Annotated in this window: 97 protein-coding genes, 1 tRNA gene and 1 pseudogene (2 of these 99 running past the window's edge); 49 read left to right on the plus strand and 50 right to left on the minus strand. The window is 61.4% G+C overall.

Going from position 1 to position 114,807, the window contains the following annotated elements; all coding sequences use genetic code 11:
- Positions 1-1,227, plus strand: partial view of a polysaccharide deacetylase family protein gene (locus I7X13_RS05615; RefSeq protein WP_198074715.1) — the 3' portion only. 606 nt of this gene lie to the left of the window's left edge; only the last 1,227 of its 1,833 coding nucleotides appear in the window; its start codon lies beyond the left edge, outside the window; the stop codon is at positions 1,225-1,227.
- A gap of 67 nt (positions 1,228-1,294) precedes the next feature.
- Here the strand turns inward: I7X13_RS05615 and I7X13_RS05620 are convergent, their stop codons facing one another.
- The 8 genes from I7X13_RS05620 to I7X13_RS05655 form a co-directional block, all read right to left on the minus strand.
- Positions 1,295-2,335 carry a tetratricopeptide repeat protein gene (locus I7X13_RS05620; protein ID WP_198074716.1) on the minus strand — a complete coding sequence of 347 codons (1,041 nt, stop codon included), beginning with the start codon at positions 2,333-2,335 and terminating at the stop codon, positions 1,295-1,297.
- A 39-nt stretch (positions 2,336-2,374) separates the two neighbouring features.
- A complete protein-coding gene (locus I7X13_RS05625; protein ID WP_198074717.1) occupies positions 2,375-3,619 on the minus strand; it encodes a tetratricopeptide repeat protein in 1,245 nt (414 codons plus the stop codon).
- On the minus strand, positions 3,619-4,992 hold the full coding sequence (locus I7X13_RS05630) for an ATP-binding protein (protein WP_198074718.1): 1,374 nt from the start codon (positions 4,990-4,992) through the stop codon (positions 3,619-3,621). The genes I7X13_RS05625 and I7X13_RS05630 overlap by 1 nt, the downstream gene beginning before the upstream one ends.
- A gap of 94 nt (positions 4,993-5,086) precedes the next feature.
- Positions 5,087-5,353 carry a DUF167 domain-containing protein gene (locus I7X13_RS05635; RefSeq protein WP_198074719.1) on the minus strand — a complete coding sequence of 89 codons (267 nt, stop codon included), beginning with the start codon at positions 5,351-5,353 and terminating at the stop codon, positions 5,087-5,089.
- A gap of 32 nt (positions 5,354-5,385) precedes the next feature.
- The gene (locus I7X13_RS05640) at positions 5,386-6,141 is read right to left on the minus strand and encodes an endonuclease III domain-containing protein (protein ID WP_233454690.1); all 756 of its coding nucleotides are present in this window, start codon (positions 6,139-6,141) and stop codon (positions 5,386-5,388) included.
- Between the two features lie 178 nt (positions 6,142-6,319).
- Positions 6,320-7,297, minus strand: a complete 978-nt coding sequence (locus tag I7X13_RS05645; protein ID WP_198074720.1) for a hypothetical protein — start codon at positions 7,295-7,297, stop codon at positions 6,320-6,322.
- A 191-nt stretch (positions 7,298-7,488) separates the two neighbouring features.
- Positions 7,489-7,899, minus strand: a complete 411-nt coding sequence (locus tag I7X13_RS05650; RefSeq protein ID WP_198067012.1) for a response regulator — start codon at positions 7,897-7,899, stop codon at positions 7,489-7,491.
- A gap of 78 nt (positions 7,900-7,977) precedes the next feature.
- Positions 7,978-9,471 (minus strand): sensor histidine kinase, encoded by a 1,494-nt coding sequence (locus I7X13_RS05655; RefSeq protein WP_198067011.1) that lies wholly within the window; start codon positions 9,469-9,471, stop codon positions 7,978-7,980.
- 80 nt (positions 9,472-9,551) lie between these two features.
- Between I7X13_RS05655 and I7X13_RS05660 the strand changes: the two genes are divergently transcribed.
- Positions 9,552-10,379 (plus strand): TrmH family RNA methyltransferase, encoded by an 828-nt coding sequence (locus I7X13_RS05660; protein ID WP_198074721.1) that lies wholly within the window; start codon positions 9,552-9,554, stop codon positions 10,377-10,379.
- Between the two features lie 18 nt (positions 10,380-10,397).
- Here I7X13_RS05660 and galB read toward each other — a convergent pair whose 3' ends face one another.
- The 3 genes from galB to typA form a co-directional block, all read right to left on the minus strand.
- Complete coding sequence (gene galB, locus I7X13_RS05665; RefSeq protein WP_198074722.1) at positions 10,398-12,848, minus strand: beta-galactosidase GalB; 2,451 nt, start codon at positions 12,846-12,848, stop codon at positions 10,398-10,400.
- A gap of 74 nt (positions 12,849-12,922) precedes the next feature.
- Positions 12,923-13,438, minus strand: a complete 516-nt coding sequence (locus I7X13_RS05670) for a DUF6630 family protein (RefSeq protein WP_198074723.1) — start codon at positions 13,436-13,438, stop codon at positions 12,923-12,925.
- Positions 13,439-13,519: 81 nt separating this feature from the next.
- Positions 13,520-15,331, minus strand: a complete 1,812-nt coding sequence (gene typA, locus I7X13_RS05675) for a translational GTPase TypA (protein ID WP_198067007.1) — start codon at positions 15,329-15,331, stop codon at positions 13,520-13,522.
- A 228-nt stretch (positions 15,332-15,559) separates the two neighbouring features.
- On the opposite strand from typA, the gene msrB reads away from it, so the two are divergent.
- From msrB to I7X13_RS05690, 3 genes are all read left to right on the plus strand, one after another.
- Positions 15,560-16,108, plus strand: coding sequence for a peptide-methionine (R)-S-oxide reductase MsrB (gene msrB, locus I7X13_RS05680; RefSeq protein ID WP_198067006.1), 549 nt, complete (start codon positions 15,560-15,562; stop codon positions 16,106-16,108).
- Positions 16,109-16,267: 159 nt separating this feature from the next.
- Positions 16,268-17,059 (plus strand): DUF3050 domain-containing protein, encoded by a 792-nt coding sequence (locus I7X13_RS05685; protein WP_198067005.1) that lies wholly within the window; start codon positions 16,268-16,270, stop codon positions 17,057-17,059.
- Positions 17,060-17,135: 76 nt separating this feature from the next.
- Positions 17,136-17,507 carry a hypothetical protein gene (locus tag I7X13_RS05690; RefSeq protein ID WP_198074724.1) on the plus strand — a complete coding sequence of 124 codons (372 nt, stop codon included), beginning with the start codon at positions 17,136-17,138 and terminating at the stop codon, positions 17,505-17,507.
- A 78-nt stretch (positions 17,508-17,585) separates the two neighbouring features.
- Here the strand turns inward: I7X13_RS05690 and I7X13_RS05695 are convergent, their stop codons facing one another.
- Positions 17,586-18,317: a hypothetical protein gene (locus tag I7X13_RS05695; protein ID WP_198067003.1), complete on the minus strand. Its 732-nt coding sequence runs from the start codon at positions 18,315-18,317 to the stop codon at positions 17,586-17,588.
- A 235-nt stretch (positions 18,318-18,552) separates the two neighbouring features.
- Between I7X13_RS05695 and metG the strand changes: the two genes are divergently transcribed.
- Positions 18,553-20,595 (plus strand): methionine--tRNA ligase, encoded by a 2,043-nt coding sequence (metG, locus tag I7X13_RS05700; protein WP_198074725.1) that lies wholly within the window; start codon positions 18,553-18,555, stop codon positions 20,593-20,595.
- 77 nt (positions 20,596-20,672) lie between these two features.
- On the opposite strand, the gene pth is transcribed toward metG, so the two are convergent.
- From pth to I7X13_RS05725, 5 genes are all read right to left on the minus strand, one after another.
- Positions 20,673-21,239, minus strand: coding sequence for an aminoacyl-tRNA hydrolase (gene pth, locus I7X13_RS05705; protein ID WP_198067001.1), 567 nt, complete (start codon positions 21,237-21,239; stop codon positions 20,673-20,675).
- Between the two features lie 210 nt (positions 21,240-21,449).
- On the minus strand, positions 21,450-22,022 hold the full coding sequence (locus tag I7X13_RS05710) for a 50S ribosomal protein L25/general stress protein Ctc (protein WP_198074726.1): 573 nt from the start codon (positions 22,020-22,022) through the stop codon (positions 21,450-21,452).
- Positions 22,023-22,146: 124 nt separating this feature from the next.
- Positions 22,147-23,211: a DUF6340 family protein gene (locus tag I7X13_RS05715; RefSeq protein WP_198074727.1), complete on the minus strand. Its 1,065-nt coding sequence runs from the start codon at positions 23,209-23,211 to the stop codon at positions 22,147-22,149.
- A gap of 253 nt (positions 23,212-23,464) precedes the next feature.
- Positions 23,465-24,391, minus strand: a complete 927-nt coding sequence (locus I7X13_RS05720) for a ribose-phosphate pyrophosphokinase (RefSeq protein WP_198074728.1) — start codon at positions 24,389-24,391, stop codon at positions 23,465-23,467.
- A 144-nt stretch (positions 24,392-24,535) separates the two neighbouring features.
- Positions 24,536-24,608 (minus strand) — tRNA-Gln (locus I7X13_RS05725).
- A gap of 276 nt (positions 24,609-24,884) precedes the next feature.
- On the opposite strand from I7X13_RS05725, the gene atpD reads away from it, so the two are divergent.
- The 6 genes from atpD to I7X13_RS05755 all read left to right on the plus strand — a co-directional run bounded on the left by atpD (position 24,885) and on the right by I7X13_RS05755 (position 32,056).
- Positions 24,885-26,390, plus strand: coding sequence for a F0F1 ATP synthase subunit beta (gene atpD, locus I7X13_RS05730; RefSeq protein ID WP_198074729.1), 1,506 nt, complete (start codon positions 24,885-24,887; stop codon positions 26,388-26,390).
- A gap of 87 nt (positions 26,391-26,477) precedes the next feature.
- On the plus strand, positions 26,478-26,726 hold the full coding sequence (gene atpC / locus I7X13_RS05735) for an ATP synthase F1 subunit epsilon (protein WP_198066996.1): 249 nt from the start codon (positions 26,478-26,480) through the stop codon (positions 26,724-26,726).
- Between the two features lie 137 nt (positions 26,727-26,863).
- Positions 26,864-27,919, plus strand: a complete 1,056-nt coding sequence (locus I7X13_RS05740) for an AI-2E family transporter (protein ID WP_198066995.1) — start codon at positions 26,864-26,866, stop codon at positions 27,917-27,919.
- A 160-nt stretch (positions 27,920-28,079) separates the two neighbouring features.
- Positions 28,080-29,207 carry a trans-sulfuration enzyme family protein gene (locus tag I7X13_RS05745; protein ID WP_198074730.1) on the plus strand — a complete coding sequence of 376 codons (1,128 nt, stop codon included), beginning with the start codon at positions 28,080-28,082 and terminating at the stop codon, positions 29,205-29,207.
- Between the two features lie 157 nt (positions 29,208-29,364).
- On the plus strand, positions 29,365-31,542 hold the full coding sequence (locus I7X13_RS05750) for a bifunctional alpha,alpha-trehalose-phosphate synthase (UDP-forming)/trehalose-phosphatase (RefSeq protein WP_198066993.1): 2,178 nt from the start codon (positions 29,365-29,367) through the stop codon (positions 31,540-31,542).
- A gap of 79 nt (positions 31,543-31,621) precedes the next feature.
- Positions 31,622-32,056 (plus strand): hypothetical protein, encoded by a 435-nt coding sequence (locus tag I7X13_RS05755; protein ID WP_198074731.1) that lies wholly within the window; start codon positions 31,622-31,624, stop codon positions 32,054-32,056.
- A 131-nt stretch (positions 32,057-32,187) separates the two neighbouring features.
- On the opposite strand, the gene I7X13_RS05760 is transcribed toward I7X13_RS05755, so the two are convergent.
- Positions 32,188-33,975: a glycoside hydrolase family 15 protein gene (locus tag I7X13_RS05760; protein ID WP_198074732.1), complete on the minus strand. Its 1,788-nt coding sequence runs from the start codon at positions 33,973-33,975 to the stop codon at positions 32,188-32,190.
- Between the two features lie 364 nt (positions 33,976-34,339).
- On the opposite strand from I7X13_RS05760, the gene I7X13_RS05765 reads away from it, so the two are divergent.
- Positions 34,340-35,956 carry an MAC/perforin domain-containing protein gene (locus I7X13_RS05765; RefSeq protein ID WP_198074733.1) on the plus strand — a complete coding sequence of 539 codons (1,617 nt, stop codon included), beginning with the start codon at positions 34,340-34,342 and terminating at the stop codon, positions 35,954-35,956.
- The gene (locus tag I7X13_RS05770; protein WP_198074734.1) at positions 35,949-37,097 is read left to right on the plus strand and encodes a glycosyltransferase family protein; all 1,149 of its coding nucleotides are present in this window, start codon (positions 35,949-35,951) and stop codon (positions 37,095-37,097) included. The genes I7X13_RS05765 and I7X13_RS05770 overlap by 8 nt, the downstream gene beginning before the upstream one ends.
- Here I7X13_RS05770 and I7X13_RS05775 read toward each other — a convergent pair.
- Positions 37,092-37,694 carry a hypothetical protein gene (locus I7X13_RS05775; RefSeq protein WP_198074735.1) on the minus strand — a complete coding sequence of 201 codons (603 nt, stop codon included), beginning with the start codon at positions 37,692-37,694 and terminating at the stop codon, positions 37,092-37,094. The two genes, I7X13_RS05770 and I7X13_RS05775, sit on opposite strands and share 6 nt — an antisense overlap.
- A gap of 262 nt (positions 37,695-37,956) precedes the next feature.
- Between I7X13_RS05775 and I7X13_RS05780 the strand changes: the two genes are divergently transcribed.
- Complete coding sequence (locus I7X13_RS05780; protein WP_198074736.1) at positions 37,957-40,242, plus strand: pectate lyase family protein; 2,286 nt, start codon at positions 37,957-37,959, stop codon at positions 40,240-40,242.
- A 258-nt stretch (positions 40,243-40,500) separates the two neighbouring features.
- Here the strand turns inward: I7X13_RS05780 and I7X13_RS05785 are convergent, their stop codons facing one another.
- The 3 genes from I7X13_RS05785 to I7X13_RS05795 form a co-directional block, all read right to left on the minus strand.
- Positions 40,501-41,661 (minus strand): DegT/DnrJ/EryC1/StrS family aminotransferase, encoded by a 1,161-nt coding sequence (locus I7X13_RS05785; RefSeq protein ID WP_198074737.1) that lies wholly within the window; start codon positions 41,659-41,661, stop codon positions 40,501-40,503.
- A gap of 145 nt (positions 41,662-41,806) precedes the next feature.
- A complete protein-coding gene (locus I7X13_RS05790; RefSeq protein ID WP_198074738.1) occupies positions 41,807-42,484 on the minus strand; it encodes a NeuD/PglB/VioB family sugar acetyltransferase in 678 nt (225 codons plus the stop codon).
- Positions 42,485-42,492: 8 nt separating this feature from the next.
- Positions 42,493-43,134 (minus strand): sugar transferase, encoded by a 642-nt coding sequence (locus tag I7X13_RS05795; protein WP_317191543.1) that lies wholly within the window; start codon positions 43,132-43,134, stop codon positions 42,493-42,495.
- Positions 43,135-43,334: 200 nt separating this feature from the next.
- Here I7X13_RS05795 and ispE point away from each other — a divergent pair, with 200 nt between their 5' ends.
- Positions 43,335-44,156, plus strand: coding sequence for a 4-(cytidine 5'-diphospho)-2-C-methyl-D-erythritol kinase (ispE, locus tag I7X13_RS05800; protein WP_198074739.1), 822 nt, complete (start codon positions 43,335-43,337; stop codon positions 44,154-44,156).
- A 101-nt stretch (positions 44,157-44,257) separates the two neighbouring features.
- On the opposite strand, the gene I7X13_RS05805 is transcribed toward ispE, so the two are convergent.
- The 3 genes from I7X13_RS05805 to tgt all read right to left on the minus strand — a co-directional run bounded on the left by I7X13_RS05805 (position 44,258) and on the right by tgt (position 47,602).
- Positions 44,258-45,205, minus strand: a complete 948-nt coding sequence (locus I7X13_RS05805) for a DMT family transporter (protein WP_198074740.1) — start codon at positions 45,203-45,205, stop codon at positions 44,258-44,260.
- Between the two features lie 91 nt (positions 45,206-45,296).
- The gene (locus tag I7X13_RS05810; protein ID WP_198066982.1) at positions 45,297-46,376 is read right to left on the minus strand and encodes an LptF/LptG family permease; all 1,080 of its coding nucleotides are present in this window, start codon (positions 46,374-46,376) and stop codon (positions 45,297-45,299) included.
- 95 nt (positions 46,377-46,471) lie between these two features.
- A complete protein-coding gene (gene tgt, locus I7X13_RS05815) occupies positions 46,472-47,602 on the minus strand; it encodes a tRNA guanosine(34) transglycosylase Tgt (RefSeq protein WP_198074741.1) in 1,131 nt (376 codons plus the stop codon).
- A 188-nt stretch (positions 47,603-47,790) separates the two neighbouring features.
- Here tgt and I7X13_RS05820 point away from each other — a divergent pair, with 188 nt between their 5' ends.
- From I7X13_RS05820 to rsmG, 3 genes are all read left to right on the plus strand, one after another.
- Complete coding sequence (locus I7X13_RS05820; protein WP_198074742.1) at positions 47,791-48,939, plus strand: glycosyltransferase; 1,149 nt, start codon at positions 47,791-47,793, stop codon at positions 48,937-48,939.
- A complete protein-coding gene (locus tag I7X13_RS05825) occupies positions 48,930-49,553 on the plus strand; it encodes an RNA polymerase sigma factor (RefSeq protein ID WP_070728736.1) in 624 nt (207 codons plus the stop codon). The genes I7X13_RS05820 and I7X13_RS05825 overlap by 10 nt, the downstream gene beginning before the upstream one ends.
- Before the next feature lie 143 nt (positions 49,554-49,696).
- The gene (gene rsmG / locus I7X13_RS05830; protein ID WP_198066979.1) at positions 49,697-50,314 is read left to right on the plus strand and encodes a 16S rRNA (guanine(527)-N(7))-methyltransferase RsmG; all 618 of its coding nucleotides are present in this window, start codon (positions 49,697-49,699) and stop codon (positions 50,312-50,314) included.
- 202 nt (positions 50,315-50,516) lie between these two features.
- Here rsmG and I7X13_RS05835 read toward each other — a convergent pair whose 3' ends face one another.
- Complete coding sequence (locus I7X13_RS05835; RefSeq protein WP_198074743.1) at positions 50,517-51,497, minus strand: YheT family hydrolase; 981 nt, start codon at positions 51,495-51,497, stop codon at positions 50,517-50,519.
- A gap of 277 nt (positions 51,498-51,774) precedes the next feature.
- Here I7X13_RS05835 and rpsT point away from each other — a divergent pair, with 277 nt between their 5' ends.
- Both rpsT and I7X13_RS05845 read left to right on the plus strand, forming a co-directional pair.
- Positions 51,775-52,026, plus strand: coding sequence for a 30S ribosomal protein S20 (gene rpsT, locus I7X13_RS05840; RefSeq protein WP_198066977.1), 252 nt, complete (start codon positions 51,775-51,777; stop codon positions 52,024-52,026).
- A 200-nt stretch (positions 52,027-52,226) separates the two neighbouring features.
- The gene (locus I7X13_RS05845) at positions 52,227-53,780 is read left to right on the plus strand and encodes a T9SS type A sorting domain-containing protein (RefSeq protein ID WP_198074744.1); all 1,554 of its coding nucleotides are present in this window, start codon (positions 52,227-52,229) and stop codon (positions 53,778-53,780) included.
- A gap of 82 nt (positions 53,781-53,862) precedes the next feature.
- On the opposite strand, the gene pyk is transcribed toward I7X13_RS05845, so the two are convergent.
- Together pyk and I7X13_RS05855 are read right to left on the minus strand one after the other, a co-directional pair.
- Positions 53,863-55,302: a pyruvate kinase gene (gene pyk, locus I7X13_RS05850; protein WP_198074745.1), complete on the minus strand. Its 1,440-nt coding sequence runs from the start codon at positions 55,300-55,302 to the stop codon at positions 53,863-53,865.
- A 270-nt stretch (positions 55,303-55,572) separates the two neighbouring features.
- A complete protein-coding gene (locus I7X13_RS05855) occupies positions 55,573-56,001 on the minus strand; it encodes an IPExxxVDY family protein (protein ID WP_198066974.1) in 429 nt (142 codons plus the stop codon).
- A 163-nt stretch (positions 56,002-56,164) separates the two neighbouring features.
- Here I7X13_RS05855 and I7X13_RS05860 point away from each other — a divergent pair, with 163 nt between their 5' ends.
- The 7 genes from I7X13_RS05860 to lgt all read left to right on the plus strand — a co-directional run bounded on the left by I7X13_RS05860 (position 56,165) and on the right by lgt (position 62,994).
- On the plus strand, positions 56,165-56,401 hold the full coding sequence (locus tag I7X13_RS05860) for an acyl carrier protein (RefSeq protein WP_019948606.1): 237 nt from the start codon (positions 56,165-56,167) through the stop codon (positions 56,399-56,401).
- 168 nt (positions 56,402-56,569) lie between these two features.
- Positions 56,570-57,820, plus strand: coding sequence for a beta-ketoacyl-ACP synthase II (gene fabF / locus I7X13_RS05865; protein WP_198066973.1), 1,251 nt, complete (start codon positions 56,570-56,572; stop codon positions 57,818-57,820).
- A gap of 140 nt (positions 57,821-57,960) precedes the next feature.
- Entirely contained in the window at positions 57,961-58,686 is a 726-nt protein-coding gene (rnc, locus tag I7X13_RS05870; RefSeq protein ID WP_198074746.1) for a ribonuclease III, read from the plus strand.
- A 172-nt stretch (positions 58,687-58,858) separates the two neighbouring features.
- Complete coding sequence (gene nadE, locus I7X13_RS05875; RefSeq protein WP_198074747.1) at positions 58,859-60,775, plus strand: NAD(+) synthase; 1,917 nt, start codon at positions 58,859-58,861, stop codon at positions 60,773-60,775.
- Between the two features lie 207 nt (positions 60,776-60,982).
- Positions 60,983-61,624 carry an RNA polymerase sigma factor gene (locus tag I7X13_RS05880; RefSeq protein WP_317191544.1) on the plus strand — a complete coding sequence of 214 codons (642 nt, stop codon included), beginning with the start codon at positions 60,983-60,985 and terminating at the stop codon, positions 61,622-61,624.
- Entirely contained in the window at positions 61,617-61,895 is a 279-nt protein-coding gene (locus I7X13_RS05885) for a hypothetical protein (protein ID WP_198074748.1), read from the plus strand. The genes I7X13_RS05880 and I7X13_RS05885 overlap by 8 nt, the downstream gene beginning before the upstream one ends.
- A 106-nt stretch (positions 61,896-62,001) precedes the next feature.
- Positions 62,002-62,994 carry a prolipoprotein diacylglyceryl transferase gene (gene lgt, locus I7X13_RS05890; protein WP_198066969.1) on the plus strand — a complete coding sequence of 331 codons (993 nt, stop codon included), beginning with the start codon at positions 62,002-62,004 and terminating at the stop codon, positions 62,992-62,994.
- A 96-nt stretch (positions 62,995-63,090) separates the two neighbouring features.
- On the opposite strand, the gene I7X13_RS05895 is transcribed toward lgt, so the two are convergent.
- The 3 genes from I7X13_RS05895 to I7X13_RS05905 are packed head-to-tail and all read right to left on the minus strand — an operon-like array spanning position 63,091 to position 65,020.
- Complete coding sequence (locus tag I7X13_RS05895; protein ID WP_198074749.1) at positions 63,091-63,996, minus strand: SdiA-regulated/phytase-like domain-containing protein; 906 nt, start codon at positions 63,994-63,996, stop codon at positions 63,091-63,093.
- 44 nt (positions 63,997-64,040) lie between these two features.
- Positions 64,041-64,265: a membrane protein insertion efficiency factor YidD gene (gene yidD, locus I7X13_RS05900; protein WP_198066967.1), complete on the minus strand. Its 225-nt coding sequence runs from the start codon at positions 64,263-64,265 to the stop codon at positions 64,041-64,043.
- A gap of 20 nt (positions 64,266-64,285) precedes the next feature.
- Positions 64,286-65,020, minus strand: coding sequence for a M48 family metallopeptidase (locus I7X13_RS05905; protein ID WP_198074750.1), 735 nt, complete (start codon positions 65,018-65,020; stop codon positions 64,286-64,288).
- Between the two features lie 106 nt (positions 65,021-65,126).
- On the opposite strand from I7X13_RS05905, the gene I7X13_RS05910 reads away from it, so the two are divergent.
- Complete coding sequence (locus tag I7X13_RS05910) at positions 65,127-66,077, plus strand: hypothetical protein (RefSeq protein WP_198074751.1); 951 nt, start codon at positions 65,127-65,129, stop codon at positions 66,075-66,077.
- A 71-nt stretch (positions 66,078-66,148) separates the two neighbouring features.
- Entirely contained in the window at positions 66,149-68,242 is a 2,094-nt protein-coding gene (locus tag I7X13_RS05915; protein WP_233454691.1) for a helix-hairpin-helix domain-containing protein, read from the plus strand.
- Between the two features lie 198 nt (positions 68,243-68,440).
- On the opposite strand, the gene I7X13_RS05920 is transcribed toward I7X13_RS05915, so the two are convergent.
- The 4 genes from I7X13_RS05920 to I7X13_RS05935 form a co-directional block, all read right to left on the minus strand.
- A complete protein-coding gene (locus I7X13_RS05920) occupies positions 68,441-70,387 on the minus strand; it encodes a DUF3857 domain-containing protein (RefSeq protein ID WP_198074753.1) in 1,947 nt (648 codons plus the stop codon).
- A gap of 43 nt (positions 70,388-70,430) precedes the next feature.
- Entirely contained in the window at positions 70,431-72,482 is a 2,052-nt protein-coding gene (locus tag I7X13_RS05925; protein WP_198074754.1) for a DUF3857 domain-containing protein, read from the minus strand.
- A 57-nt stretch (positions 72,483-72,539) separates the two neighbouring features.
- A complete protein-coding gene (locus tag I7X13_RS05930) occupies positions 72,540-74,603 on the minus strand; it encodes a DUF3857 domain-containing protein (RefSeq protein ID WP_198074755.1) in 2,064 nt (687 codons plus the stop codon).
- 220 nt (positions 74,604-74,823) lie between these two features.
- The gene (locus I7X13_RS05935; RefSeq protein ID WP_198074756.1) at positions 74,824-76,068 is read right to left on the minus strand and encodes an MFS transporter; all 1,245 of its coding nucleotides are present in this window, start codon (positions 76,066-76,068) and stop codon (positions 74,824-74,826) included.
- 209 nt (positions 76,069-76,277) lie between these two features.
- On the opposite strand from I7X13_RS05935, the gene I7X13_RS05940 reads away from it, so the two are divergent.
- Positions 76,278-76,712, plus strand: coding sequence for a hypothetical protein (locus I7X13_RS05940; protein ID WP_198066959.1), 435 nt, complete (start codon positions 76,278-76,280; stop codon positions 76,710-76,712).
- A 186-nt stretch (positions 76,713-76,898) separates the two neighbouring features.
- Here the strand turns inward: I7X13_RS05940 and I7X13_RS05945 are convergent, their stop codons facing one another.
- From I7X13_RS05945 to I7X13_RS05955, 3 genes are all read right to left on the minus strand, one after another.
- Complete coding sequence (locus I7X13_RS05945) at positions 76,899-77,273, minus strand: eCIS core domain-containing protein (protein WP_198074757.1); 375 nt, start codon at positions 77,271-77,273, stop codon at positions 76,899-76,901.
- Positions 77,274-77,288: 15 nt separating this feature from the next.
- Positions 77,289-78,095: a DUF4468 domain-containing protein gene (locus tag I7X13_RS05950; protein WP_198074758.1), complete on the minus strand. Its 807-nt coding sequence runs from the start codon at positions 78,093-78,095 to the stop codon at positions 77,289-77,291.
- A gap of 403 nt (positions 78,096-78,498) precedes the next feature.
- Positions 78,499-79,194 (minus strand): porin family protein, encoded by a 696-nt coding sequence (locus I7X13_RS05955; RefSeq protein WP_198074759.1) that lies wholly within the window; start codon positions 79,192-79,194, stop codon positions 78,499-78,501.
- Between the two features lie 171 nt (positions 79,195-79,365).
- On the opposite strand from I7X13_RS05955, the gene I7X13_RS05960 reads away from it, so the two are divergent.
- The gene (locus I7X13_RS05960; protein ID WP_198074760.1) at positions 79,366-81,255 is read left to right on the plus strand and encodes an ABC transporter ATP-binding protein; all 1,890 of its coding nucleotides are present in this window, start codon (positions 79,366-79,368) and stop codon (positions 81,253-81,255) included.
- A 101-nt stretch (positions 81,256-81,356) separates the two neighbouring features.
- Here I7X13_RS05960 and I7X13_RS21420 read toward each other — a convergent pair.
- A pseudogene (locus I7X13_RS21420) lies at positions 81,357-81,854 on the minus strand (Uma2 family endonuclease).
- Between the two features lie 257 nt (positions 81,855-82,111).
- On the opposite strand from I7X13_RS21420, the gene I7X13_RS05975 reads away from it, so the two are divergent.
- The gene (locus tag I7X13_RS05975) at positions 82,112-82,714 is read left to right on the plus strand and encodes a histidine phosphatase family protein (protein ID WP_198074763.1); all 603 of its coding nucleotides are present in this window, start codon (positions 82,112-82,114) and stop codon (positions 82,712-82,714) included.
- Positions 82,715-82,938: 224 nt separating this feature from the next.
- The gene (locus I7X13_RS05980) at positions 82,939-83,553 is read left to right on the plus strand and encodes a DUF4136 domain-containing protein (protein WP_198066951.1); all 615 of its coding nucleotides are present in this window, start codon (positions 82,939-82,941) and stop codon (positions 83,551-83,553) included.
- Positions 83,554-83,583: 30 nt separating this feature from the next.
- Here I7X13_RS05980 and I7X13_RS05985 read toward each other — a convergent pair whose 3' ends face one another.
- Both I7X13_RS05985 and I7X13_RS05990 read right to left on the minus strand, forming a co-directional pair.
- A complete protein-coding gene (locus tag I7X13_RS05985) occupies positions 83,584-84,582 on the minus strand; it encodes an XdhC family protein (protein WP_198074764.1) in 999 nt (332 codons plus the stop codon).
- Position 84,583: 1 nt separating this feature from the next.
- Positions 84,584-86,002: a urate hydroxylase PuuD gene (locus I7X13_RS05990; protein ID WP_198074765.1), complete on the minus strand. Its 1,419-nt coding sequence runs from the start codon at positions 86,000-86,002 to the stop codon at positions 84,584-84,586.
- A 244-nt stretch (positions 86,003-86,246) separates the two neighbouring features.
- On the opposite strand from I7X13_RS05990, the gene allB reads away from it, so the two are divergent.
- The 7 genes from allB to I7X13_RS06025 all read left to right on the plus strand — a co-directional run bounded on the left by allB (position 86,247) and on the right by I7X13_RS06025 (position 92,332).
- Complete coding sequence (allB, locus tag I7X13_RS05995; protein WP_198074766.1) at positions 86,247-87,584, plus strand: allantoinase AllB; 1,338 nt, start codon at positions 86,247-86,249, stop codon at positions 87,582-87,584.
- 4 nt (positions 87,585-87,588) lie between these two features.
- Positions 87,589-88,842 carry an allantoate amidohydrolase gene (locus tag I7X13_RS06000; RefSeq protein WP_198074767.1) on the plus strand — a complete coding sequence of 418 codons (1,254 nt, stop codon included), beginning with the start codon at positions 87,589-87,591 and terminating at the stop codon, positions 88,840-88,842.
- Between the two features lies 1 nt (position 88,843).
- Positions 88,844-89,590, plus strand: coding sequence for a (S)-ureidoglycine aminohydrolase (gene allE / locus I7X13_RS06005; RefSeq protein WP_198074768.1), 747 nt, complete (start codon positions 88,844-88,846; stop codon positions 89,588-89,590).
- 75 nt (positions 89,591-89,665) lie between these two features.
- Positions 89,666-89,950: a hypothetical protein gene (locus I7X13_RS06010; protein ID WP_198074769.1), complete on the plus strand. Its 285-nt coding sequence runs from the start codon at positions 89,666-89,668 to the stop codon at positions 89,948-89,950.
- Positions 89,928-90,437 (plus strand): 2-oxo-4-hydroxy-4-carboxy-5-ureidoimidazoline decarboxylase, encoded by a 510-nt coding sequence (gene uraD / locus I7X13_RS06015; RefSeq protein WP_198074770.1) that lies wholly within the window; start codon positions 89,928-89,930, stop codon positions 90,435-90,437. The genes I7X13_RS06010 and uraD overlap by 23 nt, the downstream gene beginning before the upstream one ends.
- Positions 90,434-90,772 carry a hydroxyisourate hydrolase gene (gene uraH, locus I7X13_RS06020; protein WP_198074771.1) on the plus strand — a complete coding sequence of 113 codons (339 nt, stop codon included), beginning with the start codon at positions 90,434-90,436 and terminating at the stop codon, positions 90,770-90,772. Before uraD ends, uraH begins: the two co-directional genes overlap by 4 nt.
- A gap of 120 nt (positions 90,773-90,892) precedes the next feature.
- Positions 90,893-92,332, plus strand: coding sequence for a DUF6986 family protein (locus I7X13_RS06025; RefSeq protein WP_198074772.1), 1,440 nt, complete (start codon positions 90,893-90,895; stop codon positions 92,330-92,332).
- Positions 92,333-92,466: 134 nt separating this feature from the next.
- Here I7X13_RS06025 and I7X13_RS06030 read toward each other — a convergent pair whose 3' ends face one another.
- Positions 92,467-94,392, minus strand: coding sequence for a hypothetical protein (locus tag I7X13_RS06030; RefSeq protein ID WP_198074773.1), 1,926 nt, complete (start codon positions 94,390-94,392; stop codon positions 92,467-92,469).
- A gap of 303 nt (positions 94,393-94,695) precedes the next feature.
- Between I7X13_RS06030 and I7X13_RS06035 the strand changes: the two genes are divergently transcribed.
- A complete protein-coding gene (locus I7X13_RS06035) occupies positions 94,696-97,107 on the plus strand; it encodes a glycoside hydrolase family 3 N-terminal domain-containing protein (protein WP_198074774.1) in 2,412 nt (803 codons plus the stop codon).
- Between the two features lie 104 nt (positions 97,108-97,211).
- Here I7X13_RS06035 and I7X13_RS06040 read toward each other — a convergent pair whose 3' ends face one another.
- The 3 genes from I7X13_RS06040 to I7X13_RS06050 form a co-directional block, all read right to left on the minus strand.
- Positions 97,212-97,970 (minus strand): glucose 1-dehydrogenase, encoded by a 759-nt coding sequence (locus I7X13_RS06040; protein WP_198074775.1) that lies wholly within the window; start codon positions 97,968-97,970, stop codon positions 97,212-97,214.
- Between the two features lie 234 nt (positions 97,971-98,204).
- The gene (locus I7X13_RS06045; RefSeq protein ID WP_198074776.1) at positions 98,205-98,777 is read right to left on the minus strand and encodes a Crp/Fnr family transcriptional regulator; all 573 of its coding nucleotides are present in this window, start codon (positions 98,775-98,777) and stop codon (positions 98,205-98,207) included.
- A 312-nt stretch (positions 98,778-99,089) separates the two neighbouring features.
- The gene (locus tag I7X13_RS06050; RefSeq protein ID WP_198074777.1) at positions 99,090-99,485 is read right to left on the minus strand and encodes a hypothetical protein; all 396 of its coding nucleotides are present in this window, start codon (positions 99,483-99,485) and stop codon (positions 99,090-99,092) included.
- Positions 99,486-99,678: 193 nt separating this feature from the next.
- Here I7X13_RS06050 and I7X13_RS06055 point away from each other — a divergent pair, with 193 nt between their 5' ends.
- The gene (locus tag I7X13_RS06055; RefSeq protein WP_198074778.1) at positions 99,679-100,719 is read left to right on the plus strand and encodes an RtcB family protein; all 1,041 of its coding nucleotides are present in this window, start codon (positions 99,679-99,681) and stop codon (positions 100,717-100,719) included.
- Positions 100,720-100,824: 105 nt separating this feature from the next.
- On the opposite strand, the gene I7X13_RS06060 is transcribed toward I7X13_RS06055, so the two are convergent.
- The 5 genes from I7X13_RS06060 to I7X13_RS06080 all read right to left on the minus strand — a co-directional run bounded on the left by I7X13_RS06060 (position 100,825) and on the right by I7X13_RS06080 (position 106,952).
- On the minus strand, positions 100,825-101,214 hold the full coding sequence (locus I7X13_RS06060; protein WP_394368575.1) for an STAS domain-containing protein: 390 nt from the start codon (positions 101,212-101,214) through the stop codon (positions 100,825-100,827).
- Positions 101,215-101,222: 8 nt separating this feature from the next.
- The gene (locus tag I7X13_RS06065) at positions 101,223-103,514 is read right to left on the minus strand and encodes a xanthine dehydrogenase molybdopterin binding subunit (RefSeq protein WP_198074780.1); all 2,292 of its coding nucleotides are present in this window, start codon (positions 103,512-103,514) and stop codon (positions 101,223-101,225) included.
- Between the two features lie 156 nt (positions 103,515-103,670).
- Positions 103,671-105,227: an FAD binding domain-containing protein gene (locus I7X13_RS06070; protein WP_317191545.1), complete on the minus strand. Its 1,557-nt coding sequence runs from the start codon at positions 105,225-105,227 to the stop codon at positions 103,671-103,673.
- Between the two features lie 129 nt (positions 105,228-105,356).
- Positions 105,357-105,833, minus strand: coding sequence for a nucleoside deaminase (locus I7X13_RS06075; RefSeq protein ID WP_198066935.1), 477 nt, complete (start codon positions 105,831-105,833; stop codon positions 105,357-105,359).
- Positions 105,834-106,016: 183 nt separating this feature from the next.
- Complete coding sequence (locus tag I7X13_RS06080; protein ID WP_198074781.1) at positions 106,017-106,952, minus strand: hypothetical protein; 936 nt, start codon at positions 106,950-106,952, stop codon at positions 106,017-106,019.
- Positions 106,953-107,154: 202 nt separating this feature from the next.
- Here I7X13_RS06080 and I7X13_RS06085 point away from each other — a divergent pair, with 202 nt between their 5' ends.
- From I7X13_RS06085 to I7X13_RS06110, 6 genes are all read left to right on the plus strand, one after another.
- A complete protein-coding gene (locus I7X13_RS06085) occupies positions 107,155-107,649 on the plus strand; it encodes a redoxin domain-containing protein (protein WP_198074782.1) in 495 nt (164 codons plus the stop codon).
- Positions 107,650-107,671: 22 nt separating this feature from the next.
- Entirely contained in the window at positions 107,672-109,249 is a 1,578-nt protein-coding gene (locus tag I7X13_RS06090; RefSeq protein WP_198074783.1) for a T9SS type A sorting domain-containing protein, read from the plus strand.
- 198 nt (positions 109,250-109,447) lie between these two features.
- Complete coding sequence (locus I7X13_RS06095) at positions 109,448-110,557, plus strand: glycosyltransferase family protein (protein ID WP_198074784.1); 1,110 nt, start codon at positions 109,448-109,450, stop codon at positions 110,555-110,557.
- Positions 110,558-110,751: 194 nt separating this feature from the next.
- A complete protein-coding gene (locus I7X13_RS06100; protein WP_198074785.1) occupies positions 110,752-112,782 on the plus strand; it encodes a peptidylprolyl isomerase in 2,031 nt (676 codons plus the stop codon).
- Positions 112,783-112,939: 157 nt separating this feature from the next.
- Complete coding sequence (locus I7X13_RS06105) at positions 112,940-113,755, plus strand: mechanosensitive ion channel family protein (RefSeq protein ID WP_198066929.1); 816 nt, start codon at positions 112,940-112,942, stop codon at positions 113,753-113,755.
- A 208-nt stretch (positions 113,756-113,963) separates the two neighbouring features.
- Positions 113,964-114,807, plus strand: the start of a protein-coding gene (locus tag I7X13_RS06110; protein ID WP_198074786.1) for a PAS domain S-box protein. It continues 2,351 nt past the right edge of the window; only the first 844 of its 3,195 coding nucleotides appear in the window; it begins with the start codon at positions 113,964-113,966; its stop codon lies beyond the right edge, outside the window.

Below are 114,807 nucleotides of genomic sequence, written 5' to 3' on the forward strand. Positions count from 1 at the left end.
TTGCGGGTGGCGCTCATCGGCGGCGAATTGCAACACCTGCCGGCAGCGGGCAAAACGGCCCTGGCGCAGCTGCAAGCAGAATTCGGTGAGCGGATTGAGGTAGTGGGCTTCACCGCTGACGTGCCCGGCTGGCTGGCCCGCACCACGCTGGTGATTGGGGCGGGGCGGGTCGCCATAGAAGCGCTGGGCGCGGGCCGGCCGGTGCTGGCGCTGGGCGAGGCCAGCTATGCGGGCCTGGTTACGGAAAAATCTTTTGCCTCGGCTGCGGCTTCCAATTTTGGCGACATCTCGGCCCAGCAAAGCCCTTCGGAAGTTGACTTTGCCGCGCTGCTGGCCGATGCGCAGGGATTTTTGCGGCAGCCGCAGGCAGTGTCGGCGGCGCTACGCCAGCAGGTGCGGGCACATTATAATCTGGACACCGTGGCGGCACGAGTGCTGGAAGTGTACCAGGCGGCGCGGATGCAAAAGGCCGTGCCCAGCTTCATCCCGGTGCTCATGTACCACAAAATTCCCGACGTGCCGCTGGCCACCAAACACCAGATTTACGTCACGAAGGAGAATTTTGAAAAGCACCTGGCCTATTTCAAGCAGCAGAAATTAACCCCCATCACCTTCGCCGATTACCTGAAATACGCCAGCGGCGAACTGCCGCTACGCGAATTCCCGCGCCGTCCCATCATCCTGACATTCGACGACGGCTACACCGATAACTACACCAACCTGCTGCCCCTCATGCAGCAGTACGGCTACCGGGGCGTACTCTACCTGCTGGGCGATGCCAATATTCGCTACAACCAGTGGGACGCGGATTTCGACCCCGATGAGCCTCGCTCCGAAATAATGGACCTGGGCCAGAAGCGCGCTTTCGTGGCCGCTGGCTGGGAAATTGGCGCGCACACCATGTCGCACCCTCGGCTTACCACGCTGCCGCTGCCCGAAGCCGCCACCGAAATACAGCGCAGCAAAACCGCGCTGGAAACTGCTCTGGAAACCGAAATTGTGAGCTTCGCCTACCCCTACGGCGACTTGAATGAGCCTGTAAAAGCGGCCGTGCGCGAAGCCGGTTTTACCCTCGGCGTGGCCACCGACACGGGCGGCATGACCATTGAAGACGACCGCATGCAGGTGTTCCGGGTGAACATGTTTCCAAACGAATCGGCCAGCAGCCTGCTCAAGAAAACCTCGCCCTGGTACCGCAAATACTACCGCTGGAAGCGCGGAAAGTAGCTGATTTCGGGTTGGCTGGCGTGGCCTGCTGGCGCCGACTGTTGCGGCAAGGGAAAGTGAAAATGGCTCATTCGTTCAGCTTTCTCATAATCAGCAAGGGGATGAAGATGGACGCCGTCACCCCAACGGCCAGGCCAACTGATTGGGGCTGGGTCAGTGGAATACTGGCGTTAATTAGCCCGAGGTAATCTCCCAAAAGTATCAGCGGTGGCAGCAGCAAAATGCCTGCTACCCAAAAGCCGAGTCGGCGTTGCCAAACCTGTTTGGGCGACAGCCGGAATATCGGGTCGTGGCGCGTGCGCCACCACGCCCGGACTACGGCTCCGGTACCACAAATCCGGTAGAACAGCACGCTCAGCCCGGGTTCGAGGCCCAGGGCCCGGCGCTCGGCCACCTGCCGCTCGCTGCGCAAAAACCAGATGGGCCAGTGCTGCTCACGCCGGGCCCGCTGCAGCAGCGGCAGTAGCTGGGCGGCGCGGTTGGGAGCCTGGCGCAGGGCCTCGGCAAGGTGGGGCTCGGCGGCGGCGGGCTCGAAGCGGTTGAGCAGCAGTAGTCCGCGCCGGGCATGCACCAGGTGGTTGGTGGGGGCCACGTGCAGCAAGCGGTGGAAATCTTCGTCGGCGGCCTCAGGGTGGTCGCGCTGCTCCTGGGCCAGGGCCCGCCACAGCAGGCATTCCACGTTTCGGGCATCCAGGGCCAGACCGTTGTTGGCGCTGGCAAGGGCTTCGGCGGGGCGGTGCAGCAAATACCGCACCTGGGCCAGAAACCCGAAAAAAACCGCGCTGACTGGATTCAGTCGAATGGCATCCAGTATCACCAGCTCGGCTTTGCGCAGGTGGCCTTGCTGGCCCAGGATGAGGGCCAGCAGGTGGTGGCACTGGGCGTCTTCCGGAGCCAGGCCGATGGCCGTTTGCGCGCTTTGGCGGGCTTCGTCGAGCCGGCCGAGCTGGCGCAGGGCTTCGGCAAGTGCCAGGTGGGTGGGCGCGTGGACGGGGTCGGCGGCCAGGCACTGGCGGGCCAGCTGGGCGGCTTGCTGCGGCCGGCGGTGCTCCAGCAGCAGCCAGACGCGCGCCAGACCAGCGGAGCCAGCAGAGAGGGAATGGGCCATGAGCAAGCGGGGAAAGACAAAGTGGAAACTGCCAGCTGCCTACCGGGCTGTGGGCGGCCGGAGAAACACTGCGGCACTAAGAAACCCGGTGTACGCGAATAGCATCAGCCGGCTCTTGATTGCCAAAGGGGCATCATCGAGCCAGAAAATAAACACGATGGCAGCGGCCCCGCCCACCCACATCCATTGGGCGTACCGATGTTCCGACTCGCCCCACACTTCGCGCCATGACCCTTGCCACACGCCCAGGGCGGCTAGTCCGGCCAGCGTGGCGGCCACCACCGGCAGTCGGGCCGGCAGCAACACGGCCAGCACTGCCGCGCCCACGCAGCCCAGGCCGGCCGCTACCAATCGCCAGCTCAGCGGCCCCAGCCAGGCCAGGGGGCGGCCCCGCAGCTGCATCACCACGGGGGCCAGGCGCCAGCGCAGGTAGGCCCAGCCGTAGAGTAGCAGCAAGGGCACGCACAACATGGAAATAGCCAGCGTCAGGCCCAGCATTGCTACCGCATGGCCGGCGGTGCCCAGCCGGGCCACGAACCATTCGTTGTAGGCCACAATATATCCGTCCAGCCGCTCCATCTGGCGCGGCAGCCAGTAGCGTTGTTTCCAGCTCACTGAAAGGCCCGCGCGGGCTTCCTGGGAGTCCGGGTGGTACTGCAGGGCCGTGCGGAAATGGCCTTCGGCTTCGGCATAGGCTTCGCGCGGCAACAGCAGCTGGCCCAGCGCCAGGTGCGCCCGCCAGTGGCTAGGGTCGAGGCTGAGTATAGTGCGGGCCGTGGCTTCGGCCAGGTCGTTTTCATCGAGTTGACGCAGCGCTTGCAGCTGGCGATACAGGCAATCCAGGTTGGCGGGGTCCCAGCGCAGACCGGCTTCGGCCGTGGCCCGGCTTTGCACCGGATGGCCCCACGCCAGCTCCAGGTAGCTGCGCAGGGCGTAGAATTTCGGCTTGCCGGGGTCCAGTCCCAAGGCGGTAGCGAGGGCCTCCCCGGCCTCTTTGTTGCGGCGCTGGTTGCCGAGGCTGAGGGCCAGGAAATAGTACGCCTCGGCATAGCTGGGCTGGGCGGCCACTGCGCTGCGGGCCGCCGCCTCGGCCTCGGGGTGCCGGTCCTGGCTGTTCAGCACCATGCTCAGCACCACCAGCGCAAAGCCTGAGCGGGGGTTCTGGGTCAGCTCGTGGCGCGTCAGCTCCTCGGCCAGGGCGTAGCGATGCACCGCGACCAGGTTTTCGACCTGCGCAAACCAGCCGGGCTGCCCCCGCACCGATTGTCCCAGCGCCGGCGCCATTACAGTCCCCCCGGCTTTTTCACCCCCAAATACACCAGAATGTCGTCGTAGAGCCCGCCTTCGTTGGAGTACAGTGCGTAGTTGCGGGCCGTGGCAAACCATTCCTTGGTGCTGGGCTTTACTTGCTTGGCGGCATCCAGCAGGTGGCTTTGCTCGATGGGCAGGGGGCGGCCGCTGCGCATGGAGGCGCGCAGGCACACGTCCACGGCCCCATCCACCAGCGCCATCAGGTCGGCCCCGCTGAGGCCGGCGGTGCGGGCGGCCACGGCGGCCACGTTCACGCCCGGAGCCAGGGGCTTGCCGCGCAATAAAATGTCGAGAATAGCAGTCCGGGCCGGCTCGTCGGGCGGCGTCACCAGCGTGATGCGGTCGAACCGGCCGGGGCGGCGGAAGGCAGGGTCAAGCTGCCAGGGCGCATTGGTAGCGGCCATAATGAGCACGCCCTCGTTGGAGTGCGTGGCCCCGTCCAGTTCCTCCAGAAACTGGTTTATCACGGTGCGGCCCGCGCTTTGGCGCAGGTCGTGGCGGTTGGCGGCCAGGGCGTCCACTTCGTCAAAAAACAGCACGCACGGGGCCTGTGCGCGGGCTAGCGCAAACACCTTGTGCAGGTTCTTTTCGCTGTTGCCCAGCCACATGTCCAGAATATCCGAAATGCCCACGCTGATAAAGCTGGCCTGCACCTCGCCGGCCGTGGCGCGGGCCAGGTGGGTTTTGCCGCAGCCGGGCGGACCGTACAGCAGCAGGCCGCCGCCGCTGGCCTTGCCGTAGGCCTTGTACAGGTCCGGGAATTGCAGCGGATGAATGATTTTGAGGCGGATTTCGTCTTTCACCGCCTCCATGCCGCCTACATCGGCAAAGTTGATTTTGGGTTTTTCCAGCCCCAGCAGCTGGGCCTGGACGTTGAAAGCATCGGTGGTGGCATCGGCGGGCGCGGCAGAGCTGCTGCCAGTAGCAGCGGGCACGCGCGGGGCGGGCAGGGCGGCTGCAAGGGCTTGGTCGAGGGCAGAATCAGCTGCGTCCGGGTCGAGTTCAACGGCGTGGTCGTAAGCCGTGCGGGCTTCGGCGGGCTGGCCGGTGGCCAGCAGTAGGCGGGCGTGCAGCCGGTGCGCGGGGGCGTGGTCGGGGTGCTGGTCCAGCAGCTCTTCCACCACCACAAAGGCGGCCGAGTGCTTGCCGGTAGCCAGGTAAGCTTCGGCTAGGCTCAGGCGCAGGGCATCGTCGGTGGGATATTGGCGCAGGCCCTCGCGGCACAGGGCTTCGGCCTCGTGCGGCTGGCCGGCGGCGTTGAGCTGGCGGACCAGGTGTTGGCGCAGAGGCAGGTTATCGGGCGAGAATTTCAGGGCATCGAGCAGCGGCTGGAAATCGGCTGACATGGCGGCGGGAAGGTAGGGAAGAGGGAGAGGAGGGAAGCGGAAACTGGCCCGGAAGTTACGGCCTGTCAGTTGCCGCTGCAGGCTATTCCGGCATTCAGGCCAGTAGCCCGGCTAGTATCCGTTGACCATCTTCCTCAGTCACTCCTTCAATTTCCAGCTTTTTGAACGGGGCCGTGTGGCCGCTCAGCAGCAGTACGCTGCTTTTGGGTACGGCAAACACAGTGGCCAGAAACGCCTGCAGTACGGCATTGGCCTGGCCTTCCTGCGGCGGCGCTTTCAGGCGCACGGTTAGGGTGCCATCGGCAGCGCGCAACAATTGGTTTTGGCGGGCATTGGGCTTGGCCCGCAGGTGCAGAATCATGGTGAATTTCTTCGGATTTTCTCAAAAGAACGTCATGCAGCTTTTCCGCCCAGCCGGGCCTGCCCAAACGGGCACTGGTCCAGCACCACGCAGCGCCCACAGGCCGGCGATGAAAAATAGCAGCACTTCTGCCCATGAAACATGAGCGCCTCGTGGTGGTCGTACACCTGCTGGGCGTCCCAGCCGGGCGGCAGCAGGGCTTCGAGCAGCTTGTGGGCCGGGCCTTCGCCCACCTTCGGCCCGATGAGGCCCAGGCGCTGGGCCACGCGGTGGTGGTGGCTATCCACGGGCATGGCCGGGATGCGCAGGTTGCTGAACAGCAAGGTGGCCGCGCTGGTCTTGGGCCCCACGCCGCTGATGCTTTCCAGCCAGGCGCGGGCTTCGGGTACGGGCATAGCAGCTAGAAAGTCTAAGGAGCAAGGCGCATCCGACCCGCAGCGCTGGCTGATTTCGCGCAGCACCGCTTGGATGCGCGGGGCTTTCTGCTCGGGCCAGGTGCAGGCCCGGATGGCGTGCTGCACGGCCTCGGTGGGCGCATCGCGCACGGCTTCCCAGGTGGGGAAAGTAGCGGTCAGCTCCTGGTAGGCGCGGTGCGAATCAGCGTTTTTGGTGCGGTGCGAGAGCAGGGCGCTCACCAGTTCGCTCAGCGGGTCTTTGGTGCTGAAGAAGCGGAACGGGGCTCCGTATTCGGCGCAGAGCCGCTCGTGCACCAGCAGCGCCTTTACCTGGCGGGCGGCAAAGTCGGCGGCCTGGGCTTCGGCAGTTGTGGCAGGAGCGGTAGGTTTCATGCCCGGCCTACGCTGTGAGGCCGGACGGCGTTACGCTGCACTCAATGAGGATTGAAGAAGTTTGTCATCCTGAGCGTAGCGAAGGACCCTATCACGCTTATATAGTCTGCGGTACTTCAGTCGAATCAGTCGTGATAGGGTCCTTCGCTGCGCTCAGGATGACAGCTTTTTCTGGGTGCTACCGCGCCGAATTATACAGGGCAATGGCCTGGCGCTGGTTGTTGGCTTGCTTGCTTTGCAGCACAATGGGCACAATGAGTACTGGAATAGCCGCGTAAACCAACGGCGAAATGCCCGCCTGGCCATCGCCGGGGCGCAGCGACTGAAACAGCCCGGCCACGAGCAGTCCGCCGCCCACCAAGTAGCTGCCCAGCGTGAGCCGCTGGTACCGACGCGAGTCCAGGAGCAGCTCCTGCGCCCCGGCATTGTCGCGGGTAGCCAGCATCAGGTTGTTGGTGGTCAGGTTCTGAATGGGGCCGTTGTCTTTGGAAAAATATTCGGTTTTTACCGTGCGGTAGCCGCCGTAAGGGTAGCCGCCAAAGCCCCCGTAACCCACGCCATAGCCGCCGTAGCCATAGCCTGGGTAGCCAAAGCCCCCCGGCCCGGAGTTGTACTGCGAAGTAGTGATGGAATAGAGGCTGATGCGCCCGGTCTTTTCGCGGCGCAGCGTGGTTTCCCGCGAGGAATTGGGCAGCGTGGTGCGGACGTAGTGGCCCGTTTCGTCCTCATAAAACCCTACTTCCGCTAGCTCAAACCTCTGCCGCCCGTCCAGCAGCAGGTAGGAGCGGCCGAAGAGCGGATTCTTCGTCTCCACGTCGTTGGCCGAATACACCATCCCATTTTTCAGGCCTACCTGGAAGCGGGCGGGGCGGGCGTTGTTGCCCGGCAACTGGCCGGGCGGCGTGGGCGCATACACCGGGGCGGGCGCGGCCATGGGGGCGGGCTGCGGGGCCGTCACGGCAGCGCGGCGCGAAGAATCGGCCGGGGCGACGGGCACGGTTTCCAGCTGGCGCGGGGCCGGGGCCGGGCGGGGCCGGGCGGGCGTGGGCATGGTCGGCGGCGCACCCAGCTGGCGCGGGCCATCATCCTGCGCTTGTGCCGTGCGCCCCCCAAGCAGCATCAGCAGCAGGGCCGGGTATAAAACGGGAATTTTCATACGGAAGGACAGCAATTAAGACCAACGGGCCGAACAAGGTAGCCTTGCCCCGCCAATAATACCGAACCCCGCGCAAACCCCCGCGCCCGGGCCAGCAAACCACCAAAAAGGAACGTCGGCAATCGGCGGTAAATTCCGCACTTCTATCGTGAAGGGCAAGTGAACCCGCAGTTGCTTCGGCGCAGCCAGTGCTATTTGAGGAGCTTCTCCAGCAGGCTCAGGCTGTCCGAGAGGTCGGTGCCGGTTTCAAAATCCAGCGGCTTAAGGATGTAGCCGCTCACGCCCAGATTTTCGGCGTCGGCGCGGTCTTCCTCCATGCTCGAGGTGGTGGTGATGAACACCGGAATGTGCTGAAATTCGGGGTTGGCGCGCAGCTCAGTCAGGAACTCGACGCCGTTCATGCGGGGCATGTTCAGGTCGAGCAGGATAACCTCGGGCAGCGGGCGCAGGGCCTCCGCGCCATTTCGCCCCAGCAGCAGGTCCAGGGCTTCTTCGCCGTTGAAGGCCGTGTGCAGCTGGTGCGGCACGTTGAACTTGGCGAAGGACTTCTCCGCTGTCATCGTATCAAAAATATCGTCTTCGACTAGTAAAACAGAACGCATAATAGGGTAATAATTGAATGGTAGCTGTGAGTTCGCCTGTCATCCTTCGTGCGCTCAGGATGACAGCTCCGCTCGTGGTTATTTCGGCCACGTAAAGATAAAACCGGCCCCTTGCCCCACCGCCGAATCGACGCGAATAGTGCCCTGTTGGTCGTTAATAATTTTCTGCACGATGCTCAGGCCAATGCCCGTGCTTTCGGCCGTGTGCCGGTCGCGCAGGGTTTGGAAGAGCAGGAAAATCTTCTGGTGGTACTCCGGCGCGATGCCCGGGCCGTCGTCCTGCACCCGAAACTCGTAGTAGCGGCCAATGTCCTGGCACGTCACCTCGAGGTGGCCGGCCCCGCGCTGGTGGTATTTCACGGCGTTCGAGAGCAGGTTGGTGAACACTTGTTGCAGGCTCAGCCGGTCGGTTTCGAAAGTGGGCATGTCGGGGCCGATGCGGAGCGTGAAATCGGGCGGCACCACCAGGTCGGCTACTTCGGTCAGGAGCTGCTGCACGCTCACCGTCTCGCGCGATTGGGCGGCCGTGCGGCCCACGCGGGCGTAGGCCAACAGCCCGTTTATCAAGTCTTCGAGGCGCGCCAGGCGGCCCTTCATCTGGTCGAGGTAGGTGCGGAGCTGGGGCGAAAGCTCGGCGGCCAGCTCGTCCTCAATCCACTTCACAATGGTGGTCACGCCCCGCAGCGGCGCTTTCAAGTCGTGTGAAGCCACGTAGGCAAACTGGTCGAGCTCGCGGTTGCGCTTCTCCAGCGCGCTGAAGCTGCCTTCCAGCGTCTGCGTCATACGGTTGAGCGACGTGGCCAGCCCACCCAGGTTATCCTCGGCATCGTCTGTGATTTTAACGGTGTAATCGCCCTGCACCACCTGCTCGGCCAACTCCCGAATCTGGGCAATGCGGCGGCTCACCTGCGCATTTACCTCGGCCAGTTCGGCTTGCAGGCGGCGGTTGTCTTCCAGCTCCTTCACAATTTTTACCACCAGCCACACCACAATCAGCACGGCCAGCACCGCCGAAATGAGCACCACGATGGGCGTCGCTTTTTCAAATACGTCCTGCAACGCACTGCGCTGGGCCAGCAGGGCCAGCTCGCTGCTTTTGATGCGGGCATATAGCATGCGCACCTGGCGCAGGGTCTGCCGGTCGGTGTCGAGCAGGGTTTGCATGGCCGACTGGCTCATGGATTTTTTTATCTCCGTGAGGGGCCGCAGAATTTGAAACTCCTGCTCCACCAAGGCGCGCAGGGAGTCGAGCCGGGCGCGCTGGGCGGGGTTGTCCACGGTCAGGGCCTGCACGCGCTCCAGGGCGGCGGGCAGCTGGCCGGTGGCCATGCTGTAGGGGCGCAGGTACACCGTGTCGCCGGTGAGCAGGTAGCCGCGCGTGCCCGCCTGGGCATCTTTGAGCACCGCCGTAATGGTTTCGGCCTCCTGCAGCACCTGATAGGTGTGCTCCACGTTCTGGGTTTGCACGCTTAGCCCCCGGATGCTCCAGAACGAAGCCGCCGCCGTAAGCAGCAGCACGCCAATGGCCAAGGCAAAGCCTACGATGATTTTGGTGTTGTTTTTTAAGTTCATCGGTTGCGAAGGTACTGGGCCGCCCTACGCGGCCGGCCCGGCGATGGTTGGGGCCGGCAGCCGGCCGGTATCTTTGCGCCATGCCATTTGCTCCCCTCGACCGCCTCAGCAGCCCCCAAAACCCACGCATCAAGCAGCTGCTGAAGCTGCAACAGAAGTCGGCCGAGCGTCGCGCCCTTGGGCTTACACTGGTAGAAGGCCTGCGCGAGCTCACCGTTGCCGTCGAGGCTGGCGTACCGGTAGCCACCATCTACACCTGTCCCGAGCTGGCCGGCGAAACCGGCGAGGCCGAACTGAGGAGCCTGTTTCTGGGCAAGAAAGACGCGCCCGAATGGTTCGAAGTCACGCGCCCGGTCTTTGAGAAAGTAGCCTACCGCGAAGGTTCCGACGGCCTGTTGGCTGTCCTCCGCACCCCCGCCCGCACCTTGGCCGACCTGCGCCTGCCCGCCGACCCGCTGCTCCTCGTGCTCGAAGCCGTGGAGAAACCCGGCAACCTCGGCGCCATCCTCCGCACCGCCGACGCCGCCCCGGTCGACGCCGTCCTCATCGGCGACCCGCGCACCGACCTCTACAACCCCAATACCATCCGCTCCAGCATCGGCTGCGTGTTTTCGGTACCCGTCGTCGCCGCGCCAATGGCGGAAATCACCGCCTTCCTGCGCTCCAACGGCATTCGTAGCTACGCCGCTGCCCTCACGCCCCAAGCGCACTCCTACCTCGACTGCAACTTCCGCCAGCCCACGGCCCTCGTGCTCGGCACCGAAGCCGACGGCCTAACGCCTACCGCCCTCGCCGCCTGCGACGACACCATCATCATCCCTATGATGGGCCGCATCGACTCGCTCAACGTGAGCGTGGCCGGCGCTGTGCTGGCATTTGAGGCCGTGCGCCAGCGCACGGCCTCGTAAAGCACCGGGTTATAACAACTACTGAGCTTTGGTTTGCAGGGTCAGACTGCCCGCCTGCAGCCCCGCTCCGCTGGCTTTCACCTGCACCGCGCCAGCTTTGCCACCAGCCTGCACAATGGCCACCAGCTGCCCCTGAAACGCGCGCATCTGCGGTTTCTGGAAGCTCTCCAGATTCGTGGCATCGCCGTTGCCGATGGCCCGGAAGCTGCCCGCACCACTCACCGCAAAGCTGAGCGACTGCGCCGCGTCGGGGCAGAGGTTGCCGTCCTTATCCTCCACGCGGGCGGTGATGAAGGCCAGGTCCTTGCCATCGGCCGCCAGGGCCGTGCGGTCGGCCACCAGCTTGATGTGGTGCGGCGCGCCGGCGGTTTTCACTTCTTCTGTGGCTACCGCTTTGCCCTGGGCATCGTAGGCCACTACTTTGATGCTGCCGGGCGCGTATTTCACGTCCTTCCACATCAGGCGGTAGCGCGATTGGGGCTCATTCGACGGGCCTTTGGTTTGGCGGCCCTGGCTCTGGCCGTTCACAAACAGCTCGGCCGAGGGGTAGCTGGTGTAGGCAAAAACCGGCGTAGTCTGGCCTTCGCGGCCGGGCCAGGTCCAGTGCGGCAGGATATGCATCGTGGGCTGGGCCGTGTTCCAGCGGGCGCGGTAGAGGTAGTACCGGTCCTTCGGCATGCCGGCCAAATCCAGAATGCCGAAGTAAGAGCTGTGCGAAGGCCATTTCTCATCGTAGGGCGTGGGCTCGCCCAGGTAGTCAAAACCCGTCCACACAAACTCTCCAATGGCATTTGGAATGTCATCCTGGGCGGCAAATTCCTCGTCCGGCGTCTGCGACCACACGCAGGCCTCCAGGTCGTAGCTCGACGACTGATTATCCGGATACTGTTTCTGCTTAGCCTTTTCCACCGGAAACTTGTACACCCCGCGCGAGCTCACCGTCGAAGCCGTTTCGGAGCCGAGCAGGAAGCCCTGCGGCAGCTTGGTCAGGGCCTGGGCATAGCGGTGCGGCTTGTAGTTGAAGCCGGGAATGTCCACCACGTTCACGATGCCGTACTTGAAATCGTCGTCGTAGCGGTCCATGCCCATGGTCACGGGGCGGGTGGGGTCTTCGCGGTGCACAATGTCCTGCAGGCGCTTGGCAATGAGGGGGCCGTTGGCATTGCTCTGGTCTGGCACCTCGTTGCCGATGCTCCACATTATCACCGACGCATTATTGCGGTAGTGGTGCACCATGTTCACCAGGTCCTTCTCCACCCACTCGTCGAAATACTGGCTGTAGCCATTCTTCACCTTCGGCGCCTTCCACTCGTCAAACGACTCCACCATCAGCATCAGGCCCATTTCGTCGCACAGCGTCACCAGTTCCGGCGCGGGCATGTTGTGCGACGTCCGGATGGCGTCGCAGCCCAAATCCTTCAGCAAGGTCAATTGCCGCCGCAAAGCCGCCGTGTTGATGGCCGCGCCCAGCGGCCCCAAATCGTGGTGGTTGCACACGCCCTTGAACTTGCGCGGCTGCCCGTTCAGCGAAAAGCCCACGCCCTTCTCAAACTTGAAGGAACGAATGCCAAACGTGGTTTTGTAAGCGTCTTTCAGCGCCTTGCCCGCATACAGATTCGACGAAGCCGTATAAAGAACCGGCGTTTCCGGCGACCACAACCGCGGCTGCGGCACCGTCAGGTTCTGCTCAAACGTCAGGCCATTGCTAAGCTCCGTGCTGGTGGTAGCCACCACTTTGCCCGCCGCATCGCGGATTTCGGTATCGAGTCGCAACGGCTGCGGCTTGCCGCCGGGCATTTCCACCGTGGTTTTTAGGGTCACTTTGGCCTGCGCCGCCGTGATTTCGGGCGTGGTCAGATAGGTGCCCCACACCGGAATGTGCACGTCGTCCGTCACCACCAGGTGCACGTTGCGGTAGAGGCCCGCGCCGGGGTACCAGCGCGAGGCTTCGGGCTGGTTTTGCAGGCGCACGGCCAGCACATTGTTGTCGCCGGGCTTCAGCAGCGAGGTAATGTCGAGCGAAAACGAATTGTAGCCGTAGGCCCAGTGGCCAGCTTCCTTGCCGTTCACAAACACGTGCGGGTCGCTCATCGCGCCATCAAACACCAGCACCGCCCGCTGGCCCGACCCGAAGCCCGGCACCGCCAGCTTGCGTCGGTACCAGCCCGTGCCGATGAACGGCAGCCCGCCCGTGCGCCCCGACTTCTGGGTAGCCTGCTGCTCCTGGTTCTGCTCAATCTTCACGACCTGCAGGTCATTATTGCCATCAAACGGGCCCGAAATGGCCCAGTCGTGCGGCACGCTCACCGTCTGCCACTTGGCATCAGCAAAATCGGGTTTGGCCGCGTTGGGCACGTCGCCTTTCGAGAATTTCCAGTTGGAATCAAGCAGGTATTCGTGCCGGTTCTGGGCCGTGGCAGCGGTGGCGGCCAGTAGCAGCGTGGCACTCAGCAGGTTTTTCAGCAGCATAATCGGGCAATGGGAATGGAGTCGCAAGGTACGCCTTGCCGCCTTTACACAATCGATTATTCTGCCCTGCCGGGCTAATACACCGTCACTCCGAAGCCCAGTTCCTGCGCCAGCTGACGGGTTTCTTCCGCCTGTGCATCGGCTACCACGCTCAGGGCGTAGGAGTCGCTGTCCAAAGTAAACAGCACTACCGCCAGCCCAACCGGCTCGGCCAAATCCTGCACGATGTCCAGCGCTTCGGGACCGGTCACCGTAGCTCGCCCACTGGCGGGCGCAGGCAGCCGCACAGCCTGTTTCTGCTGCGTCAGCGTTTCGTTGATGCCGTAAACCAGGTCGGCGGCCAGGTCTTTCCAGTCGCTTTCCCAGAGCAGTTCCTCGCTCAACAACGCGTCAATCAGCGCCAAATCGCGCAGCTCCTGCGCCGGCAGCGCCGCCACAATGCCGCGCTCTTCCAGTTCCTCGGCAAACTGCTCCTGGTAAGCGGCTGGGTCGCGCAAGACCAGCGCCAGCTGCTCGCTCACGCGCCGGGTAGCCTCCGCATCATTCAGGGTAAAAAGCTGCACGAAGCGGCTCAGATTTTCTTGATTCATAAAACAAAAAGTAGCGTTCAGGGAATGAAAAAGGGCGCGACCAAAGCCGCGCCCTCTTCAAAATCATTCAGCAAAGAATAATTAGTCGGCCTGCTTGGCGTAGCGCAGACGCTCGTTTTCGTCGAGCAGAATCTTGCGCATACGAATCGACTTCGGCGTCACCTCCAGGTATTCATCCTTCTGGATGTATTCCATGGCTTCTTCCAGCGAAAACTGGCGCTTGGGCACAATCTTGGCGTTGTCGTCCGAGCCCGAAGCGCGCATGTTTGTCAGCTTCTTGCCTTTCTGAATGTTGATGGTCAGGTCGTTGGGGCGGGTGTGCTCGCCGATAACCTGGCCAGCGTACACTTCTTCGCCCGGGTCCACGAAGAACGCGCCACGGTCCTGCATCTTGTCAATCGTGTACGCCGTGCCGGGGCCGGTTTCCAGCGAAATCAGCGAGCCGGCAATGCGGCCGGGGATGGTGCCTTTGTGGTCTTCGTAGTCCACGAAGCGGTGGTTCATGATGGCCTCGCCGCCGGTGGCAGTCAGCACGTTGTTGCGCAGGCCAATCAGGCCGCGGCTTGGAATCATGAACTCCAGGTGCTGCAGGTCGCCTTTGGGCTCCATGATGGTCATTTCGCCTTTGCGCATGCTCACCAGTTCAATCACCTTGCCGGCCGTTTCCTCGGGCACGTCCACCACCAGCAGCTCAATGGGCTCCTGGCGTTTGCCGTTCTCATCTTCCTTGAAAATAACCTGGGGCTGACCTACTTGCAGCTCGTAGCCCTCGCGACGCATCGTTTCGATGAGCACCGACAAGTGCAGAATGCCGCGGCCGAACACCAGGAACGAGTCCTCCTTATCGGTGGCCTGCACGCGCAGGGCCAGGTTTTTCTCGGTTTCCTTGAACAAACGGTCGCGCAGGTGGCGCGAGGTCACAAACTTGCCTTCCTTGCCGAAGAACGGCGAGTTGTTGATGGTGAACAGCATGTTCATCGTCGGCTCGTCGATGCTGATGCGCTCCAGGGCCTCCGGGTTTTCGAAATCGGCCAGCGTATCGCCAATGTCGAAGCCTTCGATGCCCGAAACGGCGCAGATTTCGCCGCTGCTCACTTCGCTCACCTTCACGCGGCCGAGGCCTTCGAACACGTGCAGCTCGCGAATTTTTACCTTTTTGATGCTGCCGTCGGCCTTCATCAGGCTCATGTTGGCGCCTTCCTTCAGCGTGCCGCGGTGCACGCGGCCGATGGCGATACGGCCCACGAACGACGAGTAGTCGAGCGAGGTAATCTGCATCTGGGGCGTGCCTTCCAGGGTCGGCGCAGCCGGAATCGACTCCAGTACGGCATCCAGCAGGGGCGTAATGTTGTCGGTTTTCACTTTCCAGTCGGTGCTCATCCAGCCCTGCTTCGACGAGCCGTACAGGGTCACGAAATCGAGCTGGTCTTCGGTCGCGCCGAGGTTGAACATGAGGTCGAACACCTGCTCGTGCACCTCGTCGGGGCGGCAGTTTTCTTTGTCTACCTTGTTTACCACCACGATGGGCTTCAGGCCCAGGGCAATGGCTTTGCCGAGCACGAAACGCGTCTGCGGCATGGCGCCTTCGAAGGCATCCACGAGCAGCAGCACACCGTCGGCCAGCTTCAACACGCGCTCTACCTCACCGCCGAAGTCGGCGTGACCAGGGGTATCGATGATGTTGATTTTGGTGCCGTTGTAGCGTACCGATACGTTTTTGGAAACGATGGTAATGCCGCGCTCGCGCTCCAGGTCGTTGTTGTCGAGGATGAGGTCGTCGAACTGCTGGTGCGCGTCGAAAATTTTGGATGCGTGGATAATCTTATCCACCAGGGTGGTCTTGCCGTGGTCAACGTGAGCGATGATGGCAATGTTCCGGATATTCTGGGCCATATGGGTTGGTTTTGCGGGTGCAAAGGTACGGATAAAAAGGCGCAAAGCCTTGTGGTACTCAACTATTAACACGAGCCCCGCTGCCGCACCCCGCCGCGCAGCCAAGCTCGTCGCCCTAAATGGCTTAGCCGGGGCGTAAGGTTCCCGACCTTCTTTCGTCTACCCAGCCGACCCAACCGGGCACCACCGTCGTATGTAGGCACAGTGCCCTTAACCCCAACCTCAGCCATGCGTTTTTCCCTGCTGTTATTCCTTATTTCGGTGCTTTCGCTCAATTCGGCCTGCTCGCAGAAGCGCGACGTGGCCGCCAACACGCCCCGGCCGGCCCGCACCATCGCCGGCAAAACCTACTTCCAGCCCCAGCCCGTGACCGGCAAGCCCGATGAATTCCCGGTGCGCCACACTGCCGCCGAGTGGAAGAAAATCCTCACGCCCGACCAATACTACATCCTGCGCGAGCAGGGCACCGAGCGCCCCTTCACCGGCAAATACCACGACAACCACGCCGCCGGCAACTACTACTGCGCCGCCGACCACAACCTGCTTTTCACCTCCGATACCAAGTTTGAGTCGGGCACCGGCTGGCCCAGCTTCTTTGCCCCGGCCACCAATACGAGTGTAAAAGTGGCTTCTGACAACAGCTTCGGCATGAGCCGCGACGAGATTGTGTGCGCCAAGTGCGGCGGCCACCTCGGCCACGTCTTCGACGACGGCCCCAAGCCCACCGGCCAACGCTACTGCATGGACGGCAACGCGCTGGTATTTGAGAAGAAATAAAAGAAGCGGTGGTGATTTTCTGGGAAAATTAATAAATAGAAACCCTTTGGCAATCCAAGCCAAAGGGTTTCTCGTTTGTATAAACCATTTTCCCGGCCCAGCATTTGCTAAGCATAGGGGATGAGCTGTATTCGAATAGTTATAATAAAAAATTGTTGTATGGAAGCTGAGCTGGACCCCATCGAATTCTTGCAGCAGGAAGTAGCCGGTACCCGCCAGCTGTTGCTCAACAACGGGCTGTATTATCGCCTCCAGACCATGGCCGACCTGCGCCAGTTTATGGAGCACCACGTTTTTGCCGTGTGGGATTTTATGTCGCTGCTCAAAGCCCTGCAACGTGACCTGACCTGTGTAGACGTGCCGTGGGTACCCACCGCCAACCCCGCCACGCGTCGCCTCATCAACGAAATTGTGTTGGGCGAGGAAACCGACGTCGACCCGCAGGGTCAGCCTGTTAGCCATTTCGAGCTCTACGTGCGGGCCATGGAAGAATGCGGGGCCAACACGCTACCCATTCGCCGCCTGGTGGCGGCCGTGGGAGCGGGCCGCACGGTTTCGCAGGCGCTTGCCGATGCCCCGGCCCCGGATTCGGTGCGCCAGTTTGTCGAAACTACGTTTCGCATCATTCAATCGGGCAAGCCGCACGCGGTAGCGGCGGCTTTCACTTTTGGCCGCGAAGACTTAATTCCGGCCATGTTTCGCCAATTGGTGGGCGAGCTGCGCGACCGGTTTCCCGGCCAGCTCGACACATTTGTGTATTACCTCGACCGTCACATCGAACTCGACGAAGAAGTGCACGCGCCCCTGGCCCAGCAAATGGTGCGCGAGTTGTGCGCCGACGACCCCCAACACTGGCAGGAAGCCCAGCAGGTCACCATCGAATGCCTGGAAGCCCGCATGGCGCTCTGGGACGGCATCAAGCCCACCCAGGCCAGCCCCGCGCTGGCGTAGTCAGCCAACTACTGAGCCGCGCTCACCGTTTGAAGGAGGCAGCCGCCTGGCTGCCTCCTTTTTTATTTATTCGGACATGCTGACTTCTCAACTATTTACTGCCCGTCCTTGGCTGGCATTTGGAGCGGCGGCTCTGCTCTCGGCCTGCTCGGTTTCAGAGCAAACCTCTGAAAATGCCGCGCCTACCTCGGTGCCCACCGAAGTGCGCACCGATGCCGACCGCCGGGCCATTTACAACAGCAACGGGGCGGGCACCAGCAATGGCTACGCCGTGCCCGATGCCACGCCCAACCGCGTGCGCCTCGGCGAGCAGGCCGCCGACATCAACCGCCAGAAGCGCATCGAAAACGTGAACACCAACGACCCCAACACCACCACGCCCGAAACCCGCCTGCAACGCCTCAACAACAGCTCCTCCGCGCCGCTGGATACCGCTCGCCGACCCTGAAACCCCTGGGGTGACAACAATGAAAAAGCCCGCTCCGGTTATTCGGAGCGGGCTTTTGCTACAAAACAAGCGGGAGTACTATTCGCTTACTTCACCGGTGCTGGGGCTGTCGGCCGAGTTCATTACGCCGGTTGCTTCAGGCTCCGGTGCGGGCGAGGCCTGAACGCGCGGTTTGGGGCCACGCTTGGCGCCCGTGCTGGTGGCGGCAGTGGCTGGCTTGGGACCGCGCTTGGCACCGGTGGATTTGGCAGCCGTAGCAGCGGGCTTGCGGCCCCGGCTGCTGGCAGCTGGCGCGGCGGCGGCAGTTTCGGTAGCGGCTTCATCGCTGGCGCGGGGAGCGCGCGGTTTGCGGGGCGTGCCGTCTTTGTTTAGCGTTGGGCCTTTCTTGCTGCCCCGGGCAGTTTTGCCGGTGGCGGCGGATGCCGCGGCGGTTTCCTGGCCATTATCGGCCGCGGCGGACCCGGACACCGAATCATAGTGGCGCACTATGGTATGCAGGGCCTGCTCAAACATACGCTCCGTGTCGCCGTCGAGGCGGCGCGTAGCCTCTTTCACCACTTCCTTCAGCTTGGCCTTCGTTTCTTTGCGAATGCGTGTCACCACTTCATTCATGCGGCTGTTCAGCTCCTTTTGCAATTGCTTGGCGGCCGACTTGAGCGACTTCTTCTGACTGGCTTTTTTGCTGGCGCGGTCGTCGTTCAGGTCAGCGGAAGCACGGCTCGCGCTTTTGGCCGATTTACGGGCCAACTTTTCTTCCGGCGTGCGTTTCGCACGTTTTTCCGTTTTAAGCGGAGAAGCAGGTTTTTTCATTTGAAAAAATGGTTGGTGAAGGGTGAAAGAGGCGGAAAGAAGTCGATTGGATGACGCTATATTTTAATTAAGCGCGCTCAAATATAAAATCATTTAAGCGTCAAACGGTTTGCCTGGTTTTTTTGTTGATTTAAGCCTGTACTTTTTTTAATCGTTTCTTTGTGGCGGGGAATAATTGCCCTGATTTTCTGCGGAAAATAACCCTCGCGCCTCCGCCTTTTTACTTTTGATTTTTATGTCACTTCTTCCTAAGCGCTACACCGTTACCGCTGCTTTGCCGTATGCCAACGGGCCGGTGCACATCGGGCATTTGGCCGGGGTTTATTTGCCCGCCGACATTTATGTGCGCTACCTGCGCTCGGCCGGCCGCGATGTGAAATTTATTTGCGGTTCTGACGAGCACGGCGTGCCCATCACCATTCGCGCCCAGAAAGAAGGCGTTACGCCGCAGCAGGTGGTCGATAAATATCACGCCCTGATTCGCGATTCGTTCAAAGATTTTAACGTTTCGTTCGATGTGTATTCGCGTACCTCGTCGGCCACGCACGCCGAGGTTTCCAGCGGCTTTTTTACGAAGCTGAACAACGAAGGCAAATTCATCGAGCAAACCACGCAACAGTATTTCGACGAGAAAGCCCAGCAATTTCTGGCCGACCGCTACATCGTGGGCACCTGCCCCAATTGCGGCAACGAAAATGCCTATGGCGACCAGTGTGAGCGTTGCGGTACCTCGCTCAGCCCGACGGAATTAATTAATCCGCGCTCCATGCTCAGCGGCGCGCAGCCCATTCTGCGCGATACCAAGCACTGGTTCCTGCCCCTCGACCAATACGAGCCCTGGCTGCGCGAATGGATAATTGAAGGCCACAAAAACGATTGGAAAACCAACGTGTACGGCCAGTGCAAATCCTGGATTGACCAGGGCCTGCACCCCCGCGCCGTCACGCGCGACCTCGACTGGGGCGTGCCCGTGCCGGTACCGGGTGCCGAAGGAAAAGTGCTTTACGTGTGGTTTGACGCGCCCATCGGCTACATCTCGGCCACCAAAGAAGCATTCCCCCAGGAGTGGGAATTATACTGGAAAGATGCCGGCTCGAAACTGGTGCATTTCATTGGCAAGGATAACATCGTTTTCCACTGCATTATTTTCCCGACGATGCTGAAGGCGCACGGCGAATTCATTCTGCCGGATAACGTGCCTGCCAACGAATTCCTCAACCTCGAAGGCGATAAAATCAGCACCTCGCGCAACTGGGCCGTGTGGCTGCACGAATACATGGCCGATTTCCCCGGCCAGGCCGATGTGTTACGTTACGTACTGTGCGCCAACGCGCCCGAAACCAAGGACAACGACTTCACCTGGAAGGATTTCCAGGCGCGCAACAACAACGAATTAGTTGCTACGCTCGGCAATTTCGTGAACCGCGCCGCCGTACTTACGCACAAATTCTTTGAGGGCAAAGTGCCGGAATTGGGCGAATTACAGCCCATAGACCAGGACGCTTTCGCACAATTGGCCGAATTCCCGGCAAAGATTGGCGAGTTAATTGAAAATTACCGCTTCCGCGACGCGCTGGCCGAAGTAATTAACCTGGCCCGCCTTGGCAATAAATACCTAGCCGAAACCCAGCCCTGGCACCTCATCAAAACCGACGCCGCCCGTACCGGAACTGTGCTGAATGTTTCGCTGCAAATTGCGGCCAGCCTGGCCCCGCTACTCGAGCCTTTCCTGCCAGAATCGGCTCAGAAATTAGCCACCATGCTTAATCTGGAGTTGGGCAACTGGACCAGCGCCGGCCGTGCCGATGCGCTCGCAGCCGGTCACCAGCTGCGCGAAGCGGTGCTGCTGTTTGGTAAAATTGAAGATGCCGTGGTCGAAACGCAGGTGCAGAAATTGCTCGATACCAAAAAGGAAAATCAGCTTGCCAACACGCCCGTCACGCCGGCCAAGGACGATGTTTCCTTTGATGATTTCGGACAGATGGATTTGCGCATCGGCACCATCACGGCCGCCGAGAAAGTAGCCAAAACCAAAAAGCTGCTCAAACTTACCGTCGACCTGGGCCTGGAAGAACGTACTATCGTGAGCGGCATTGCCGAATATTTCATTCCCGAAGCCCTGGTTGGCCAGCAGGTGCAGGTGCTGCTCAACCTTGCGCCTCGCGAAATCAAAGGCATCAAAAGCCAGGGCATGCTGCTGATGGCCGAAAACGCCGACGGCAGCCTCGCCTTGATGCAGCCCAGCAAGCCCGTGCGCAACGGCAGCGGCGTGGCGTAAACGGCTCGTTTGCCCGCATAAAAAAGGCTCATCCACAAAATGCGGATGAGCCTTTTTTATGCGGCTTGGTGTGCGTCTTACTTCACGTTCACAATGTTCATCGCTCGTTCAATTCCTAATGCCCCAAACGCTAAAACGGCCTCGCCGGCTTTTTCAATGCGCGTGGGCAATTCAATTAATTCATCGGCTGAAAACGGATTCAGTACATAGTCTACCTGCCGGCCTTTGGGGAAATTTGCATCCACGCCGAAGCGCAGGCGGGCATATACATCGGTGCCGAGCGTGGCCTGAATGTCCTTCAGCCCATTGTGCCCGCCGGCCGAGCCCTGACCTTTCAGGCGCAGCTTTCCGAAGGGGAGGGCCAAATCGTCGGTTACCACAACCATGTTTTCGGCAGTTATTTTCAGGGTAGCTAGCCAGTGCGCGGCGGCTTTGCCGCTCAGGTTCATGTAGGTAGTAGGTTTCACCAGCACATAGGTGTGCCCTTTGTGTTTGAACTCGGTGGTGAAAGCGTGACGGCCGATTTCAAAGCGTGGCGCGTCGAATTTCGCGGCCAGATAATCAGCTACCATGAAGCCGATGTTGTGGCGTGTGTCGGCATATTCGGGGCCAATGTTGCCCAGGCAAAGAACCAGGAATTTCATCTAAACCGCAGATTAAATAAAGTAAACGAATTGTACAGCTTCCGGTACCAATTCTCAGAAGCTGCTATTTGATGGAGCAAAGCGCACCTTTTCAGCTGGTGCCAAATAAAAAGCCGCCCCAAAATTGGAGCGGCTTTTCGGTTGAATCGCAAATCAATGGATTGAAAAACCGATGAAATCCGGCTAATTCATTAAATCTGCGGTTCGGAATTACTTGTTGGCAGCCATCTCGCCTTTCAGGGCACGCGGGATGGTGATGGTGGCGATAGGAGCCGCCGCGTTGGTGAGGATGGTGTAGTTTTTGGCTTCTACGGCACCCACTTTGATAGATTTGCCGAGCTCCATGCTGCTGATGTTCACCTCCACGAAGTCGGGCAGGTTTTCGGCGGTAGCGCGCACTTTCAATTTGCGCAGCTTGCTCACCAGTTTGCCGCCGGCCAGTACGCCGGGCGAAACGCCCACGTATTTCACGGGGATTTCCATTTTCACTTCCTTGCCTTCCTGCAGCTCGAGGAAGTCAACGTGCAGTAGCATTTCGTTTACGGGGTGGAACTGGGCGTCCTGCACGATGGCGCGGTACTGCGTGCCTTCCACGTTCAGGTCCACGATGTGAGCCTCCGGCGTGTACAACAATTCGCGGAACAGGATGGCGGGCACTGAGAAGTGCACGGTGTCCTGGCCGCCATACAATACGCACGGTACTTGAGCGTCGAGGCGCAATGCCTTGGCGTCCGTTTTACCGAGATTCGCTCTTTTAAACCCTACAATCTCGAGGCTTTTCATAAAAGTGGTCTTTGAGAAGATAAAAAAATGGCCCGCTTGCTTCCGAGGTTGGAGGCAAACGGGCCGCAAAGGTAGGGCGAAATCGGCCGAAAAGCCAACCTCTTACGAAGAAAAACCGCCCGGGCTAGTTCACGGTCGGCACGCTCTTCAGCTGCTCCTGCACCACGGCCTGGGCCTGTATCCGGTCGTTCAGCACGCGCAGGTACTGACGGGCCTGGGCGTTGTTGCAGGTAAAAGCCGCCTTTTTGGCCCAATCCACCGCGCCGGGCAGGTCGCCGCGCACTTCGCTGGCCACGGCCAGGTTGTAGAAGGCCCGGCCGGCAATTTTGGGGTTGAGGTGGCGGGCCGACTGCTGCCAGAGCGTGGCGGCCCCGGCCCAGTCGCCGGCTTCGGCGCGCTGGGCGGCCTCTTTCATGCGGACGTCCTTTTTCGCCTGGGTGTAATAGTCTCGGTTCAGGTCGATGTAGGACGGCGCGATGCGGCGGGCGTAGCCATCGCCGGCCCGCTGGGCCACCCGACGGATGCACTCCTCGGGCGGCGGCAACTGGCGCAGGGCGTACTGATACGTGTCGCCATCGCCCCGGAATACCAGCTGGTCTTCCTGCCGGGCCTGGTCGAGCACGAAGCCCTGGGCTGCGCCGTAGGTGCGGAAGCCGCTCACGATTTTCATCACCATTTCCACGTGTACGGTGGGCACCTGATGCTCCTTGCCCTCCTTGTCTTTGTAGGTGCGGAAGCCGTTGGTGTGCGTCAGCAGCATATCGGAGTCGAAGGCTTCGAGCACCACCAAGCCGTCCACCTGCGTGCGGCGGCACAAATCCTGCACGTAGCGCGGGGCCAGCGGCGGCAGGAAGAATTCCCGGCTGCGGCCCAGCAGCTGCAGTTGCGCCTGCGTCACCTTGAAGCGGTAGCTGTTGTTGGCCAGGGCCTGGCCCACTACGTTCACGCACTCGTCGGCTCCGGCGCGGTCCACGCCAATGCCTTCGCCGGTAAAAGCGCCTTCCAGCGCATCAAAGAATTTGTCGCGGCGCGATTCCGGGATAATGCGGTTGGCAGTGGCTACGCTTTGCAGGTTGGCAGGCATGGGCACCGCCGCCGGGGCCAGCGCCCGAATGTGAACCGACGACGCGCAGGCGCTAAGCAGCAGCGCGGCCAAAAGGGTGGAGGCGGTAGTGTAAAGCTTGTTCATCACGTTTGCAGAAAAAAGTTCCAGTTAGGAAGTCAGTTCTACAAAATTGTGCCAAAGTCGTCTGTCATTGCGAGTGGAGCGTAGCGGAACGCGGCAATCCGTCCTCCCTTTGCGACAAGCCTTGTGTCGTAATAAAGCCTTTTCAAATGCAAAAGTCCCGGCACTGCGCAGCGCCGAGGCTTTCAGGTAAAAGGGCGTTTCTGGTTTTGACGGTGCGGATTGCTTCGCTCCGCTCGTAATGACAGACGCCTGCCTACACAAACAGCGAGCTGATGCTCTCGTGCGTCACCACATTCCGAATAGCAGCCGCGAACAGTGGAGCCAGTGAAATCACCCGGATTTTCTCGTTCTCCTGGCGCAGCGGAATGGTGTCCGTCGTAATCAGCTCGGTCAGCGAGGAGGCGCGGATGCGTTCGTGCGCCGGGCCGCTCAGCAGCGGATGCGTGATGACGGCGCGCACCGAGTTGGCCCCGCGCTCCATCACCAGGTCGGCGGCTTTGCAGATGGTGCCGGCCGTGTCCACCATGTCATCCACAAACACCACGTCCATGCCCTTCACGTCACCAATCACCTGCATCGAGGCAATCTCATTGGCCCGTATCCGCATCTTGTCGCAGACCACAATTTCGGCCCCGAATTTCTTAGCGAAGGCGCGGGTGCGCACCACACCGCCTACGTCGGGCGAGGCGAAAATCAGGTTTTTCAAGTTCAGCGACTTGATGTAGGGGGCCGTGACGGTGGCCCCGTCCAGATGGTCGACAGGAATATCGAAGAAGCCCTGAATCTGGCCGGCGTGCAGGTCGCAGGTCATCAGGCGGTCGGTGCCCACGCTCTGAATGATGTTGGCCACGACTTTGGCCCCGATGCTCACGCGGGGCTTGTCTTTGCGGTCCTGGCGGGCGTAGCCCATATAGGGCATCACGATGACAACTTTGTGGGCCGAAGCGCGCTTGGCGGCGTCCACCATCAGCATCAGCTCCATGAGGTGCTCGGCGGGCGGGAAGGTGCTTTGCACAAGGAACACCTCGCAGCCGCGCACGCTCTCGTTGAAGCTCGGCCCCATTTCGTTGTCGGCGAAGCGTTGCAGGCTGAGGTCGCCGAGGGTGGTGCCGTAGGCGGCGGCAATCTTTTCGCCGAGCTCACGCGAAGCGCTACCGGCGAATATTTTGACCTGTTTCATAGGGGAAGGTGCTAAGAATGAGTTGGTGCGCGGAAGCCTGCCAGGGGAAGGCAATGAAAATCGGAAGGGATAGAAAAGCGAAAGGCGCTGACCACTCCGAAAATTGGAGAAGCCAGCGCCTTTGCATTTACTCGAGCTTTGTCGTTGTCCGACCAGGGCTCGAACCTGGACTTTCTTGAATCAAAATCAAGCGTGTTGCCAGTTACACCATCGGACAATTTCCCAGCGGGCTACGTGCCGTTTGGGAGTGCAAATGTACGGCTGGAATAATTCAGCGCAAGTTTTTTGTCGAAAAATTTTTGAAGAAAAATTGCCGTGTGATGGGGCGGAAAGCGGCAGGATAGCAGCTTTGGTCTGATTTTCATTGGCTAACGGGCCGAAAGAAACTTCGCGCCGGTGCCTGTCGCCGCAAACGTTATGGTTGGAAAAACGGCGCCTCTACCGTAATTTTGCGGCCTGAAAAGAGCATTAACTTCATCATAAATACAACCAAATGGCCAATACCGGCAAAATCACTCAGGTCATCGGCCCCGTCGTTGACGTGAGCTTCGCGGGCGAAAACACGAAGCTGCCCAACATCCTCGACGCCCTCGAAGTCACGAAAGACAACGGCCAAGTGGTAGTTCTGGAGTGCCAGCAGCACTTGGGCGAGGACCGGGTTCGGACCATTGCCATGGACTCGACCGAAGGCCTGACCCGCGGCGCTGAAGTGCGCGACATGGGCGCGCCCATCTCGATGCCTACCGGCGACGGCGTGAAAGGTCGTCTGTTCAACGTTATCGGCCAGGCCATCGACGGCATTCAGCAGCCCAAGAGCGACGGCGGCCTGCCCATCCACCGCAACGCCCCGGCGTTCGAGGACTTGGCTACTTCGTCGGAAGTATTCTTCACCGGTATTAAGGTTATCGACCTGCTCGCGCCTTATGTGAAGGGTGGTAAAATTGGTCTGTTCGGTGGTGCCGGTGTGGGCAAAACCGTACTGATTCAGGAGCTTATCAACAACGTGGCCAAGGCCTACGAAGGTCTGTCGGTGTTTGCCGGCGTGGGCGAGCGTACCCGCGAGGGCAACGACTTGCTGCGCGAATTCATCGAAGCCAACATCATTCGCTACGGCGACGCATTCAAGCACTCGATGGAAGAAGGCGGCTGGGACCTCTCGAAAGTGGACCTCGCCGAAATGGAGAAGTCGCAGGCCACCCTCGTGTTCGGCCAGATGAATGAGCCCCCCGGAGCGCGCGCCCGCGTGGCCCTGTCGGGTCTGACCATTGCCGAAAGCTTCCGCGACGGCGACGGCACCGGTGCCGGCCGCGACATCCTGTTCTTCATCGACAACATCTTCCGCTTCACGCAGGCGGGTTCGGAAGTATCGGCTCTGTTGGGCCGTATGCCTTCGGCCGTGGGTTACCAGCCCACGCTGGCCACCGAAATGGGTGCCATGCAGGAGCGCATCACCTCGACCAAGCGCGGTTCTATCACGTCGGTACAGGCTGTGTATGTGCCGGCCGATGACTTGACTGACCCGGCTCCGGCCAACACCTTTGCTCACTTGGACGCCACGACGGTACTGAGCCGCAAAATCGCCGAACTGGGCATCTACCCGGCCGTGGACCCGCTGGACTCGACCTCGCGCATCCTGTCTGCCGACGTGCTGGGTGCCGAGCACTACAACACCGCCCAGCGCGTGAAAGAGCTGCTCCAGCGCTACAAAGAACTCCAAGACATCATCGCCATCCTTGGTATGGACGAACTGTCGGAAGAAGACAAGCAGGTGGTGAACCGCGCCCGTCGCGTGCAGCGCTTCCTGTCGCAGCCCTTCTTCGTGGCCGAGCAGTTCACCGGCCTCAAAGGCGTGCTTGTGGACATCAAGGATACCATCAAAGGCTTCAACGAAATCATCGACGGCAAGTACGACCACCTGCCCGAGGCGGCCTTTAACCTTGTTGGCAACATCGAAGATGCGGTGGCCAAAGGCGAGCGTCTGATTGCCGAAGCCAAATAGGTATTAATTATGAGTTATGAGTTATGCGTTATGAGTTGTTAGATAGGCAACTCATAACGCATAACTCATAATTTTTAACTCAAAATCATGCATTTAGAAATCATCACCCCCGACCGCAAGGTTTTCGAAGGCGAAGTGACGTCGGCCCAATTTCCGGGGGCCGATGGCTCTTTTGAAGTGCTGAATAACCATGCGCCGCTCATCGCCGCCCTGAAGGCTGGCGACGTGACGCTGACCGGTGGGGCCGGTGGCCGCGAGGTTATCCGCATCGAAGGCGGCGTAGTGGAAGTGCTGCGCAACAACGTGATTGTGCTGGCCGAAGGTGCGATGGCATAACGCTGCCGCAACCTTTCGTAGCTGGCCAAAAGCCGCTCCTGCCTGGCAGGAGCGGCTTTTTTTGTGATATTAGCCGGCCAAGCCGGTAGAATGCCGTATAGCTATACTGCGCGCAAAACCATTTGCCTTTGTTCTTTATGAAATCTTCGGACCCGTTTGTTGCCGTCGAAAATATTTATACTCCCCGGCAGCGGTACGTGCTGCTGGTGGCCTCGCTGATTGGCATTGCGGCCCTGATGGTGTTTGGGCTGGCGCAGTACCTCACGGCGTTTCTGGCGGCGGGCATTCTGTTCGTGGTGTTTCGGCCGTGGTGGATAACGCTGGTGCACGAGCGGCGCTGGAACCGGCAGGTGGTGGCGGTGGGCATTCTGCTGGTGACGGTGGTGGTGCTTGTGATTCCGTTCTACGCCCTGACTTCGCTGCTGCTCGACCGGCTGATTGAATTTGCGCAAAACCCCGAGCGGCTGCTGGAGGTGATTCACAAGCTGGAAAAAGCCACTGGCTTTAAATTGACCGAGCAGGTGAATGTGCGCCAGCTGCTGCTACAGGGCGGCGCTAAAGTGACGGGCTGGTTGCCTTCGCTGGCCAGCAGCGCCCTCAATTTCCTGGTGATTGTGGGTCTGATGCTGTTCACGATGTACTACATGTTTATGCAGGAAACCTTCTTTCTGCTGGGGCTGCATCGCTACCTGCCGTTTCGCAATGAAACCTTACAGGAGCTGGGTGAGTCGCTGAAAAACAACGTGAATGCCAACGTGCTGGGGCAGGTGCTGGTGTCAGTGGTGCAGGGCGTGCTCACGGGCGTGGCGCTGCTGATTTTTGGGGTGCCGGATGCCGTGTTCTGGGGGGTGGTGGCCTTTTTTGCGGCGTTCCTGCCGGTGCTGGGCACGCCGCTGGTGTGGGGGCCGGCGGCGCTCTACCAGTTTTCGCAGGGCAATAAGGGCGCGGCCATCGGGATTTTGCTGGTGGGCTTCATCCTGATTATGAACATTGACAACGTGCTGCGCATTGTGCTGGCCAAGCGCATGGGCAACATTCACCCGCTGATAACGCTGGTGGGCATTGTGCTGGGTGTGGAGATATTCGGCATCATCGGGCTGGTGGTGGGGCCGCTGCTGGTGTCGTATTTTATGGTGCTGATGGAGGTGTTCCGGCGTGAAAACCGCCAGCACATGCAAAACCCGGTGAAGTAGGTGAGCCGAATCAGGAACTGTCACTCCGACGCAGGAGGAGTCTGGGTAAAATAGAAAACCGAGTTTACTCAGATTCCTCCTGCGTCGGAATGACAGTTGAGATACCCGCCAAAGCCGGACGCGTGCCGACCTTTGCGCCACACGCTCCGCTTTCGCACTCATGGACCAGCCGAATATTCAGCCCAAAATCACGCCCATCTACCAAACGTCGGTTTTCAAATTTGAGGACCTCGACGCCGTGCAACAATATTTCGACGAGCCGGGCAGCCGCTACCTATACTCACGCAACGGCAACCCGAACTCTGACGAACTGGCCACGGCCGTAGCCCGCTGGGAAGGCGGCGCGGGCGCGGTGGCCACGGGCTCGGGCATGGCGGCCATTTTTGCGGCGCTGCTCACTTACTGCCAGGCCGGCGACCATGTGCTGTGCGCGGCCGACATCTACGGTGGCTCGGCGGCGCTGCTGAATCTGGAGCTGTCGCGGCTCGGCGTTTCGGTGACGTATGTGCCGTTTGAAAGCTTGTATGACTTGGTGGCCTACGTGCAGCCCACTACGCGGCTGCTGCTGTGCGAAACGATGAGCAACCCGCTGTTGCGCGTGGTGGACCTGCGCGCCGCGGCCGAGGAATGCCACCGCCACGGCCTGAAGCTGGTGGTGGATAACACATTTTCGACCCCCGTGCTCACCCGGCCGCTGGCCTACGGGGCCGACCTTGTACTGCACAGTGTTACTAAATACCTGGCTGGCCACTCCGACGTGACGGCCGGGGCAGTGGTGGCCCGCACGCCCGAGGATGTGGCCCGGCTACGCCAAATCGGCATCGTGTTTGGCCTCACGCTGAGCCCGATGGAAAGCTGGCTGGCCGTGCGCGGCATGAAAACCATGCGCCTGCGCGTGGCCGCCCACAGCGAAAATGCCCTGATAATCGCCGAGTTTCTGGACGAGCATCCGGCCGTGCAGGGCGTGTATTACCCTGGCTTGCCCACGCACCCGCAGCACGCGCTGGCGGTGGCGCAGGGCGCGGGCCGCTTCGGCGGAATGCTCTCGTTCCGGCTGCCGGACGAGGCGGCAGTGAACCGATTTATGCAGCGGAGCGAGCGGTTTCCGTTTGCACCCTCGCTGGCGGGCGTGGATTCCTCGTGCTCGCACCCGCTCTACACTTCGCACCGCGCCCTGACGGATGCGCAGCGGGCCGAGCTGGGCATCACCGTGGGCCTGGTGCGGTTGAGCGTGGGCGTCGAGCCGGTAGAGGAGTTGCTGGCCGACCTAGCTCAGGCCCTGGAATAGGCCAAAAGCCTTACCTTGGGCATATTTTATAGAGTGGGCTAAACGTGTGGCCTGCTGGGAAAGTAGGTGGGCGGAGGGTCGAGCTAGCCGGGAGGATATGGGCTGAATGTGGTTTAGTCTCGTAAACCATGAGGTTGTTCAACCCATTTCATTGCCTATGTCCCGCACGATAATCGTCTCTAACCGCCTCCCCACCAAAGTCATTCGTTCCGAAGAAAGCCTCACGTTTCAGCCCAGCGAAGGCGGGTTGGCCACGGGATTGGGCTCCATCTATCGGGCGGATGGCAACGTGTGGGTGGGCTGGCCGGGGCTGTTCGTGACCGATGCCGAAGAAGAAAACTACGTCACCGAACAGCTCCAGGCCGACAGCATGGCCCCGGTGTTTCTGACCGAAGCTGAAATCCGGGATTTCTATGAGGGCTTCAGCAATTCCACGCTCTGGCCCACTTTTCACTATTTCACACAGTTTGCCACCTACGAGCAGGCCCATTGGGATGCCTACGTGGCCGTGAACGAGAAATTCTGCGCCGCCGTGCTGGCCCAGGCCGGCCCCGAAGACACCATCTGGGTGCACGACTACCAGTTGCTACTGCTGCCCGAGCTGCTGCGCAAGGCCCGCCCCGAAGCCACCATCGGCTTCTTCCTGCACATTCCGTTTCCGAGCTATGAGCTGATTCGGGTGCTGCCGTGGCGGGCCGAACTGCTGCGCGGTATGTTGGGAGCCGACCTGATAGGCTTCCACACTTTCGGCTACATGCGGCACTTTCTCAGCTCGGCGGCGCAGGTGCTGGGCCTAACGGCGGTGAACGGCCAGCTTGAGGTGGCGCACCGAGCCGTGCGCGTCGATGCCTTCCCGATGGGCATCGACTACCAGCGCTACGCCGACGCGGCCGTTTCGGAGGCCGCCATTCAGCACGAGGCCACCTACCGCGAAGCCCTGCGCGACACCCGCGTCATCCTGAGCATCGACCGGCTCGACTACACCAAGGGCATTGCCCAGCGCCTGCGGGCGTTTGAACTGCTGCTCCAGAACTATCCCGAGTGGCGCGAGCAGGTGAGCCTGATTATGCTGGTGGTGCCCTCGCGCGACCAGGTGGCCCAATACGCGGAGCTGAAGGTGGAAATCGACGAGCTGGTGGGGCGCATCAACGCCGCCTACCGCACCATTGCCTGGAACCCGATTCATTACTTCTACCGCTCGCTGCCGCTGGAAGAGCTGGCCTCGCTCTACCGGTTGGCGGAGGTGGCCCTGGTGACGCCCATGCGCGATGGCATGAACCTCGTGGCCAAGGAGTTTGTGGCCAGCAAGGCCGACCACAAGGGCGTGCTCATCCTCAGCGAGCGGGCCGGCGCGGCGCGGGAGCTGTCCGACGCCCTCATCATCAACCCCACCGACATCAACCAATTGACCGAGGCCATGCACGAGGCCCTGGTGATGCCCGAAGAGGAGCAAATCCAGCGCATGACGGCCATGCAGGCCCTGGTGAAGCGCTACAACGTGTTTTCCTGGACCAAGCTCTTCCTGAATCAACTGGCCTATACCAAAATGAAGCAGCAAACCTTGGCCACCGAAACCCTCGCGCCCGCGCCCACCGGCCAACTGCTCGACGCCTACCACGCCAGTCAGCAGCGGCTGCTGCTGCTCGACTACGACGGCACGCTGGTGAACTTCCACGCCAACCCGCAGCGCGCCCAGCCCGACCAGGAGCTGCGCCTGCTGCTGCGCGCCCTGAGCGACAACCCGCACAACCGCGTGGTCATCATCAGCGGGCGCGACCGGAATACGCTGGAAAAATGGCTGGGCGACTTACCCGTTGATTTCATTGCCGAGCACGGCGTGTGGCTGCGCGCGGCCGGCGACGAGTGGAGCCTGTTTCAGGCGCTGCGCAACGACTGGAAGCGCGAGCTGCTGCCGGTGCTGGAGCTGTACGTGGCCCGCACCGCCGGCTCCTTCATCGAGGAGAAGGACTACTCGCTGGTGTGGCACTACCGCCGCGTCGATGCCGACTTGGGCGCCGTGCGCGCCCGCGAGCTGCTTAACCACCTCACCTTCATGACCTCGAACACCGACCTACAGGTAATGGAGGGCAACAAAGTGCTGGAAATCAAGAATGCGGGCATCAACAAAGGCACGGCCGCTACCCGCTGGCTGAGCCAGTACAGCCCCGATTTTATTCTGGCCCTGGGCGATGACCGAACCGACGAGGATACCTTCCGGGCGCTGCCGCCGGAGGCGTTCACGGTGCGGGTGGGGTCGGCCCCGCACTCGTCGGCGCGGTTCCACGTGGAGTCGCCCACCGAGGTGCGGCAGCTGCTGCGGAAGCTGATTGGGTAGGGTATCGCCTGATGCGGCCAACTAATCAATAACTACTCTCATGACTTTGGTAAGAACCCATTAGTTAAACACTAGGCAAATGAATGCGCTGGAAATACTCAACGATAAGCTGGTTGGGTCGTTCATCTATTCATTCCATATAGGCGATAATTGGACCCTGAACTTCGGTGATTACTATCTCTCTGCCCAGAACCTGATTTCGCCCGATGAAGAACTGTTGAATGGGTGGCTTCTTGCGAATTACCGTTCAATCGAAACGGCAGTTGATAAAGATTCTGTGGCAAAGAGCACAATTGTGGCTGCCCACATGAGAAAAGAAGTTACCAACGTAACGCTTGATAAGGCGTACAATCTGACAATCTATTTTGAGAACGACAGCGAGTTAGTCATTCCCACCAATGAAGACATTGTTGACTGGCAGTGGTGCTTAAATGAAACAGGCAACGACCCTTACATGGATTACTTGGTAGCCTGTTTTTGGGAAGGGGAAATTGCCATTAATGAAGCAGAATAGGTGATGTTGGCTCATTAAAAAAGCCCCGATACTGCGCAGTGTCGGGGCTTTTCGTTGTTAGGATTTGTCACTCTTTAGGGATGTCCATAGTGGAAGGATGGATTGCCATACTTTGCTCACAATGGCCGGCACTACCCCACAAATCGCGGCTTGTCCTGCCGGTGCGCGATTCTATACGCGGCATTCACCAGCCCGACGTGGCTGTATGCCTGGGGAAAATTGCCCCACTGCGAGCCCGTTTTCGCGTCTACGTCTTCGGACAAAAGCCCTAAGTGGTTGGCGTACTTAATCAGCTTCTCGAACTCGGCGGCGGCTTCATCAAGGCGGCCGACGCAGGCCAGGGCCTCCACGTACCAAAAAGAGCAGATGAGGAAGGTGGTTTCGGGCGTGCCGAAATCGTCGGGGTGGCGGTAGCGGTAGAAGAGGCCCTCTGGGGTTTTTAGCTCCTTTTCCAGCTCGATGAGGTGCTTCTTGGCTTTGTCGGAGTTGCCGTCGAGGTAGCCCATGAGGATGAGCTGCAGAGTACTGGCATCGAGGTTTTTGGAGCCGATGGCGTTGGTGTACACGCCGCGCTGAGCATCATAGCACTGCTCAATGCGGTCGGTGGCGGCCTCAATCAGGCGGGTGGCGCGGGCTTCCATATCCTTGTTGCCGAGGGAGCGGGCTACCTGTTGCGCAGCGTGGCCGCCGGCCCAATGAAACAGGAAGGTGTAGCAATGCTTCTGGGCAATATGGCGGAACTCCCAGAGGCCAGCGTCGGGCTGGTCGAGGGTGGTTTCCATGAGGCGCAGGGCTTCAGTGGCCAGCTTTTCGGGCGGGAGCTGGTCGGGGTGGGCAAAGCGGCAGTCCACGTAGAGCGGCAGCAGCGCCACCAGCACCTGACCGTACACGTCGTTCTGGATGTGGGTGTAGGCGTCGTTGCCGATGCGCACGGGCTGATTGCCGAGGTAGCCGGCCAGGGGCAGCTCGGTTTCCACCAAGTCGGCCTTGCCGCTGATGCCGTAGAGCGGCTGGTACTTGTCCTGCACCTTGGTGCTGATGTTGGCGATGAAATGGAAGTAGCGTTCCATCTCCTCGAAGTGGCCGATGTTGTTGAAGGCCGTGAGGATGTAGTAGGTATCACGCATCCAGCAGTAGCGGTAGTCCCAGTTGCGGGTGCTGCCGGGGGCCTCGGGCAGGCTGGTGGTGCTGGCCGCAATGATGGCCCCGGTGTCTTCGTACTGGTGAATCTTGAGGGCCAGCGCCGACCGAATGACGGCATCCTGGTGGAAGGTGCCGATGCTGGTGCTCTTCACCCAGCGGTGCCAGTAGTCGGTGGTTTCGCGCAAAAACCGCTCACAAGTGCTTTCCAGCGGCGCTTCGAGGGGCGCGCCGTAAGTCAGGACGAGGTACTTGGTTTCGTTCAGCACGAAGTCTTCCTCGTCCAGAATGTAGGTGAGCGGAATGTTGGTGGTGAGGCGGATTTCCTCTTCCAGGCCCAGGAAGGCAATGTGGTTGGAGCTGCGGCGGCGCTGCAGTTCCAGCTCGCCGTACTGGCCCATGGGGCGGCAGGCCACCCGCACGCGGGGCGTGCCGGCCAGCGGCTCCAGCTTCCGGATGAACATAAGCGGCTTGTAATACCGGTCGTACTGCGCGAAGCGGGGCGCAAAATCGGTGACGCGGTAGGCGCCGTCGGCGGCTGTAATTTCGGTGCGCAGCACGTTGGTGTTGGACACGTAGTGCTGGCTGGAAGTAAAGCCGCCCGCCGCCGTGGGCCGGATGCTGAACTCGCCGCCCTTGTCGTCATCGAGCAGGCTGCCGAACACGAAGCTGCTATCAAAACGCGGCCAGCAGAGCCAGCGCACGGCCGTATCGGTGCCGATGAGGCCCAGAAAGGCGCAGTTGCCAATCAGGCCGAGGTCATAGGTGTGTTTGGTCATAGTCGGGGGAGGAGGGGAGTGAGCGGCTCGAAGACCGGCCGCGTGAAGAGCCCGCGGGAGGGGCTTCAGCTAATACCCGGTTCCGATGGTGGAGGTTACCCGGCAGGTCTAAGCCACCGTCGCCTGCCTGTGGCAATCAGTGCGGTTTTAAGAACCCGGTACCATGCGCTGACGAAGCCCTGGACTTCTGAATAATCGGTTCAAAGCACCCATCAAGTAGAAATACCTGAATTGGGAGGCAGGTATTTCTACGCTGAAAGCGCTGCCGGTCAACCTCGTGTTTTGCAGAGCCAAGTGGCAAGATTTCCAACAGGATTGGTCTTGGATGCTGGCGTTTAACCCACCCATTTCCCCCTTGCTTTTTATGCCGAATTCAAACGAAACCACCATGATTAACGGCTCCGGCGTGCTGGGAGCGGGCATCAACATGTACGGCCCTTTCGATGGGACGCTGCTCAACCAGGTTTACGACATGTCTTCGGGCACGGAAACGAAGCAGTTTCCCTCCAAAACCACGCCGGTACGCTACACCATCCCCGCCAACGCCCGCTTCAAGGAATCGACGGACTCGAACTCGTATTCGGATACCTACAACACCCGCGAGGAATACGACTCGCACTTCGCGGCTAGCGCCAACGTCAAGGGCAGTTACCTGGGCTTTAGCGCCTCGGCCGATGCGTCCTTTAAGCGCGACGTGAACAACAAAACGTCCAGCTCTTTTGGCGTGCTCACCTTTTACACGCAGCCCTACGACTTGGAGCTGAAGAACGATTCGGTGGCGGCGCTAACGGCCGACCTGAAAAACAGCGCGGAGTACAAAGCCATTCCCGATGTGTACGACCCGGCCCAGCCCAAGGCCTTCCTGCGGTTCTTCCGCCGGTTCGGCACGCATTTCGTGTCCGGCGTGAAAATGGGGGCGAACCTGAAATACAGCGTCGCCGTGCATTCGAGCGCCAGCATTACGAACGAGGAAATGAAAGCCAAGCTGGATGCCGAATACAAAGGGGTATTTGCCAAAGGCTCGGCCAGTGCCAGCGCCGAGTTCAAAACGGCCGATAAGAAATGGTTCGACAGCACCCAGCGGCACGTGAGCGTGAAGGGCGGCAGCAGCCGGATTCTGGCCTCGGTGCTGCCCACCGTGAACGAAAACCACAACGATGCCTTCGAGCAGTGGCTCGACAGCGTGAACGCCGGGGCTACCGCCGTGCTGAGCGTGCAGGTACAGTCCATTGACCACATTTTTGAGGGCGATAAGCAGGCGGCCGTGCGCGATGCCCTGAAGGACTACGCCAAGCAGTACATCGAATTCAACCTTTCCAACGTGAGCGGGCGGCTGCGCGTGGCGGGCAAGGAAGTGTGCCCCGAGCAGTTCAGCCAGCCCGTGGTGGAGGCTCCCCGCTACAGCGGCCTCGGCCGTTTGGAAGTGGCGGTGCTTAACCCCGAAAACCTCGACATCATCTACGCCAACAGCTGGACGCCCACGCCCAGCTTTAGTAAAGTAGACTTTTTTGCGCCCGCTTTGGCGGAGCTCAAGCGCTTCCAGGGCACCAACAACATCCTGCTGGTGGGCATGGCCAGTATGTTCAGCGCCCGGGCGCTGATGCTGGACGGCGGCACCGCCTTCGCCGATTTCCTGCAGGCCAACTGCGGCGCGGGCGAGGGCCTGACCAACTACTTCCACGAGCGGCCCTTCGGCAGCGACGGGCCGCCCAACGCCCGCACCAACTATGCCCTCATCAGCCGCTTCGGCGCTTCGCACCCCGGCATCGAGCGCTACGCCGAGCCGCCCAAGATGCGCGGCGGCTCCATGATGACCTTCCCCAAGGCGCTGGACCTGTACGCCTTCCTGAATCCCCACGTGAACGGGCAGGGCAAGCTGAGCTACGAAGTATCGGAAATGGGCTTGCCGCCCTTCAAGGTGAAGGCCCCGGCCAAGCGCGTTGAGGAAAAGGCTGCGGCCGAGCAAAAAACCATTGCCTAAGGTCTTGGTGGTCGGTTTCGCCAATGGCGGAACCGGCCTGGGCCGGGTGGTCGATACCCTGGTGCAATCCCTGCTGCCGGCCCACGAGGTGCAGGTAGTGGGGATTGATGGCGTAGGGGCCGGCCCGCCGGGCGTGCCCCTGCACGCTAACCCCCACGCCTGGGACGCGGTGGCGGGCCTGGAAATGGCCCGCCTCATCGAGCAGGAGGCCATTGACGTGGTGCTCATCAACCACGACTTCTTTGAGCTGCCCCGCTGCCTGCACTACCTGGAAAGCGGCCCGCGCCGGCCCCGGCTGGTGTACTACTGCACGGTGCCCGGCCGCCTGCTGGCCCCGCACTGGGCCGACGATATGGCCCGCGTGGCGGCCCTGGTGGTGCCCACCCGGTTTGCTTACGACCAATACGCCGCCGCCTGCCACGCGCTGGGCCGCCCCGAGCTGCTGGCCCGGTTGCACATCATCCCGCATTGCGTGGAGCAGGCGGCATTTTACGAGGTGGACCAAGCCGCTGCCCGTGCCCAACTGCCGGCCAATTACGGCTTGGCCGCCGATGATTTTGTGGTGCTCAATGCCAATTTCTTTCAGGAGCGCAAGGAAATGGGCCTGACGCTGGCGGGCTTCCGGCAATTTGCCGAAGGCAAGCCCCTGACGGTAAAGCTCTGGCTGCACACCAACGCCATGTGCGGCAACACGCACATCATGGCCCTGGTAGATGAGCACGGCCTGCGCGACCGGGTGCTGCTGACCACCGAAAAGGTGCCTACGTCCGCCCTCAACCTGCTGTATAATGCCTGCGACGTGGGCCTGAACACGGCCAACGCCGAGGGCTGGGGACTGCTGGCCTTCGAGCACGGCGCTACCCACCGGGCCCAGGTAATGCCGGCCCTCGGGGTGCTGGCCGAGCTGTGGCAGGACCGGGCAGAACTGCTGCCCATCGACCACGTGCGCACCAACAACCACTACTTTACCGAGGCCATTACCACCCCCGAAACGGTGGCGGCAGCGCTCGAAAAACTTTATACCGACGCGGCCTACCGTGCCACACTGGCCGCCCGCGCCCAGGCCAATGCCCGCCAACCGGCTTATTCGTTCGCGGCGGTTAGCGGGCAGTGGCGGGCGCTGTTCGAGGAGCTGCTATAGCTTGTCCGACACCTGGGTGGAAATCTGCTTGGCCGTGCGCAGGGCCTGAAACTCGCCCTGCTGCGAGCGGATGGTCAGCTTGTCATCGAGCGAAAAGCTGCTGCGCAGCTGCTGGTACCGGTCGTTGAGGGCACTCATAATGGCGGCGGCATTGGCCCAGTTGGTGGGCGTCCAGTTGGCGCGGTCGGAGCGCACACGTTCCATAAACAATTCGTAGGCTGAGAGCAAGCCGGTGGTGGTGAGTGTGCTCACGGTGGTTTTCTTGCGCAGGAAAGCCGTGACCTGGGCATCGGTGGCGGGGCCCACGGGGGCATCCATCGTGGTGGTGCTGGATGGGGAGGTCGAGGTGGGGCTGGCAGTGGTGCCCACCGGCACGTTGATGGTGCGCGTGGTGCGGCGGATAACCTTACCGGTTTCGGGGTCCAGGTCCTCGGTTACTTCGGTTTGCTGCTGAGTACCGGCCGGGGTAGTGGTGGGTTTGGTGGTGGTAGTCGTGGTGGTTTTGGAGGGCGTGGTCGTGGTGGTGGGTTTGGTCTGGGCCAGGGCAGCCAGAGGCGAGGCCAGCAACAGCAGCGCGAGGAGACGGGAGGTTTTCATGAGGCAGTTAAGAAATGGGGTTTGCCTTTAACGGCAAAGTCCGGGCCATGGTACGCAAACGCGCCGGTTGCAGGAAGTTTCGATGAAAACCCGCCCACCCGCTGCCCGCCTACGGCCGGCGGCAACGATGCCGGGAACGTTTGCGCAATTATACTCGGGCTCCTGTGCTGCTATATACTCATTTGCTGAAGCTTAGCGGCTAGGTTTGTGCAGACCTCTCACCAATGGCAGCTGCCATTACCCACCCAAAACCGCTCAGTCTATGAAGCACTTATTCTCCTTGCTCTTACTGCTATTGCTGTCGCCGCTGGCGCTGCGGGCCCAGGCGCCAACCGTCGTGGAATCGTCCGGCTGGCTGGAAACCGCTTACGTGCGGTGGCAGCCGGTGACAAATGCGCAAAGCTATAACGTGTACTACACCGGCGGCGGCCTGGTCAATCAGAAGCTCGACGACCAGCTCATTCGCAACTACGGCACCTTTTACCGGGCCGATGCCATGGGCCTCACGCCCGGCACCTACACGCTCAAAGTGGCTCCCGTGATTGGGGGCGTCGAGGGCGCCGCTACCACCACCAGCTCCCTCACGGTGTTGGCCCAGGACCGCACCGGCTTTGCCTTCAGCGGTGCCCGCGTACCAGGCGCTTACAACCTCGACGGCACCCTGAAAGCCAACGCCGTCATCCTTTACATCACCCAAAGCACCAAGAACACCGTTTCGCTGAACGTGACCGGGGCTACCACCAACCCCTGCGTGGGCCTGCAAACCATCCTCGACGGCTTTAAGAAGGGCCGCGATTCCCGGCCGCTGGTGGTGCGCTTCATTGGCCAAATCACCGACCTGACCTACATGCTGGCCGGCGACATCGTCATCGAGAACAACAACCTGGCCACCGGCTCCATCACCCTGGAAGGCGTGGGCAACGACGCCGTGGCCGATGGCTTCGGCATCCGGGTGAAGGGCGCGGCCAACATCGAAATCCGCAACATTGGCTTGATGAACTGCAACAGCGACGAAGGCGACAACATTGGCCTGCAGCAGGACAACGACCACATTTGGGTGCACAACTGCGATTACTTCTACGGCGATGCCGGCTCCGACCCCGACCAAGTGAAGGGCGACGGCGCCCTGGATTGCAAAAAGTCGACCTACATTACCTTCTCCTACAACCACTTCTGGGATTCGGGCAAGTGCAACCTGCTTGGCCTGAGCGAAAACACCACGCAGGGTCTCTACATCACTTACCACCACAACTGGTACGACCACTCCGACTCGCGCCACCCCCGTGTGCGTTTCTACTCGGCCCACGTGTATAACAACTACTACGACGGCAACGCCAAGTACGGGTCGGGCTCGACGGAAGGCTCCTCGGTGTTCATGGAAAGCAACTACTTCCGCAACTGCAAATACCCCATGCTGACGTCGATGCAGGGCACGGACGTGTTCAACCCGGCCACGCAGCGCAACGACTACACCAACATGCCCATTTTCTCGAACGAGGACGGCGGCACCATCAAGGCCTTCGATAACTACATGACCGGGCAGACGCGCTTCGTGCCTTACGGCGCCACCGGCTACCCCAACCCCACGGTTGATTTCGATGCCTACGTGGTGACCACCCGCACGCAAACCGTGCCCGCCACCGTTCACTCGGCGTATGGCAACAACACCTACAACAACTTCGACACCAACGCAGCCGTCATGTACACTTACACGCCGGATGCCCCCGCCACGGCCCGTACCAATGCCATGCTGTATGCGGGCCGCGTGAAGGGCGGCGACTTCCAGTGGACCTTCAACAACGCAGTGGATGACGCCTCCTACGCCGTCAATGTGCCGCTGAAGGCCGCGCTGACGAGCTACACCACCGGTCTGGTTTCGGTGCAGGGCATTGTGCCCCCCACCACGGGCGGCGGCGGCACGGGTGGTGGCACCGGCGGTGGCGGCACGGGTGGCGGCAGCAACGCCTCGGCTATGGTGCACAACTTCACGGTATCCGGCACTACCAGCACCTTCTACACCATCACCGGCAACCTGTCTACCTCGCAAGGCACGGTGGTCTACAACGGCCTGAACCTGACGCAGTGCCTCAAGCTGGAGTCGTCCACGAACGTGGCCTTCACCACCACCGCCCCGGCTACCCTTACGTTGGTGTTCAACGATGCCTTCAGCGGCGCGGTTAAAATCGACAACGTGAACCAGAACGTGGTATCGGGACGCCTCACGCTGCCCCTGACTGCCGGCGCACACCAAATTACCAAAGGCGTAACCGCGAACATCTACTACATGAGCACTGCCTATGCACTGAGCACGCGCAACCCATTGGATGGCCTGGCCATTAAGGTGTACCCCAACCCGGCCGCCGATGAAGTGACGGTGGCCTGGAAGACCCAGCAGGCGTTTTCGCTCTACAGCATCACGGGCAGCCTGGTGAAAACCGGCGTCACCAACCAGTCGTTTGACCTGAAGGACGTAAAGCCCGGCGTGTACCTCATCCGGATGCGCGACGAAGATGGCTACCTGCGCACCAGCCAACTGCTCAAGCAATAAGTTTCTGACGCTGCGCGGCCCCTGCTCCATTGGCCGGCAGAGCACAACCCGGCTTATTAGGTTCGCCTGAAGGCCATTAAATGAAGAAAGCGCCCCCTGATGCTACGCATTGGGGGCGCTTTCTTCGTTTACTTGCGATGATGACCTACTGGCGCTCACGCGGCTTTTTCAGCGGCATCTATTGCGCCTGAGTGGGGCCGGCGGCCAGCAGCAGTAAAGCAATAAGCAGGAGTTCGGGCGAGTTTTTGCGAAGAAAAATTACCCCAGCGCCTCCGTTAGGGCCTCTTTCACGCGGCGCAGCTCGGCATCGCCCATGGCCGAGCCGCTGGGCAGGCACAGGCCCCGGGCAAACAGGTCTTCGCACACCGCGCCGCCATACATGGGCGCGGCCACGAACAGGGGCTGCAGGTGCAGCGGCTTCCACAGCGGCCGGCTCTCGATGTTGTGCGTTTCGAGGTGCTGGCGCAGGGCCTCGGGCGTGAGGGCGGGCGCGGCGTTGTCGGGGTCGGGCGAGGAGAGGAGGACGGTGGTGAGCCAGCGGTTGGAGCGGCTGCCGGCCGGCTCCGGGGCCAGGGCCACCGTGAGGCCGGGCACGGCGGCGAGGTGCTCGCGGTACCAGTCGAAAATCTGGCGGCGGCGCTTCACGCGCTCGGGCAGCAGCTCCATCTGGCCCCGGCCGATGCCGGCCAGGATGTTGCTCAGGCGGTAGTTGTAGCCGGTTTCGGAGTGCTGGTAGTAGGGGGCGTCGTCCTTGGCCTGAGTGGCTAGGAAGCGGGCGCGCTCAGCCAGGGCCTTGTCGTAAGTCACGAGCGCACCACCGCCGCTGGTAGTCAGAATCTTGTTGCCATTAAAGGAAAATACGCCCACCCGCCCAAAGCCGCCCAGCGGCTGCTGCTGCCACTCCGAACCCAGCGCCTCGGCCGCATCTTCCAAAATCGGAATGTCGAATTCCTTTGCCAGCGCCAGGATTTCGGGCACTTTGGCGGGCATCCCGTAGAGGTGAACCAAGATGAGGGCCTTGGGTTTTTTGCCCCTGGCAATGCGGTCCGTAATGGCCTCGCGCAGGCGCTCGGGGCAAATGTTCCAGGTTTCGGCCTCGCTATCCACAAACACCGGCGTGGCCCCCAGGTACACAATGGGATTAGCCGTAGCCACAAAGGTGAAAGAGGGGCACAGCACCTCATCGCCCGGCCCCACACCCAGCAAAATCAGTCCCAGATGGATAGCCGCCGTGCCCGACGTGAGCGCCACCGCATGCGGCACCCCCACCGCCGCGCAGATGTCGGCCTCGAAGCCCGTGATGTTGGGCCCGGCCGGGGCCACCCAGTTGTCCTCAATGGCCTTGTGCACATAGTTGAGCTCGTGCCGGCCGAGGTGGGGCGGGGAGAGGTAGAGACGGTCGTAATCCTGGCTACGCATGGAAGGAATGAGAGTTATTAAGGTCGAACGTCATGCAGCACGCAGCGAAGCATCTTTACCGCACAATGTATTCCAATCAATAGAATTAGTGACTGCGGGCAAGATGCTTCGCTGCGCGCTGCATGACGGCCAGAAATCTTCATTTTTAAATGGCCTTCGCCGGCACGCCCACGGCCGTCACATTAGCCGGTAAGTCGCGCACTACTACCGCGCCCGCGCCCACCACGGTATTCTCGCCAACCTGAACGCCCTGGATAACGGTGGCATTGGTGCCAAGGTACACGCCCCGGCCCAGCCGGGCCGCGCCGCTCACGTTGGCGTGCGGCATCAGGGAGCAGAAATCGGCCAGCTCGGCATCGTGGCCCACGGTGCAGCCCAGGTTGAGCAGCACAAAGCGGCCCAGCGAGATATCACAAGTAAGAATGCAGCCCTGCTGAATGATGCACCCCGCGCCCAGCGAAATCCGCTGCCCCGGTCCCAGCGCCACCGCCGGATGCACGATGCTCGGAAAGATGAGCTGCACCGACGTGAGCCGTGCCACCACGGCCGCCCGGCTGGCCGAGCTGCCCACGGCCACGGCCACAGCCAGCGGCTCGGTAGTGGCGTTGAGGTCGGCGGCGGTGCCGAGGTAGGGGAGGCCGCCCACGGTGGGCGTATCGGGCGCGTGGTCGTCGTAGAAGCCGCGCAGCAGCCACGTCGGCTGGGCCTCATTCAGTTGTTGGAGAAGTACCAGCACCTCGCGCCCCAGGCCACCCGCCCCGAAGATGACGAGCGGCGGCAGCGCCTCGCTCACGTCGTAGTCAGAAAAGAAGAGTTGCGTCATAAAACGTATTACGAAGAAGGCGGCAGTGGGGGACTGCCCCGAAACGCTGTCATAGTGGCCTCACCGGCGGCCGTGATGCCGCGTGCGCCCAGCACCCGCCCGGCGGTGCGCCACAATATCAGCAGGTCGAGCCGCAGCGACAGGTGGTCGACGTACCACACATCGAAAGCAAATTTTTCTTCCCAGCTGATAGCATTGCGGCCATTCACCTGCGCCCAGCCGGTGAGGCCGGGCCGCACCGCGTGGCGGCGGGCCTGGGTGGGCGAATACAGCGGCAGATACTCTGGCAGCAGCGGGCGCGGCCCCACCAAGCTCAAGTCGCCGCGCACGATGTTCCAGAGCTGGGGCAGTTCATCGAGCGAGGTGGCGCGCAGCCAACGGCCCAGCGGCGGCAGGCGCTGCGCATCGGGCAGCGGCTGGCCGGCGGCATCGCGGGCATCGGTCATGGTTTGCAGCTTATACAGGGTGAACAGCCGTCCGTGCCACCCCGGCCGCGCCTGCCGAAACAGCCAGTGCCCCCGGTTTTGCACGGCCGCCAGTGCCGCCGCGCCCGCCAGCAGCGGCAGCGTGAGCAGCAGCAGCGGCCCGGCCAGCGCGAGGTCGAGCAGGCGCTTGCCGTAACCGGCGTAGAAGGAAGCGGGAGCGGACACTAGAGGGGTTAAAGGATTAGGCAAAGGTCGTGGAAGAACGTCATGTAGTAGAACTTCATGCTGAGCGCAGCCGAAGCATCTCTACAGTGAGAGTAATTCAATCGGATGAATTGCGTTGTGCGGTAGAGATGCTTCGGCTGCGCTCAGCATGACGTTCTTTTGCTGTTTGTTTTCCTCATTCCTTGTCAAGCGAAGCGCCCATGCTCACCTTCCCCAACGCCAAGCTCAACCTCGGCCTCTACGTCACCCAGCGCCGCCCCGATGGCTTCCACACCCTCGAATCGGTGTTTGTGCCCCTGCCCTGGACCGATGCGTTGGAACTGCTGCCCGCGCCCGCCGGGTCCGCCACCACCCTCACGCTCACCGGCCGCCCCATCCCCGGCGACCCCGCCACCAACCTTTGCCTCAAAGCCTACGAACTGCTGCAAGCCGATTTCCCCGAGCTGCCGCCCGTGCAGATTTACCTGCACAAAATAGTGCCCATTGGGGCCGGCCTGGGCGGCGGTTCCGCCGATGCTGCCTTCGCGCTCAAAGCCGCCAACGACCTGTTCGGCCTGAATCTCTCGTTTGAAACTCTGGAAAGCTATGCCCGTCGCCTCGGCTCCGACTGCGCCTTCTTCATTCAGAACAAGCCCGTACTGGCCGTGGAAAAAGGCGACGTATTCGAGGAAATCGACCTCAATCTGAAAGGTATGTCCTGCGTGGTCGTGTACCCCAACCTGCACATCAGCACCGCCGAGGCTTACGCCCATATCACGCCGCAGCCGCCAATACACCCGTTGCGCCAAGCCTTAGCCCAGCCCATGAGCACTTGGCGCAGCACCGTCAGCAATGATTTTGAAACGGCTCTCATGCCCCGCTACCCCGTGCTGGCCGAAATCAAGCAGCAGCTTTATGACGCCGGAGCTACTTATGCGAGCTTGTCGGGCTCCGGCTCGGCTGTGTATGGCTTGTGGGAAAGTGGGGAGCCGACCGCAGTGCCGTGGCCGGCTGAGTACACCGTGTGGCAGGGAGGGCTGTAAATTAGCATTGTTCATTTGTCATTTCGACGAAGGAGGAATCCGAGTTAAACCGATGAACGGGCGTATTCAGATTCCTCCTTCGTCGGAATGACAAACGGGCGCTACACCGGCATTGCTGGCTCCAAATCGGGCTCCTTGTCCTTCATCAGCCGCGCCACCAGCGGGTGAATCAGCACACTGAGCACGATGAGCAGCGTACCAATGTAGAAACCCGTGCTCATGCGCTCGCCGTTGAATTGTGGCGCGTTCAATAGTCCTTTGGTGTGCAGCCAGTAGATGGCCGCCGCCATCGAAATGCCATACACTGGCTCCAGATTAATGGTCAGGTTCACGGCAAAGGGCGAAATACGTTTCATCAGCTCCACCGACGTGGAGAAGGCGTACACTGTGCACACGCCCGCCAGGAGCAGCAGCCAGAGCCAGTCGTAGCCGCGCCACGCCAGCTGCAAGCCCTGCCCCTGCGTAAAATATTGGCTGTAAATCGGGAAGAACAGCGCTATGCTCAAACACGCGCCCAGCATCTCGTAAAACGTGAGCCGTAGCGGCGGATGCGTCTTAATCAGCTTCGAGTTCAACACGCTGAACAGCGCCGACAAGCCGGCCGAGAGCACCGCCACGCCCAGGCCCAGCAGCTGGTCCAGCTCGGCCTGGCTCACCAGGTAGAGGCCCACCATCGTAATCAGGCCCAGACCCACTTCGTAGCCGCGCACCCGTCGCCACAGCAGCAGCGGCTCCAGCAGCGAGGTCCACAGCGCCAGCGTGGCCAGCCCCGCCAGGCACACACTCACCGACGACAGCCGCGCCGCCAGAAAGAAAGTAATCCAGTGCGCCGCTACCAGCGCGCCCACCGCCAGCAGCCGCGCCGCCTGCCCCCCCGACACGCGCCAGGGCATGCGCCGCGCCACTAGCAGCACCGCCAGCCCCGTGGCCGCCAGCAGCGTGCGCCAGAAAACCAGCTCCACCGGCGGCACCGTCAGCAGCTTGCCCAGGATGGCCGTGAAGCCCCACAGGAGCACAATAAAATGAAGCTTGAGGTAGTCTTTTAACAAGGGTAGGAGGGTATGAAAGTACGGGGGTAGGAGAGATATAAAGGGCAGAGTAGCATTGACTTCCTGCGCTCATACCCTTTTACCCTAAGAATTACTTCGGCACGAACCGGTACAGCGCCAGCCCAATTACCGAGAAAATGGTGCTGGGTATCCACGCCGCCAGCATGGGCGAGAGGCTGCCCACCTGCGCCAGGTTGCGGCTCAGCATCACAAAAATGATGAACACGAAGGCCAGCACGAATCCCAGCGCAATCTGTCCGCCCACGCCGGCCCGCGATTTTCGGGCGCTGAGAATAACGCCAATCAGCGTGAGAATGACGATGGAAAATGGGTAGGCGTACCGCTCGTATTTCTCACTCAGATAGAGCTGCGTGTCGTCGGCCCCGCGCTCTATCTTGTCTTTGATGTAGGCGTTGAGCTGGGGCAAGGTCATGGTTTCGGCCAGCTTATAGGTGCTGGCAAAATCCTCAATGCGCAGGTTCATGGTGGTGTCCCGGGCCGGCAGGGTTTGCAGGGTTTCGTCCTGCGACCCTTTGAAAGTGCGTACCAACTGCGGCGACAAATGCCACACGTGTCTGGTCGAATCCCAGTTGATGGCATCGGCCGTGAGACGGCGGCGCAGCACGGTACTGTCCACGGTTTCGAGCGCAAAATGGAAGCCGATGTTGCTCAGGTTGTCGTAGCTCTCCATGTACACGTAGCTGCGCGGCCCGATTTTCATGTGCACGTTGCGCCCCTGAAACCGGTACGGCAGTTTGATATACGCCCGCTCAAACGCCACCCGCGACTTATTGCCAATGGGCAGCACCCAGCCAATCAGCCCAAATATCATCAGCCCCACCACCGCGCCGCCCATGGCGTAGGGCAGCATCAGCCGCCGAAAACTCACGCCACTGGCCAGAATGGCCACAATTTCTGTCCGGGCGGCCAATTGCGCCGTCACAAATACAACGGCAATAAAAATGGTAATCGGCGAAAGCAGGTTGGCAAAATAGGGAAACAGATAAATGTAATAGCCGAAAATAATTTTCGACATCGACAAATTATGCTGAATAAAGTCGTCGTTTTTCTCCGTGAAATCAATCACGCAAATCACCGTCACGAGAATTACCACCGAGAAGAAAAACGCGGCGAGAAATTTCTTAATGATGTATTTGTCGAGGATATTCATAGTTGGAATTATGAGTTATAAATTATGAGCTATGAATTGGAAAGCGGCGCTGTAAGCAGAACGCCAACTCATAATTCATAACTCATGATTCATAATTACAATCTTGTCATCAGCTGCTTCACCATGCGCTCTTTCCAGGGGCCAAACGTGCCGGCGATGATTTCCTTGCGGGCCTCCTTCACCAGCCACAGGTAAAACGTGAGGTTGTGGGCCGAGGCAATTTGTGGCCCCAGCATTTCCTGGCACTGAAACAGGTGGCGCACATAGGCGCGGGTATAGAATGTGCTGGCCGCGCCTTCCAGCGCCGGGTCGATGGGCGTAAAATCGGTGGCCCACTTCAGGTTGGTCACGTTCATGATGCCCTGCGTGGTGAACAGCATGCCGTTGCGGGCGTTGCGGGTCGGCATCACGCAGTCGAACATGTCTACGCCCAGCGCAATGTTTTCGAGGATGTTGGCCGGCGTGCCCACGCCCATCAGGTAGCGCGGCTTGTCCTTGGGCAGGATGTCGCACACCAGCTCGGTCATCTCGTACATCAGCTCGGCCGGCTCGCCCACGCTCAGCCCGCCAATGGCGTTGCCCTCGCGCCCCTGCTCGGCGATGAACTCCGCCGAACGCACCCGCAAATCCTTAAAGGTGCTGCCCTGTACAATCGGAAAAAGCGCCTGCTGGTAGCCGTAAAGCCCTTCGGTGCTGTCGAAACGCTGGATGCAGCGCTTCAGCCAGCGGTGCGTCATGTCGAGCGAGCGGGCGGCGTAGTCGTACTCGCAGGGCCAGGGCGTGCACTCGTCAAACGCCATAATAATATCGGCCCCAATCACGCGCTGAATGTCCATCACGCCCTCCGGCGAAAACAAATGCTGGCTGCCGTCGATGTGCGAACGAAATTTCACGCCCTCTTCCTTAATCTTCCGGGTGTTGCTCAGCGAGTACACCTGGTAGCCGCCCGAGTCGGTCAGAATCGGCCGGTCCCAGCCATTGAATTTGTGCAGCCCGCCGGCTGCTCTCAGCACCTCCAGGCCTGGGCGCAGGTAGAGGTGGTAGGTGTTGCCGAGGATAATCTGGGCCTGCACGTCGTCCTTCAGCGTGGCCTGGGGCACGGCTTTCACGGTACCGGCCGTGCCCACGGGCATAAAAATGGGCGTTTCAATGATGCCGTGGGCCGTTTCGAGGCGGCCGGCGCGGGCCTTGGTAGCGGGGTCTTGAGCGAGAAGGTCGAAGGTCATTATTGGGGAGCGCGGAGCGAGAAGTGGGAAGTGGGAAATAGAGCGTGGTGGCCAAGGAATAGCTGATGAAAGCCAAAAAGCCGGCTCTTCGCTTTCCGCTCCTCACTTCTCACTTCCCGCTTCCTCTTGCAAAGGTAACCCGCTCGTTTCGCGCCCCGTACTTTTGCGGGCTCATTCGTTCCGTTGCTTTGTTGCTTCCCCCCGTACCCGCGTCCCCGTTTTTCTGGCTTTTGTTGGCGTGCGTGCTGGTGCAGCTCTTCTACGCCGCGTATTTCTTCTGGCCCTTCGCCCGCCGCGCTCCCGAGGCCCCGGCCGATGCGCCCGGCCCCGATGCCGAGCCGGTATCCATCGTCGTCTGTGCCCGCAACGAGCTCGACAACCTGCGCCGCCTGCTGCCGCTGCTGCTGAAACAGGATTACCCCGCTGCCTTCGAAATCGTCCTCATTGACGACCGTAGCGAAGACGACACCTATTTATACGCCCAACAGCTCGCTCAATATTATCCCACCACCGTGCGCCTCGTCACCATCGACCGCACCCCCGACGGCTTTGCCCCCAAGAAATACGCCCTCACCCTCGGCATCAAGGCCACCCGCTACGCCCGCCTGCTTTTCACCGACGCCGACTGCATCCCCGCCACCAATCAATGGTTGCGCCTCATGCAGCGCGGCTTTTCGCAGAAAGACGGGGCCGATGTGGTCCTTGGCTTCTCATCCTACACCGAAGCCCCCGGCTTCCTCAATCAGCTCATTCGCTACGAAACGCTGCTTACTGCGGCGCAATACCTCAGCTTTGCCTGGCGCGGCTGGCCCTACATGGGCGTGGGCCGCAACCTGGCCTACACCCGCGCATGCTTCACGGCTACCAAAGGTTTTGCCTCGCACATCCGCCAGCTGAGCGGCGATGACGACTTACTGGTGCAGGACGCCGTGCGCCAGGGCCAGCGCGTGGCCGTGGTGGCCGACCCCAGTGCCCACACCCTGAGCGAGCCCGCCGAAACCTGGGCCGCGTGGTGGCGCCAGAAGCGGCGGCACCTCTCTGCCGGCCGTGCCTACCGCCTGGCCGACCGTTTGCGGGTGGGCACGTTTATGTTAGCCAACATGTTGTTCTATCTGGTCACCGTTGTGCTAGTTTTTTCGCCAAACAATTGGGTACCTTTGGCAGTCGTATGGGTTCTCCGGACATTGTTCGTGAGCGCCGTGTATGCACGTCTGAGCCGGCGGCTTGCCCAGCCCGTAATCGTCGGGCTCCTGCCGGTGCTCGATGCGGTTTATTTTATTCAATACCTGGCTCTGGGAATCTCGCTGTTCCTTAACCGCACCCTTCGATGGAAGTAAACAACCAAGACATTCAAAAGCAGTTTTCAGCCAAAGCCAAGCACGACTTTAAGCTGATTCGCGCCGCCGTGGACCACGGCGACGAGAAGGCCTACGCCGAGCTGATGCACATCTACAAGAAGCCCGTCTATCACGTGGTGCTCAAGATGGTGCGCAATCAGGACGACGCCGAAGACCTCACCATCGAAGCCTTCGCCAAAGCCTTTCGCAACCTGCACAAGTTCAACCCCGAGTATGCGTTCAGCACCTGGTTGTTCCGCATTGCCACCAACAACTGCATCGATTTTATCCGCAAGAATAAAATCAAAACCATGTCGATTGACTCGGCCATCAAGGTCGACAACGGCGACGAAATCACCATCGATTTCCGCGACAACGACCTGAACCCGGCCGAGCACGCCGTGCGCAACCAGAAAATCGAAATCATGCGCCACGTGGTGTCGCGCCTGCCCGATAAGTACCAGCGCCTCGTGAGCCTGCGCTATTTCGACGAGCTCAGCTACGAAGAAATTGCTACCGAGCTCAAAGCCCCCCTCGGCACCGTGAAAGCCCAGTTGCACCGCGCCCGCGAGCTGCTCTATGACATGGTGAAGCACACCAAGCAGATTATTTAATTGAAAAAAGCCCCGGCGCGAGTCGGGGCTTTTTTTTGTGGCCTTTGGCTTTAGCAATAAAAATAGAACGGTCATGCTTCGACTGCGCTCAGCATGACCGTGCCATGTCGCATTAAAGGCCCAGACCGTGCACCTTTGCACCCATGAACCTCTTGCAGCACTACTTCCCCGCGCTCACCCCGCAGCAGCTCCAGCTTTTCCAGCAGCTCGAAACCGAGTTTCGCGCTACCAACGAAGCCATCAACCTCGTATCGCGCCCCGATATGGAGAATTTCACGGAGCGCCACGTGCTGCACTCGCTGGGCATTGCCAAAGTGGTGCAGTTTCCGAAGGGCAGCGCCGTGCTCGACGTGGGCACCGGTGGCGGCCTGCCCGGCCTGCCGCTCGCCATCATGTTCCCCGAAGTGCATTTTCATTTGGTAGACAGCATCGGCAAGAAAATCCGGGCGGTGCAGTTCATGGCCGCCGCCCTGGGCCTGCCCAACGTTACCGCCGAGCAAACCCGCGCCGAGCAGGTGCGCCAGAAGTTCGATTTTGTGGTGAGCCGCGCCGTGGCCCGCCTCGCCACTTTCCACCCCTGGATTGCTCACCGCTTCAAGCCCCAGGGCGCGCCCGGCTCCGGCCTCTATTACCTGAAAGGCGGCGACCTGACCGAAGAAATTGCCGAATCCGGCCTCAAAACCAAAGTCACGAATTTGAGCGACTTCTTCCGCGAAGAATTCTACGAGACGAAAAAAGTGGTTTTTGTGCCCGCGAAGTAGTTGTCTGTCATTGCGAGTGAAGCGCAGCGGAACGCGGCAATCCGTCCTGTCAATACCAGACTCTTTCTTTCACAAGAAAGCCCCGACACTGTGAAGTGCCGGGGGGCTGTCGTTTTAAAAGGTCATTATCACATTTCGGGACTAGTCGCATCGGGAGGGCAGGTTGCCGCGTTCCGCTGCGCTCCACTCGCAATGACAGCCCCTACGCCGGTACTTCCGCCGTCAGAAATTCCACCGCCCGCCGCTCCGAATAATATTCCCCACTGCTTTCGGCAAAACCTACGTGCCCGCCTTCCGGCGGCGTTTCCAGAAACACGAAGGGCGAGCTGGCCGCCACCTCCCGCGGGTAGCAGGACGCCGGCAGAAATGGGTCGTTCTGGGCGTTCACCAGCAGCGTGGGCACCCGGATGCCGCTCAGGTAGCGGCCCGAGCTGGCGTACTGGTAATAGGCCTCGGCCGAGTCGAACCCGTGCATGGGGGCCGTGTATTTGTCATCAAACTGCGGGAAATTGCGCAACGCTTCCAGTCCTTCCAAATCAATCTGACCCGGCATTAATGCCGCTTTGTCACGGATTTTCTGGCGCAATGATTTCAGAAAGCGGCGCATATACACCTGGTTCTGCGGCCGGCCGATGTGCTCCGAACTGGCCTTTAAATCCGTGGGCACCGAGAATACCGCGGCCCGTTTCACCTCCTTGGGCACCCGCGCTGCGTCTTCGCCCAGGTATTTCAGCGTCACGTTGCCGCCCGCGCTAAAACCTAACAAATAGGCGCGCCGGTAGCGGCCGGTAGCCAGCGCGTGGCGCAGCACCAGGTCCAAATCCTCCGTATCGCCGAGGTGGTAGGAGCGGAGCAGGCGGTTCATCTCGCCGCCGCAGCTGCGGTAGTTCCAGGCCAGCGCGTCGAGGCCGGCGCGGTTGAGGGCCCGCACCATCCCGCGCACGTAAGGCCGCGAGGCGTCGCCCTCCAGGCCGTGCGACACGATAGCGAGGCCATCGGTGGGGCGGTGGTCGGGCAGGCGGCTCCAGTCCAGGTTTAAGAAGTCGCCGTCTGGCAGCTCCAGGCGCTCGCGCTGGTAAGCCACATCGGGCACGGTGCGCCACAGGCTGGGCACAATGGTCTGCAAATGGCCGTTGAACAGGTAAAACGGCGAATGATAATGGGAATCGGCAACGAGCGGCATGGCACGGAGGGAATAGGAAGTGGCAGGGCGCGCTGGGTGGGAGGGGGAGTAGCGGTAAAGCTCGCACCTAATCGGCATGCATACTAATTTAGCGGCTCTAAAGTGAATTTGAAGTGAGTATTGGCGATTTCAGACATGATAAAAATCCTTCCTGCTCGAGAGAATACGCTTTGCTTCAAGATTTTTGGAGACAGGGTTTGAATTTGTCAGGCGGATTCGTACCTTTGCCCTCCCAAACACAGAACTCAAGCATAACGCTCCTATATATTTCCTGCTCATGGCAAACCATAAGTCGGCCCTCAAACGCATCCGCAGCAACGAAGCCAAGCGCGTGTTGAACCGTTACCAGCACAAATCCACCCGCACGGCTATCAAGAAGCTCCGTACGACGACCGACAAAACGGCCGCTCAGGAGCTGCTGAAAAAGGTGTCTTCGATGCTGGACCGTCTGGCCAAGAAGAACATCATCCACAAGAACAAAGCTGCTAATAACAAAAGCAAGCTGACAAAGCTCGTCAACGCGCTCTAGTGCGAGACGAGCCTAGCGAGGCCAGACTGCGCCGCCCCAAGGTCTGGTCTCGCGCTCCTTACAAAAAGCCCTGCTCAATTTTGAGCGGGGCTTTTTGCGTGTAAATGGGTTTTCTGGTGGGTTGACTTGAACCTAGCCGGAAGTATTTGGGATGGGCGCTTACCTTATGGGCAGTATTCCACATCAACTACCCCCGTACCATGAAACACGCCTACCCCTGGGCGCGGCCTTTGCTGGCCGCGCTGTTCTCGCTTATTGCCTTTGGTGCCAGTGCGCAGCAGGCGTGGCGGCCGTTTCGGCCGGGATTGATTTATTCATTCAACACGCCGACGACGGGCACCAATCCTCCGGCTACCTTCCTGCTGCGCCTCGATTCGGCCTACACGACGATGGCGGGCGACTCGGCTTGGGCGTTTAATCGGCTGTTGCGCCCTAATGATGGCAGCGCGCTGGCGGCCTATTATTCGCCGACAGCCCGTAAGAGCCGCAACAACCTGTTTGGTGCCCGGCTGACCTGGACGCTGGGCACCAGCGAGTTTGTGCTGGAAAACGTAGCGGAAGGCAGTTTGCAGGCGGCTCAGCAACTGCGGCTGCGTCCCCGGGCGGCCATTGGCAGTACCTGGACGGCCAGTGCCGCACCCGCCCTCACGGCTACCCTCACCAGTCGGGTTTGGGAGCCGGTGGGTGCGGCCGTAGGCAGTCCTTCCGATTCGGTGGCTACCATCACGCTCAGCTCTGGGGCAGTGCTGCGCCTGAGCCGGCAGTACGGCCTGCTGGCTGGCCCGCGTTGGTTGGCCGCAAGCACGGCCAGCGCGCCGGTGTACACCGCCAGCCAGTTGCCAACTGCGCTCAGCAATTCAGCGCTCAACCCTACTACTTTGTTTAACCTGCAGCCAGGCGACCTGCTGGGCTACGACGAAACCTCGCGTCCGTTGGCTGGCCCGCCTTGTACCAGTTTCTATACCTTACGCGGTATTCAGAGCCGACAAACCGTTGGCGATTCGCTGATTTACACCTACCAGCAGCAAACCCGGACCGTGAACTATAGCGGGCTGGGCTGCTATAGCGCCCCTGGTACCACCGTGGGACCGGTGCTGAGCGGGCGCATGGCGTTTTCGCTTCGCACGGGCCAGTCGCGGCAATACTCCGTGCTACCGCTGCTTTCCGGCGAGTACCGCCTCCTGAATCCAGCCATGCCCAGCGGTAGCGTGCTGGTTGGAACGGGCATTCGCGGTGCCGTGGCGGGCAGCACGGGGTGCTTCGGCGGCCGAGCCACTTTGGTATATCAACAGATGTATCCTCAGAATATCGGGGGGAGTATCCAGTATTCGAACATCACCGATGGCAACTGGTACCAGACCTATGCGCTGCAGGAAGGACTAGGGCCAATAACTACCGGCGATGCAGCATTGGTGTATTACCGTCGCAGTACTCCCGGCGGCGTTATTACCTGCGGCAGCTCCACTAGCTTCGCTAACCTGCTACCCACCCGCGCTGCGCAGGCGGCCGCTATTGCCACGCTGTACCCCAACCCCGCCGCCGAGGCCGCCACGCTCACGCTGGCTGCCCCGGCCCGCCCCGGCACCGCGCTGTGCCTGACCGATGCGCTGGGCCGCGCCGTGTGGAGCGGACCCGTGCCCGCCGGCCAGTCGGCCGTGGTCGTGCCGTTGGCCGGGCAGCCCGCGGGCCTCTACCTGCTGCACCTCACCAATTCTGATGGTCCCAACGCTACCTGGAAGCTGACCCACGAGTAGCCCGATTACTACCACAAAAAAGGAGCCTGCTACTTTTGCAGCGGGCTCCTTTTGCATCCGGTCAATTGGCCAGACTACTATTTTAGGCGATGCTCACCTTCACCATGTTGGCCTTGCCCCGGTCCTGAATGGGCATCGAGCCGGTGGTGATGTACACGTCGCCGGTTTCGAGGTGGCCAGTGGTGGTGAGGACATAGCGGATGTCGGCCACGGTGCTGTCGGTGCTCACGAGGCGGTCGTAGTAGAAGCCGCGCACGCCCCATACCAGGCTCAGGGCCGTGAGCAGGGGACGGTTATCGGTGAAGATGAAGATGTTGGCTTTGGGGCGGTACTTGGCCAGTTGGAAGGCCGTGTAGCCGCGGTGCGTCATTCCGGTGATGGCTTTGGCCCCGGTGTTTTTGGCCAGGTGGCACGAAGCCGACAGGATGCTATCGGCCATAAAGTTGGTGCCTTTGGGGTCGACGGGCCACCACTTGTGGAACAGCTGGGGGCTGCGGCTTTCCACGCTCAGAATGGTGCCCACCATCGAGCGAATCACCTCGGCGGGGTAGGCCCCCACGGCGGTTTCGGCCGAAAGCATCACGGCGTCGGCTCCGTCGAGCACAGCGTTGGCCACGTCGCTGGTTTCGGCGCGGGTGGGGCGCGGGGCCGTAATCATCGACTCCATCATCTGGGTCGCCACGATGACGGGCTTGCCAGCCGCGTTGCACTTGGCGATAATCATCTTCTGGGCCATCGGCACTTCCTCCATCTTCACTTCCACGCCGAGGTCGCCGCGGGCCACCATCACGGCATCGGTGATGGCAATGATTTCGTCGATGTTGCGCAGACCGTCGGGCGTTTCAATCTTGGCCACCACGCGGGTGGTTTTGCCCGCCTCGGCAATCAGGTTTTTGATGAAGCGAATGTCGTCGGCCTTGCGGGCGAAGCTCAGCGCCACCCAATCCACGTCGTGCTCCATGCCGAATTTCAGGTCTTCGATGTCCTTCTCGGTCATCGATGGGGCCGATACTTCCGAGTCGGGCAGGTTGATGCCTTTGCGGGGCTTCACCAGGCCGCCGTAAATCACCTCCACCTCCACTTCCTTATCGCGGTCGGTGGCCAGTACTTTCAGCTCAATTTTGCCGTCGTCAATCAGAATCTGGTCGCCGGCCTTCACGTCGCGGGCCAGGCCCATGTAGATGGTGCTCAGGCGCGTGGCTGTGCTGATTTCCTTTTCGCCGCACACCAGCTTGAGCTTGTCGCCGGCTTTGATTTCAACGCCGCCGCCTTCTACCTCGCCCAGGCGGATTTTGGGCCCCTGCAAGTCCTGCAACAGGCCCACCGAGGTGCGCATGTCCTTGTTCAGCCGCCGCACCGTGTTAATCACCGCCAGGTGCTCCTCGTAAGCACCGTGCGAGAAGTTGAGCCGGAACACGTCCACGCCTTCGCGCATGAGAATGCCGAGGCGCTCATACGTATTGGAAGCGGGGCCCACGGTGGCCACGATTTTGGTTTTGTTAAATGAACTGGGGGTTTCCATGCGTTGGGATGAAATGTCGGAACAAAAAAACTCCCCTCCTTAAATGTAGAAGGGGATGCTGGCGCTACGCGCAAGCTTGGGCCTTTGGCGGGGCCGGTGACGGCACCCGTCGCCGCAAAAGTCGTTCAATTTAACCGAAAAGCCTACCATCTGCCGCCGCACTTTCCCGCACTTTTTCGGAGGCAAACGTTTGTTTACGGCCTTGTTGAGCGCTTTGGCCCTTGATTTATTTCGGGGCGGCAAAGCGCGGCGCCGCACCCGGCCCGGCAATCAAAGAATCAGATTCTCCTTGTACTTAAGCGAATTCGGGTCGAACTGGCAGGCGTACTGCACGGCATCGAGCGCGGTGAGGCGCTGCAGAATTTCGTCGTCGGCCAGGTGGCCGCTGCCATTAGTCACAGCCAACAGGTAGTCGTATTCCTTGATATCGGGCGCCAGATAGGGCTTTTTGAGGCTGGACGGGGCAATGGAGCGGTTGCGCAGCAGCCGCAGCGTGAGGCTCTCGGTGGCGTGCAGGTAGTGCGTAAACACCAGCCGGCCCTGGCTGAAGAGGTTCAGCAGCAACTCGGGCTGCTTCACGAGGCGCAGGCGCAGGGCGCGGTTCAGCGTCCAGGCCAAGGTGTAGTCGCGGGTGCTGCTCACCAGCCCGAACAGGGCGAAGTCGCACTCGTAGTCAACATCCAGGGTGAAAGTTTTCATAAATGGCCACTAAAGGGGCACCCGTGGGCAGGAAGCGGCAAAGCTACGGCCCGCAACGGGCCGCCGCCATAATGTTGTAACCGCATTTCGAAAGCGCGGCCGTGGGTTAGATGAAAATTCTCTCGTTACTTTGCGCCGTAGTTTTCCCTAAACCCCCACGGAAATGTCTGAAATCGCAGAAAAAGTAAAGGCCATTATTATTGATAAACTGGGCGTTGAAGCCTCCGAGGTTACCCCCGAGGCAAGCTTCACCAACGACCTGGGTGCTGACTCGCTGGATACCGTCGAGCTGATTATGGAGTTCGAAAAGGAATTCAACGTGAGCATCCCCGACGACCAGGCCGAGAACATCGGTACCGTGGGCCAGGCCATCAGCTACCTCGAAGAGCACGCTAAGTAGTTTTCCTTCATTCTGAGCAACGCGCGCCATTTGCGTAAATAATCTTTACCCGATTTCCGCGTTTTGCCTGGAATGAACCCCCGAGTTCTGCGCATACCGGCCGGCTAGCCGCCGGCCGGTTTTGCTGTTTCATCCCGCTTCACCTTTCGCGCTTCTGGCGCCTGACTTATGTCGTCCATCCGACGGGTTGTCGTTACTGGCCTTGGAGCCATCACACCGCTGGGCAATACCGCCCCGGCTTATTGGGAAGGCCTGCGCACGGGCACCAGCGGCGCGGCTACCATCACGCGCTTCGACCCCACCAAGTTCAAAACCCGCTTTGCCTGCGAGGTCAAGGACTATAATCCCGACACGTACTTCGACCGCAAAGAGGGCCGTAAAATGGACCTGTTCACGCAGTTCGCCGTGATTGCCTCCGACGAAGCCATTGCCGACTCGGGCCTGCTTGAAAGCGGCGTCGACAAGGACCGGGTAGGCGTGATTTGGGGCTCCGGCATCGGCGGCCTGAAGTCGCTGCAGGAAGAATGCTTCCAGTTTGAGCGGGGCGACGGTACGCCGCGCTACTCGCCCTTCTTCATTCCGCGCATGATTGCCGACTCCTCGTCGGGCAACATCAGCATCAAAAACGGCTTCCGCGGGCCCAATTTCGTGACCACGTCGGCCTGCGCCTCGTCGAACGACGCCATCATTGCCGCCTTCAACAACATCCGTCTCGGCCTCGCCGATGCTGTGGTGACCGGCGGCTCCGAAGCGGCCATTACCGAATCGGGCGTGGGCGGCTTCAACGCCCTCAAGGCCATGAGCGAGCGCAACGACGACGCGGCTTCGGCCTCGCGGCCTTATGATAAGGACCGCGACGGCTTCGTGCTGGGCGAAGGCTCCGGCGCGCTGGTGCTCGAAGAATACGAGCACGCCAAGGCCCGCGGTGCCAAGATTTACTGCGAGCTGATTGGCGGCGGCATGTCGTCGGATGCTTACCACATCACAGCCCCCGACCCGAGCGGCGAAGGCGTGGTGCTGGTGATGAAAAACGCCCTGCGCGATGCGGGCATTCAGCCCGAGGAAGTGGATTACATCAACACCCACGGCACGAGCACGCCGCTGGGCGATGGCGCCGAAATCAAGGCCATCGAAAAAGTATTTGGTGCGCACGCCGAGAAGCTGAACATTTCCTCGACCAAAAGCATGACCGGCCACCTGCTGGGCGGAGCCGGCGGCATTGAGGCAGTGGCCTGCATCATGGCTATGCAGCACGGTATGGTGCCGCCCACCATCAACCTGCACACGCCCGACCCGGAAATCAACCAAGCACTGAACTTCACGCCGAACGTAGCCCAGGAGCGCGACGTGCGCGTGGCCATGAGCAACACCTTCGGCTTCGGCGGCCACAACACGTCGGTGATTTTCCGCAAGCTGTAGCGCATTCCTTTTGTCATCCTGAGCGCAGCGAAGGACCTTCTCACGTCAGTTACGATTAGCGCTGACGTGAGAAGGTCCTTCGCTGCGCTCAGGATGACAGGCGAAAGGGCTGCACTTTACACTTTTTATTTTCCTTTCCTTTGCTCGGTTTCGTTTCCCGTTTTTTTGCTTCTGATAAGGCGTTTCGGCAGGCCGTGGCTACCGTGACGGGCCAGACGCCCAAGAATGCCCGGCTCTACCGGCTGGCGTTCACGCACTCGTCGGCGGTGCGGCAGCAGCCCGCCATTGGCCGGCACCAGACCAACGAGCGGCTGGAGTTTCTTGGCGATGCCGTGCTGGGCACGGTGGTGGCCGAATACCTGTTCAAAAAGTACCCCTACGAGCAGGAAGGCTTCCTGACGGAAGTGCGCTCCCGCATCGTGAACCGCGAAAGCCTGAACGGCATCGCCCTCAAATTGGGCCTCGACAAACTGGTGCAGCTGGACACCGCGCAGGGCCGCGCGGCCCGCTCGCGCTCCGTGAATGGCAACGCGCTGGAGGCCCTGGTGGGAGCCGTCTACCTGGATTTGGGCTACAAAGCGGCCCGTAAATTTGTCCTCACGCGCCTCGTGAAGGGCTTTGTGGACGTGCACACGCTCACCACTACCACGGCCAATTTCAAGAGCAAGCTGGTGGAGTGGGCGCAGCGCCAGGGCAAAGTGTTGCGCTACGACATCACGGGCGAGGCCCGGCCGGGCGGCATGATGGAGTTTACCGCCAACGTGCTGCTGGACGAGGAAGTGGTGGCCACTGGCATGGGTTTGAGCAAGAAGCAAGCAGAGCAGCTGGCCGCCGAGCGTGCCCTGACGGAGCTGGGCGTGGCCTAATAAAAGGGTTGAATTTTTAGGGTTGAATGTCGAGTGAGGTAACTGCGGAAATTAGCCAGGTGCAGTAAAAGTGCTGCTTCGAAAAAACCATGTGGCTTTGCTGCCGTTGCTACTAATCGAAGCGTTTGACTGACTTCACTCAACCCTCAACATTCAAAACTCAACCCTGCTGATGCGTATTGCCGGAGCTGCCCTCAACCAGATTCCCATTGATTGGGAAAACAACCTGCGGAATATTCAGACGGCCATTGAGCAGGCCAAAAGCGCCGGCGTGCAGCTGTTATGTCTGCCCGAACTGTGCCTGACCGGCTACGCCTGCGAAGACCTTTTTCTGAGCGACTGGATGCCGGAGGCGGCGCTGGCCCACCTGCAAGCGGTGCGGCCCTGGACGCAGGGCATCTGCGTAGTGGTGGGGTTGCCGGTGCGCCTGCCGGGCCGCACCTACAACACGGCCGCCGTGCTGCGCGACGGGCAGATTATGGGCTTCGCGGCCAAGCAGTTTCTAGCCAACGACGGGGTGCATTACGAAACGCGGTTTTTTGCGCCCTGGGTGGCGGGCGAAACCAGCACTGTGAGCTGGGAAGGGGAGACCTGGCCGTTGGGCGACCTTATTTTTGAGCACCAGGGCGTGCGCTTTGGTTTCGAGATTTGCGAAGATGCCTGGCGGGCGGATAACGTGCGGCCGGCGTGCCGGCTTATGGGCCGGGTAGACTTGATTGTGAACCCCTCGGCCAGCCACTTTGCAATGAGCAAAACTGACGTGCGCTACCAGTTGGTAATGAAGGCGTCGCGCACGTTCGATTGCACGTATCTGTATGCCAATCTGCTGGGCAATGAGGCCGGTCGCATCATCTTCGACGGCGAAATTCTGGTGGCCCGCAACGGTCATTTGCTGAAGCGCAACCAGTTGCTGAGCTTCAAGGAGGTGGATTTGGAGTGGGTGGACGTGGATTTCACGGCTAAGCCGGAGCCGGCGGCCGAAATCGTGCCGCTGCCCGCGCCCGATGAGTACAAGGAACTGAACCAGGCCATGAGTCTGGCGCTGTTTGATTACCTGCGCAAGGCCCGCAGTAAAGGCTTCGTGCTGAGCTTAAGCGGTGGGGCCGACTCGTGTTTCTGTGCCGTGGGCGTGGCCGAAATGGTGCGGCTGGGCGTTGAGGAATTGGGCCTGGACGAGTTCAAGCGGCGCAGTGGCTGCTTCCCGGCGGCGAGTGAAACGGTGGTGCAGCAGGCCGGAGCGGGCGGCAGTGCGGCCCAGGTGGTGGAAGCGCCCACGATTGAGAGCGACTTGAGCACCAATCAGCAATTGGTGCGGCAGTTGTTGACGTGCGCTTACCAGGGAACCGTAAATTCTTCGGATGATACCTTTAACTCCGCCAAAGACCTGGCTGATAGTATTGGGGCCCGGTTTTTTAATTGGGAAATTGACGAGGAGGTATCGGGCTACGTGGGCAAAATCCAAGGCGCACTGGGCCGGGAATTGACCTGGCAAACCGACGATTTGGCCCTGCAGAACATTCAGGCGCGGGTGCGGGCTCCGGCAATCTGGCTGCTGGCCAACGTGCAAAATTGCCTGCTCATCACCACCTCCAACCGCTCGGAGGCCAGCGTGGGCTACTGCACCATGGACGGCGACACGGCCGGCAGCATCTCGCCCATCGCGGGGGTGGACAAGGACTTCGTGAAAAAGTGGCTGCGCTGGGCCGAGACCGAGCTGGGCTACGCGGCCCTGCGCCACGTGAATGCCTTGCAGCCCACCGCCGAGCTCCGCCCGCTGGCCGACAAGCAGACCGACGAGCGCGACCTCATGCCCTACACCCTGCTCAACCGCATCGAGCGGCTGGCCTTCTACAACCGCCTCAGCCCAAAGCAGGTGCTGGCCACTCTGGACACAGAAGCCACCGGCTTCGACCACGAGCAGTTACGCGCCTTTGTGCGCCGCTTCTACACGCTCTGGAGCCGCAATCAGTGGAAGCGCGAGCGGTACGCGCCCTCGTTTCACCTCGATGATTACAACGTGGACCCACGTTCCTGGCTGCGGTTTCCGATTCTGAGCGGCGGGTTCGGCGAGGAGCTAGCGGCGCTATAACGTCGGCGCTGATGTGGGTTATTGGAAGTAGTGAAATGTATTTTGCTAAATTAACTTCTGATAGTCATATGATTATGAATAGGGCGCAATGGTTGGCGCAAGTTTTTTGCATTGAGCGGCCCTAATGCTATGCAACCTCATCAAGCGCGACATTGAGCCGCTACGGAAGCTGCAAAGACAACTTACCAACATTCAGCCCTGGGCTCTGTGACTTGCGCTATTCCACTGTTTTCAACCCTTGAGTCGCCGGTTTGTGCCGAAGTGGTTGCGCCGACATTAGATGCTGAGGTAGAGCTGGTAGCGCAGCTGCAACGCGGGAGCGAGGCCGCGTTTCGCACCCTAGTCGACCGTTACCAGAACCGCGTGTACCGCACCGCGTTTTCGTTGCTCCGAAACCCGGAAGAAGCGGAGGACGTGGCCCAGGAGGTTTTTGTGGAAGTTTACCAAACCATCGGCCGGTTTCGGGGCGAAGCGGCGCTGAGCACCTGGCTCTATCGCCTGGCTACCTCACGGGCGCTGAAAACCCGCCGCCGAACCCAGACCAAAAAGCGTCTGGCTTTTTTCACCAGCCTGCTGGGCTTCAGGAATGAGGTGCTGCACGAGCCGCCCGACCACGCCCACCCGCTCACGCTGCTCGAGGGCCAGCAACAGTTCGAGCTGCTGCTGGCCCACATAGCCCGGCTGCCCGACCAGCAGCAGGTGGCCTTCACCCTCCGCCACGAACAGGAGTTGAGCTACGAACAGATTGCGGCCGTGCTCGGTACCACCGTAGCCGCCGTCGAATCCCTGTTATTTCGTGCCCGGCAAACCCTTCGCAAACACGTTCAACCGCCTTTTCGCCATGCCTGAATTCGCTAACGACCCCGAGGGCGACGCAGAGTGGGAGGGCCTGCTGCAACAGCTGCGCCATCAGCCCCTGGCGCAGCCCCGGCCGTTCTTCTACGGCCGGGTGCAGGCCCGCCTTGCCGCCGAAACGAGCCGGGCCTGGCTGCCGGGCTGGATGCGTCGGCCGGCCTATGCTATGCTGGTTGGGGCACTGGTGCTGGTTTTGAGCGGCGATGACAAGGCCTTGGCATCGGGGACGATTCCGCCGGCCGCCAGCGCACCAATCCGGCGCTGAACGGCCCAGTTCCCGCTTTTTCCACCGCATCAAAAACCTTGTTTGCCGCCGTCAGGCCGCAAGCCGGGGCTGAGTACCTTTGACCTTCTATTTCATTTCGTCCCGCATGCTTCCTTCTCTCGACGCCATTCTCTGGAACGTCAACCCCATTATTGCTCACCTCGGGCCGGTCACGCTGCGCTGGTATGGGCTGTTTTTCATGCTGCCCTTTGTGGTGGGTACGTTCATTCTCACGCACATCTACCGCTCGGAGCGGGTGTCGCCGCAGTGGGTCGACGTGATTACGATTTACATGCTCATCGGCACCATTGTGGGCGCGCGGCTGGGGCACATGCTGTTCTATGATTTCGATGAGCTGATGAAGGACCCTATGGTCGTGTTTAAAATCTGGCAGGGAGGGCTGGCCAGCCACGGCGCTACCATTGGCATCCTGTTCGCCTGCTGGCTGTTTGCGCGCAACAACAAGTTCGATTACCTGTGGGTGCTCGACCGCATTGTGATTGTGGTGGCGCTGGGCGGGGCCTGCATCCGCACCGGCAACCTGATGAACTCCGAAATTGTGGGCAAGCCCAGCAGCGCGCCGTGGGCCTTCACCTTCCCGCGCGATACCGAACACCTGCTGCCCGCCACGCAGCCCCTGCCCGTTGGCGCGGAGCTGGTTGACCGGGTTGCTCAGCCCAACGGCACTTACGCTTACCCAATACATGCTGCCGGCCAGCCGGTTACGGCCGATACGCTGATGGCCGTACCACGCCACCCCACCCAGATTTACGAGGCGCTGTTCTGCATTTTCCTGCTCATCCTGCTCTATTCGATGTGGAACCGCACCAAAGAACACACGCCGCGCGGGCAGCTGTTCGGGCTGTTTGTGGTGCTGCTGTTTATCCAGCGCTTTCTCGGCGAGTACCTGAAAGAGAACCAGGTGGCATTTGAAAACGGCCATATGTTCAACCAGGGCCAGCTGCTGAGCATCCCGCTGATTTTCATTGGCATCTGGGTGCTGTGGCGCGCCGGCAAAGACCCCGAAAATCCCTACGGCTACGCCCCGCGCGACCTGGGCAAAGAAGGCGACGCACAGCATACGACGGTTAACTTGTAAGGCCGCAAGGCTTCGCAACGCAAAAAGAGGCTTCGCAAGGTGTCATTCAATGTCAGCCTTGCGAAGCCTCTTGCTATTTCCCAAAACATTGCGCCCTTAGGGCAGCGTGTACTCAAACAGCCCGCCTTGTTCGGTGCTGATAAGCAGCGTGTTGGCATTCTTGAAAACCGCGCCTTCCGTCTGCCCGGCCCCGGCCAGCGACACCTGGCGGGGTGTGGCTTTCAGAATTTCAGCCCAGGAATTACCGTCGAGAATGAACAGCTCGCCCCGGCCCAGCAGCACCAGGCGGTGGCCGTCGGCGCGCAGGGCGGCATCGGTTACCTGGCCGGGAATTGCCAGCGACGTAATTTTTTTGGCGGTGTAAGTGCCGGGCTGGTCGGGCACGGTGTAGACGTTGCTGGTACGGTCCTGGCCCCGGTCTTTGGTGAAAAGCCACACCTGGCCGTCGTGCCAGAGGCTGGCTTCGCAGTCGAAGTTGCGCTGCTTTTTCTTGGGCGGAAACTCGCGTTGGTCGGGGTAGCTGAAGGCGATGGTGCCGACGGACTGGGGACTGTCCGGCCGGAACTTGAATATTTTGAGGTCGCGGCGGGTGCTTTCGTTGTTGCCGCAGTCGCCGATGTAGTAGTTGCCGCTGCCGTCGCGGCTCAGGCTTTCCCAGTCAGTGTTGGTGGCCGGCACGTTGAGGGTGCGGATGAGTTGGCCCGTACCGCTGATTTCGTAGAGGGTGGGCGAGTTGCCGTCGTCGCCAAAGCTGAAATAATGGCCGCCTTCCGGGGCCGGAGCCAGGCCCGAGCTTTCGGGCACTTTGCCTTTGAGCGAACCGACTTTGCTGAGGCCGACAATTTCGGCCGCTGCGTTTTTATCCTTGCGGCGGTCGCCGCCTTTGGGCATGTCAGACCTTGCGTTGGACGGTGAATCGGTAGTTTTATCGGACTGAGCCTGGGAGCAGGCCGCGGTAAACGTCAGGACCAATGCGGCCGGCACGAGGGGGATAAAGCGCATTAACGTAGAGGAGCGGGTGAGCTCACCTATACGCAGGCCGCCGTTTAGGGTACGGGGTCGTAGCCGTGGCCGCCCCAAGGGTGACAGCTGGCAATGCGGCGCAGCGCCAGCCACCCGCCCCGCCACGGCCCGTACTTGTTGATGGCCTGCACCGCGTACACCGAGCACGTGGGCGCGTAGCGGCAGCTCGGCGCGGTGAGCGGCGAAATGAAGCGCTGGTAAAACCAGACGAGGCCGAGAAACAGGGCGCGGAAGAAGCGGGATAACATAGCCAATAGAAAAACAGGAGCTACTTCGGCAGCGCGTTCAGCTCGGCTTTCCACCGTTGCCAGTCGGGCAGCAGGCGCGTTTGCAGGTCGTAGAAAGCCTTGGAATGGTCGCCCACCAGCAGGTGGCAGCACTCGTGTAGCAGCACATAGTCGAGGCACTCAGGGCGGGCGCGCACCAGCTCCGGGCTCAGGCGAATGCGCGCCGAGCGCGGCGTGCAGCTGCCCCAGCGCGTCCGCATCTGGCGCACGGAGAGGGTAGGGCAGGTCAGGTTGAACTCGGTGAAGCGCGGCCACACCCGCTCCAGTGATTCGGCAAAGAGCGGCCCGGCCTGGCGGGCATACCAGGCGTGGAGCAACGCTTCGGCCTGCGCGGGAGTGGGGGGCACGGGCGTGGCCATGATTAGCTCGTGGCCTGCCACCGTCACAGTGGCCCGGCGGGCTTCCGCGAAGCGCAGTTGATAAGGCTGGCCCTGATAATAATGCGTGCTGCCGGCCTCAAAACGCCGGGTGGGCGCGGGGGCGGGCCGGTTGGCAAAGGCTTCCTGGTGCTTGAGAATCCAGTCGGCTTTTTTCAGGACTTGCTGGGCCACCCACTCGGGCGAGGTGCCGGCCGGCGCGCTGATGTGCACGCTGCCATCGGGCCGCACGGCGAAGCCGATGGTGCGCCGCGACCGGAACACGAGCGTATAGCTGAGGGATTGATTTCGGTACGCAATGGTTTCGCGGCGCGGCGCGGCAGAGAAGGAGCGGGGCATGGGACGGCAAGTTCGGCAGCGGTGCCGGAATGACTAACCGCACGGGCCGGCAAAATAATTTCGATTCGAATCGGGGCAATCGCAGTCGAGTTGCTACCTTACCGTTATGAAACACGGTTTACCTAAATATATTTCTACTATCTACCTTCTTGTTGTCGTTTCGGCCCTTTGGCCGGGAAGGATGGTGCGGGCGCAGGGCAACGGCTCCGGGGTGCGTGGGGCCCGTGCCGCCGCGCTCAGCAATGCCTCGGTGGCCATCGCCGGCGAGGTGTGGAGCATGGGCAACAACGTGGCCGGCATCAGCGAAATTCAACGGCCCAGCGTGGGTTTCTACGCCGAAAACCGCTATTTAAGCTCGGCCCTGAACGTGGGCGCGCTCACCGTGGCCCTGCCCCTGGGCCGCACCACCGCCCCCGACGCGGGCGGCGTAATGCCCGGGGCCGAAGGTGCCGCGCCGTCACTTAGCCCTGCGGTCGCGCCTACCTGGGCCCGCAATGGGGTGGTGGCCCTGGAAGTTCAGCGCTTCGGCGGGGTACTTTACAATGAAACCCGCGTGGGCGCGGGCTACGCCTACCGCTTCGGCCAAATCAGCCTGGGGGCGCGGGCCGATATGCTGCAAGTAAGCATCGAGGGCCTGGGCAGCCGGCGCGTGGTGCTGGGCACGCTGGGCGGGCAGATTGAAATCGTGCCCCGTCGGCTCAGCTTCGGCGCTTCGCTCTATAATATCAGCCAGACCAAGCTGGCCAGCTACCAGGACGAGCGAGTGCCCACCATCCTCAAAGCCGGCCTGGCCTACCGCCCCGGCAGCCAGGTGCTGCTGCTGGTGGAGACGGAAAAGGATGTGGAGCGCGCCGCCAACTTTAAGGTGGGGCTGGAATACCGGCCGGTACCGGTGCTGGCTGCGCGCCTGGGCTTGGCCTCACTCACCGAGCAGGCCAGCGCGGGCATTGGCGTGCTGGCCGGCGCGTTTCAGATTGACTACGCAGCGGCGTTTCAGCAGGCGCTGGGCTTCAGCCAGCATTTGAGCGTGAGTAAATCGTGGGGCGGGAAGCAATGAGGAAAAATCTACGCTTGCACTCATTTTTCAGCGTACGAAATGGCCTGGCCGGCCTTGTGGTTTGTGGGGCCTTGTTTACCAGACAAGCTGCAAACGCCCAAGACTACGTGCGCCGGGCGCCTGATTTGGACCGCCTGACGCAGGAGCTATTTGCCGAAATCCAATCGGACGAAGTGCCCTACGAGGACCTCTACGAGACGCTGCTCCAGTATTACCAAACGCCCATCAACCTCAACACCGCCACCCGCGAGGAGCTGCGCTCGCTGCTACTGCTCAATGAAAACCAGATAACCACGCTGCTCAACCACCGCCAGGCCAACGGCGACCTGCTGAGCGTGTATGAGCTGCAAAGCATCGATGGCTACGACCTGCGCACGATAAACCGGATTTTGCCCTTCGTGAGCGTGCAGGCGGGCGGGGCCAATTCCAGCCGGGGTACCCTGTGGCAGCGCATTGCCCGCGAAGACAATAACGCCCTGTACCTGCGCTACGAGCGGGTGCTGCAGCAGCGCCAGGGCTACACGCCACCCACGCTCTACCAGGGCCAGCCCACCACGCGTTACCTCGGCTCGGCCGATAAGATGCTGATTCGCTACCGGGTGAGCCACACCAAGGATTTCAGCGTGGGCTTTTCGATGGAAAAGGACGCCGGGGAGCCTTTAGTATGGAACCCCAAAAATGGGCAGTTTGGGGCCGATTACGTGTCGGCGCACTTGCTCATTCAGGAGCGGGGCAAGCTGAAATCGTTGGCGCTGGGCGACTACCAGCTGCAATTTGGGCAGGGTTTGCTGCTGTCATCGGGCTTGGGTGTGGGCAAGGGCGCAGAAACGATTACCACGCTGCGGCGCTCGTCGGTGGGCGTGCGGGCGTACTCGTCGCTGCTCGAAAACTCGTTTTTCCGGGGCGGCGCGGCCACGTACCAGGTGGCGCCTACGGTGCAGGCTACGGGGTTTGTATCGCACAAGAACGTGGATGCCAACCTCCAGCAAAGCCAGGATTCGCTGGCGCAGTACGACGAATTCACTTCGGGCCTGCTTTACACCGGCTTCCACCGTACGGCCTCGGAAATTGCCAACCGCCACCGGCTGGCCGAAACCGTTGGGGGCGGCAATGCCACCTACACCAGCCGTGACGGCAACCTGGCCATCGGGGCCACCGGCGTGTTCACTCACTACGGCACGCCCATTCTCAAGCGCCCTGAGCCCTACAACTACTTCGAGTTCAGTGGGCGCGACAACCTGGCCCTGAGCCTGAATTACAGCTATGTCTACCGCAATTTCCTGCTGTTTGGCGAAACGGCGCGCAGCACCGGCGGCGGCTTGGGCACCGTGAACGGCCTGCTGGCCAGCCTCGGCTCCAGCGTGGACGCGGCCCTGCTGGTGCGCCACTACGACGCCGATTTCCACACCCTCTACGGCAATGCTTTCAGCGAAAACACCCGCAACATCAACGAAACCGGCGTTTACATCGGCTTGAAAGTGCGGCCCGTGGCCCGCTGGGAAATCTCGGCCTACTACGACCAGTTCCGCTTCCCGTGGCTGCGCTACCGCGCCAGCGCCCCCACCGATGGCCACGATGCGCTGGTGCGTGTGGCCTACTCGCCCACCAAAACCAGCCTGCTCTACGTGCAGCTGCGTCAGCGCCTCAAGCCCCGCGACCTGGCCAGCACCGACCTGCTCAACCTCGACCCCACCCGCGCCCTGCCGCTGCCCGGCGAGCAGCTGCGCCAGAGCATTCTGGTGTACTACAACACGGCTATTTCGCCGCAATTGGAACTGCGCACCCGCATGCAGGCCCTGCGCCTGCGCGATGACGACGGTCTGGCGTGGCGCAGCGGCTACGTGCTAGCCCAGGATGTGGGCTACCAGTTCAATCGCACCCTCAAGCTCACGGCCCGCTATTCCATCTTCGATGCCGACGACTACGACTCGCGCCAGTACGTGTACGAGCAGGATGTGCTACTGGCCGTATCTGTGCCGGCGCTCTACGGCCAAGGCACGCGGGTGTACGGCATCGCCGAAATTCGCGTCAACCGTGCCATGACGCTCTGGCTGCGCTACGCCGAAACCCGCTACCGCCACCAGGACGTGGTGGGCACGGGCCTGGAATCCATTCAGGGCTCGGTGCGTGGCGAGGTGAAAGCGCAACTGCGGGTGAAGTTTTAGCGGGCCGTCTGTCATTGCGAGGCCGCAGGCCCAAGCAATCCGTCCTGTCAAAACCAGACACTTTCTTTTGCCAGAAAGCCCCGGTACTGCAGTGCCGGGGCTTTCTATTGTTGAAATAGGCTTGTCACATCTCAAGGGTTTGCCGCTAAGAGAGGACGGATTGCTTCGGCCTGCGGCCTCGCAATGACAGGCGTTTGGCTAGCTTTCTGTTTTCAGCAAAACCACCGCTGTCTTATCCGCAGCGCTGATTTTGCGGCGGAAGTCGAGGTAGCCGGCGTAGGCAGTTTTGGGCAGGTGTCCGCGCTTGAATTCCAGCCGACGGATGTACTGAATGGTGCCGTCGGGCAGGGTGGCGTACTGGCTGGCGTAGGTGCCGTAGGCGGTGCTCAGCTGCACGGGGGCGGGAAGGGTTTCGGGGTGGAAGCCGGCGGGCAGGTGCAGTCGCACGGTGTCGGCGTGTAGGCTGGCGTGGTCGAGCCACAGGTCGGTCTGACGCTCGCCTACTTGCGCGGGCAGGGCGGGCAGGCGGCTCAGCAGGTTGGGGTTGATGAACACGCGCTTGCCGCTGGGCGGGGCAAAGCCCGGCAGCGCCAGCGCCAGGTTCTCGACCACGCCCGGCAGCGGGCCGGCCGGGGCCGCCGCCAGGTTGAGTTTGGTGAGGGTGAAGGTCGGCAGCCGGAGGTGGTCGGTAATATATTTCTTCTGCTCTACCGGCCCCAGCCCGTGTAGCAAGTGGGCGTAGAGGTCCTGCTCCTGGCCGGTGCGCAGGGTGCGGGCCGTGGCCGTGGCGCTGCCCGTAGCATCCAGAAACAGGTCGAGGCGGCGCAGCTGGCGGTTTTCGGCGGTACTGTAGCGGGGCGTGGCCACCAGCTTGCCGCCCTCGGACGTGAGCAGCAGCGCGTGGCGGTTGCCCGTGAAGCTGCCCATGTAGCCGAAGGACTCGGTCTGGCTGGTGCATTCCAGCCACAGGGTATCGGCCTTGCTGTCTTTGGCCGGCGGCACGCACACAATGACGTGGTTGAACTGGGTGCTGGGGAAGTCGGCCCGAATGTCGGGCTCGTCGGAGCCGGCTTTTACCAGGGCCACGCAAGCCGGCACGCCCGCCGCGTTCAGCAGGGCCACGGTGTAGTTGCTTAGGGCTTTGCAGTCGCCGTAGCCATTACTGGCCACCGAGCTGGCCGGAAATGTTTGCCAGCCGCCCAGGCCCAGCTGTACCGAGATGTAGCGGGTGCTGCCCTGCAGCATCTCATACACGCGCTGAGCCCGGATGCGCGGGTCGGCGATGCCGCTGACCAGCGCGGTTACTTTGGCCGTGGTGGCGGGCGGCAGCACGTCGCGGCCGGCATTCAGCTCGTAGCTCCACCGCCCCAGGTTTTGCCAGGAAGTGGCCGAGCCTTTGTGGCCCTGCACCTCGAAGGTGCCGGGGGCTAATGCCACGGATGGCGTCAGGTCGGCCAGCGGCGGGGCGGCTTCTTCTTCGTCCACGGCCGGCAGGTTGGTCAGCGTCCACTCGTAGGTTTCCTGGCTGCCGGCGGTGGTGTGGTCTACGGCCGCGCCGGTGGGCAGCCGCCGCTCCTGGTAGCGCAGGGGCAATGCGCTGGGCGTAATTACGTGCAGCGTAGCCGACTGCACGGCCACACCCTCGGCCTCCTGCGGCTGCCAACTCGGATAGAACAACGTGTTGTCGGACACTATTTCGTAGTCAAACTCCACCGTGTAGGGGGCTTGGGGCTGGCGAAGGTCGGCAAAACGCGCCCGCACATCGGTCATAAAGCTGCCGTTGCCGTCGTCAATGCCCTGGTCGTGGATTTCGGCGGCCCGCAGCTGGTGTAGCAGGCGGCCGTCGGCATCGTACACGGCCCCGCGCAGGTAACTCAGCGAGTTCAGCGCGTCGTATTGCACCCCGAAACGCCCTAAGTTATCGGCAGCATCGTTGAGCACCGTCACCACGCGGTGCACGGTGTGCACCAGTCGGCCGGCCGATTTCACAGTCACCACCTCGTCATCGGCCCGCACCACGGCGTTAGCGCCTTCGCGCAGTGCCGTCGGAATGTCGGCCACCGCGTATTTGGGCGCGGGCGCGGCCGGATGTATCAGGAAGCTACTGAGGGGCAGCGCGGCCAGGAAAGGAAGCAGGGTTTTCACTGAAATGAAAATAAGGGTAGCTAGAAAAGGCCTCAGTAGTCGGCTAAGCTTTCTTCTTGATAATCAACCGCTCGTTTTGCTTTTCCAGCATCAGGCGGTAGAACTCGCGCAGCTGCGCATATTCTTCGGCCGCGTACACGGGCTTGCGCAGGCTCATGCGGCTCGTGAGCTGCACCACGCCAGGCGCGCCGGCCGTGACGGTGCAGATGAAGCGACCGCCGCCTTCGGGCAGGTCCACCACGGTGGGCTTGGGCATTTCGGCCAGCTCGTAGCCGGCCGGTAGCGTCAGGGTCACCATCGTGGTTTCGTCCTGCGGCGCGCCAAAGTCCACGGGAAACAGCCGGTCATCGTGCCGGAAAGGGTTCTGCTCGGTGCCGAACTCGCGGAGCGGGCTCAGGTAGAGCAGGTCGGCGGTGGCGTTGTCGTCGGCGGGCTGGGTAAACTCGTAGTCCAGGGCCAGGGGCTTGGCTACGTTTTCGCGTTCGCCCACGGTCAGCTTGGGCACGGTCCAGCCGCTGTGCGGGCGGGTCATCTGGGCCAAGTATTTCTTTTCGCCCAGGCTGCTCAGTTCTTCGCGGGCATCGGCCCCGGCGTAGCCGCCGTGCTCCTCGTGCACCTTGCCCGTGAGGCCGCCTTTAGCGTCCATGGTGAGAGCTACCTGCTGGTAGTGCACGTAGCGCTGGGCCGGGGCCAGCTCCACCCAGCGGCCCTGCTCTGAGTTTTTCATGATGAGGCGGCCGGCCTGGTTCAGGCAGCGCTTGGGCAGCACGCCGCAGGGCAGCATCGGCTCGGTAGCATCCACCAGCAGGTCTTTGCCATCGGCCAGCGGCACCAGCGCCAGCACGTAGTTGAAGCGGGAAATCATGGGCTGCGACTGGTCGACGCGACCGTGGTTGCGGGTGCTTAGTATCAGCGGATTGGCGGGAATGCCGGCCATGCGCAGGCCCGAGATGAGCAGCAGGTTCACGTCGGCTGCCGTGCCGTGGTGGGCATCAAAAGCTTTGCGCAGCGACGCCGTGGTGGAGTAGTGGTTGGTGCCATCGTAGCGCACGGCGGCCATCACCACCTCGCGCACGGCAGCAGCGCGGGCCTGCACATCGGGGTATTTGGCCACCAGCGGCATAATCTGGTCCTTTAGAAAGCCGCCCCGGTCGAGCTGCCCGCCAAAGTTGTCGCTGCTCAGCAGCTCCATGTCGATTTTGGCCCAGGTGCCGGACACGTTCAGGTAGGGCTGGTTCGGAAACTGCTGGCCGGCCATCTGGAAGGTAATGCGGTCCAGATAGTCTTCTGAGGTGGTCATATATGGTTCGTCGCGGAAAGCCGGGACGTCTTTCATGGCCCAGACGTAGTGGGTGGCGTGCGCCGTAACGGCATCATTAGTCGCCGCCTCGCGGTTGGTCGCCAGCCCGCCTCCCGTAAAACCGCCCGCCGTATGCACCGTGAACTGCGCCGCGCTCTCGCTCTGCGTCTGCACGGCCAGGGAGTGGTAGCCCTGTTGCAGCATCTTGTAGTGGAAGTACTCCGGAATATTGGCCCGAAACTCGCTCCACCGCACCGGAATATCGCGCTGGAAGGTCCAGTCCTGGAAATTGAACAGAAAGTCGGAAATCACCGTGTAGTTGTACTCAATCACCGAGCCCTCGCGCACGTCGGGCATCGTGAACTTGCGCACCCGCACGTTGGCCGTCCGGTCTTCGGTGAAGGTGTTGCTGCCGTCCAGTTTCGTTTTCACCACCTGGCCATTCACCAGGTTGTAGGTAGTGCCGCGCAGGCCGGTAATCTTCTCCTGGCTGTCGTCGCGATGGTAGAGGGGGATTTCCACCGTGGCCGCGTCATAGCCGGCTTTTTTCAGGATTTTGATGCGCGTGGTGCGCTCCGATATCAGCTGAAAACTGTTGTTATTGTACTGGAAATTGGTGGTGCCGTAGTCGCAGAGCACCACCGCCGCGGCGGCACTGTCGCCCACAAACGGTGCGGCTGTAAAATCCTTGGGGTCGGGTTTGCCAAGTTTGATGGGTTCGGTCTGGGCCTGGGCCGAGAGGCTGGCCAGTACCAGGGCGGCCAATGCCGCCGGGTAGCGTAACGAGTGCTTCATAAGCTAAAGAGAGTGGAAAATATTGGTTACTAGTTGATTGGCGAAAAGCCCTGGCGTTTAGCTGCCGGCTTTCTTTTGAATGATGAGTTTTTCGCCCTGCTTTTCGAGCAGCAGGCGGTAGAACTCGCGCAGGTTGGGGTATTGTGCGGCGCTGTATACTGCTTGGCTCAGGCTAAGGCGGCTGGTGAGCATCACCGCGCCCGGCGTGGCCGCCACGCTGCACACGAAGCGGCCGCCGCCGCCGGGCAGCTCCACCACGACGGGCTTGGGCACGGCAGCCAGCTCGTAGCCGGCCGGTAGCGTCAGGCTCACGACCAGCGTTTCGTCCTGGGGAATGCCGAAATCGACGGGAAAGTCCCGCTGCTCGCGCCGAAACGGATTTTGGCCAATGCCAAATTCGGCCAGCGGGCTCAGATAAAGCGGGCCGGTGGCCGTGGCGCCCTCGGCGGGCTGCGTGAATTCGTAGTCCAACACCAAGGGTTTTTCCACGTTGTCGGCGTGGGTCAGGGCGGGCTTGGTTAGCGTCCAGCTTTCGTGGCGCTGGGTGGCGGTGGCCAGGTATTTCTTCTCACCCTGGCCGGCCAGCCGGGCGCGGGCTTCGGCCGCTGCGTAGCCGCCGTGCTCGTCGTGCACCTTGCCCGTGAGGCCGCCCTGGGCGTCCAGCGCGAGGGCCACCTGCTGGTAGCGCACGCGGCGCAGGGCGGGCGCCAGGTCCACCCAGCGGCTGTCTTCGGGCTTCTTGGTGATGAGGCGGGCCACCCGGTTGAGGCAGCGCGGGGGCAGCACGCCGCACGGCAGCAGGGGCTCGGTGGCATCCAGCAGCAGGTCTTTGCCATCGACTAGGGGCACCAGCGCGGCCACGTAGTTGAAGCGCTCCAGCAACGGGTATTCCTTGCTCACGGAGCCGTGGTCGCGGGTGCTCAGCAGCAGCGGGTGCGCCGGTATGCCGGCCTCGCGCAGGGCCGCCAGCAGCAGCAGGTTCACATCGGCCGAGGTGCCGCGGTGGGCATCAAAGGCCTTGCGCAGCGGCTCGGCGGCGTAGTAGCGGTCGGTGCCGTCGTAGCGCACGGCGGCCATCACCATCTCGCGCACGGCGGCAGCCCGGTCCATCAGCGCCGGGTATTTGGTAGCCAGACCCTGCAGCTGGTCCTGCATAAAACCGATGTGGCTACCCAGGCGGCCACCAAACTCTTCGTCGGCCAGCAGGCGGGCGTTGATTTTCTCCCAGGTGCCGGTCAGGTCGTGGTAGGGCGAGTCGGGCCACTGTTCGCCGGTGAGCTCAAAATCGAGCCGGGCCACGTAGTCTGCGGCCGTGGTCATAAAGGGTTCCTCGCCGAAGGCCGGCACGTTCTTCAGCGCCCAGGTGTGCTCCTCGGTGGGCGCGCTGATGTTGAGCGTGCCCACCGTTTGCCCACCGGCAATGCCCGCGCTCGAAGGAATTTTATTATCGAGCACCAGATTGGTCGAGCCCACCGCAGTGTTGTTCACGGCGAAGGCCTGCGCGCCCTGATAAAGGATTTTGTAGCGGTAAAATGACGGAATGCTCACCCTGTACTCGCTCCAGCGTACCGGAATGTCGCGCTGAAACGTCCAATCCTGAAAATTGAATAGGTAATCCGACGTCAGGGTGTAGGCAAACTCCACCACCGAGCCCACCCGCACATTGGGCAGCGTAACTTTCTGCACGTTGATGGTGGGCGTGCGCTTTTCCAGAAACACGCCGCTGGTTTCGAGCCGGGTTTTTTCTACGGCATTGTTCACCAGGTTGTAGGTGAAGCCGCGCAGGTTCGACACCTTTTCCTGGTTGTCGTCGCGGTGGTAGAGCGGGATTTCGACGGTGGCGTACTCGTAGCCGGGTTTTTTGAGGATTTTGATGCGCGTCACCCGTTCAAAAACCACCTGGAAATTGCCAGCCTGTCCCTTCAGGCGCGAGCGGCCAAAGTCGCACAACACCACGGCTGAAGCCGCCGAGTCATTCACGAACGGAGCGGCCGTGAGCTCGCGGCTGTCTATCACCCCAAACTTAATCGGCTCATTCTGGGCCCGGGCCGAATAGCTGATTACCAGCAGAAACGCCGACATTAGGCCCGACCAGCGGCCAGGAATTAGAGATGATGACATGCAGAAAAAAGAAAGGGATAGACAATCTTTGAACTGCTAAAACTACTGGAATTCAATCGAAAATCATCAATTTTTCATTTTGTTTTTCTGGATTAAGCGGGGTAGGGGTGTGGCGAATCCTTCCCCGGGAGTTGAGCAGAATCGTTCTGGCAGTTGCTAACGACCGGACGGAGACAAGCCCTGCCCTACACTGCGAACTATTTGTTTGCGGACGGCGCGGCTACACCACCTCTTCCGCCGAGGGCTCGGGCACTGCATCGGCCGCCGCCGGATGGCCGGCGGGGCGGTCTGTGGATACCCGCATCAGGTAGACCAGCGCTGCCAGCACGCACAGCAGGCTCAGGCCGTGCACGTAGGGCAGGTGGGTGGCGTGGTTGCTGAAAATCCAGCCTGCCGCCAGCGCGCCCAGCCCAATGCCGGCTTCGAGGGCGATGTACATGGTGGCCACGGCGCGGCCCCGGCGGGCGGGCTCGCTCAGGTCGATGGTCCAGGCGTAAAGGGTGGGGGAGTTCAGACCCGTGCCCAGCCCAAATATTACCGCACCCAGCAAAAACACCGGCACTGAGGGCGTGAAAACCAGCAGGACGAGTCCGCCGGCCAGCATAGCCGTGGACCAGCGCAGCACCGGCACCCGCCCGTATTTGTCCGACGACTTGCCCGCCACCAGCCGCACCGCCAGCGAGGCAATGGTGTAGCACAGGTAAAACCAGCCCTTGTGCGAGCCCGTGAGGCCCAGCAGCCGGCTCTGGTCGGGTATCACGGTGAGCACCGCCCCGAACGGGAACAGGCACAGCAGCGTGGTGAGGGCCGCCGGCAGCACCTTGGGTTCCAATACTTCGCCCCAGTTCAATTTCAGCAGCCCGAAGCTGAATTTCTCGCGCTGGGCCTGGGGCAGTGTTTCGGTGAGGGTGCCTTGCACCACCAGCGAGAGCAACGCCGCCGCACTGGAGCAGTAAAACATGGTGTTGAGGGAGAACGTGGCCGCCACCCACGAGCCGAAAGCCGGCCCGGCCGCCATGCCCAGGCTGCCCGTCACGCCCAGCAGGCCCATGGCCTCGCCGCGCCGCTCCACGGGCACGATGTCGGCAATGAAGGCGGCCGTGCCCGTGGGCTTGAAGCCCGTGCTGAACCCGTGCAATAGCCGCAGCCCCAGAAACCCCGTGACCGTGAGCGCCCACGGGTAGAAAAACCCGCACACAAAGCACACCAGCGAGCCAAACACCATCACCGGGATGCGACCCACGGTATCGGCCAGCTTGCCCGAAAACGGCCGGCTGAGTCCCGCCGTGAGGGTGAACAAGGCAATGATGAAGCCCTTGTACTCGCCCCCGCCCAGCCGGGTGAGGTGGTCGGGCAGCTCGGGCAGCAGCAGGTTGAAGCTGAGAAAAAACAGAAACGACGACAGGCACATCAGCCAGAAGCCGGCGGAGTAGGGGCGGGAAGCAGGAGCAGCAGTTACGGGCATGAGCGCCGCAAAGGTCGGCAGGAATAGGGTGGCCGTGGCGACCGCGCGGCGGCGAACTGGCGCACCCGGGTATGCTTCCGGCATAACTACCCGGCCAACGCTCCCGTAATGAGCCACTAATCTGGGCCAGCTACCAATCGTGGCACCTTATTTGGCTGGCGTTTGGCCGGAGCAACCTGCTCCGCTCTCACTTCTAAAAAAATAATACGATGAACAACCTCGTTAAAAAAATCTCGGTAACGCTTTTCGTCGCTGGACTCACATTGAGCGGACTAGTCGCCCACGCACAAACCGGCAACCAGGAGGGCGGCGCCAAAGGCAAAGGTGCCTTTGTGCGCAAGGTCGATTACACGGATTGCATCCCGAATTCGTTGCTGGGCGTGTCCGGCCTGAATAGCTGTCTGACTATGTCGCAGTCAAAATTCGTGCTTACGCCTTCGGGCAATGCCATGTCGGTGTGGCAAGGCACGGTGCCTGCCACCGCGCGCCCTAGCCAGCGAGTGGTGTACAACTCGACCTGGAATGAGACCGACCAGCGCGGCGTGCCCCACAGCTACAACACCGAAGCCGTAACCATGCCCGACGGCACCATCAAGCTCACCCTCACCGACAATGGCAAAGGAAACGGCAAAGGCAAAAAGTAAGCCTTTCGGATGCTGAGATGATGTGTAACGAAAAAGGCCTTGGCAATCATGCCAAGGCCTTTTTGTTGACCGAATATCTTGCCTTCAGTGGCGTTCATGGAGACTGAATGCGTTCAGTCTCCGACTGCGGCCTGACACATGTGAAATTCGGCGGAAAACAGCCCGGATGCCGTCGCCGAAGGATGCTTATTGTGCCGCATCCGGGGCGGAAGCAATGCCCATTGGCAGCTGTGCCGCTTTCGCGCCCATGGTATCGGCTGCCCGTTCCAGGGCGGCGTCATCCTTGACCTCCAGCCCCGCCAGCTGCTCGGGTGGCTGAACGCGGCCCTGCTGCTGTTGCACCACATGCCAGGCTTCGTGCGGCATGTGGTGCTCCTGCCCCGGCGCTACGTGAATATCCGTACCCTGCGCATAGGCCAGCGCCTCCAGTTGCACGGGTTTGGCCGAATTGTACTGCACCCTTGCCTCAGCTAGTGACTGGCCGGAGAGGCTTTCTACGCCCGCCTTGAGCTGGTCGGGCAAGGCCGTGCTATTGCGTTTTGGCTGCCTGGGTTTCTTCATGTTATCCGAAACCGGTTAAAACTTGCTGGGGTCTTTGCCTTTGGCCTGCATGGCCTGTTCCAGGTCGGCAATCATGGCTTTTACTTTGGCATTGGTGCCGGCCAGCATCTCAAACCAGAGCTTGTCGCGGAAGCCTTCGGGCGGAGTAGATTGTTCCAGCGCGCCCATCGAGCCATCGCGGGCCACGGGGCCGTTGGTGAGGATGTTCTGGTGCTTGAAGCCGGTCATGAGGTACTTGTAGCGGCCATCCTTCACGTAAATGGTTTGGGTGTGCACCACGAAGCCCATGGGCGTGCCGTGCGAGAAAAACAGGATGCCGCCCTTGGCCAGCAGCTTGCCCTGCTCCTTGTCCTTGATTTGCACCACGTCGTTGGCCGACTGGTAGGTTTTGGCCATCCACTCCAGGGCGCGGTCGTAGAGCTGGTTTTGGGTCGCGCCGGGCACTTCCACCACGCCCTCGTAGGTGACGCGGTGCGTTTGCTCATCAATCGGCAGTAGCGTGCCATCGGCCAGCCGGGGCTGCAGGTTTGGTACCTGTGCGTCGGGGTCGATGAGCTGCTCGCTGGCAGCCAGAAACAGGAACCCGGTGCGCTTCACCACCAGCCAGCGCGGCGAGTAGCGTCCCACCACCGTGGCCGTTTCGTTGGGAGCCAGGGAGGTGCTGGCGGCGCGCGCGGTATCGGCCGGGCTGCGGTAGAGCGGCACCCGCTCGCTGCCCGCCCGGTAGGTTTTGGGCGGGTCGGAGGCGGGAAGTTTCTGGGCAGCCACGGCCGCGGGCAGCAGCAGAGCCGCCAGCAGCCCGATAAGTAGCAATCGGTTCATGCAGGGAAAGAAGAAGGGGCAGGGCTGCTGATAGCGGCGTGCTCCGGCCGGTGGGGCGGGGGGATAAAAAGCAAGGGGTTGCTTTGCGCACCGGCCTAAAAGGTTGCCGCTGGAAATGATGGAGCAAGATAAGCCAGTTTAGCGGCTTGCACGGTGTACTCGCGCTGCAGCGTGCGGGCCGATGCCTTTTTGCTTCTTATTGTGGCGCTAGTGTGGCTTCCGCTGGGCTGTGACATAAAGAAGCCCCAGCCGCTGGTGGGGCTGGGGCTTCGAGGAGAAATGGTGACTGGCATACAGGCGCGAGTTTAGTGCAGCGTAACTTGTGCCTGATATCCAGATGATTTGAGGGAACTTCCAGTCTAAAGGCCTTCTTTATAGCTGTAACATATTATTTCGTAGAGGGTTATCTTTTTAGTCCAAACAGGTAGGCTAACGAGGCTTGCCAACTCCGACTGTAATTTGAGGCATTTGCATGGGTGCCAAGAGTAGTATAGGGTACGGCTAAATTGACCCCGCCCCAAGTATAATTGGCCTGAAGTTGGAGCTTTTGGTAACGGTAGCCCACGCCTACGATAAGGCCGGCATCAAGGCGCTGAGAAGAATACTCATCATAAGCCAATGGGGATTGATTAGGTACTATCCGTCCGGTGGTCACCTTAGTTGAGCTTCCGCTAATAAAGTTGCGCTGGTAGTTGCCGCCCACCAGCAGGGCCAGGTAGGCCCCCGCCAGCAGTTGCACACCCTGGCCGTCTTTCTGGGGGGAGACAACGCATTTAACGGGTAAGGTGAGATAGTTGAGGCGGTAAATGTCCTCGAAGTGGGACGTAGAAAGGGCATTGCCGGTGGTTAAACGGTAGCCTTTCTGAGAAAAAAGCAACGCCGGCTGCAAGGCAACATAGCCCAGTTGAAGGCTGCTCAATACACCCGCTTCAATGCCAAGCCGAATGCGCGTCTCATAGTCAACGTACTCGTAGCTGGCATAAGAAGCATTCAGGCCCACTTGCGGCCCAATGCTAAAGGTCGTTTGAGCAAAGCTACACCTTCCTGCCAGCGCCAGACTGCCGGTAAGTAATAGTGTGCGGAGAGCAGATGAAAACATGAGAGGTGATTGATTCGAACAGCTCGGCCGTTTATGGTTGTGAAAAATGCAGGCCTAATGCTGCTGAGGGCCTTTACAAGATGCCGGCGCAATATAAGAGGGTGGCCGCCCCATCCCCTGCCAAAACGGCTGCCCCCGCCTCCCGGCCCCAACTTTGCCATCTGCCTGGCAATGTTTGAATTTCTGAAATCCATCTCCGCCAAGAACCCCAACGGCCGGCGCGGCCCCGAGCAGCCCGCCGTGAGCGTGCGCGAGCGGGTATCGGCCCTGCGCCACCTGCCCGCCTTCCTGAAACTCATCTGGTCCACCAGCCCCCGGCTGGCCCTGGCCAACATCGCCCTGCGTCTCGTGCGGGCTTTTTTGCCACTGGCTACGCTCTACGTCGGCCGCCTGATTATTGACCAAGTGGTGGCCCTCACCAAGCTGCCATCTTGGACATTGAATCTAATAGATGTAAGGGTATACCACTTCGTGGTCCTCGAGTTCGGCCTCGTGCTGCTCACCGATGCCCTGGGCCGCGCCGTGGCCCTGCTCGACTCGCTGCTCGGCGACCTATTCGCCAACCAGTCGTCCATCCGCCTCATGGAGCACGCCGCCCGCCTCGACCTCGACCAGTTCGAAGACAGCACCTTCTACGACAAGCTGGAGCGCGCCCGCCGCCAAACCCTCTCCCGCACCGTGCTCATGAGCCAGGTGCTCAGCCAGGGCCAGGACATGGTGACGCTCGTGCTGCTGGCCGGCGGCCTCGTGGCCTTCCAGCCCTGGCTGCTGGGGCTGCTGCTGCTGGCCGTGGTGCCCGCCTTCCTCGGCGAGTCGCACTTCAACGAGCGCAGCTATTCCCTCTCGCACTCCTGGACGCCCGAGCGCCGCGAGCTCGACTACCTCCGCCAAACCGGCGCCTCCGACGAAACCGCCAAGGAAGTCAAGATTTTCGGCCTCTCCGATTTCCTCATCAACCGCTTCCGCGAGCTCTCCGACGACTTCTACCGCCAAAACAAAAGCCTCGTGCTGCGCCGCGCCGGCTGGGGCACGCTCTTTGCCGCCATCGGCGCCGCCGGCTACTACGGCGCCTACGTCTACATCATCGCCCGCACCGTGGCCGGCAGCATCTCGCTGGGCCAGCTCACTTTCCTGGCCGGCTCCTTCGCCCGCCTGCGCGGCCTGCTCGAAGGCATCCTCAGCCGCTTCAGCTCCGTGGCCGACGGGGCCTTGTATCTGCAGGATTTCTTCGACTTCTTTGCGCTGCGGCCGCGCATTGTGCGCCAGGACCTTACCGGCGAAAGACCCATACCTTTCCCCCGGCCCATTCAGCAGGGTTTCGAGTTTGAAAACGTCGGGTTCCAGTACAAGAATGGTACAAAATGGGCCATCCGCAACCTAAGTTTTAAGCTGCAAGCCGGCGAAAAGCTGGCCCTCGTGGGCGAAAACGGCGCCGGCAAAACCACCCTCGTCAAGCTCCTGGCCCGCCTCTACGACCCCACCGAAGGCCGTATCCTGCTCGACGGCCACGATTTGCGCGAGTACGACCCCGCCGAGCTGCGCCAGGAAATCGGCGTCATCTTCCAGGATTTTGTGCGCTTCCAGCTCCCCGCCGGCCAGAACCTCGCCGTCGGCCGCATCGACGAGCGCCACAACCAGCCCCGCATCGAAACCGCCGCCCAGCAAAGCCTCGCCGATACCGTCATCGCCAAGCTCCCCGGCGGCTACGACCAAATGATTGGCCGCCGCTTCAACGGCGGCGTGGACCTGAGCGGCGGCGAGTGGCAGAAAATCGCCCTCGGCCGCGCCTACATGCGCGACGCCCAACTCCTCATCCTCGACGAGCCCACGGCAGCACTAGACGCCCGCGCCGAGTTCGAAGTCTTCGAGCGCTTCAAGGAGCTTACCCAGGGCAAAACCGCCGTCCTCATCAGCCACCGCTTCAGCACCGTCCGCATGGCCGACCGCATCCTGGTCATCGAAAATGGCCAGTTCGTGGAAATAGGCTCGCACGAGGAGCTGCTGGCGAAGGGCGGGCGCTACGCCGAGCTGTTTGCGCTGCAGGCGGCGGGGTACCGGTAGAGACGCAATATTTTGCGTCTCGTCGTTGAACGGCTTGCATTGGATGAACACCCGAACGATTCCAGAACGGCGCGGCCGACGAGACGCAAAATATTGCGTCTCTACTCTTCTCCCGCCGCAAACCCCGCCTGCATGGGCACTACGCCGGCTTCCTCATAAATCTGCGCCAGCGGCAGCGTTAGGTTCAGCTCGGGAATGATGACGGTATTGTCGGCCTCGGCCAGGGCCGTGTGGCCCCACACGCCGTGCTCGGTGAGCTGATACCACTCCACCAGCCAGGTTTTTTGCGATACCAGCAGGTAGTGCCGCAGCGAGGGGAGCTTTTTGTACTGGTTGAGTTTCAGGCCCCGGTCGTAGGTTTCGGTGGAGGGCGACAGCACTTCCACGATGAGCACCGGATGGTGCAGGCGTCGGCTTTATTGCTGGTCCTGCGGGTCGCAGCTCACCACGATGTCGGGGTAAGTATAGTGGCGGTTGGCTTCGACGGCCAGCTGCACTGTTTCGATAGCTACTTGGCATCGTTTGCCACGCAAACCTGGACGCAGCATCAGTACAAAGTTTTGAACAATGGTATTGTGCGCGATGCTCTCGCCGGCCATGGCAAACACCTCGCCCGCAAAAAAACTCGTGGCGGATTCCTCCCGCTGCTTCCAGCGCAAAGTATTCCTCAACCGTGTAGCGGCGCGGCTGCAATTCGGCTGGTCCCACACCCTCAAAGATAGGAAAGCAGCACCCGGGGCGGGCTACTGACGCCGGGATGCCGCCCGGGCATTACCCGAATGAACGAAAAGCCGTACTGGCAGCAGCCGAACACCGCCGCGCGGCTCGGGTCGCCCTTTTTTATTCATTCCCACCCATGACGCTCTCCCAACTCTCCGAAGCCGACCGCGCCAAATTTTACCTGCTGTACCTACTCAGCCCGTTGGCCCCGCAAGCCCCGACCGTGCCGCCCGCGCCCGTGCTGCGCATCGTCATCATCCGGCACGGCGAAAAGCCCGAGGAAGGCGACAACCTGTCCTGTGCGGGCCTGAACCGGGCGCTGGCCCTGCCCGCCGTGCTCAACCAGCTAATGCCCACGCCGCCCAACCTGGCCTTCGTGCCCGTCATCAATACCGGCGGCAAAGACACCACCCGCGTGCGCATGCTGCAAACCGTGATGCCCTACGCCGTGCAGCACAACCTCACCATCAACAGCAATTTCATGGTGGAAAACACCAAGGCGTTTGCCAAGCAGCTGCGCCGGCTACGGGGCACCGTGCTGGTGGTCTGGGAGCACGACAACATCGTGGAAATCGCCAAAGACCTGGGCCTCGAAAACGTACCCGACTGGCCCGACGAAGATTTCGACAGCATCTGGGACATCACTTTCAGCGGCGGCGGGGCCCGGGGCAAAGCCAAGCGCCCGGTGCTGGCCCAAAGCCGGCAGCACATCCGGCCATCCACGATTTGCCCGGGCTAGCGTGGCTGGGGTGCCCGCTCGTGGGGCTTGCCCGGAGCCCTGGCGGCCCGGCCGGGCACCAGTCAGGCCAGATTAATTGCGCCGCAAGCGACCAAGTACCGACGTAATCGGGGCTGGCAGACCGTGGGGCGGATGTTCATAATTTTTTCGCCTGCTGCCAGCGCCTAAGTGCCTAAGGTTTCGTAAATTGGTAATTCCATCGTCTAACGAGAATTCCCCTAATCATGAAGCCTACTATTACGTTATTGGTACTCGCTTTGCTGGCCCTGACGGGTTGCATGGCCACCCGCGAAGCCCGGGTGGATTCGGATTATAGCTACCGGGGCAATTTTCGCCACTACCGCACCTACGACTTTGTAACCGGCACCGGCCTCACCTCCGATAGCAGCGCCCTGGGCCAGTCGGTGCGCGAAGCCATTCAGCAGCGCTTCCTGGCCCAGGGCTACCGCCGCGCTAAGCGCCGGCCCGATATGCTGGTGAATTTCCGGGTGTACCAGGGCGATATGAAGTTCCACGGTTTTCAGCAGGAAGACCTCAGCCAGTGGATTAAGCGCAACATCGAGGAAACCGATGATACGCCCAAGGAAGACCGCCAGGGCTACGAGCCCATCCGTCTGCTCCTGGCAGAAGGCACGCTCCTGGTCACCCTCATCGACGTGAAAACCAACCGCGCCGTCTGGAACGGCTACGCCTCGGGCGTGACCGTGCCCGAAGGCCCCATGGGCGAAGTGGTGCTCCGCCGTTCGGTGCGCTCCATTCTGGACCGCTACCGCGTATTTACCGAAGAATTTGCCAACGGTAACACTTCCCCCAGCGAGGCCAGCGACACGGACCGGTAAGCCAGTTGTAGCGCGGACGACAAGGCCGCGCTACGCCCGCCGCGCCTGAATCAGCTCAGCCGCGATGCTGATGGCAATTTCCTCTGGTGTCTGGCTTTGGATGGGCAGGCCAATGGGGCCGCGCAACCGCGCAATCTCAGCTTCTGAAAAGCCTTCTTCCCGCAGCCCCCGGCGCAGCTCCGCTATTTTGGCTACGCTGCCCATCACGCCCAGGTAGCGGAAGGAGCGGCCCAGCAAATGGCGCAGCACCACGGCATCGGTGCGGTAGCCCACGGTCATCACCACCACATATTGGTGCGGGCTGGCGGGCATTTCAGCGGCCACCTTTTCATAGTCGATGACGCGGCGATGGTGGGCCGCCTGGTTGCTTTCCAGCGTAGGCAGGTCGGGCCGGTCGTCCAGCACGGTGAGTTCAAAATCGAGGGCCGCCGCCACGTTGGATAAGGCTAAACTGACGTGCCCGCCGCCCACGATGGTAAGCTGGTCGCGGAAGCCCAGCCGCTCGCCGTAGTGCCACGCCGCGCCCGGCTGGTAGCTGTAGAAATCGGCTGATGCAGCATCCCTTGCAGCGGCAGCTTCCGAAACCACGGCAGTCGGTCCGAAGCGCAGCCCACCGGCCGGGCTCAATTCCAAAAAGCCGCCGCTAAGTGTTTGCAGAGAGTTTTCGATAGCCGCCACGGCTGCTAAATCGCCGGCCGTTAGCGGCCAGAGCAGCACGTCCTGCTCGCCCGAACACATCATGCCGGAGCGGTCGGCCGGAGCCTCCCGCCGATGAATCTGGGGGCGCAGCAGGGGCGTGGCGTCACTGGTTTGCAGGCGTTGGCGGGCCAGCTCCACAAACTTATGCTCCATAATGCCCCCGCCGATGGAGCCGGCCACGGTATCGGCCGTCACGGCCATCTTGAAGCCCTGGCGGCCGGGGCTGCTGCCCTCGCTGCGCAGCACGGCCAGCAGGGCCACGGGCGTGCCGGCCCGCAGGCTGGCGGCAGCGAGGGTCCAAACGGGCAGGTCGCGGGGGGCGGCAGGCATCTTATTTGTTCTGAGCGCCCTGGTTAATCCAGCACGCGATGAGGTCTCGCTCTTCCTGCGTAATCTGGGTTTTGTTGTTCTGGGGCATCGTTTTGGTGACGACCACGCGCTGCATGATTTTGTCTTTCAGGCGAATTATGTCCTCCGGCGTGTCATACACCACGCCGTTGGGCGGCGACTTGAACACGTCGTCCGTGGGATGCGCCGAGTGGCACTGAATGCAGCGCTTCTGCACAATCATATTCACCTGGCTCATGCTCACCTGCTGGGTGCAGGCAGCGCCGCCGGCCGCGCTACCCGACTGGGCGGGCGGGGCCGTCACGAATACCACGCCCAGCAGCAAGGCCACAGCGGCGGGCAGTACCCACACCGCCGTGTCGGTCTGGTGCTTTTCGCGCAGGTTCAGCCAGTGCTTCACGCCGGCCGTGCCCAGCGTGATGGCCGCCAGAATGGCCCACGGATACGAGTGCCCAAAGGTGCTGGGGAAGTGGTTGCTGACCATCACAAACAGCACGGGCAGCGTGAAGTAGTTGTTGTGCAGCGAGCGCGCCAGGGCATTTTTGCCCAGCGTGGGGTCGAGCGGCGTGCCCTCGGTGGCGGCCTTCACCATGGCCTTCTGGGCCGGAATGATGGTGAAGAAAACGTTGCCAACCATCAGCGTGCCCAGCATGGCCCCGAAGTGAATGTAGGCCGCCCGCGCGCTGAACACCTGCGCATAGAAAAACGCAAACGCCGTGGCAATGATAAATCCAATGACCATGAACCACTTGCTGCGCACCAGCGCCGTGCGGCACAGCCCGTCATAAACCAGCCAGGCCGCCACAAACGAGCCCACCCCGATGCCCACGCCCGCCAGCGGCGAAATATCCAGCACCCGCGGGTCAATCAGCATGGAGCTGGCGTTGAAGTAATACACCACAAACAGCAGGCTGAACCCCGACAGCCAGGTGAAATACGCCTCGTACTTGAACCAGTGCAGGCTTTTGGGGATGACTTTCGGGGCCGACTTGTACTTCTCCAGGTAGTAAAAGCCGCCGCCGTGCACAGCCCACAAGTTGCCGGCCAGCTCCTCGCGCACGTTGTCGGTACGGTTGAGGGCATTTTCGAGGAACACGAAGTAGAACGAAGCCCCAATCCATGCAATGCCAAAGGTGATGTGCATGAGGCGCACCACGATGTTGAGCCATTCCAGAATGTGGCCGGCCCAGGGCGAATCACGCGCCAGCACGTAGCCAATGCCCACCGCTGCGATGACGGCCAGCAGAATCAGCGCATAAGAATAGCCTTCGAGGGTGAAGCCGTTGCTGCCAACCGCGCCGCCGCCGGGCCGGGTTTTGGCCACGCGCTGCAACGCGAAAATGACGCCCAAAAGCAGCAGAAACGCCAGTATAAGGGAAAGCAGGGTAATGTATTGGAGCATAGGGTAAGCGGGGAATGAGGGAATTTTGGGGGTAGAGGAGGGGTGTAGTGCGAATGTGGAACCTCACCCCCGGCCCCTCTCCCCAGAAGAGGGGAGCCACGGCGGCGCAGTTGTTCCCAATCGTCAGGCTCCCCTCTCCTGGGGAGAGGGGCCGGGGGTGAGGTGTCGCGGGAAAGCGTAGTTTCTTGCCGCCAATTAATTAAACCGGGAAAAAGCCCCCAATTTAGCGCCAAATTCCCTACTCATGTCAATACTTGCTTTGCGCAGCCAGCGTGTGGTCACGCCCGAGGGCGAGCGCGCCGCCACCATTCTCATCGAAAGCGGCCGCATCAGCGCCCTTATGCCTTATGAGGCCGAAGTCGTGGCGACTGAGGTCATTGACGTGGGCTACCACGCCATCCTGCCCGGCGTGATTGACCCGCACGTGCACATCAACGAGCCTGGCCGTACCGATTGGGAAGGCTTCGACACGGCCACCCGGGCGGCGCTGGCCGGCGGCCTCACCAGCTTGGTGGACATGCCGCTGAATTCCGCGCCCGTCACCACCTCAGTAGCCAATCTGGAGCTGAAAAAGGCTGCTACTAAGGGCCAGCTGCACACCAACGTGGGTTTCTGGGGTGGCGTGGTGCCTGGCAATGCCGATGAGATTGAGCCGCTGATTGCGGCCGGTGTGCTTGGTTTCAAGGCCTTCCTCACGCATTCGGGTATTGATGATTTTCCGAACGCGACGGAGGAGGATTTGCGGCGCGTGATGCCGATTCTGGCGCGACACAAGCTGCCGCTGCTGGTGCATTGCGAGTTATCCGAAGACAACGACGAGTGGAAAAAAAACGACCACCGCTCGTATCCGAATTACCTGGCTTCGCGCCCCAAAAAGTGGGAGGATGATGCCATTGCCATGATGATTCGCCTGTGCGAGGAAACCGGCTGCTGGGTCCACATTGTGCACCTGTCGTCGGCCGATTCCATTGCGCCCATCGCCGCTGCCAAGGCCAAAGGCCTGCCGCTGACGGTGGAAACCGGCCAGCACTACCTCTATTTCAATGCCGAAGACATTGCCGACGGCCAGACGCAGTTCAAGTGCGCCCCGCCCATCCGCGAAAAGGCCAACAACGACCAGCTGTGGGCGGCGTTGCAGAGCGGCATTATTGATTTTGTGGCTACCGACCACTCGCCTGCGCCGCCCGATTTGAAGCAGCTCGAAAACGGAGATTTTACGACGGCCTGGGGCGGCATTGCCTCGCTGCAATTTGCCCTGCCGGTGCTCTGGACGGCCGCCCGCCGGCGCGGGGCCAGCCTCGCCGACATCGTGAAATGGCTGAGCGAAAACCCGGCAAAGCTGGCCGGCCAAAGCCAGAAAAAAGGCCGGATTGCGCCCGGCTTCGATGCCGATTTAATCGTTTTCGACCCCGAAAAGAACTTTGAAGTAACTGCCGACCTGATTCAGCACAAACACAAAGTATCCCCTTACATTTGCCAGGAATTGGCGGGTGTCATTGAATTAACTTTTCTCCGAGGCGAACAGGTTTTTCAGCGCCCGAATTTTACGCGCCTCAACCACGGCGAATTTTTAACCCGGTAGCGGAATGCAGCAGGATTACACGGCACGCGCTGAGCGAATTACGCAGCGCATCAACGAGCTGGCGGCCATCAGCGAAGATGCGGATGGCGTGACGCGCACCTTCGGCACGCCCGCCTTCCTAGAAGGCCGCGACCTGGTGCAAAGCTGGCTGGAAGCCGCCGGTCTGCCTACCCGCGTCGACGGCATCGGCAACCTGCGCGCCCGCCTGGAAAGCCCGAACCCCGACGCCAAAACCTTCGTGCTGGCCTCGCACATCGATACGGTGGTGAATGCCGGCAAATTCGACGGCCCGTTGGGCGTGCTCATGGGGCTCGATTTGCTGGAAAACCTGCTGGCCCAGAAAGCCGAACTGCCCTTTCACATCGAGCTAATTGCCTTCAGCGACGAAGAGGGCGTGCGCTTTCACACCACTTACCTGGGCAGCAAAGTGGTGACCGGGGCCTTCGACCACGCCCTGCTGGCCCGCTGCGACGAAGCCGGCATCTCCCTCGACCAAGCCTTAGTGGCTATGGATGCCGATGCTTCGCAGCTCACGCTGGATGCCATTCCGGCCGCCGAGTGGCTGGGCTACTTCGAAATGCACATCGAGCAGGGCCCCGTGCTGTGGGGGCGCAACGTGCCGGTGGCGCTGGTGACGGCCATTGCCGGCCAGCAGCGTGTCGAACTGACGTTTAAAGGCATGGCCGGCCACGCCGGTACCGTGCCCATGAACATGCGCCAGGACGCCCTCTGCGCCGCCGCCGAGTTCGTGCTCATCGCCGAGCAGTTTGCCCAGGCGCACGGCCGGGGCTTGGTGGCTACGGTAGGCAAGCTGGCCATCAGCCACGCGGCCAGCAACGTAATTCCCGGCGAAGTAACGTGCAGCCTCGACCTGCGCAGCCCCGACGAGCAGCAACTGGCCCAGGCCTACGACTTTCTCCGCAGCCACGCCGAAGCACTGGCCGTGCAGCGCAACGTGACGCTTGACTGGAAGCTGATTCAGCAAACCGCGCCCGTTGCCTGCGACGCCAGTTTGAATACGCTGCTGGCCCAGGCCATTGCCGACAGCGGCTACGAAACCATTTCGCTGGTGAGCGGCGCGGGCCACGATGCCGTGCCCGTTTCGTTCGTGGCCCCGGCCACTATGCTGTTTATTCGCTGCTACAAAGGCATCAGCCACAATCCGTTGGAGGACGTTGAATTGGCCGATTTGGCCGCCGCCATTGCCGTGGCGGACCAGTTCATGACCTTACTCCGCACTCAAAATCCCACCCGATAATATGGAAATGTCCGCCCTGACGCGCTCAGTAGTGAAGCGCAACCACGCCATTATTGCCCCCGACGGCTACATCAACAGCAACGTGCCCGGCTGGACCGGCTGCACCACCAACGTCATCATCAACGAGCAGATGGGCGCGCGCCTCTGCCAGACGCTCATCACCCTCACCGAGGCCGGCCAGGTGAAGGGCAAAACCGAGGCTTCGCAGATTTTCTTTTACGTGGTGCAGGGCGGCTGCACGGCCACCGTGGGCGGCGAAACCCGCGCCCTGAAAGTGGGCGAGTATGTGTATGTTCCCGTAAATCAGTCGTATGATTTCAGCCAGCCTGAGGCCGGCACGCAGCTTTTAACATTCCATAAAGTGTACGAGCCGCTGGCGGGCCACGCCACGCCGGGCGTATTCTGGGGCGAGCGCGACTACAGCAAAGCGCCCATCTACATGAACGACGAGGCCCTGCGCATCCAAGAGTTGCTGCCGAACGTGCCGGGCTTCGATATGGCCGTGAATATCTTCACCTACGGCCTCGGCGGCAACCTGCCGATGGTCGAAACCCACATCATGGAGCACGGCCTGATGTACCTCGAAGGTCAGGCCATCTACATGCTCGACCAGTGCTGGTACCCGGTAAAAAAAGGTGATTCTATCTGGATGGCGCCGTACTGCCAGCAATGGGCCACGGCCATGGGGCAGGAGCCGTCGGTGTACATCTACTACAAGAACGTGAACCGCTTTCCGACGGTGATTTAATCGCCGGTTAGCAATAGCCCGTCATGCTGAGCGTAGCCGAAGCATCTCTACCGCAATAAGTAATTCGTTGCTTAAATGAAAATCATCGAATGGTTGCTTTCGGCGCTGGCGTGGCTCCAGATATTTATTTCGCCGGTAATTATTGGCGTAATTATCGGCCTAATTATCTGGCTAAACATGCACAACAATTGGGGGCTGAGTGCAGCAATAATAATTGCGCTAATTAGCTGCGGCATAGGCATTGATTTTGCCGAAAAAGCTCGCCGTGATAAAGGCACTATTGAATTTATGTCCCGCAATATTGCCCATCCAGAATTGCGAGGAAAGGAATCAACGAATGAATCTGACCGAACTAAATAGCCTCCCCAAACCCGCCCTCGCCGAAGCCCTGCAAAAGTGCTGTGGTTCGACCAAATGGGTGGAAAATATGCTCGCCGCCTTTCCCGTGTCCGACGTCGAAACGCTGATGGACGAGGCCAACACCACGTGGAATAAACTGGACGAAGCCGACTGGCGCGAAGCCTTCACGCACCATCCCAAAATAGGTGGCGATGTGGAAGCGTTACGCGCCAAATTTGCCAGCACCAGCACCTGGGCCGAAGGCGAGCAGGCCTCGGTGAAACAGGCTTCGCAGGAAACACTGGAGGCTTTGGCAACGGGAAATGAAGACTATGAGCGCCGGTTCGGCTACATCTTCATTGTGTGCGCCACCGGCAAAACGGCCGATGAAATGCTGGCCCTGCTGCAAGCCCGATTAACCAATGACCCCGCCGACGAAATCCTGATTGCCGCCGGCGAGCAAAACAAAATTACCCGTCTCCGCCTCGAAAAACTCCTTGCCGCATGAGCCAGATAACCACTCATATTCTCGACACCACTAAGGGCAAGCCGGCAGCGAATGTCAGCATTGCGCTGCTGCAACAAGTAGGGGATAATTGGCAGGAAATAGCGCGCGGCAAGACGAATTCTGACGGCCGAATCCCAGATTTATTGCCGAAAGAAAAGCAGTTAGAATTAGGCGTGTATAAAATGAAATTCTACACCCAGGAATATTTCGCGCAGGATGGCACAGCTAATTTTTACCCCTTTGTGGAAATCGTATTCAACGTAGCCGAAAATGCGCATTACCACGTACCGCTGCTGCTGAATCCGTTCGGGTATTCCACCTACCGCGGGTCGTAGAGACGCATAACTGCGTCTCGTCGTTGAACGGTAACGACGGCGCATAATGCTTTACGGCGCGGACGACGAGACGCAATTATGCGTCTCTACATCAACTAACGAACAACCAGATTCCCACCAATGAAACTCAGCTTACAAGATTCTGACAAATCCGCCCTGCTCGACCAGCTCGGCGAAGCCAATATCAAATTCCAGCAGACATACCCCGGCGACCGGCCCGACCGCCAGCCCGTGCACACCGTGTACGGCGGCGCCAACCTCTTCAAGGCCGATACCTGCGTGAAGATGGGCGAAATCGCCCTCAACAACCTGCTTACCTACGCGCCCAACTTCGTGGAGCTGGCCCGCGCGCTGCAGTTCAAAAACCACGAGCAGCTGCCCACGCTGGAAGCTGATGTGGCCGCCCTCACCGCCAAACTCGACGCCCTGAGCCCCGAGGAACGCAAGCAGGAGCCCGCTTGGCTGGCGTATTCGGTGTACAACAAAATTGTGGCGAAGCTGAAGCGCGAGGCTGTGGAAGACTTCCGCGTCGACTTTGAAGACGGTTTCGGCAACCGGCCCGATGCTGAGGAGGACGAAACCGCCGTGCGCGCCGCCCAGGAAGTGGCCAAGGGCATGCAGCAGGGCACGCTGTCGCCGTTTATCGGCATCCGCATCAAGCCCTTCACCGAGGATTTGAAGCAGCGCGGCGTGCGCACGCTCGATATTTTCCTGACCACGCTGCTGGCCGAAACCGGCGGCAAGCTGCCCGACAACTTCGTGGTGATGCTGCCTAAGGTGACCATTCCGGAGCAGATGACGACGATGGTGCGCCTGTTTGAGCTGCTGGAAAAGGCCAATGGCTTGGCCCCCGGCACACTCAAGATGGAAACGATGGTGGAAGCCACGCAAATCATCATGGACGAGCAGGGGCGCAACCCGCTCATGCGCATTATCCGGGCCAGCGAGGGGCGCTGCATTGCGGCCCACTTCGGTACCTACGACTACACAGCCAGCTGCGGCATCACGGCCCGGTACCAGACCATGGCGCACCCCGTGTGCGACTTCGCCCACCACATGACCAAGGTGGCGCTGGGCGGCACCGGCATTTTCCTCTCCGATGGCGCCACCAACGTGATGCCCATCGGCCCGCACCGCGGCGACAACCTCACGTTTGCCCAACTGCGCGAAAACCGCGAGTCGGTGCACAACGCCTGGCGTCAGGCCTACCACCACAGCACGCACTCGCTCATCAACGGCTTCTACCAGGGCTGGGACCTGAACCCGGCGCAGCTGCCGATGCGCTACGCCGCCACCTATAATTTCTTCCTCAGCAGCTACGACGACGCGGTGTTTCGCCTGAAAACCTTCGTGGAGCGCGCCGCTATTTCCACCCTCACCGGCGACATTTTCGACGACGCCGCCACCGGCCAAGGCCTGCTCAATTTCTTCCTCAAAGCCCTGAACTGCGGCGCGATTTCGGAAGAGGAAATTCTGGCCACCGGCCTCACGCTGGAAGAGGTACAAACCCGCTCGTTCTACCGCATTCTGCAGGGGCGGCGGGCGAAGGCAGCGAAATAATCCGATGCACACCACACCCCCGGCCCCTCTCATTTGGGATAGGGAAGCCTGACGAATTATAATAAAAGAGCTCCTTGCGGCCAGCAAGGAGCTCTTTTTGTTGATGGTAAATTGATTATCCGGCCCAAATGTGGTTACAAATCGAACCGCGCAACGGCCGCCCGCAACTCGGCCACCGTGACCGGCCGAAACTGCAGCGGCGGCTCCACGCGCTGGCTCACCACCACGTCGCGCAGGCCCAGGTACAACTGGCCCTGCTCGCGGCGAATGGCAATCAGGGTGGCGGCCGTGCTGTCGGCTAACTGCTCGAACGTGACGCGGCCGGCCTTAGCGTCGCCGCGTATCACGCAGCGCTGGTCGCGCAGCACCAGGCTGATGTCGGCCGGCTTTGTGTCAGGGTGCTCCAGGCCCAGATGTACCAGGGCCAGCTTATCCAGGCCGCCTTTGGGGGCGCGAATGTTGCTGGTCTGGGTCACGCTCCGGGCCATGCCCCGGGCGCGGGCAAGCAGGCGCTCCGGTAAGGGCCGGTCGCAGTTGTAAGCGCCCAGGGGCTGGGCCGAGGCCACCACCTTGATGCGGAACACGGCCAGCTCCTTCACGTAATTCAGCTGCTCACTAAGTAGGGTGCCCACCGTGTAGCGTTTGGCATTGGCTCGACGCTTTTTGAACAGCTCGTCCGTCACCGCTTCGAGCGGGGCGGCTTGCAGCTGGGCGTTGGTGAGGTGGCCTTTTCCAGTGGCTTTGCGCTCTTGGTCGGCCTGGTAGAGGGCCACCGTGCTGGCGCGGTCCCAACGCAGGTGGTCGACCAGTACGCGGCGGTCGGCGGTGAAGCGGACGTCCACTTTCATCAGGCTGCGGGTGGCTTGGCTGTTGCGGCGCATGCCCAGGTAGGTGGGACTGGCTTTGAGGCGGCGCAGGGCCTGCACCACGGCCGCTTGCAGCGCCGAGTCGGCTTGGGTGGCGTTGCGGAAATACACGTCGTTGACCCGGCCGGTTTCCGACAGCTCGAAGCTGGCCTGCACCGTACCCACCAGCGGCGCGCGTTGGCCATCGTGCCGGAGCTGGCGGCGCAATTGGCCGGGCGCCTGGTAGCCGTTGAGGCGCATGGCCGTGGCCTGGTCGTACACAATAGCCTTGCTCAGGCGGTGGCGGGCGTTGGCATAGCCACCCTTGAAGTGCGGCTTGCTCCAGTGCTGCGAGGCCTTCCATTCCTTGTGCTTGACCGCTTTGGCTTGCGGAGCCAGCTTCCAGTTGAGGCCGCGGTCACGCGTGGCCAGCCCGTTGTAAAGCTGCATGCCGTCGATGGAGCGGGTAGCCGGGAAGCCCAGCTCAAATTCGCTGCCGGGCTTCAGCTTGCATTCGCGGCCGTCGGCGGTGGTGGCGCTGAGCTGCACCATGCCGCCGGTTTCGAGTAGTTTGGGACCGGCCATGGTAGTGAGGCGTTCCAGCAGAATGTCGGCCATCGAGTAAAACTCGCGCAGTCGAATTTCGACCATGCCGTCCGGCGCAGTGCTCTGTCGGCCGGTGCCCTGCACAAAGGTTCCCGCCGGAATGCGCATCACCGTGCCTTCGGTGCCATACAGCACCGTGTCGCGGTCGGGCCGAATCCGGAAAACCTGGGCCGTTTTGGGGCCGTCGGGCAGGGTCGGAGCGGCGTCAGCAGCGCTGGCTGCTGCCGGAACACTAGCGGCGACTGCGCCCGGGCGCGCCGTATCGACTGGTGGGGTAGGAGCGGGAGTAGCCGTAGCTGCGCGTCGTTGCCGGCGGGTAAATCGGGCCAGCTGGCGCCGAGACGGTGGCGGGAGGGTGGGCGCATCCTCGGCCAGTTCCTCGCCGGCCGGGGCCAGTACCGTATTGCGCCCCGGGCGGGCTGCCGCAGGCTGCTGGTCGGCATTGGGTTTACCCCCGCCGACGCTGGACGTGACTGCGGCAGTGTCGTTCTGGGCAACCGGTGGGCTTTTTCGGCTGGCGCGGGTTTCAGATTTGGTATCCGGCGAGCAGGCTGTCAGGTTCAGCAGCAAGCTTAGGGATGCCAGGAAAAGCGTGTAGTAATGCCGCATATATCGAAGCTGGATGGCAGAAATGTCATTGAGCACATCCAGATTGCGCGAATGAATGGTTCATCGCGCAGCCGATATGCCTCAGCAAGTTAGCACAGGTTAGCACCCGTGATGCTACCGGACTGGAAACGGCTGTTTTCTTCTGCGAAATATTGAGCTGCCGCGCAATGCTGAAAGAAAAAGTACTGGCGTCACAGGATGGGTTCGAATGGGAACATCTGTAAACGTTTGCGTAGATAGACGTTGGTTTCGAGCCATTCCGGCGGGAAGTTTACGGCGCATCCGTCCCACCCGTCCGCATCCATGATGAACCGAAAACCGTTGCTGCTGGCCCTGGGCTGCCTGCTGGCCACCACGGCGCACGCCCAGAAAAACCTTTACCACAAAGGCTGGGTCGACTTCAACAAAAACGGCCGGCGCGACGTGTACGAAGACGTGACCCAGCCGCTGGAAAAGCGCGTCGACGACCTGCTGGCCCAGATGACGCTGGACGAAAAAACCTGCCAGCTGGCCACACTCTACGGGTTTGGGCGGGTGCTGAAGGACGAGATGCCCACGCCCGGCTGGAAGAACGAAGTCTGGAAAGACGGCATCGCCAACATCGACGAGGAGCTGAACGGCGTGCGCAACACCCCGAAAGCCGCCAGCAAATACACCTTCCCGTTCAGCCAGCACGCGGTGGGCATCAACAACGTGCAGCGCTGGTTTGTGGAAGAAACGCGGCTGGGCATCCCCGTCGATTTCACCAACGAAGGCATCCACGGGCTGAACCACGACCGCGCCACGCCCTTGCCCGCGCCCATAGGCATCGGCAGCAGCTGGGATAAGGCCCTGGTGCGCCGCGCGGGCGAAACCGTGGGTCGTGAGGCCAAAGCCTTGGGCTACACCAACGTGTACGTGCCCATTCTGGACCCCGCCCGCGACCCGCGCTGGGGCCGCGTGGTGGAGTGCTACGGCGAAGACCCCTTCCTCATCGCCGAGCTTGGCAAGCAGATGACCTTGGGCGTGCAAAGCCAGGGCGTGGCCTCCACGCTCAAGCATTTTGCCGTATACAGCGTGCCCAAGGGCGGGCGCGACGGCAACGCCCGCACCGACCCGCACGTGGCGCCCCGCGAGTTGCACCAGCTGTTCCTCTACCCATTTCGGCGCGTCATTCAGGAGGCCCACCCGCTGGGCGTGATGAGCAGCTACAACGACTGGGACGGCGTGCCCATCAGCGGCAGCCATTATTTCCTCACGGAGCTGCTGCGCCAGCAATACGGCTTCGATGGCTACGTGGTGTCCGACAGCCGGGCGGTGGAATTCATCTCCGAGAAGCACCACGTGGCGCCCGATTTCCTCGACGGCACGCGCCAGGCCGTGGAGGCCGGCCTGAACGTGTGGACCAATTTCTACACGCCCGCCACCTACATCAACAACGTGCGCGAGCTGGTGAAAACTGGCCGCCTGGCCCAGGCCAACGTTGATGCCCGGGTGCGCGAAGTGCTGCGCGTGAAATTCCGCCTCGGCCTCTTCGACCAGCCCTACGTGCCCGACCCCAAGCAGGCCGACAAAACCGTGCACACGCCCGCCGACGAGGCTTTCGCCCTGCAAGCCAACCGCGAGTCGCTGGTACTGCTGAAAAACGAGAATGCCCGCCTGCCGCTGCAAAAAAGCCAGCTCAAAAACCTGCTCGTGGTGGGCCCGCTGGCCGATAACCCAGACCCCGCCATCAGCCGCTACGGCCCATCCAACAACCTCGTCACCACCGTGCTCAAGGGCCTGCAGGCGGCCGCCGGCCCCGGCCTCACGGTGCAGTACGCCAAGGGCTGCGACGTGGTGTGCCCCGGCTGGCCCGATACTGAACTGGTGCCCACCCCTCTGAGCCCCGCCGAGCAGCAGGGCATCGCCGACGCCGTGGCCAAAGCGCAGGCCGCCGACGTCATCGTGGCCGTGCTGGGCGAAGACGACAAAACCGTGGGCGAAAGCCTCTCGCGCACCTCGCTGGAACTGCCCGGCCGCCAGCAGCAACTGCTCGAAGCCCTGCACGCCACCGGCAAGCCCGTGGTGCTGGTGCTCATCAACGGCCAGCCGCTCACCATCAACTGGGCGGCGCGCCAGGTGCCGGCCATTCTGGAGGCGTGGTTTCCGAGCCCGTCGGGCGGCACGGCCATCGCCGAGGCACTGTTTGGCGACTACAACCCCGGCGGCAAGCTCCCCATGACCTTCCCCAAAAGCACCGGCCAGATTGAGTTCAACTTCCCCTTCAAGCCCGCCTCCCAGGCCGACCAGCCCATCGGCGGCGACCCCAACGGCGGCGGCAAAACTGCCACTAACGGCCCCCTCTATCCCTTCGGCTTCGGCCTGAGCTACACCACCTTCGCCTACTCCAACCTACAGGTAACGCCCCGAGAAGCCGCCCCCAAGGCCCCCATCGACATTGCGGTGGACGTGGCCAACACCGGCCCGGTAAAGGGCGACGAAGTGGTGCAGCTCTACCTGCGCGACAAGCTCAGCACGGTCATCACCTACGACAGCCAGCTGCGTGGCTTCGAGCGCGTGAGCCTGGCCCCCGGCGAGAAGAAAACCATCCATTTCACCCTTCACCCCGACGATTTGGCCCTGCTCGACCGCAACATGAACTGGGTAGTCGAGCCCGGCGAATTCGAAGTGCTGGTCGGCAGTTCCTCGACGGACATTCGGGCGAAGCAGACGTTTGTGAGCAAGGCGGAGTAGGTATGTTCGATGACGCCCGTCAACATGCAGGCAACCATTACCTTTTCAAAAGAAAAGCCGGCTTAGTTGAGCCGGCTTTTCTTTTGAAGAGGTGGATTCGCTCCTTATACCTGCGCCGCCCCACCATCGACGAACAGCTCGGTGCCCGTGATAAAGCTGCTGTCGTCAGAGGCCAGGAACACGAGGGCTTTGCCGATTTCATCGGGCGTGCCCAAGCGGCCCAGGGGTACGGTGGTGGCCAAGTAGTTCTTGATTTGCTCGGCTTCGGCTTCGTCGGCCCCCAGGCCGCTGAGGCCGGGAGTATCGGTAGGGCCGGGGCTGATGGCGTTGACGCGGATTTTGCGGTGCTTCAGGTCGGACGTCCAGGTGCGGGCGAAGGAGCGTACGGCGGCTTTGGAAGCCCCATATACACTGAAGTTGGCATCGCCCCGCGAGCCTGCGGTGGACGACATCAGGATAATAGAGGCACCGTCGCGCAGCAGGGGCAGGGCCTTCTGCACGGTAAACAAGGTGGCCTTCACGTTTAGGTTGAAGGTGTTGTCGAAGTGGGCTTCGGTAATGCCGCCCAGCGGGGCAAACTCGCCGCCGCCCGCGTTGGTGAACAACACGTCGAGCTGGCCTTTTTCGGCCTGGATGGTGGCAAAGAGCTGGTCGAGGTCGGCCTGGCTGGTTACGTCGCTGCGGATGCCGCGGGCATTGGAACCGAGCTGCTGCACCGCGGCATCCAGTTCGGCTTGTCGGCGACCGGTGATGAATACGAAGGCGCCTTCGGCGACGAAACGCCGGGCGGCGCCCAGGCCAATACCAGAGGTGCCGCCCGTGATGAGGGCTACTTTGCCGGCTAATTTCAGGTTGTTGCTCATGATAATGAGGGAGAAAAGGGAAATGAAATAGGTGATACAGGGGGGTGGGTTTCGCCCGTCGTGGCAGCGAAGCGGATGCCGTTTGGCGTGCTTCATTTACCGTTACAAAGGTCCCGTACTGCTCCACCTGCCTCCATTGATATATGTCAAAAAAGCCCGTTGACAATTGTCAACGGGCTTTGAATAAAGTATTGGCTAATTTGATGTTAGCTGCGAAAAGCGTGGGCTAGGGCGCTACACCAGGTTGCGCCGAATACGGCTCAGGGTTTCGGTGGTCATGCCCAGATAGGAGGCCACCATGTGCTGCGGAATGCGCAGGGCAAAGGCCGGGTACTGTTGCAGAAAGGCGCGGTATTTTTCCTCGGCCGAATAGCTGATGACCGTCTGAATGCGGGCCTGAGCTACCAGAAAGCTGCGGTGCAGAAGGCCGTTGACCATTTCGTGTAGCGCGGGAATCTGCTGACGCAGGTGCTCAAACTGCTCGTGCTTGATGAGCACCACGGTGGAATCTTCCACGGCGTCGATGTTGTAGCCCGAAGGCTGGCCGGATTCCAGGCTTTGCAGGTCGCCCGTCCACCAGTTTTCAACGGCGAAGTTGAGGATGTGCTCAGCGCCTTTGGCATCCACGGTGTAGGTGCGCAGACAGCCGCTCGCCACGAAGGCGTAGTAGGCCCATACCTCGCCTTCCTGCAGCAAGAACTGGCGCTTCCGTAGTTTCCGGAGGACGCTGGCCGCTTCGATTTGCTGCAGCTCGCCCGCCGTAAAAGCGGCCTTGCTCAGCAGGTACTTCTCAAACAAGTCAAACATCTGCGCGGAGGCTAAAGGGCTATTGTGCGCAAAGAAAACGCATTCTAAGGGTGCTGGCGCAAACCAGTTGCCCTAGCCCTACTTGACCGACTTTCAATAGAAAGAGCCCCTTGGATTAGGCAAGGGGCTCTTCTTATTTGTACCAGCTTCTTCGTTTTGGCTTCGCTGGCTGGCAGGTACCGGCAAGGGCCAGGAAGCGTCGCCTGTGCGCCACAGCCAAGCCGCGCTCAGGGCATACGACACGGCCATAACTCCCGAGAACACGGCGCTGACCATAAAGCGCCGGCCGGTGGTTACTCGGTTCTGAATGTATTAATTGGCCGCCAGCGAAACCGGGGCATTCAGCAGGAAGGAGCGGCCCGCCGCGGACAGCAGCGCCAGCGACAACGTTCCGGCCCCGCCCCCGAAAATGCCCAGAAACACGTAGTGCCGGGCAATCCAGAGCGGGTTGAAGTAGAGCAGGGTGAGTGCCGCGCGGCTGGTTTTGCGCAGCTGGCCGCTGCTGGGGCGCACCGGCACCCGCGCATCGAGCCAGCGGAAGTAGGCCGGCACCTCCGTGGAGTAGAGCAGGCCGCCCACCAGGGCCATGCCCAGCAGCCGCAGCCAGCTAAACTGATGCAGCAACAGCGCGGCGGCGGTGTCGCCAGCCGCATAAATCAGGAAACCTTGCACGTGGGTGCCGAGGGGAATAGAGCGGGTAAGTTGCACGGAACGGATAGGGTCGTAAAAATCGGGGTGCAAAAGTACGAAAACCCCTTCCGGCGTCATAGATGCGGCGAAAGAAACCGGCGGGCACGTGTACCTTTGTCGTAGCCTATGCTGAGGCTCCTGATATCGCGCGCATTTTTTGCGGCTGCTCCCCGGCGCGCGACCCTTTTATTTCAATCGTAAAGAAGACATTGTGAAAACAGTCTATTTTACGGATAGTAGCGGCGTGGAGCAGAACGCGCTACTATCCCTTCTCGCTTTCGAGGAAAAAGAATCCATCGGCCAAATCGCCGTATTTCCGGATATTCACTACTGCTCCGAGCGGTCCATCCCGGTGGGGGTGGCCTTTCAAACCACGGACGTTTTTTTACCGCTCGTCACCGGTAAAGACATGGGCTGCGGGGTTGCGTATCTGCGTATTCCCCGGCAGCAGGTGCTACGCCCGTTCGATAAAGCCCGGCACTACCGGGCCTTTGAACGCGAAGTGCACGGCATGACGGATGAAGGCCTGGGCGGCGGCAACCACTTCCTGGCCTTGGAGGCTTCGGACGACTACTGGTATATCATCGTGCATACCGGTAGCCGCAACCTGGGCATCTACATGTATCAGCACAACTGCGAGCTGCTGCAGCAGTACAACCCGGGCCACGACTGGCTGCCGCTCGAACTGGCCACGCCCGAGTACCGCCGCGAATACGACCGGGTGCTGACCTACGCGGCCAGTCGCCGCCGGGAGTTCGTGTATAAAGCCTACGATTTTCTGCTGCGCAACCGCTACGTGTTGCCGGGTGAGCCCGTCTTCGCCGACAGCTGCCACAACCTGCTGGAGTTCAAGGCAGATTCGGTGATTCATCGCAAAGGCAGCACGCAGTTGCTTGGCGAAGGCGAGGTAGTTATTCCCTTGTCGATGAGCCGGGGCTCCCTCATCGTCAAGCCCAACCGCTGGGATGCCTCGCTCGAACAAGCCCTTTGGAGCTGCGCGCACGGTGCCGGACGCCAGCACAGCCGTACCGATACGCTCAAGCACTGGCATTCCCTTAAAAAAGCGGAAAAGGATGCTTACCGGCAACGCTTTCCGGAATTGCTGAATCGACAAGGTGATTTCGACAGCAGCATCCTGCAGGAGTTCGACTTTGCCTACAAAGATTCGACCGCTTTGCTAGCCACTCAGCCCTATCTAATTCGGTGCGACGAAACCCAGCCAATTGTTACTGTGAAATTCACTGGCATCTAGCCATCCATATGATTAGCATGTGAAAAGCCGCCGCAGCTGTTGTTTTCACAGTGCCGCAGAAATGAGAAGAGGCTGAAGCTACGTGAGCTTCAGCCTCTTTTTTATTTAAACTCTTTTCAAGAAATCGAGCGCTTCGTCAACAGAGCTAAAGTTGACCAGTTCCCCAAATGCTACTTTAGAACCAAGTGTTTCAAATATCGTCCTTGTTTCAGGCTTTAGGCCGCAAAAAACCACGCTATAAGGGCTTTGATGCGTCAGCTTTTCCTTAAGCATTAGAATCTCCAGACCCGTTACATTAATGGAAGTCAACTCACTAATATCGACGATGATATTTGTCGCTTTTTTAATGGCTTCCGAATTATTAAGCGCCATTATTTCGGAGAGTTTTTCCATGTCGTAGTCCTTTCCAATCGAAAAAATGATGATATTACCTCTCCATTCGATGGGCGATTTACGGGGCGAAGGCAGCAACCAATCCTTCAATAATCCCCACATAGCGTCCGCTAATTAGCTGTTGTTGCTGCAACCGAAGATTCCGTCACAAACGCCGGGTACAAGCTCACCAGCACCTTTTCCGGCGTCATTGGAGCCGAAAACGGCAGGGCGGTGTGGCCCTGGAAGGCCCGTACCGCGTCGCGCAGGGCGAAGTAGGTGCCGATGCCGTACATGAGCGGCGGCTCGCCCACGGCCTTGGAGCGCAGGACGGCCTTGGGGTGGCCCGGCGTGTCGAGGAAATGCACGTCAAGTACCTTGGGCGCGGCGTAGATGTCGGGGATTTTGTAGCTGTTGAGCGAGTTGCTGAGCAGGCGGCCTTCGGCGTTGTAGGCCACTTCCTCCATCGTCATCCAGCCGATGCCCTGCACCGCGCCGCCTTCAATCTGGCCGCGGTCGATGATTTCGTTGAAGCTCTGGCCGAAGTCGTGGGCAATTTGCAGGGCGTCGACGGTGTAGGTGCCGCGCAGGCAGTCGACGGTGACGGTGGTGAGGGCCGTGCCGTACACGTGGTAGGCGAAGGGGTGGCCCTGGTTCACGGTGGCGTCGAAATGCAGGCCGGGGGTGGCGTAGTGGGCGTTTTCGGTGAGGGCCACGCGCTTCCAGAAGGCCGATGACACCAGCTTTTCCCAGTTGGTATCGGCGGGCACACCGGCGGCCAATACCTGCTCGTCGCGGATTTCGAGGCCTTCGTAGTTGAGCGTGTACTCGGTTTCGGCGTGGCGTAGCAGCCGCTCGCGCAGGGCTTGGCAGGCCATTTCGGTGGCCTTGCCGTTGAGGTCGGCGGTGGCGCTGGCGGCGCTGGGGGAGGTGTTGGCCACGCGCGTGGTGTTGGTGGTTTCCACCTTGATGCGATTCACCGAAATACCCAGCGTGCGGGCCGCCACCAGCGCAATCTTGGTGTTCACGCCCTGGCCCATTTCCACCGCGCCCGTGCTGATGCCCACCGAGCCGTCGGAGTAGATGTGCACCAGCGCCCGCGTCTGATTCATGGGCGTTTTGGTGAAGCTGATGCCGAAGCAGATGGGCATTACCGCGAAGCCCTTTTTCCGGAGCTTATGGGTCTGGTTGAACTGCGCGACTTCGGCCCGAATGGCGGCCAGGTCGAACGCCGCCGCGGCCGTGTCCCAGGCCTGCTCGGCGTGGCAGCCCTCGGCCGCCTGCCGGTACGAGAACAGGTCGCCCTCGCGCAGCAGGTTGCGGCGCTGCAGCTCATGGGTGGGCACGCCCAGCTCCTCGGCCGCCTTGGCCAGGGCCGATTCGATGACGAACATTCCTTGCGGCCCGCCGAAGCCCCGGAAAGCCGTGTTGGGCGGCAGGTTGGTGCGGCACGAGTAGGCCGTGGCCGTCACGTTGGGCACGAAATAGGCGTTGGTGGCGTGGAAGAGCGTGCGCTCCATCACGGCCGGCGAGAGGTCGGCGGCCGCGCCCGCGTTCTGGTAGAATTCGACCTCGTAAGCCACGATTTTAAGGTCCGCATCGAAGCCGATTTTGAAATCGGACGAGTAGGGGTGGCGCTTGCCGGTCATGCGCATGTCGGCCATGCGGTCGAGCACCAGCTTCACCGGCTTTTTGGTGATGAACGCGCCCAGCGCGGCCAGCGCGCCCCAGGGCGTGGCCTGGTCTTCCTTGCCGCCGAAGCCGCCGCCGAGGCGCGTCACGTCCACTTCCACCTGGTGCATGCCCAGGCCCAGCACCACGGCCGTGTGGCGCTGCACGGCCGTGGGGCCCTGCGTGGAGGAAATCATCCGCACGCCGCCCATCTCCGTCGGGAAAGCGTAGGCGCCCTGCGTTTCGATGTACAAATGCTCCTGCCCGCCGTTCTCGGCCACGCCCTCAAACACGTGCGCGCACGAAGCCCAGGCCGCTTCTGAGTCGCCCAGCTTAAAGGTGCGCGGCGGCACGATGAACTCGCCCTGCGCCGCCGCTACCCGCGGGTCGGTGATGATGGGCAGCGGGTCGATTTCGACCTTGATGAGCTTGAGCGCGGCGTGGGCCTGCGCCTCGGTGCGGGCCAGCACCAGCGCCACCGGCTGCCCCCGGAAATGCACGTGCCCCTCGGCCAGCAGCGGCTCATCGGGCACGATGCCGCCAATCTGGTTTTCGCCGGGAATGTCGGCCGCCGTGAGCACGCGCGCCACGCCCGGCGCCGCCAGCGCCGCGCTGAAATCGAGGCTGTGGAGCACGCCGTGGGCCAGCGGACTTTCAAACACGGCCGCGTACAGGGTGCCCTGCTGTACGGGTACATCGTCGAGGTACTGCGATTCGCCGCGCACGTGGCGGTGGGGGTCGAGGTGGTTCATTTTAGTAAATATTTCAGGAGAACGTCATGCCGAGCGTAGCCGAGGCATCTCGCTCGCTTCGTTGCAACCGAAGGTCGGCGCAGCCAATGCCATTGTGTTACTGCTGCACGCGAGATGCCTCGGCTGCGCTCGGCATGACGTTCTGTTTTCTTCGTTCTAAATCAATTCATCCACCGCCAATTCCGGCGCGAACTCCAGGAAATGCGCCCACAGCAGCTGCCGCAGCAAGAGCCGCTTGTAGTCGCTGGTGCCGCGCACGTCAGAAATCGGGCTGATTTCCGACTGCATCACCTCGTTGGCGGCGCTCACGGTTTCGGCGGTTAGCTCGCGGCCTTGCAGGAAGGCGCTGGTGCGGGCCAGGTACAGCGGCACCGGTCCCACGCCGCCGGCCGAGACGCGGGCAGCTTGGATGATGCCGTTTTCGACTCGTAACCAGGCAGCAGAATTCACGCTGGCAATGTCGAGGTGGGTGCGCTTGGATACTTTCTCGAAGTGGAAGAAGTCGCCGGCCTGCGGGGCGGGGAAGCTAATTTCGATAACCTGCTCGTCGGCCGCTTTCGCCAGCTTTTTGTAGCCGAGGTAGAGGTCGGGCAGGGCCAGCTCGCGGGTGGCGCCGGCAGCGTCAAGCAGTGTGATGGACGCGCCCAGGGCCAGGAACATTATCGTGAGGTCACCAATGGGCGAGCCGTTGATGAAGTTGCCGGCCACCGTGCCCATATTGCGGATGGGCGTGCTCGATACCAGTTTCAGGTATTGCGGCAGGTTGGGCAGCAGGCCGCGCATCAGGTCCGATTCGAGGAGCTGGCTGGCGGTAGTGGCGGCACCCAGCACCACGCGGCCGGTGGTTTCGTGGCGGATGCCGCGTCGGCCGGGCTGGTCGAAAATCAGGCGCACGCCGGGCTGCTCGCGCAACTCTTCGAGGCGTTGCACCAATAGGTCGGTGCCGCCGCCCAGCAGGGCGTGCGTAAACGGCGCAGGGTTGGTATGGCCGTGGTCGTTCTGGTTTTGGGCGTGGCCGTTGGGCGAGGTCGAAACGCTGCCGTCGTTAGCGTGAGCCGTGGCCGAAGCGGCTATTGTTGCTGCAGAAGCTTCTGTTCCGTTTGCTGCGGGCTTAAGTTTCGCCAGCTGGGCTGGAATTTCGGCAAAATAGCCGGGTACGAATTGCTTCTCGCTGAGCCAGGCCAGGGCGTTTTCAGCCGGGCGCTGCTCCAGCTCAGCGGTGAGTTTGGCGGCGGCGCGCTCCAACGATTTGTAGCCTGTGCAACGGCAGATGTTGCCATCGATGGCCGCGATAGTGCTTTTCTCGGTGGCGGGCGCGCTGCTCAGGCTGTGGCCGGTGAGCGACATCACGAAGCCCACCGTGCAGAAACCGCATTGCGAGCCGCCTTCGTCTACAATGGCTTTTTGCACGGGCGTGAGCTGGTTGCCGGCCGCGTTGATGCCTTCCACCGTCACGATGTGCTTGCCCTGGGCATTACCCAGCGGCGTGAGGCAGCTAGTCATGCTTTGGTAATTCACCGTCTGGCCGTCGGCGCTCAGCTCGCCCACCAGCACGGTGCAGGCGCCGCAGTCGCCCTCGCGGCAGCCGATTTTGGTGCCTTTCAGCTGCTCGTGGTAACGAACGAAATCGAGCAATGCGCTGGCCGGGGCCTCGCTGGTGCGGATGGGCTGGTCGTTGAGATAGAATTCAATCATGCCGTAGGAACGCGCCACGGCGCGTTCAATCGTTGAAATCGTGGGGTTGTAGGACCGCGCCACGGCGCGTTCTGTCGTTGCAATCGTTTGGGTGCGATGTTCTCGGGCGGCGCGGGTGCCGAACGCGCCGTGGCGCGTTCCTACCACCTAATATTCCGTGCGACCTTCCAGTTCCGTCCAGGCACGGAAACCGGCCAGGGCTTCCTCGCGCATGAGTTGCGTCATGGGCAATTTACGGTTTTCCATCGGCCGGTCCAGTTCTTCGTAGATGAACTGGTCGTCGAAGCCGATGGCGGCCGCGTCGGCCTTGGTGTTGCCGTAGAACACGCGGCGCGGGCGGGCCCAGTAGATGGCCCCGAGGCACATTGGACAGGGCTCGCAGCTGGTATAAAGGTCGCAGCCATCGAGCTGGAAAGTGCCTAGCTCCTTGCAGGCCTTGCGGATGGCGTCGACCTCGGCGTGGCAGGTCGGGTCGTGGGTGGTCGTCACTTGGTTGAAGCCGCGGGCAATGATTTGGCCGTCCTTCACCACCACCGCGCCGAAGGGACCACCGAAGCCGGCCTTCATTTGGTCGATGGACAGGCGAATGGCTTCGCGCATGAATTCGGGGTTGGGAGCTTCCATGGGTGGGACGGGAAAGTGAGGCGACGGGTGACGCGTAAAGTTTTGAAAAACGGGCAACAAAGAAAGCGACGGAATGCCACATTCGCCGCCATCCGGTTTTTTAAGCGGGCTCAAAAGCAAAGCCCGAGCGGCGTACCCACTCAGGACACGCCACCCGGGCCACTTAGTATTGACGAAAGGAAGCTATTTCATCAAATTTGGAATGCGCAGCTGCAGGCCGATGGAGGGCACAAACGTGACGCCGCTCAGCGAGGTGCTGGTGCCGTTCAGCAGGGCGTAGTCGCCGTAGTTCTGGTAAAAGACGGACACGGCCGGAATGACATATAAATAGCGGTAGCCCAGCTTGAGGTTGACGAAGCCGCCGAAAGAGGAGAAGTTGCGGCTCTGCAACGGCAGTTCGGGCACCTGCACCGAGCCGTTGTAGATTTTGGTAGGCGCAAAGCCGTAACTCACCCAGCTGTGGGCGTACACGAGGCCGTAGCTGATGGCCCCGATTTCCTCCTCCGGCCCAAACGACTGACTGAAGGTGAGCGGCACCAGCAAATCATTGCGCGTGGCCCGAAAATTCAGCACCGAGTTGATGTCGGACAGGAAGGGTAGGCTGGGCAGCTTGGCCCGCTGCGTAGCGAATTGCAGGCCGATGCTGGCGTAGGTGGTGCCGCTGGCCGCGCCCCGGTCGGGGTTTTCGGGCGAGCCGGTGGGACCAAGCAGCTGGTATTGCGTATCAAACACATAGGACCCAAAAGCGTACTTGAAGCCAGCGTCGAGGCGCGGCACGATGCCGTAGCGGATGTTGAGGTCGGCGGTGGGCTGCACCGGGTCGAGGATGTAGGCCAGGGCGGCGGCTTGCAGTTGCGTGGTGGCGTCTGTGTAGTCCACTTTTTGCTGGCTGGCGGCCTGGCTGGCGGCTTCCTTCACGGCGCTGCCGGCTTTGGCCAGGGGCGCGGTGGCCAGGTTGAAACCCTGGTTATAGCCTACCCGAAACTCGCCCTGGGGCGTGACTTTGCCGGTGGCAATAATGGCGCGCGGAGCCGAGCAAGCAGTGGCCAGCAGGAGGGGGGCAGCGGCCAAAGCCGTGCCCCACGGCCGCAGACAGGAGCGTAAAAAAGCAGTGTTCATAGTTGAGTTGGGAAGTTGTAGCGGCATAAACGAAAACCGGGCCGAAAAGTCGGAACCCGAGCCGGCAGGCGGTTGTCTGGTAATTGCTTAATTGCAGTGATTGTCATTCCGACGCAGGAGGAATCCGGGTAAACCAACTCAAACGATTTATCTCAGATTCCTCCTGCGTCGGAATGACAAATTTCTTGCTTCAAATCTGCTTATGCCGCTTTTGCTACTCTTGCTGCTGCATTGTTTCGGCCTAGCCGTGGCACCCGTGCCACGTGCCACGGTCTACGTTTTTCTGGCCGAGACCTGCCCCATCAGCCAGGCGGCCACGCTGCCATTGCGGGAGTTGCACGGCCGCTACGGGGCGCAGGGTGTGCGGTTTGTGGGCGTGTTTCCGGCGAAGGAAACGAGCGCAGCCGGGCTGGCAGCTTTCGCCAGAACCTATCAGCTGGCCTTTCCGCTGCAAGCCGATGCAGGGCATGAGCTCACCAACAAGCTGCACGCCCGCGTCACCCCCGAGGCCGTGGTGGTGGCGGGCGATGGCCACACCGTACTCTATCAGGGCCGGCTCGATGATGCCTACGCCGGCCTGGGCCAGCACCGCGCCGTGACGCGCCAGCACGAACTGGCCGATGCGCTGGCCGCCGTGGCTGCCGGCCGGCCCATCGCCGTGCCGCGCACCGAGCCGGTGGGCTGTTTTATTGAATAGATTTGAAATCAATCTGCTCCTTATGAAGCACTACTTCTCCACTTTACTCCTGGCCCTGAGTTGCTTGGGCGCGGCTCCGGTGGTGCAGGCCCAAACCACCCCGCAATACACGTTCAGCCAGGACATTGCGCCGCTGGTGTATCAGCACTGCACGCCCTGCCACCGCACCGGCGAAGTGGCCCCGTTTCCGCTTACTACTTACGCTGAGGTGGTGAGCCACGCCCAGACCATCAAGTACGTGACCGGCACGCGCTACATGCCGCCGTGGAAGCCCGACCCCAACTACCGCCACTACCTCGACGAAAACACGCTGACCAACGCGGAAATCGCCAAAATTCGGGCTTGGGTCGATGCCGGCACGCCGCAGGGCAACCCCGCCCTCACGCCGGCCCTGCCCACCTACCCCAGTGGTTCGCAGCTGGGCACGCCCGATATGGTGATTCCGATGGCCCAGGCCTTCACGCATCAGGGCAACGGCCAGGACATGTACCGCATTTTCGTGCTGCCCGTGAACATGCCCGCCGACCGCGACATTGCGGCCATCGAGTTTCGGCCGGGCAATAAAGGCATTGTGCACCACGTCATCATCGGCATGGACACCACCCAGCAGGCCCAGGCCCTCGATGCGGCTGCGCCCGGCTACGGCTACACGCAGTTCGGTGGCTTCGGCTTCAACCCCTTGGAAACCAACTTTGCGGCCTGGGTGCCGGGTATGCAGTCGCGGTTTTACCCCGCGGGCATGGGCAAGAAGCTTTACCGCCACGCCTCCCTGCTGGTGCAGGTGCACTACGGCCCCAACTACGTGACGCAAAAGGATTCGTCGGTGGTGAACGTGTTTTTTGCCCGTCAGCCCGTCACGCGCTACATCCAGACGGTGCCCGCCATCTCGCCGGTCACGCTCAGCAACGGGCCGTTTATCATTCCGGCCAACCAGGTGAGCACCTTCCACGCCCAGCTCAACGTGCCGGCCGATGTTACCATCCTCAGCGCCGCGCCCCATGCGCACCTGCTCAGCAAAAGTTGGAAAGTGTGGGTGGTGCAGCCCAACGGCGACACCATTAAGCTGGTCAAAATCAATGACTGGGATTTCCGCTGGCAGGGCATCTTCCGCTTCACCGCGCCACTGAAAATTCCGGCCGGCTCGCGCCTCATGGCCGATGCCGTGTACGACAACACCGCCCAGAACCCCCGCAACCCCAACAATCCGCCCCTCACCACGCAGTGGGGCGAAAGCACCACCGCCGAAATGCTGCTCACCTATTTCGACCTGCTGCCCTACCGTGCCGGCGACGAAAACATTGTGCTTAGCACCGCGCCCGGCGTGGCCACCACCCCCGGCACCGTGCAAATGGCCGTGTACCCCAACCCCGCCAGCGGCACGGGCAGCATCAGCTTTCAGCAGGAGCGGGCCGGGCCGGTTACGGTTTCGCTGCTCGATGCCACGGGGCGGCTGGTGCGGGCCGTGGTGCGCCAGAAAGCCTATCCGGCCGGGCCGCAACAGTTGCCTTTGCCGCTGACGGGCGTGGCCCCCGGCGTGTACATCGTGCGTCTCGAATCGAACGAAGGCACGCGCAGCGAGAAGCTGGTGGTGACCGAGTAAGGGACTGTCATTGCGAGCGCAGCGCGGCAATCCGTTCTGTCAAAACCAGTCACTGTATTTTACCAGAAAGCCCCGGCACCGCGCAGTGCCGGGGCTTTCTGGTAATGTTTGTCACAACTTGGAAGCTTGTCGCATTTAGAGGACGGATTGCTTCGCTACGCTCGCAATGACAGGATTTTACCGCCCATCTTTGCGCCCATGAAAATTCTATACGGAGTGCCCGGCGAGGGCCTGGGCCACGCCACCCGCAGCAAAGTTGTTATCGGCCACCTGCTGGCGCAGGGGCACGAGGTGCGCGTGGTGAGCAGCAGCCGCGCCTACACCATGCTGGCGGCGGCCTTCCCCGGCCGGGTGCACGAAATCCGGGGCTTTCACCTGGCGTATAATGGATTGGCGGTGAGCAAGCTGCGCACGGCCGTGCTCACGCTGCGCACCGCGCCGGAGGACCTGCGCGTCAACTTTGCCCGCTACCGCGAGCTGTTGGGTGGTTTCGAGCCGGAAGTGGTGGTTTCGGATTTTGAATCGTTCAGTTTTTTGTTTGCGAAGCTGCGCCGACTGCCCATTGTCAGTATTGATAATATGCAGATTATCAGCCGGGCCAAGCTGAACGTGACCGTGCCGAAAGCGGAACGCGAAAACTACCGGGTGGCCAAAAGCATTGTGCGCGCCAAGCTGCCGCACAGCCGTCACTACTTCATCACCACCTTCTTCGACTTGCCGCTGGCCAAGCAGCGCACCACGCTGGTGCCGCCCATCATCCGGCCTGAGATTCTGGCCGCCGCGCCCACCAAAGGCCAGCACGTATTGGTCTACCAGTCAGCCACCACGCAGCAAAACCTGGTGCCGCTGCTGCAACAGCTGCCCGACCAGGAATTCCGCGTCTACGGCTTCAACAAGCAGGAAAGCCACGGCAACGTGCAGCTCTGCGCCTTCTCCGAAGCCGGCTTCATTGCCGACCTGGCCAGCGCCCGCGCCGTGGTCACCAACGGTGGTTTCTCGCTGATTTCGGAGGCCGTGTTCCTGCATAAGCCCATTTGCGCCATTCCCATTCCGGCCCAGTTCGAGCAGTGGCTGAACGCCGCCGAAGTGCAACAAATGGGTTACGGCCGGCATTTCGAGGCCATCACCGCCGACAACCTGCGGGCATTTCTCTACGGCCTGAGCAATTTTGAGACGGCCCTGGCCGGCTACCGGCAGGAAGGCAATGCCGTGCTGTTTACCGGGCTGGACGCGCTGCTGAAGGACGTTGCCACGGGGTATTTGCCCAGCGAAGCCGCGCCACAGAAAGACTCCTGGGGCGGCGAGTAGGGCGGAGCTGCCATTCCGAGCGCAGCGAGAAATCTAGAGAAGGCTGATTACCGGTTTTACTCAGATTCCTCGCTGCGCTCGGAATGACAATCCGGGCTTGTAAGTAGCGCGTGCTTTAGCTTGCGCCTCATCCCTCAGCCCAAACCACTCCAGGCACGTAAGCGCAACCTGAACCCCGCGCTACCTTTTCGCCTATGACTTTCCGCTCCTCTCGTTTCTGGCCGCTGCTGTTGCTGGCGGCTGCCTGCGCCCGCACGCCGCGCTCCAGCACCGGACTCGCCAACAAATACCACGACGCCACCATCCGGCAAATCGGCACGGCGCAGGACGAGCGCAACACTGCCGCCATTCTGCCCTTCCTCACCAACGGCAACCCCACCTACCGGCGCGAAGCCGCCCTGGCGCTGGCCTCGGTGCAGGCTCCGGCGGCCGTGCCCGGCCTCATCCCTTTGCTGCACGATGCCGACGCCGGCGTGCGCCGAGCCGCCGCCTATGCCTTGGGCCAAACCGGCGACAGCACCGCCGTGGACAGCCTGCGCGTGCGCGTCCTCAAAGAAAATGATGGCCAGGTGCGCCGCTACGTGCACGAGGCCCTGGGGCGCACCGTCACGCGCCACAGTCTGCCCGAGCTTTGGCGCGTCGAAATCCTGAACGATACTTCGCGCGCCGCCGCGCTGGCCTGGGGCCTGAGCCGCGCCGCCCTGCGCGGCCTCACTTCGCCCGAAACCATCCGGCGCACGGTGGCCGTGCTGAACTCGCCCAAACTGCCCGGGCGCGGCCGGCTGGCAGCCGTAGTGGCGCTTTCGCGCACGCGGGGGCTCGACGCCGATTTGAAGAGGCTGGCCGAAAGCACGTTGCTGCGCGTGGCTCAGAAAGACCGGAACTATGCCGTGCGGGCAGCGGCGGTCACCACCCTCGGCCGCATTGCGGCAACGGCACCAAGTGTTGCGGCACCGGTGGCCACGTCGGCGAAGGCCGGCGCTTCGCCCGTTTTGCTGGCTCGCCTTGCCACCAAAGACCCCGACTACCGCGTGCGGCTCAGCGCCATTCGGGCTTTGCCGTTTGATGCGGAAAATTACCCGGCCAGCCGCAAAGCCGTCTTTTTTGCGCTTGCGCACGACCGCGCCCCGGTGGCCCTCACGGCAGCCGAGTGGCTGCTGGCCCACGCCAAAGGCGAGTCGGGTGCGGCCCTAGCGGCCCTGGCCGATGGCAACAAGCAAGCTTCGGTGCGGGTGCGCGCCGCTTTGCTGCGGGCGGCCGTGCATCATGCCAGCCCGGCGGCCCGTCCCAGCCTGGTCGAAACCATTGAGAAGCGCTACGCGGCGGCGCCCACCGTGTATGAGAAGGGCTTTTTGCTGGAAGCGCTAAGCGAGGACCCGGCCGCGTTCGATTTCGTGCGGAACGAGGCGTTTGCGGCGGGGCAGTCGCCGGTGGTGGGGGGCTATGCGCTGGGCGCGCTGCTCACCATGCGCCGCACCGCAGATTTCCCGGCCGTCCGCCAGGCCGATTTTGCCGCCGCCATGCGTCAGGCACTGGGTGGCGGCGACGTGGCCCAGCTCGGCACCGCCGCCGAGGCGCTGGCCGATGCCAAGCTCTACCCCGAAGCGCTGCCGGCCGACCTTGCGGCCCTGCGTGCCGCGCAGGCCAAACTGCAGCTGCCCCGCGAAATCGAAGCCTGGCAAGGGATTCAGCAGGCCCTCGACAAGCTGACCAAAGCCCCGAAAACCACGCCCTCGCCGCTGGCTACGGCCGCGCAGCACCCGATAGATTGGACGGTGGTGCAGGGCGTGCCGCTGGGCCAACAGGTGCGCCTGCGCACCAGTAAGGGTATTATTCTGCTGGAGCTAAAGCCCGAAGAAGCGCCCGGCGCGGTGGCCAGCTTTGTCACGCTCATCGGCCAGCATTTCTACGACAACCTGTATTTCCACCGTGTGGTGCCCAATTTTGTGGCCCAGGGCGGCGACCCGCGCGGCGACGGCAATGGCAGCGCGCCCTACAACCTGCGCTCCGAGTTCGGCGACCTGCGCTACGAGGAGGGCAGCGTGGGGCTGGCCTCGGCTGGCAAGGACACCGAGAGCTGCCAGTTTTTCATCACCCACACCCCCACGCCGCACCTAGATGGCCGCTACCCCATCTTTGCCCAGGTGGTAGGCGGTATGGATGTGGTGCACAAGCTTGACATCGGCGACCAGATTCTGGGCGTAGAACTGGTGGCAGTGCAGTAGGTGATTTTGGCAAAGCCTGTCATCCTGAGCTTGCGAAGGACCTTATCACGCCCGCGCCGGCTGGTATTGCCGCAAACTGTTCAAACCTGATAAAGGACTTCGCACGCTCGGGACGGCAGATGCTATATTTAGCTTTTCCCTTTCCTCCTTTCCCGCTATGAACCAAGTCAGCACTTACGCCCAGCAGCTTCAAGCCCTCGTTGTCCTCTACCTGCCCCGCGTGCTCATGGCCGGGGTGGCGCTGGTGGTGGGCTGGTGGCTCATTGGCTGGGCCAGCCGCATTATCGCCGCCGCCGCCACTCGCCTCGATGTGTCGCTGGCCTCGTTCCTGACCAGCCTGGTCAACATCGTGCTCAAAGTACTGCTGCTGATATCGGTGGCCGGTATGGTGGGCTTCGAAACCACGTCGTTTGTGGCCATTTTGGGGGCGGCTGGACTGGCGGTGGGGCTGGCATTGCAGGGCACGTTGGCCAATTTCGCGGGCGGGGTGCTCATCCTCATTTTCAAGCCTTACGTGGTAGGCGATACCATTGAGTCGCAGGGCAAATCGGGCGAGGTGAAGGAAATTCAGATTTTCAATACCATCCTCGTCACCCCGCAGGGCGATACCATCATCCTGCCCAACGGGGCCACGTCCAACAACGTCATCATCAACAAAACGGCCCAGAACAAAGCCCTGGTTGAAATCGTGGCCGACCTGGACAATGCCACCGACCTGGCCGCCCTGCGCGCCTGGGCCATCCCGCTGCTGCAGGCCGATGAAGACGTGCTGCCCGCGCCCGCGCCGCAGGTGGCCGTTACGGCCCTCAAGCCCGGCGGCATGACGGTGGCCTTCCGGGCCTACACGCCGGCCGGGCGCAATGGCTCGGCCCAGGCGCGCCTCATCGAGCAGCTTCAGCGAGCCCTGGCCCAACAGGGGGTGGGCAGCCCGGTGCCGGTGCAGCACAGCTACGTGCGCACCCTGCCCGAGTAGGGCACTGTACCGGAAAAACTGGCTGTTTAACGCCCCCGGCAGCATTTGTCTCGTATGCCTAACTATTTATGAATTAGTGCGAACGGGCTGGGCGAAGCCGAAATGTGCTTCCGCAGGCCGGCCCGTGTGTTAACCGGCCCGGGGCCGGGGTTTCGTTTGCCAGGCAGTATTCATTCTACCATTGAGTAACGTTTAGCTGTTGCTTTCTATGACCCGTGCCGAGCTTGAAGTGGCGTTAGCCGAGCAAAAAGCGGCGAATACGGCCTTACGCGCCCGGCTAGCGGCGCTGGAGAATCCGGCCGCGCCAACTCCCGCCTACGTTCCGTCCAGCCTGCTGGGGTATTTGCTCGAAAAGCAGGACACGGCCGTGGTGCTGGCCAACGGCGAAGGCTTCGTGCAATGGGTAAACAAGGGATTTACGAAGCTGTGCGGGGTGGGTGCGCACGAGATAATAGGCCGGCAGCCAGCGGCGGTGCTGCGCCCCAGGCTGCCGGACGAGGCCACGCTGGCCTATATCCAGGACAGCTTACAGCGGCAGGAGGCGTTTCATTATGAAGTGACGAACCCGCGGCCTGACTCCGATGGCTGGCTGCGCGTGAGCTTACGGCCGGTGAATGCGGCCGATGGCGCGGTCCATTTTGTGGGCCTGATTGAAGACATTACGGAGTGGAAACAGGCCCAGCTGCGGCTGGTGCACAGCGAGCAGCGCTTCCGCAACCTGGCCGAGAACGTGCCCGGTGTGCTCTACGAGTGGCGTAAAAATGCCGATGGCTCTTTCAACTTCGATTATGTGAGCCCCAAGGTGGAGGAACTGTTTGGGATAGCGCCGCACGAGCTGGTTCGCATGAACGATTTCATTCATCCGGAAGAGTTGGAGGGGTTTCTGGAATCGCTCGACGACGCCACCCGCAACCGCGCCCCGTGGGTGTATGAGGGCCGGATTGTGGTGCCGGGTCAGCCCATTCGCTGGCTGCGGGGCAGCTCCAACGTCACCAGCTTCGGCCCCGATTGGGTGACGTACAGCGGGATTCTGCTCGATGTGACGCCCCTGA

Source organism: Hymenobacter negativus (assembly GCF_016056375.1).
Lineage (GTDB): Bacteria > Bacteroidota > Bacteroidia > Cytophagales > Hymenobacteraceae > Hymenobacter > Hymenobacter negativus_A.

What these genes read in the sequence shown, in the direction of transcription:
- pyk (WP_198074745.1), bottom strand. Translation starts at nt 55,302, where the DNA reads ATGGAAACCCCCAGTTCATTTAACAAAACCAAAATCGTGGCCACCGTG.
- I7X13_RS06095 (WP_198074784.1), top strand. Translation starts at nt 109,448, where the DNA reads ATGAAAATTCTATACGGAGTGCCCGGCGAGGGCCTGGGCCACGCCACC.
- typA (WP_198067007.1), bottom strand. Translation starts at nt 15,331, where the DNA reads ATGGCCCAGAATATCCGGAACATTGCCATCATCGCTCACGTTGACCAC.
- I7X13_RS05710 (WP_198074726.1), bottom strand. Translation starts at nt 22,022, where the DNA reads ATGAAAAGCCTCGAGATTGTAGGGTTTAAAAGAGCGAATCTCGGTAAA.
- I7X13_RS06000 (WP_198074767.1), top strand. Translation starts at nt 87,589, where the DNA reads ATGCAGCAGGATTACACGGCACGCGCTGAGCGAATTACGCAGCGCATC.
- tgt (WP_198074741.1), bottom strand. Translation starts at nt 47,602, where the DNA reads ATGACCTTCGACCTTCTCGCTCAAGACCCCGCTACCAAGGCCCGCGCC.
- I7X13_RS05835 (WP_198074743.1), bottom strand. Translation starts at nt 51,497, where the DNA reads ATGCCGCTCGTTGCCGATTCCCATTATCATTCGCCGTTTTACCTGTTC.
- I7X13_RS06085 (WP_198074782.1), top strand. Translation starts at nt 107,155, where the DNA reads ATGCCGCTTTTGCTACTCTTGCTGCTGCATTGTTTCGGCCTAGCCGTG.
- nadE (WP_198074747.1), top strand. Translation starts at nt 58,859, where the DNA reads ATGCGTATTGCCGGAGCTGCCCTCAACCAGATTCCCATTGATTGGGAA.
- I7X13_RS05810 (WP_198066982.1), bottom strand. Translation starts at nt 46,376, where the DNA reads ATGAATATCCTCGACAAATACATCATTAAGAAATTTCTCGCCGCGTTT.
- atpD (WP_198074729.1), top strand. Translation starts at nt 24,885, where the DNA reads ATGGCCAATACCGGCAAAATCACTCAGGTCATCGGCCCCGTCGTTGAC.
- I7X13_RS05895 (WP_198074749.1), bottom strand. Translation starts at nt 63,996, where the DNA reads ATGCGCTTTATCCCCCTCGTGCCGGCCGCATTGGTCCTGACGTTTACC.
- I7X13_RS05960 (WP_198074760.1), top strand. Translation starts at nt 79,366, where the DNA reads ATGTTTGAATTTCTGAAATCCATCTCCGCCAAGAACCCCAACGGCCGG.
- I7X13_RS05630 (WP_198074718.1), bottom strand. Translation starts at nt 4,992, where the DNA reads ATGTCAGCCGATTTCCAGCCGCTGCTCGATGCCCTGAAATTCTCGCCC.
- I7X13_RS05925 (WP_198074754.1), bottom strand. Translation starts at nt 72,482, where the DNA reads ATGAAGCACTCGTTACGCTACCCGGCGGCATTGGCCGCCCTGGTACTG.
- lgt (WP_198066969.1), top strand. Translation starts at nt 62,002, where the DNA reads ATGCTTCCTTCTCTCGACGCCATTCTCTGGAACGTCAACCCCATTATT.
- I7X13_RS05785 (WP_198074737.1), bottom strand. Translation starts at nt 41,661, where the DNA reads ATGCGTAGCCAGGATTACGACCGTCTCTACCTCTCCCCGCCCCACCTC.
- I7X13_RS06035 (WP_198074774.1), top strand. Translation starts at nt 94,696, where the DNA reads ATGATGAACCGAAAACCGTTGCTGCTGGCCCTGGGCTGCCTGCTGGCC.
- I7X13_RS06010 (WP_198074769.1), top strand. Translation starts at nt 89,666, where the DNA reads ATGAAAATCATCGAATGGTTGCTTTCGGCGCTGGCGTGGCTCCAGATA.
- allE (WP_198074768.1), top strand. Translation starts at nt 88,844, where the DNA reads ATGGAAATGTCCGCCCTGACGCGCTCAGTAGTGAAGCGCAACCACGCC.
- I7X13_RS06045 (WP_198074776.1), bottom strand. Translation starts at nt 98,777, where the DNA reads ATGTTTGACTTGTTTGAGAAGTACCTGCTGAGCAAGGCCGCTTTTACG.
- I7X13_RS05825 (WP_070728736.1), top strand. Translation starts at nt 48,930, where the DNA reads ATGGAAGTAAACAACCAAGACATTCAAAAGCAGTTTTCAGCCAAAGCC.
- I7X13_RS05745 (WP_198074730.1), top strand. Translation starts at nt 28,080, where the DNA reads ATGGACCAGCCGAATATTCAGCCCAAAATCACGCCCATCTACCAAACG.
- I7X13_RS05910 (WP_198074751.1), top strand. Translation starts at nt 65,127, where the DNA reads ATGAAACACGGTTTACCTAAATATATTTCTACTATCTACCTTCTTGTT.
- I7X13_RS05930 (WP_198074755.1), bottom strand. Translation starts at nt 74,603, where the DNA reads ATGTCATCATCTCTAATTCCTGGCCGCTGGTCGGGCCTAATGTCGGCG.
- I7X13_RS05780 (WP_198074736.1), top strand. Translation starts at nt 37,957, where the DNA reads ATGAAGCACTTATTCTCCTTGCTCTTACTGCTATTGCTGTCGCCGCTG.
- I7X13_RS06030 (WP_198074773.1), bottom strand. Translation starts at nt 94,392, where the DNA reads ATGCGGCATTACTACACGCTTTTCCTGGCATCCCTAAGCTTGCTGCTG.
- I7X13_RS05670 (WP_198074723.1), bottom strand. Translation starts at nt 13,438, where the DNA reads ATGAATCAAGAAAATCTGAGCCGCTTCGTGCAGCTTTTTACCCTGAAT.
- galB (WP_198074722.1), bottom strand. Translation starts at nt 12,848, where the DNA reads ATGCTGCTGAAAAACCTGCTGAGTGCCACGCTGCTACTGGCCGCCACC.
- I7X13_RS05715 (WP_198074727.1), bottom strand. Translation starts at nt 23,211, where the DNA reads ATGAACAAGCTTTACACTACCGCCTCCACCCTTTTGGCCGCGCTGCTG.
- I7X13_RS05645 (WP_198074720.1), bottom strand. Translation starts at nt 7,297, where the DNA reads ATGAAAATTCCCGTTTTATACCCGGCCCTGCTGCTGATGCTGCTTGGG.
- I7X13_RS05740 (WP_198066995.1), top strand. Translation starts at nt 26,864, where the DNA reads ATGAAATCTTCGGACCCGTTTGTTGCCGTCGAAAATATTTATACTCCC.
- I7X13_RS06075 (WP_198066935.1), bottom strand. Translation starts at nt 105,833, where the DNA reads ATGGAAGCTCCCAACCCCGAATTCATGCGCGAAGCCATTCGCCTGTCC.
- I7X13_RS05985 (WP_198074764.1), bottom strand. Translation starts at nt 84,582, where the DNA reads ATGCCTGCCGCCCCCCGCGACCTGCCCGTTTGGACCCTCGCTGCCGCC.
- I7X13_RS05635 (WP_198074719.1), bottom strand. Translation starts at nt 5,353, where the DNA reads ATGATTCTGCACCTGCGGGCCAAGCCCAATGCCCGCCAAAACCAATTG.
- I7X13_RS06025 (WP_198074772.1), top strand. Translation starts at nt 90,893, where the DNA reads ATGAAACTCAGCTTACAAGATTCTGACAAATCCGCCCTGCTCGACCAG.
- I7X13_RS05690 (WP_198074724.1), top strand. Translation starts at nt 17,136, where the DNA reads ATGCTGACTTCTCAACTATTTACTGCCCGTCCTTGGCTGGCATTTGGA.
- I7X13_RS05695 (WP_198067003.1), bottom strand. Translation starts at nt 18,317, where the DNA reads ATGAAAAAACCTGCTTCTCCGCTTAAAACGGAAAAACGTGCGAAACGC.
- pth (WP_198067001.1), bottom strand. Translation starts at nt 21,239, where the DNA reads ATGAAATTCCTGGTTCTTTGCCTGGGCAACATTGGCCCCGAATATGCC.
- I7X13_RS05660 (WP_198074721.1), top strand. Translation starts at nt 9,552, where the DNA reads ATGCCATTTGCTCCCCTCGACCGCCTCAGCAGCCCCCAAAACCCACGC.
- I7X13_RS05765 (WP_198074733.1), top strand. Translation starts at nt 34,340, where the DNA reads ATGCCGAATTCAAACGAAACCACCATGATTAACGGCTCCGGCGTGCTG.
- I7X13_RS05650 (WP_198067012.1), bottom strand. Translation starts at nt 7,899, where the DNA reads ATGCGTTCTGTTTTACTAGTCGAAGACGATATTTTTGATACGATGACA.
- I7X13_RS06090 (WP_198074783.1), top strand. Translation starts at nt 107,672, where the DNA reads ATGAAGCACTACTTCTCCACTTTACTCCTGGCCCTGAGTTGCTTGGGC.
- uraD (WP_198074770.1), top strand. Translation starts at nt 89,928, where the DNA reads ATGAATCTGACCGAACTAAATAGCCTCCCCAAACCCGCCCTCGCCGAA.
- ispE (WP_198074739.1), top strand. Translation starts at nt 43,335, where the DNA reads ATGCTCACCTTCCCCAACGCCAAGCTCAACCTCGGCCTCTACGTCACC.
- I7X13_RS05935 (WP_198074756.1), bottom strand. Translation starts at nt 76,068, where the DNA reads ATGCCCGTAACTGCTGCTCCTGCTTCCCGCCCCTACTCCGCCGGCTTC.
- I7X13_RS05775 (WP_198074735.1), bottom strand. Translation starts at nt 37,694, where the DNA reads ATGAAAACCTCCCGTCTCCTCGCGCTGCTGTTGCTGGCCTCGCCTCTG.
- I7X13_RS05975 (WP_198074763.1), top strand. Translation starts at nt 82,112, where the DNA reads ATGACGCTCTCCCAACTCTCCGAAGCCGACCGCGCCAAATTTTACCTG.
- I7X13_RS06065 (WP_198074780.1), bottom strand. Translation starts at nt 103,514, where the DNA reads ATGAACCACCTCGACCCCCACCGCCACGTGCGCGGCGAATCGCAGTAC.
- I7X13_RS05790 (WP_198074738.1), bottom strand. Translation starts at nt 42,484, where the DNA reads ATGACGCAACTCTTCTTTTCTGACTACGACGTGAGCGAGGCGCTGCCG.
- yidD (WP_198066967.1), bottom strand. Translation starts at nt 64,265, where the DNA reads ATGTTATCCCGCTTCTTCCGCGCCCTGTTTCTCGGCCTCGTCTGGTTT.
- I7X13_RS06100 (WP_198074785.1), top strand. Translation starts at nt 110,752, where the DNA reads ATGACTTTCCGCTCCTCTCGTTTCTGGCCGCTGCTGTTGCTGGCGGCT.
- I7X13_RS05860 (WP_019948606.1), top strand. Translation starts at nt 56,165, where the DNA reads ATGTCTGAAATCGCAGAAAAAGTAAAGGCCATTATTATTGATAAACTG.
- I7X13_RS05625 (WP_198074717.1), bottom strand. Translation starts at nt 3,619, where the DNA reads ATGGCGCCGGCGCTGGGACAATCGGTGCGGGGGCAGCCCGGCTGGTTT.
- rpsT (WP_198066977.1), top strand. Translation starts at nt 51,775, where the DNA reads ATGGCAAACCATAAGTCGGCCCTCAAACGCATCCGCAGCAACGAAGCC.
- I7X13_RS05685 (WP_198067005.1), top strand. Translation starts at nt 16,268, where the DNA reads ATGGAAGCTGAGCTGGACCCCATCGAATTCTTGCAGCAGGAAGTAGCC.
- I7X13_RS05720 (WP_198074728.1), bottom strand. Translation starts at nt 24,391, where the DNA reads ATGAAACAGGTCAAAATATTCGCCGGTAGCGCTTCGCGTGAGCTCGGC.
- I7X13_RS06080 (WP_198074781.1), bottom strand. Translation starts at nt 106,952, where the DNA reads ATGAACACTGCTTTTTTACGCTCCTGTCTGCGGCCGTGGGGCACGGCT.
- I7X13_RS06040 (WP_198074775.1), bottom strand. Translation starts at nt 97,970, where the DNA reads ATGAGCAACAACCTGAAATTAGCCGGCAAAGTAGCCCTCATCACGGGC.
- rsmG (WP_198066979.1), top strand. Translation starts at nt 49,697, where the DNA reads ATGAACCTCTTGCAGCACTACTTCCCCGCGCTCACCCCGCAGCAGCTC.
- I7X13_RS05855 (WP_198066974.1), bottom strand. Translation starts at nt 56,001, where the DNA reads ATGAAAACTTTCACCCTGGATGTTGACTACGAGTGCGACTTCGCCCTG.
- I7X13_RS05980 (WP_198066951.1), top strand. Translation starts at nt 82,939, where the DNA reads ATGAAGCCTACTATTACGTTATTGGTACTCGCTTTGCTGGCCCTGACG.
- I7X13_RS05755 (WP_198074731.1), top strand. Translation starts at nt 31,622, where the DNA reads ATGAATGCGCTGGAAATACTCAACGATAAGCTGGTTGGGTCGTTCATC.
- I7X13_RS05750 (WP_198066993.1), top strand. Translation starts at nt 29,365, where the DNA reads ATGTCCCGCACGATAATCGTCTCTAACCGCCTCCCCACCAAAGTCATT.
- metG (WP_198074725.1), top strand. Translation starts at nt 18,553, where the DNA reads ATGTCACTTCTTCCTAAGCGCTACACCGTTACCGCTGCTTTGCCGTAT.
- I7X13_RS05940 (WP_198066959.1), top strand. Translation starts at nt 76,278, where the DNA reads ATGAACAACCTCGTTAAAAAAATCTCGGTAACGCTTTTCGTCGCTGGA.
- I7X13_RS05760 (WP_198074732.1), bottom strand. Translation starts at nt 33,975, where the DNA reads ATGACCAAACACACCTATGACCTCGGCCTGATTGGCAACTGCGCCTTT.
- I7X13_RS05990 (WP_198074765.1), bottom strand. Translation starts at nt 86,002, where the DNA reads ATGCTCCAATACATTACCCTGCTTTCCCTTATACTGGCGTTTCTGCTG.
- I7X13_RS06060 (WP_394368575.1), bottom strand. Translation starts at nt 101,214, where the DNA reads ATGTGGGGATTATTGAAGGATTGGTTGCTGCCTTCGCCCCGTAAATCG.
- I7X13_RS05845 (WP_198074744.1), top strand. Translation starts at nt 52,227, where the DNA reads ATGAAACACGCCTACCCCTGGGCGCGGCCTTTGCTGGCCGCGCTGTTC.
- I7X13_RS05945 (WP_198074757.1), bottom strand. Translation starts at nt 77,273, where the DNA reads ATGAAGAAACCCAGGCAGCCAAAACGCAATAGCACGGCCTTGCCCGAC.
- I7X13_RS05955 (WP_198074759.1), bottom strand. Translation starts at nt 79,194, where the DNA reads ATGTTTTCATCTGCTCTCCGCACACTATTACTTACCGGCAGTCTGGCG.
- allB (WP_198074766.1), top strand. Translation starts at nt 86,247, where the DNA reads ATGTCAATACTTGCTTTGCGCAGCCAGCGTGTGGTCACGCCCGAGGGC.
- msrB (WP_198067006.1), top strand. Translation starts at nt 15,560, where the DNA reads ATGCGTTTTTCCCTGCTGTTATTCCTTATTTCGGTGCTTTCGCTCAAT.
- I7X13_RS05885 (WP_198074748.1), top strand. Translation starts at nt 61,617, where the DNA reads ATGCCTGAATTCGCTAACGACCCCGAGGGCGACGCAGAGTGGGAGGGC.
- fabF (WP_198066973.1), top strand. Translation starts at nt 56,570, where the DNA reads ATGTCGTCCATCCGACGGGTTGTCGTTACTGGCCTTGGAGCCATCACA.
- I7X13_RS05640 (WP_233454690.1), bottom strand. Translation starts at nt 6,141, where the DNA reads ATGAAACCTACCGCTCCTGCCACAACTGCCGAAGCCCAGGCCGCCGAC.
- I7X13_RS05620 (WP_198074716.1), bottom strand. Translation starts at nt 2,335, where the DNA reads ATGGCCCATTCCCTCTCTGCTGGCTCCGCTGGTCTGGCGCGCGTCTGG.
- atpC (WP_198066996.1), top strand. Translation starts at nt 26,478, where the DNA reads ATGCATTTAGAAATCATCACCCCCGACCGCAAGGTTTTCGAAGGCGAA.
- I7X13_RS05655 (WP_198067011.1), bottom strand. Translation starts at nt 9,471, where the DNA reads ATGAACTTAAAAAACAACACCAAAATCATCGTAGGCTTTGCCTTGGCC.
- I7X13_RS06105 (WP_198066929.1), top strand. Translation starts at nt 112,940, where the DNA reads ATGAACCAAGTCAGCACTTACGCCCAGCAGCTTCAAGCCCTCGTTGTC.
- I7X13_RS05950 (WP_198074758.1), bottom strand. Translation starts at nt 78,095, where the DNA reads ATGAACCGATTGCTACTTATCGGGCTGCTGGCGGCTCTGCTGCTGCCC.
- I7X13_RS05905 (WP_198074750.1), bottom strand. Translation starts at nt 65,020, where the DNA reads ATGCCCCGCTCCTTCTCTGCCGCGCCGCGCCGCGAAACCATTGCGTAC.
- uraH (WP_198074771.1), top strand. Translation starts at nt 90,434, where the DNA reads ATGAGCCAGATAACCACTCATATTCTCGACACCACTAAGGGCAAGCCG.